This window comes from Christiangramia portivictoriae DSM 23547 (assembly GCF_000423045.1).
Taxonomy (GTDB): Bacteria; Bacteroidota; Bacteroidia; order Flavobacteriales; family Flavobacteriaceae; genus Christiangramia; species Christiangramia portivictoriae.
On the sequence record NZ_KE383971.1, the window covers coordinates 701,782 to 817,124 of the forward strand.

Sequence of the window (115,343 nt, forward strand, 5' to 3'; positions counted from 1 at the left end):
CATCAAGGATGTGGAATGGTTCAATATCGCTGCGATGGGTCTGGATAGGTCACTTTTGCAAAATACAGGGAAAAGTACCTGGATAGAGCAGGCTGAATATCTTCGGGATCATGTGACAGATGAGGCTATTGAAAAGGCTTTTGCGAAATTGCCCGAAGAGACCACAGGCGAAACCACTCAGGAACTTATTAAAAATGTACAGGGAAGGAGAGATAATTTAGTTGTTATTGCCAATAGATATTATGAGAAATTGGCAGATCTCGCTATTGTAACGGGAACAGATAAAGATGATTTCATTGATATCGAAAGACTAACAGATGGAAACACACGCGTAACTATCACCAGAAACAAAGACGGGGAAAGAGCTGAAATTTTAAGTGATAAAACCTATCGAAATGATGAAACAACAGAGATTTGGGTGTATGGTCTTGACGATGATGACAAAATCTTTGTAAATGGTGATGCCAAAGCAGGAATATTTGTAAGACTTATAGGAGGACAGAACAATGATGAGTATACCATCAGCAATGGTTCTAAACTAAAAGTATACGACCATAAATCTCTGCCCAACACTATCAATGAACTGGGTAATGCGAAACTTCGTCTGACAGATAATTATGAGATAAATACCTACGACAAGGATAAGAAGACCTTTGCTTCTGGATCGATTCTGCCTGACTTTAGTTACAATCCAGATGATGCCTTCAATTTTCAATTGGAATATGTAAAAGCGATCAACAGGTTCAAAAGAAATCCATTTACTTCCCAACATACTTTGGCTGCCGAATATCATTCAGCGACAAATGGTTTCGAATTGGGCTATGAGGCAGAGTTTGCTAATATTGTTGGCAAATACAATTTACAATTGGGGGCCAATTTTAAAAGTCCGGATTATTCAGATAACTTCTTCGGCTTCGGAAATGAGACCAATAATCCTGAAGATAAACTTGGGATGGATTATAATCGTGTTGGGATTAACGAAATTTCGGCAAAAGCCGCTTTAGTCAATAAGACTCCCTTCGGAAGCTTTTTTGGTTTTACGGCCAGTTTTGAGTCTATTGAAGTGACTGAAAATGACAACCGATTTATTGCTGAAATGTTCGCAAATTCAGAAGATAATATTTTTGAGCGGAAGTATTTTGCTGGTCTGGATGCCATGTATCGCTATGAAAGTTATGATGACGTACTGGTGCCTACAAGAGGGATGTTGTTCGAGTTGAATCTTGGGGCAAAATTAAATACTGCAGATGTAGAACGGCAGTTTGGTTATTTTAAACCTTATATGGGATTCTATAACGCACTTACCAGAGATAGAAAACTTGTACTGAAAACCAGGGCAGAAGCCCACATTAATATTGGTGATGAATTTGAGTTCTATCAGTCGGCTCAATTGGGCGCCAATAGCGGATTAAGAGGGTATAGGTCTGAAAGGTTCTCGGGGAAAAGCTCATTTGGAACTGGAGCAGATCTTCGATATTCTTTCGATACGGTATCGACAAGTTTCTTGCCATTTCAGCTAGGTATCTATGGCGGTTATGATCTAGGTAGAGTATGGCTTAAAGACCGGTCAAGTAACCAATGGCATGATAGCTACGGTGGAGGTCTCTGGATAAATAGCGCAGATGCTATTCAGGCGAAGGCAAGTCTTTTTGCAGGAAGTGAAGGTCCGAGATTGCAATTTAGTCTGGGATTAAAATTCTAGGTTTAGAATAAAATAAAAAAACCGGCTTTTAAGCCGGTTTTTTTTTCGTGGAAACCCAGAATATTATTCTTTAGATACCGATAATTTATTAGTGAAATCAATGGATCTAATTGGGAATGGAATATTGATACCTTCAGCGTCATAGGCTTTCTTGATTGCGATAATTGCGGTATTCTGGGCGATAAGTATATCCCTGTTCTTAGTGACATCGGTCCAGAACCTCAGTACATAATTAATGGAGCTATCCCCAAATTCCTCAAACATTAGCTCAACCTCCTCATTTCCTCTCTGCGGAAATATATCTTCAATCGTTTTTATGGTAAGTTCTCTAACCATTTCTAGGTCTGACGAATATCCAACTCCACAATTCACAAAAACTCTTGAACGATTGGTTCTGGAAAAGTTTTTAAATGGTTCTTCGATAATCTTTCCGTTTGGAATCACCACATAGTTATTATCAGACTGTTTGATAACGATATTTCTAAGGTTGATCTCCATAACCGAACCTGCAAATCCATTTGTTTCTACCCAATCACCAATTTGTAATTCAGGAAGAAAGCTAAGAATTAGTCCGGAAAAGGTATTGTTTAAAGTCCCCTGCAGAGCTAGACCAATAGCCAGTCCAACTACCCCTGCCGCTCCCAGGACAGACGTAAGAACGGTATCCAGATTGAGAAGACCAAGTGCGATGAAAAAACCTATCAGGATTACGATAGCCTTAATTACTTTCGTAGCCATCTGGCGTATGGAATCCTGCTTAATGCTTCTGGCAAAGATCTTATCAAATATTTTACCGACATATTTCGCGATAAAAATAAAGACGATAAAAACCACAACTGCCAGTAGAAAGTTTGGAAAACCTAAAATGATCGCATCCAACCATCCTTCTAGTTTATCCCATATACCTTTTACTGAATCCTGAAGATTAAATTGCTGCATACTTTAAGATTATTTTTTTACTGGTTTGTGTTGATCTGAAGTTTTCATCTTCCATGCATCCAGCATCCAGCTAGTTTTTTCCAGTTCCCTGATGTAGGCACCAATTAGGTCAATAGTACCCTCATCACCAGATTTGTCTGCAATTTCAACCACTTTTCTCATTTGCTTTAATAGTAGCCCGTGATCTTCCAGTAAGATTTCGATCATTTTGCTATCTGAGATATCACTAGGTGATTCTTTTAAATTAGAATCTTTCAGGTACTCACTCATATTACTTGTAGGCTGATACCTTAAGGTAAGTATACGTTCAGCAATCTCATCAACTTTAAGTTTGGCTTCGTCATACAACTCTTCGAATTTCTCGTGAAGGTCGAAAAAATTTTTTCCAATTACGTTCCAATGAAAGTTTCTAAGTTTCTGATAATATAAATGATAATCAGCAAGTAAAATGTTTAGTTCTGTAACTGTTTTGGCAGTCTTATCTTTGTCTAATCCTAAGTAATTCATAGTTTTTGTTTATAGTTTCAGTAATTTCGATACAAAATTATGATGATTGAGTCTAACCCCCAATTTTAAAAATTGGTTTAGTAGAACTTTAACCATTAATCGATTGGTCTATGATCTTTTAAGTCCAGTTTTTTCATCATTTCCTTTGAGATCTGACCACTTGAAATACCATAACCATCAGTTAAAATACCCTTCTGTCCATTTGTAGTTGTAATCGCATATAGAATGGAATTATCATCTGGATTACTCATTCCTTCGAAGCGTAGCACTTTATCCACTTCAAATTCTTCCACACCGAAGGTTTCATTCTCCGATTTTAATTCGATTTTCTCGTCCAGAAGATTAAAGTCATGCTTATAACCTTCTTCTAGTTTTAGTTTGTTTATCGCCTGTGATAATGTTCCGTAATCTTTCATGGTTGTTTAAATTTAATTCATGTAAATTACGATGATAGCAGATGATGAACAAAAGCTTCAAGATGTTTAGGATAAGTTTAACTGAGTGTTTATAGGGGTTTTCGTCCTTAAATGATGAAAATAAAGCTTTGTTGTAATCTGAAAATGATCTAATCTTGATTTTGAAAATCAGAACATAATTCTAAATTCTGACGTATGTCTATTATCACCCTTCTTATGTCAAACCATCATAAAATCATTATTTATTCATTTCTTTGCAGATTTGTATTTAAGAGGGAACTCATGATTTCCTAAGTGAAACCGAATCAATTTTTGTCAAAGTATTCCTATGAAGAGTAAAATCACCCTAAAAGAGCTTTCCAAATTACTGAACGTAAGTGTTTCCACGGTTTCCAAGGCACTTCATGATAGTCCGGAAATTAGTCCTAAAACTGCTGAAAGAGTCAAGGAACTGGCCAAGCTACATAATTATCGTCCGAATCCAGTGGCAGTAAACCTGAAAAAGAGTAAAACGGGCACCATTGGTGTCGTGATTCCCAATATATCGAATAGCTTTTTTGCCAGAGTCTTGTCTGGAATAGAAGCACAGGCACAGCAGCATGACCAGCAAATTATCACCTACATTTCCAATGAGTCTCTGGACCGTGAAAAACAAATCTGTGATCTCTTGACATCCGGAATGGTGGACGGAGTTTTAATCGCAGTTTCAGAAGAAACTCAAAAGAAAGCTGAGTATGATCACTTATTCGGTCTTCTGGATTATGACATACCGGTAGTTGTTTATGATCGTATCAATTTGAACCTTCCTGCTGATAAGGTTGGAGTCGATGATGAAAAAAGTTTTTACGATGCCACAAAATTTTTTCGAGCAAAAGGTTTGGAGAGAATAGGGATCGCTTCTGCAATTCATCACGTTGGAATCGGGAAGCTAAGAATTTCTGGTTATCAAAAGGCGATGGAAAGTTTACAGGTTTTTACAGCGCGGAGCAGTAGTGAGGGTACCTTGAAATCCAAAATTGAAAAACTTTTAGTTACAGAAAGAGTTGAAGCTTTACTTTGTACAGATTTTGAAAGCGCAATAATCGCAACCAGAGTCGCTTATGAGCAAAAAATCAGTATCCCGGAAAACCTGAAGATTATTGGGTATATTAATAAAGACATCGCGGAATATCTTACACCATCGCTCAGTTATATCGAACAGCATCCTTCAGAGCTTGGTACTAAGGCGGTAGAAGTGCTTAATCAAAGGATAGCCGGAGACATTCCCGCGGGCAAATTTGAAGAGAAGATAATAGCAACTACTATGGTTCATTTGGAATCAAGTAAGTTTTAGTAATGGATTTATTTAAAATTCCTTTAACAATACTTAGGATTGAAATTCTATCTTTGCAAATTGATAATTTAAAATTTATAGTTTGATAACTGACTCTCAGAAGGATTTATTGAAAGCATCCAAAGTACTTGTCACAGGTGGAGCAGGATTTATTGGTTCTAATCTTTGTGAAAAGCTTTTGGAATTTGGTGCTGAAGTAACCTGCCTGGATAATTTTGCCACAGGTCATAAACATAACATAGAGCCTTTTCTTGAAAATCCAAATTTTCATTTTATAGAGGGTGATATCAGAAATTTGGAAACTTGTATCAAAGCGACCAAAAATCAGGATTTTGTTCTGCATGAAGCAGCTTTGGGCTCCGTCCCAAGATCTATTAATGATCCAATTACTAGTAACGATGTCAATGTTTCTGGTTTCTTAAATATGCTTGTAGCATCTCGTGATAATAGTATAAAACGCTTCGTGTACGCTGCAAGTTCATCAACTTATGGAGATTCTGAAAACCTTCCGAAGGTAGAAGATGTTATCGGTAAGCCATTGTCTCCTTATGCGATCACAAAATACGTCAATGAACTTTATGCTAATATCTTTAATAAATCTTATGGTCTAAATACGATTGGACTCCGTTATTTTAATGTATTCGGAAGACGACAGGATCCAAATGGAGCGTATGCAGCAGTGATCCCGAAATTCGTAATGCAGCTAATGAGAAAGGAAAGTCCTGTGATCAATGGAGATGGGACTTATTCCCGAGACTTTACCTACATCGATAATGTAGTGCAGATGAATTTACTTTGCTTAACAACAGATAATAAACAAGCGCTCAACGAAGTTTATAACACAGCAGTGGGTGATCGAACAAACTTGAAAGAGTTGACACATCTATTGAAACAAAATTTAGCTCAGTATGATTCAGATATATCTAGAGTTGAAATAAAACATGGTCCAAACAGACCAGGGGATATACCTCATTCATTGGCATCGGTAGAAAAGGCTAAAAAATTACTTAACTATAATCCCACACATAGAATAGAGGATGGTCTGAAAGAGGCTACTCACTGGTACTGGGATAATTTATAGACAAATGAAAGACACAAAGAAAATAGCAGTTATAGGTTTAGGCTATGTTGGATTACCACTTGCGAGACTTTTTTCAACTAGATTTCCTGTAGTTGGTTTTGATATTAATTCAGCTAGAGTTAAGGAATTAATGTCCGGTATGGATTCTACGCTCGAAGTTGAAGATAAAGTATTACAAGCTTCCCTTAAAAATGAAAATTCTGACGACAAAGGCTTGTATTGTTCAGCAGATCTTGATGATATAAAAGATTGTAATTACTACATTATTACCGTGCCAACACCTGTGGATAAAAATAATAGACCAGATCTTACTCCTTTGTATAAAAGTAGTGAAACTGTTGCCAAGGTCTTGTCCAAAGGTGATATTGTGGTTTATGAATCAACCGTATACCCAGGAGTGACAGAGGATGAATGCGTGCCGGTTCTGGAAAAATTTTCGGGGTTAAAATTCAACGAAGATTTCTTCGTAGGATACTCTCCGGAAAGGATTAATCCGGGAGATAAGGAGCATACTGTAGAGAAAATATTAAAAGTAACCGCAGGGTCAACACCTGAAATAGGAGAACAGGTTAACAATCTGTATGCTGAGGTTATTACTGCCGGAACACACCTGGCACCAACTATTAAAGTAGCTGAAGCAGCAAAAGTGATTGAAAACTCTCAGAGAGATATCAATATCGCATTTGTAAATGAGCTTGCCAAGATATTTAATATGATGGGCATTGATACTCAGGATGTTCTGGAAGCAGCAGGTACAAAATGGAACTTTTTACCTTTTAAACCTGGATTAGTTGGAGGTCACTGTATAGGTGTAGATCCATATTATCTTGCACAAAAAGCACAGGAGATTGGATATCATCCCGAGATTATTCTTGCAGGTAGAAGAATGAATGACAGTATGGGCCAATATGTGGCTTCGGAACTTGTTAAACTAATGCTGCAGAATGATATCAAAGTAAAGGCTTCCAAAATTTTGATATTAGGAATTACATTTAAGGAAAACTGTCCTGATGTTCGTAACACGAAAGTAGTTGATGTTATCAAAAGTTTGAAAGAGTACGGAGTAGACATCACGATCTTTGACCCTCTAGCAAATCCAGCAGAAGTAAAACACGAATATGGATTAAATACCGTTAAAGACTTACCAAACGGAAAGTTTGATGCTATCCTGCTAACAGTTGCTCATAGAGAATTTTTGGAGCTAGACCTCGAAGATTTAAAACAACCTAATTCAGTTGTTTATGACGTAAAAGGAGTTTTGGGTGATAAATGTGATAAAAAATTATAAATGAAGATTAAGAATATTTGTTGTATAGGTGCGGGATATGTTGGTGGCCCTACAATGGCTGTAATTGCTCAAAAGTGTCCGGAAATCAATGTTACAGTTGTAGATATCAACGACAAAAGAATTGCGGCCTGGAATGATGACAATGTTGATAATATTCCAATTTATGAGCCAGGTTTATCTAGAGTCGTAGAAGAGGCCAGGGGGCGGAATCTATTTTTCTCAACCGATGTTGAAAAAGCTATAGATCAGGCAGATATGATTTTCATCTCTGTCAATACGCCTACCAAAACATATGGTATCGGAAAAGGTATGGCAGCTGATCTTAAATTTATAGAGTTATGCGCCAGGCAGATCGCCAGAGTTGCCACGACAGACAAAATTGTAGTTGAGAAATCTACTTTACCAGTTCGAACTGCGGAAGCACTTAGAAACATTTTAGATAATACTGGAAATGGAGTAAAGTATCAAATCTTATCTAACCCTGAATTTTTAGCTGAAGGAACTGCTGTGGATGATTTAATGAATCCAGACAGAGTGCTAATTGGAGGGGATATAGATACAACTGAAGGAGCTGAAGCTGTAGAAGCTTTAGTAGATGTTTATGCGCATTGGATCGATCGTGAAAGAATTTTAACCACAAATGTTTGGTCGTCCGAATTGTCAAAATTAACTGCCAATGCATTTCTGGCACAACGTGTCTCAAGTATTAATTCACTATCTGAATTATGCGAGAAAACTGGTGCAGACGTAAACGAAGTAGCAAAAGCTGTAGGTATGGATTCAAGGATTGGTCCGAAATTTCTGCAGTCATCTGTTGGATTTGGTGGTTCATGTTTCCAGAAAGATCTTTTAAACTTGGTTTATATTGCTAAGTCTTATGGACTTAATGAAGTGGCGGATTACTGGGAACAGGTGATTATCATGAATGATCACCAGAAAAAGAGGTTTGCGGCTAATATTGTAAAGACTTTGTTTAATACAGTATCCGGAAAGAAAATCGGAGTTTTGGGTTGGGCATTTAAAAAAGATACGAACGATACGAGAGAATCTGCCGCGATATATGTGGTTGACTATTTGCTAAACGAACAGGCAGATGTAGTAGTTTATGATCCTAAAGTTAATGCCGAGCAAGTCTACGCTGATCTGGATCATCTAAATACCCGATCAGAAGCTGAAAACAGGGCTCGGGTAACAGTAGTTAATTCTGCTATGGATGTTACTAAGGATGCTCACGCTGTCGCTGTATTGACAGAATGGGATGAATTTAAAAGTTTAGACTGGTCATTGATTTATGATGATATGCTAAAGCCGGCATTTTTATTCGACGGTAGACGATTATTGAACCGCGCAGAAAAAGAGAAAATTGGATTTGAATTTTATGCCATAGGATCTTAAGGGAAGTTTAATAACCTTTGGAAAGAGCCTCAAGATGTCTTAATTTAGTTTATTAAATCCTATATTATTTTGAATGAGAACAAAGTAGTAGTCAATTTTTGTCCAACAGGAATGGTTCCGACAAAAAAAATGACGCCCCATATTCCAATATCACCTAATGAGATAATTGAGCAAACCCATGAGGCTTATGAAATAGGTATTACTATTGCGCATCTCCATGCCCGTGAGGAGAGCGGTGAGCCAACCTGGAAACCAGAAATATATCAGGAAATTTTTGAGGGTGTACGTAAACACTGTCCCGATCTTATAGTTTGCGGAAGTACCTCAGGAAGAAAATTTCCGGAATTTGAAAAACGTTCAGCGGTAATTGAATTAAAGCCAGACATGTGTTCCCTTACATTATCAAGTCTCAATTTTATGCGTCAGGCTTCAATGAATTCTCCGGATATTATCGTGGAACTGGCTGAAAAGATGAAGGATTACGGAGTAGTACCCGAACTGGAGTGTTTTGATTTAGGAATGATTAATTATGGAAAATATTTAATCAGAAAGAAGATCATCGAAGGGCCTTATTATTGGAATCTTTTATTTGGAAATATTGCCGGATTTCAGGCAACCTATTCTCAGATAGGTGTAGCATTAAATGAAATTCCTGAAGATGATTTTGTGGCCTTAGCAGGTTTGGGTTCAGATCAATTAAAAGTGAACTCTTCAGCAATTGCGATGGGATATAATGTAAGAATAGGACTAGAGGATAACATCTGGCTGGATGGTAATAAGATAAAGCAAGTCACCAATTTAGATTTGGTAAGAAGAACTCATAAATTTATAGAGGATAATCAAAAGAAATTTTGGTCTCCGAAAGAATTCGGGGAGTTAGGATTTTATAATCGGAAATTTCGTGTATAGTAGTATTCAAATACTTGGTTTTGGACCCTATTATATTCCAGTTCTTTATGACCTAATTAGGCAAAATCGAATCTCAGACAACATTGAAGTATTCAAAAATTTACCATCGGTAGTAAAACCGATTATCAATACGAAACCTTTTGATCTAGTTATTCATGAAGGGGAATTAGTTTTAAACAAAGAAAGTCCTTGCGTTTTTGGAGTATCTGGAGGTAATAATAAGCACGGTGTTTTCGATTATTTTCAGAAGAAATTTGATGTTACGGAACAGGCTTATATATCCTTAATTGATAATTCATGTAGTATAGCCTTGAGTACAGAAATAGGTTTGGGGTGCGTTTTCGAACAAAATATAAGTGTCTCTGCTCAGACTAAAGTTGGGTTCGGAGTTTCTGTGAAGCGAGGTGTTAGCATTGGACACCATTGCGTAATAGGGAACTTTGTGGATATTAATCCAGGTACTACAGTAGCTGGAAAAGTTGAAATCGGCCATGGAACTATTATTGGCGCCGGCTCAGTGATTTTGGATGGAGTTCAGATTGGTGAAAATTCGATCATTGGTGCAGGAAGTATTGTGACCAAAAATATACCTTCAAACGTTATAGCATATGGAAGTCCCTGTAAAGTTGTTAGGGAAAATGAGGTCTGATGCCTAATAAACTTTATCTTAAAATTTGAAATAAATTAATTTGGAGAAACTTTACTCGATAGTGATACCTGTATTCAAGAGTGCCCAAAGCTTAGAGATTTTAATTTCTAAATTGGAGCACATTTCTAGAGATTACAAATATCGGCTAGAAGTGATTTTTGTGAATGACAGTCCACTTGAGTTGAGTACGGTAGCTACTCTGGAAAAAGTTAGAAAAAATTATACCTATGTTAAAGTATTAACTTTGTATAAGAATCAAGGGCAACAGATTGCTACGCTTGCAGGTATGTCCCAGGCCACAGGAGATTTCGTAATCACCATGGACGATGATCTACAACACTCTCCAGATGATATACCACTTCTAATTCAGACGTTACAGGATAAGAAAAATCTTGATGGAGTTTTTGCAGTTCCTAATTATCTTCAAAAAAAACATAAGCTCTGGAGAAATTTTGCAAGTTTTTTTCTAAAGAAAGTGGATACAATTTTCTTGAAAAAACCTAAAGGTCTTATGTTGTCATCTTTCCGGATTTTGACAAAAGATTTAAATAAACTGATTGTTGAAAACCATAATGCAATGCCTTCTGTATCAAGTTTGATACTAAATGCTACTAATAATCTAATCAGTATTCATGTCAAACACCATCAAAGGGGTTTTGATAAGAGTAATTATTCTTTACCTCAACTGATTACTCTTGCATTAAATACTATTTTACATTACTCTTCCATACCCTTAAGGATTATGGCATTTGTTGGACTGCTGGGCTTTATAGGTTCTATGATATTTATATTATCAATCATTATTCGAAAATTGATGCTAGATATTGAGATTCCCGGCTATGCCTCTATAGTAACCCTTATTAGTTTCTTTGGAGGATTGAATCTGTTCGCTCTTGGACTTATTGGAGAGTATCTTATTCGTGTCATAAAGGAACAGCAAAAGATGAAACTTCCTGATCTAATAAAATCCTGAACAATATGATTAATATTCCTTTTAATAAACCTTATTTAACAGGAAATGAAATCAAATACATCGAGGAAGCTGTTAAATCTGGAAAAATTTCAGGCAATGGGGACTTCACTAACAAATGTCAGAATTTCTTTCAGAAGAGATATGATTTCGGAAAATGCTTTTTAACTAGCTCCTGTACAGATGCTTTAGAGATGGCTGCTATTCTTTTAAATATTCAGCCAGGAGATGAAGTTATAATTCCTTCTTACACTTTTGTGAGTACTGCAAATGCTTTCGTTTTGAGAGGAGCTAAAATTGTATTTGTTGACAGCCGGGCTGATCATCCCGGAATGGATGAAAAAAGTATTGAAGCTCTAATAACCTCAAAAACAAAAGTAATTGTTCCTGTTCATTATGCGGGTATTGCCTGTGATATGGATATAATCATGGAGTTAGCAAAAAGGTATAATCTTGCAGTCGTTGAGGATGCGGCTCATGCTATAGATAGTTTTTATACAGGAAAAGATGGAGTGGAGAGAGCTTTGGGATCTATCGGTGATATGGCTGCCTTTTCTTTCCATGAGACAAAAAATATAATTTCTGGAGAGGGAGGTATGTTGGTTGTGAATAATAATAGATATCAAGAGAGAGCTGAAATTATTTGGGAAAAAGGAACAAACAGATCAGCATTTTATAGAGGAGAGGTAGACAAATATAATTGGGTTGATATAGGAAGTTCTTTTTTGCCTTCTGAAGTAACAGCCGCTTTTTTATGGGCTCAGTTAGAGAATCTCGAAAGAATCCAGTCAAAACGACTTCAGCTTTGGAAAAAATACAATGAGGCTTTAAATTCTGTAGATATCAGGCATACTTTGAATCTTCCGGTAATTCCCAAATATGCTACAAATAATGCACATATATTTTATATTGTAACTTTAAATACTCAGCATAGAGATGAAATAATACAGAGATTAAAATCAAAAGGTATTCTGGCAGTTTTTCATTATGTTAGTTTGCATGAAAGTCCATTTTACAGATCAAAAGTAAAGGATGAAAACCAGAATTTATCAAATTCGGCAAGGTATACAGAGTGTTTGTTAAGGCTTCCCTTATTTTTTGAATTACAACCGGAAATAATAAATCAAATAAGTAAAACCATAGATGAGGCTGCTGAAATTTTCTAATTTTTTATGGGGTTTTGTATTAGCCCTTTTGCTTGTCTTAAGTATAGCTTATTCATTTATAAGTACAGATGCACCCTATTATTTATCTATGGCGCGAGATGTCTCCCGTGGTTATGCACCTTATAAAGATATTTTCACCAGTTACACGCCGGTAATGATGTATCTTAATTCACTCGTCCATTATTTTATTGATACTCCATCTTACAAGCTTCTATTAACTTTTCAATATTTTGTTATAACAATAGGTGTAGTTTTTTTTTACCAAATATGCAGGAAAGAAGAGCTTGAAAGAAACCTATCCATTTTTCTAAGTCTACTATTGTTTATTGCTATTTTAAGTTCAGACGGGAGCTATATAAACCTCGAGGTTTATGTACTACTATTTACTTTCATTGCGTATTATCTTTTGATAAAAAAGAAATTCTTTTGGTGCGGTGTGTTTCTTGCTCTAGGTTTTTTTTCAAAGCAATATGGCGTCTTCAATTTTCTACCTTTTTTTCTGTTGATTATCGCTTACCATGGGTCTCATAGGAGTTATTTAGGCAAATTCATATTAGGGGGAGTTTTACCTTTATTAGTATTTCTAGCATACTTTGTCATCATAGAACAAGTAGAGTTTACAGATTTAGTTTTACAGTTAACAGGATCGGGATATGATGATGAAATGATAGAATTAGAGACGACCTGGTTTAGGTTTCTCGCTGGGTCTAAAATTTTTTTATTATTATTGGTGCCTTTATTTTTTTCTGGCATTAAGCCATTTCGGAATAATATTGACATAATATTGATAATCGGAATTTTAGTTAATTTCTTACCCCTGTACATTCAGACGGTATCTCATTATTTTCTGCTGACATTTCCTTACGTGTTCATTTTAATGGCCCGAAATTTAAACTTATCAAATAAAAGATTCCTGGTAATGTCCAATCTAATATTGATTTTAATAGCAGGATTATTGTTCACCCGAATATATAAATATAGAGATGTTTATAGTGAACAGCTGAAGCTCGCAATAGAAACCAGAAAGCAATACCCGGTAGGATCTGACGTTTTTCTTTATAAACACTTCAGGTTTCTATATATTCTTAATGATTACCGAAATCCTGTTCTTGAAGAAATAGGCTATAGGTATGGGTTTGAACCCGATGATGAGTTTAAAAAACGATACAAAGTTTTATCAAGATAATCATAAAAGAACTTTTGTGTAAAGAACGGAATTAAATAATCACTTTGTATTTTCTTTAAGAAAGAATAATTTTTCCCTAAGATAGAAGTTCTATCTTTGTCGCCTGAATTTTAGAAGTTAAAATTAGCTTCTGTGAATGATTTCTTAATAACTTTTCTTGTAGTTAAATAAGCTGCTATTGCTAAAGAAAATTGCCTATAAATATTTTGAAAGCCTGGTCTATTTTTATAGACACCTGGGATACAAGGTTTTTATTGTTTTTGGATTCAGCATTGTTATTGGTGTTTTGGATAGCTTAGGTTTAACTATGTTTTTGCCTTTGCTGCAAATGGTAAATGATTCTTCAGCTATTAGTGCTGAGGAACTCGGCCGATTAAGTTTCTTATTGGATATATTCGAATCTGCCAGGATAGATTTAACTCTCCTGTCTGTATTATTAATTATGTCTTCTTTTTTTCTTGTGAAGGGGCTAGTTTATTATCTAGCTGGAATTTATAGAGTAAATGTGCAAGAAGGATTTATTGATCGCTTAAGAACAACAAATCTAAAAGGTTTAAATTCTATAACATATAAATATTTTATTGGTTCTGATGTTGGGCGAATTCAGAATACTTTGACCGGCGAGGTAGACAGAGTTGCAAATGCTTTTAAATTTTATTTTCGAGCATTGCAGAATGTGATTATGATTATGATTTATATGGTCTTTGCCTTTCTAATAGATGCTCAATTTGCCATATTGGTTACAATAGGTGGAGTTATTGCTAATTTTTTATATAAAAGATTCTACGATCAAACAAAGAAATCATCTCGAATACTTACTGGAGAGGCTAATACCTTTCAGAGTCTTGTAATTCAAAATGTAGCAAATTATAAATATTTAAAAGCAACCGGATCTTTGAGTGTTTATCAACAAAAACTTCTTGGATACATAGAAAAAATAAAGGATAGTAATAAGCGTATTGGGAAGCTGGATGCATCATTAACAGCAGGAAGGGAGCCACTACTGGTTTTGATAGTAGTAAGTATAATTTACATACAAACAAGTTTGCTTGGATCTGGGCTTGGACCTATTCTAATAAGTCTTATTTTCTTCTACAGGGCCCTTAATTATCTTCTTCAAATGCAAATGGATTGGAATCGATTTTTAGCAGTCTCTGGTTCCGTTGAAAATATCACCTCCTTTGAGAAAGAAATGAGGAAAAATAAGGAAGATATTGGAGCTCATGAGGTTACCGAACCTATTGAAAGTTTGTCATTACGAAATATTTCTTTTGAATATGGGAATACTGTGGTGCTGAAAAATATTGATCTTGAGATCTCAAAGTGCCAAACGATCGGTTTTGTAGGGGAAAGTGGTAGTGGTAAAACAACTTTAATTAATATTATTGCAGGCTTACTGACTGTTAACAGCGGTCAGTATTTGATTAATGGTATAAATAGTGACAATTTGAATCTTGAAACCTTTCAGAAAAAGATTGGTTACATTACTCAGGATTCGATTATTTTTAATGATTCTTTATTTAATAACATAACTTTCTGGGCTGAAAAAACAGAAGAAAACCTACAAAAATTTTGGGAAGTTATAACTAAAACTGCTTTATTAAATTTTGTGAATTCACTGCCAGAGAAGGAGAACGAAGTTCTAGAGCATAATGGGATCAATTTAAGCGGAGGGCAAAAACAACGAATTTCTATAGCACGGGAACTATTTAAAGAAGTGGATATATTGCTTCTAGACGAAGCTACTTCAGCCTTGGATTCAGAGACTGAAAGTATAATTCAGAGAAATATGGAAGACCTGAAAGGGGACTACATTATCCTGGTAGTTGCACATCGGATCGCCACAATTAAAAATGCCGATAAGATTTTGGTTGTTGAAAAAGGTAAGATTATCAAATCTGGTAATTATGAAGATCTAATTAAGAAATCAGAATATTTTAAAAACCTCGTTAGATTGCAACAATTATAATATGAAGGGGTTTAATAAAAGATTTATATGTCGTTAAGAAAACAGGCGCAGTCTGGAATGGTATGGACCTTTGCGGAGCAGTTCGGCAATCAGATTATTGGTTTTATTGTATCCTTGATTTTAGCAAGGATTCTCATGCCAGCAGAGTTTGGATTAATAGGAATGATTGCTATTCTCGTTGGTCTGGGCAGAGTATTAGTTGATTCTGGTCTGACCCAATCTTTAATTAGAAACAAGGATTGCGATCAGGAAGATTATTCTACTGTTTTTTATTTCAACCTCGCTAGTAGTATATTAATATATGCGATAGTGTATTTTTTAGCTCCTTTGGTAGCAGACTTTTATGATCAAATAATTTTAATTGATATAATTAGGATATATTGTTTGACATTCATACTATCTGCCTTTTCAGCTGTGCAACTTGCAAGATTAACAAAAAAAATGAATTTCAAAGTTCAAACTCTTATAACTCTTCCTGCAAATATTGTTGGTGGTGGCGTGGGAATTGCTATGGCCTATGGAGGTTATGGGGTTTTTAGCTTAGTATGGAGCCAGGTCCTTATTTCTGCGATTAGTACGGTCCAGTTGTGGTTTTATTCTAGATGGAAACCAGATCTATCTTTCAGTATTTCCAAATTCAAAGAACATTTCAACTATGGCTACAAATTGGCTATTTCAGGAGTTATGGATGTTCTATTTAAAAATGCATATATATTAGTAATTGGTAAATTCTTTTCTGCTTCTCAGGTTGGTTTTTATACTCGGGCAGAAACAATGAAGCAATTACCAGTTAATAATATCAGCAATGCTCTTAAGAAGGTTACTTTTCCCTTATTCGCTTCTATTCAGGAGGATAATTTGAGATTAAAGCGTGTTAGTAAGAATCTCATGCAAATGGTAGTTTATGTATTAACTCCACTTCTAATATTAGTGGCTGTATTGGGAGAGCCAATATTTCGCTTTCTTTTTACCGAGAAGTGGCTGCCGGCCGTTCCCTATTTTCAAATATTGTGCGTTACGGGAATTTTGCGCCCAGTAATTTCTTATAACTTAAATGTATTAAAAGTAAAAGGACGAAGCGACCTTATTTTGAAATTGAAGGTATTTGAAAAACTTTTTATAGTGGCTGGTATATTAATTGGTTTACAATTTGGCATTTACGGTCTTTTGTATTCACAGGTTATTGTAATCTTCATTACATTTTTGATGAATGCATTTTATGTTAATAAATTTATAGATTTTCCAGTGTTGGAACAATTAATTGCCATAGCACCTATATTAATTCTTTCCATTGGATGTGGTATTGGCGTTTATTTTTTAGATTCGTTTTTACAGACCTATGCAGATTTTATTAGAATTATATCCGGAGGAAGTTTAGGTCTTATTGCTTACATAGGTATTAGCTGGATTTCTAAGATGGAAAGTTTTCTTTATTTTAAAAACCTGGTATTTAAAAAAATATAATAGTTAAGACAAAATGAAAACTTTAGAATTAATAGGTCGATCAGAACCTTTATTTAAAAAAGATTTACTATCTAATAAAAAGGAGTTAGAACAAATAGTCGCAGGCTCTAGCTTTTTGGTATTGGGGGGTGCAGGTTCAATTGGCCAAGCAGTAACCAAAGAAATCTTCAAAAGAAATCCAAAGAAACTTCATGTCGTAGATATTAGTGAAAATAATATGGTAGAACTGGTAAGGGACATCCGAAGTTCTTTTGGTTATATAGATGGAGACTTTCAGACCTTTGCCCTGGATATAGGTTCCCTGGAATACGAAGCTTTTATTAAGGCTGATGGAAAATATGATTACGTTCTAAATTTATCGGCTTTAAAACATGTGAGGAGTGAAAAAGATCCATTTACCTTGATGCGAATGATAGATGTAAATATCTTTAATACCGATAGAACCATTGAACAGAGTATCAAAAATGGCACAAAAAAATATTTTTGCGTTTCTACAGATAAGGCAGCCAATCCTGTGAATATGATGGGGGCATCAAAGCGGATTATGGAAATGTTTTTGATGCGAAGAAGTAAAGAGATAAATATTTCCACAGCTCGTTTCGCTAACGTAGCATTTTCTGATGGATCATTGCTTCACGGTTTCAATCAAAGGATTCAAAAAAAACAACCCATAGTTGCTCCAAATGATGTGAAGCGCTATTTCGTTACCCCACAGGAAAGTGGTGAATTATGTTTAATGTCCTGCATCTTTGGAGAAAACAGAGATGTTTTTTTTCCAAAATTGAGTGAAAAGCTTCATCTAATATCTTTTGCAGATGTTGCAGTGAAGTATTTAGCACAATTAGGTTATAAGGCCCATTTATGTAAAGATGAGGAGGAGGCAAGGAGTTTAATTCATAGCCTACCCGAAAAGGGAAAATGGCCATGTCTTTTTACCGGAAGCGATACCACAGGAGAGAAAAATTTTGAAGAGTTTTTTACTGATGAAGAAATTTTAGATCTTAAAAGCTTTAAAAACCTTGGGGTTATTAAAAATGAATTAAATATAGAAGAAGAAAAATTAAATTTGTTTGAGGATAAAATAAAGGAGTTAAGAGATACTAAAGTCTGGAAAAAAGATGAAATAGTAGATTTGTTCCTCAAAATGATTCCCGACTTCGGTCATAAAGAGACCGGAAAATATCTAGATTCTAAAATGTAATGAAAGAATTTAAAGAGACTATTTCCTTTATTCAGGATTATTATAAAACCAAAGATTTTATTCCTCTACACGAACCTCGTTTTCGGGGTAACGAGAAAAAATATGTGATGGATGCGGTTAATTCTACTTTTGTTTCCTCAGTGGGAGCTTATGTTGATAAGTTTGAAGAAATGATGGAAAGTATCAGTAGAGCCAAAAAAGCAGTAGCGGTTGTAAACGGAACTTCGGGATTACAAGTAGCCCTACGTTTGGCTGGTGTTAGTTCGGGAGACGAGGTAATTACTCAAGCACTTACTTTCGTAGCGACTGCAAATGCTATTGCCTACAATAATGCCCACCCCGTTTTTCTTGATGTTGATTTAGATACAATGGGTCTTTCACCGGATGCCGTAGAGAATTTTCTAGAAGAGTATGGGGAAATTAGGGGGGGAGCTTGTTTTAATAAAAGAACCAAAAAGAAAATTGCAGCCTGTATGCCTATGCATACTTTTGGTTTTCCTGTTAAAATAGATGAGCTTTTAGAAATTTGTAAGCAATGGAAAATCCCGGTTGTTGAGGATGCCGCAGAGTCCCTGGGAAGTTATTATAAAGATCAACCTACAGGATCATTTGGAAAACTAGGGGTGTTTTCATTTAATGGTAACAAAATTGTAACTAGTGGCGGTGGTGGTGCAATAGTTACAAATAATATTGGACTTGGAGAAAAAGCAAAATACCTGACTACCACAGCAAAAAAGCCGCATACCTATGAATATGTGCATGATGAGTTAGGGTATAATTACAGAATGCCTAACTTAAATGCTGCCTTAGCTTGTGCGCAGTTGGAAAATCTCAATATGTTTATTGAAAAGAAAAGAGAGTTAGCAGGAAAATATATCAGTTTCTTTGAAAATACTAATATTAAGTTTAGACAGGAAATGAAGGGAACGAAAACAAATTATTGGTTAATGGCTATACAATTGGAAAACAGAGAGGAACGAGATTTATTTCTTCAAACTACCAATGAAGCTAAAGTTATGACTCGTCCGATTTGGCAGCTTATGTATAAGCTGCCTATGTATCAGGACTGCTTTAAGGATGATCAAAAGAATGCGGAATTTCTGGAAGATAGAATAGTAAATATTTCAAGTAGTGTTCAATAAATAAAATGACATATTTAATTTTTTCAGATATCCACGGGAATCTTCCGGCTTTTGAAGCTGTTTTACATCATGAGTCAAACGTTGAGGGTTACATTAATTTGGGTGACGTAGTAAATTATGGGCCCTGGAGTAATGAATGTGTACAAATTATAGATTCCCTTCATAATTGTTATAATATAATTGGTAACCACGAAACTTATTTCAAATCAGGCATATGTGATGTTGAAAATCAACTAGTGCAATCTTTTTTTAACCAAACTTTTAAATCCTTTAAGGAAAATTCTAAAATAAAAAAATATGAAACAAGCATTAATTTAGAGGGATTTGAACTAGTTCATACATTAAATCAAAAGGAGTACATATTTCGAGATTCACAAATAGAAGTTCATAAGAATACAATGTTGGGGCATTCTCACCAGCAGTACTTACGATATTTTGGAGATAAACTTCTTCTAAACCCAGGCAGTATAGGACAAAATAGAAAATTCATTAATCTAAGTAATTATGCTCTATGGAATATTGATACTGGGGAAATTCAATTGAAAATGAAAAAATATAATATAGATCACCTACTGGATAAAATGAGAGAGGAAGATTATCCTAAAGAGTGTCTGGCGTATTATAATAATAAAAAACGATATTAATGGTATATAATGTTGGTATAACAGGGACGGGAAGCTTAATAGGTCAAGGCATAATCAAAAGTATTCAGGATGATTCGATTTCAGAGAAATGCCACTTAGTAGGGTTTGATTATTTTGAAAATACGGTGGGATCATTTTGGTGCCACAAAAATTATATATTACCAGATATATTAAAGTCAGAAGTTACTGAAGATCAATGGTTAGGTGAATTATTAGAAACTATTAAGCAGGAAAGAATTCAAATACTATTCATTGGAGTGGATTTTGAACTACCAATTTTGGCAAAGCATAGGGAATCTATAAGGGAAAAATACGGATGTGAGGTGATAGTTAGTAGTCCAGATGTTATTAGAATTGGTAATGATAAGTTTAATACTTATGAATTTCTAAAAGAGCATAACCTCTACTATCCTAAGACTTCAATAGCCAAGGAAACTATTTCCGATGAAATTGAATATCCAGTAATTATGAAACCACGTGTAGGAGCAAGGAGCGTAGGTGTTTATAAAATCAAAAACCAAAATGATTTTAAAGATAAGATTGGTAAAGTAAACGGAGCAATTATCCAAGAGTTAATTGGGGATGATTATACAGAATACACTTGTGGTATTCTATGCATTGAAGGAGAAATTAAAGGAAGTATTATTTTAAATAGAAGTTTAAAAGGAGGAAATACATTCACAAGTGAGTATAGAAAAGATTATCCGGAAATTATAATAGAATATATAGAAGAAATAGCAAAGAATCTGAAGCCACATGGATCTTGCAATTTACAGCTTCGACTTGGCACTGATGGGATCCCAAAACTTTTTGAAATTAATCCCAGGCACTCTGGTACAACCTATATGAGGACATTATTTGGATATAAAGAAGTGGTGTTTTTGCTTAAGTATTATCTGGAAAAAACTGAGATTTCTTTTGACCTGAAGCCAGGAAAAGCTCTCCGTTTCTACCAAGAAAAACTCATTAAATGAAAATTTTAATTTTAGGAGTAAGTGGGTTTATAGGGGGAAATCTATATAAGAAATTGAGCGAGAAAGCAACTGTTTATGGTCTATCTCGTTCTAAGGTGGCCCTGGAAAGATGTAAGACAGCTGATTTTTCAAAGGAATTTAATATCGACAAATTATTTCCTAATATTAAGTTTGACGTTGTTATAAATTTGGCTTCTGTAATGGCAAATAGCAAGAATTTACAGGATTTGGAAGATTTGCTCATTGGAAACATCAAAATGACGGGTAATATAATCGAAGCCTTAAGGTCTCAACCAAATAGTTATCTTATCAATTTTTCTAGTACAGCAGTCTACCCTAACATCACGGGAATTTTTACTGAGGCATCGATTGTAGACCCCTCAAAAAATACAGATGCTTTATACGGCTTGTCTAAGTTTAATAGCGAAGTTCTTTTTAATTATTTGCTTTCGGAAGGACAAAAAGTAATTCACCTTAGAACTTCATATGTTTATGGTGAAGGAATGGATGAAACTAGAATTCATAAAATGTTTGAGAAGGAACTCAAAGCTAAAAATACTATTACCATTTTTGGAAATGGAGAAAGGATGATTCCTCAAGTGAGTATTTCTTACCTAGTTGAAAAAGTTTCATTTATAATACAAAACAAACCTGTGGGGATTAAGAATTTGGTTGAAGAGAATATTCTTTTACAGGATTATGCCAAGCGTTTAGTTGACAAATTTGGTAATGAAAAGAGCACTTTAATTTTTGTAGAAAAGGGCAACCGTCAAAAATTTCAAGTAGAATCTATAAATCACGAAAAATGATTAAACACTTAAAGTATATACTTACGGGGCCTAAAATAGGTCCAGATATGTATTTTACTCATTGGTTATTATTTTTCAAACCTTTAAGAATATTGTTTCAGAAGAAAAAAATAAAGAAAATTGGCGAGAATTCTGAAATAAGGCCTTACTGTACCATTATAGGTACAAATAATGTAATAATTGGAAAGAATGTTATTATTCCGCCGGGTACAACGTTGGTCACTTTACCCAGTAATAAGGAGGCAATAATTAATATTGAAGACGACGTTTTATTGGGGCCCAATGTTGCAATTTATTGTAGTACTCATAACTTTGAAAACATTAAAGTTCCAATAAAATCTCAGGGATATAAGGTTGCTTCAGTCAATTTAAAATCAGGCTGTTGGATAGGCATAAACTCTGTGATTTTACCTGGAGTTACAATCGGTAAAAATAGTGTTGTGGGTGCAAATTCTTTAGTTAACAGGGATATTCCAGATTATTGTATAGCTGTAGGTTCACCCGCGAAAGTAATTAGAAATCTAAATACGGAAAATGAGAAATAAAGTAATAATCATTGCTGAAGCAGGCGTAAACCATAATGGTGACATATCTATTGCCAAGAAGTTGATTGAAGCAGCTGCCATTGCGAAAGCTGACTATGTAAAGTTTCAGACTTTCATTGCAGAGGAAGTAATAAGTAAGAATGCTGTAAAAGCTGATTATCAAATAGAAAATACCGGAAATAGTGGAGAATCACAGTTGGAAATGGTTAAAAAGTTACAGCTGTCACCAGAAATGCATTTGGAGCTTATATCTCATTGCAATAAACATGATATTAAATTTCTATCCACAGCTTTTGATTTAAAAAGTATTGAGCATTTAGAAGGTTATAAATTGGGATTGTTTAAAATCCCTTCGGGTGAAATTACTAATTTGCCTTATTTAGAAAAGATTGCCGCTGCCAATTACCCTCATTATGTTATGTCTACTGGTATGGCAAATCTGAGCGATATAGAAAATGCTCTAGGAATTCTTTTGAATCAAGGTATTTCTAGAAAGAATATTACTATTCTGCATTGCAATACAGAATATCCTACACCTATGCTGGATGTAAATCTTAAGGCAATGAACACCATTGCTTCAGCCTTTCAAACGCCGGTTGGATACTCAGATCATACCTTAGGTATAGAAGTACCCATAGCTGCTGTGGCTATGGGAGCAAGTGTTATTGAAAAGCATTTTACTTTGGATAAAACAATGGAAGGCCCTGATCATAAGGCTTCTTTAGAGCCTTCGGAACTTACCGCTATGGTCTCAGCTATAAGAAATATAGAATTGGCACTGGGTGATGGTATAAAAGCACCCTCGGCCTCAGAAATTAAAAATATTCCTATCGCACGTAAGAGTCTTGTGGCGAAAAAAGATATATCAGCCGGAGATATCTTTACTATAGATAATCTTGGAGTGAAGAGGCCTGGTAATGGTATTTCACCAATGCAGTTTCATAATTATATTGGTACCGTCGCAACGAAAGATTATAAAGAAGATAGTTTGATATGAGAAAAATGGCTGTCATCACAGGTACGCGTGCGGAATATGGTTTGCTGAGACCTCTTATTGATTTAATCTCAAATTCTGAGGATACTGAGTTGTGTCTTATGGCTACAGGAATGCATCTTTCTCCAGAATTTGGTTTTACTATTAAAGAGATACTAAATGATGGATTTCATGTTGAGAAAGAAATTGAAATACTCTTATCTTCTAATTCTGGAATAGGAGTAGCCAAATCTATGGGGCTGGCCATGATATCTTTCTCCGAAGCTTTAAAGGATACGGCTCCTGATGTAGTTATAGTTCTTGGTGATAGGTCAGAGATATTTGCAGCTGTTACTGCTGCGTATATTTTAGGTATCCCCGTGGCCCATATATCAGGTGGAGAAACTACAGAAGGAGCGTATGACGAAGGTATAAGGCATGGTATTACAAAGATGAGTTATTTCCATTTTCCATCTACCCATGAATATGCAAAAAGAATAATTCAACTTGGAGAAGATCCTGCTAGAGTTCGAAATGTGGGTGCAATGAGCCTGGACAGTATAAAGAAATTATCTCTGCTCGAAAAGACCGATTTCGAGAAGAGCATAAATTTTAAGGTTGATAACCGGACTATACTTCTTACTTATCATCCGGTGACCCTTGAAAATAAATCTAGCAGAGAACAATTTGAATGTGTTTTAACGGCTCTTGATGATGTAAAAGATTTACGTATTATTTTTACAAAACCAAATTCTGATAAAGGTGGTAGGGAAATCATAGAAATGATAGACAATTACGTGCAATTTGGTAAGCATCCATCAGCTGCATTTATTTCATTAGGGCAATTACGGTATCTTTCTGCTCTTAAACACGTAGTTTTAGTAATTGGGAATTCTTCAAGCGGTCTCGTAGAAGTACCACATTTTAATATTCCGACGATAAATATTGGTAATAGGCAGCGCGGAAGATTAATGCCTGAAACTGTAATGCAATCTTCTTTAAACAGTACGGAAATAAGTGATAAAATCGAAATAGCCCTCTCGGCAGAATTCAAGAAGTCCTTAAAGAAATTTAAAAATCCTTATGGGGATGGAACTGCAAGTGAACAAATATTTTCAATTTTAAAAAATAAAGAAAATATTGATTTGTCTAAAAAATTCTATGATTTAGATTATAAAATATGAAAGATATAATAATCCAACAAAAAGATCCAATACTTTCTGCCCTGAAACGCTTAAACACCATACGAGATGTAAGTAGGTTAATCTTATTTGTAGAAAATGAAAGAAATGAAATAATTGGCTCCCTTACCGATGGAGATATTAGACGATCTCTAGCGGAAAGTGCAGATTTAAGCATTCCTGTAGGAGAAATTTGCAACAGAAACTTTACCTACATCGGATCAAATGATTTCAATCCAGATTTAAAAATTTTCCGAAAGAAAAATCTTCTTATAATTCCAGTCCTAGATAAGGATAGGAAAATGACAAATGTTTTAGACTTGGAAAAAATTAAGGCCATGCTTCCTTTGGAATGTATGATAATGGCGGGAGGGCGAGGTAAAAGATTAAGTCCTCTTACAGATTCTGTTCCGAAACCGATGTTGCCCCTTGGATCAAAGCCTATAATAGAGCATAATATTGATAGGTTGATTTCTTTTGGAATTCAAAAAATTTATATCTCTGTAAAGTATCTTGGAAATCAAATAAAAGAATATTTCGGTGATGGAAGTAGTAAAGGAATTGCCATAGAATATATTTGGGAAGATGAACCTTTAGGAACAGCCGGTGCTCTATCTTTGGTAGATAGGTTTGATTCGAATCATGTATTATTAATGAACAGTGATTTATTTACTGACGTAGATTTTGAAGACTTATATCTGGATTTGATAAATCAAAATGCCGATATGGCGGTGGCATCTACAGAGTATAAAGTGGATGTGCCATATGCCGTTTTTGAAACTGAGGAGAATAAGGTTGTCAATTTTAAGGAAAAGCCTTCTTACGTTTATCATTCAAATGCAGGTATTTATATTCTAAAAAGAGAATTAATAGAAAAAATTCCCAAAAATGAATTTTTTGATATTACCGATCTAATGGAAAATTTAGTAGAAGAAGGAGGAAAACTCGTACATAATCCAATTACAGGTTTTTGGATAGATATTGGTAGTCCGGTAGATTATAAGCAAGCGCAAGAATTTGTAAAACATATTGAATAATGTTAGTAATTATTCCTGCGAGAGGGGGGTCTAAAGGTGTTCCTGGAAAAAATATAAAGGAATTAGGGGGTAAACCTTTAATTCAATATACCATCGAAGCTGCTAAAGAGCTTTTTGAAGATAGTCAGATAATTATTAGTACGGATTGCAATGATATAAAGGAAACTGTTGAAAATTTTGGTTTGAAGGTTCCTTTCTTGCGTCCTGCGCATTTAGCAACCGATACGGCAGGTACATATGAGGTGCTCTTACATGCATTAAAATACGCTGAAAATTATGGGTTTAATCCTGAAACCCTTTTACTATTACAACCTACTTCTCCATTTAGAAATGCAGCGCATATAAGAGAAGCCGTAGAATTATATAATTCACTTAAGTCAGAATTGGAAATGCTGGTATCGGTTAAAGAAACAAAAGCTAATCCTTATTATTTACTTAAGGAAGAAAACGAAAATGGATTCTTAGAGAACTCTAAGATCGGAAATTTTACTCGTAGACAGGATTGTCCTAAGGTTTGGGAGTTGAATGGAGCCATTTACATTATTAATGTAGCTAGTTTAAAGAAAAAAACAATAAGCGATTTTAAAAATGTGAAAAAATTTGTGATGGATGAATATTCTTCACATGATATTGATACGATGATGGATTGGAAATTTGCTGAATTTTTAATTTCTAATATATAAATATTACTTTAAAAATAACTTTTTGTTAATGCATCTTTAATATGATTTTGGATAATTATATTTGTAAATGATATCCGAAAATCTAAAGTATAAAGAATGAATTACAATAAAATCCTTAAGTCTACGAAGGTTGAACTAAATAATCTTCGATTAGATATACTTAACTCAGACAAATTTATAACTTCTAAAGAGGAGGAAGAGATTGTTAAATCAATAGAAGAAAAAGGTTATTGTGTATTAGAGAGCTTTTATCCAAAAGAATGGTGTGAAAAAGCAAAAAATGAAATAGATCGCTTAATCTTAGCTTACAATAAACAAATTTGGAAGGATGAAGCAGAATCGGATCATCGAATTTTTGGTGCAGACAGAGTTAGTCCTTTTATTAAAAACTATTATGAAGATTCAAAGCTTTTATCTTTATTACAAACCTATGAAGGCAGGGAGGTGAAAGATGGATTTACTTTAGGCGCTAAATTAGAGGCGGCAGAAGGAAATAAAGGTTCCGGTGGGGGGTGGCATAGAGATCATCCGAATGTAAAACAATCCAAATCTATTGTTTATCTAACGGATGTAAGTTTAGAGAATGGACCATTTCAATATATTGAGGCCAGTCATACTTCTAAAATCCTTTATAGAGATTCTTTTAATTATAAATATGACCAGTTTCAGAATCGATTTACAGAAGAAGAAATACAACGTCTTCTTGATAAAGAACCTGAAAGGCTTAAAACATTTACAGCCTCAGCAGGTACTGTAATATTAACTGATACTCGGGGAATCCATAGAGGTAAACCTATAGAGGATGGATTTCGCTATGCTTTAACTAACTATTTATGGATGCATTCCAACATCCCCTCACATATAGCTAAAACCTTAGTTGGTTAAATTCTTAGCATTTCAGAATAAGAATTTATGAATAGAGAAGAATTTGTTAACTGGGTTAATAACCTAGAAAATAGTTACCCTGTAAATGAATGGCTTATTAATGAAGTACAGGTATGGCCACTGATTAAGGTTAAATTATTATTTTATTCTGGTAAAACCACTATAAAAAAACAAAAGGGCTTGTCAAAATGGCAAAAACTCTTGAATTCAGTTAAAGGCGGTATTGATTACATTAATCTAACTGTAAAAGCTAAATCAAAACATTCTACTGTTTTGTATTCTATCGCTCCTCATTTTCGGTTTCTTAATGAGGATAAAATATATGTGAATAGGTATTATAATCAGTTAATAAGGAAATCCTTAATCTCAGAAAATAAAGATTTTAGAATATTTGACTACGGCGAAGTTGAACCTGATTATAAATTGAATACTGATTATGTAGAAAAAACAATTTTTTTAGGGAACTTAAAATATTTTGCTCTATTTAGGAGGGATTTATCTGTAGCATTTAAAAAAGAAGATATTCATTTGCCTGAATTTGATGACTTCTTAAAAGAGATAACTAATAAAATTGGCCCAAATTCAATTAATAGACGCTCAATTTTAAAGCAAGTTGTTTATATTGAAAAGCTAAAAGACATTTATATAAAACTTCTTGTAAAACTTAAAGTTGAAGAAGTTTATATTCTTTGTTATTATGTATCTGAAATGTATGCTATGGCAATGGCTGCAAATCAACTTGGAATTAGTAGTTGCGATATTCAACACGGAGGTCAGGGCAGGCTTCATTTGGCTTATAGTGGTTTCAATAGTATTCCTGAAAATGGTTATAAACTTCTACCAAAAAGATTTTGGGTTTGGGATAAAGATTCCTATCTCGAAATTGAAAAATGGATTGCTAAGCAAAATTATCATGAGGTATTCATTAATGGCAATCCATGGATCGAATATTGTGTGAAGCAATATACTTCTAAAGTAAATACTAATAAAAAAATTATATTGTATACAATGCAACCTGTCGGTGAGCATTTACTAGATCCTTATATTATTGAAGCTATAGATAAAACCCCACCAGATTATATTTGGTGGCTAAGACTTCATCCCAGGCAATTAAAGCAAAAAGCAGAGCTAAATATTCTATTGGCTAAATATAGTTTATTGGATAAGGTTAATATCGAAGATGCAACTAGATTACCTCTACCCGGTATTTTAATTAAAACGCATATACATCTTTCAAAATATTCTGGATCTATCTTAGAGGCTTATTTAATGAAAGTAAAAACTATAATTTTGAGTGACATTGGAGTAGAAAGTTTTCCTAATGTTGTGGAATCTGACTATGGTATTATTAATAAAGAAAAAGATGCAAACAAATTATTAGATCAAATAAGAAATATTTAAAGATAAATAAGGTTTTTGGGAATTGAAGATGGAAAATAAACTTATTGAAATTAAAAAATATATCTATCGGAGTGCGGTAGGATTTGAGAATAAAATTAAATATGGCAAAAATGGCCCTGAATTTGGCGAATTAATATATATAAACCCCCAGGAACATGATACTTATCTGTCGTTCAAACACCGTTCATTTTCAGGTCGAATTTTAGAAGGAGATTGGGATTTGCAAGCCCAACAAGGAATTGAAAAAAACATAATTTATCAAGCGTGTATTGAGCATTGGGAATATGATGTTCCATGGGAAGAAACCGGAATTTATGATTTTATGATAAATAAAATCGAAAAATTTGGAGGATTTGTCGATGGTTGCGGGAATTTAAAGGATGTTATAATAAGATATGAGAAATTAGACAATCTATTTCAAGTAATTAAATCATCCCGTACTTTTAAAACACAAAAAGAATTAAATCCTAAGTCATTTAATGAGAATGGAGGTCTTTTGTTTCATATAGGACGAGATGGTAAACCTATTTTTGGAGGTGGTGGAATGCATAGGTTTTCTATGGCTAAAATATTGAAATTAAGGAATATTCCTGCGCAAATAGGAGTGATTCATCCGGATGCAATTGAAGTATGGAAGAAGCATAAAGGGTTAGGTATTTAAAATGCATTTAATAAACTTAGTTTATTATTGTTACTTCAACATTTTAGAATGTTAAGGTTAGTCTGGTAATAAAATTTTTTGCATTGCGGTTCTTTTTGGATGTGTTTCATCAGAAAACTCCCTTGGGCCTAATTTATCTTTTTCTGGATTAAATGATCCATATAATGGGATATTGGAGTGGTTCGCAAATTTTAAAATTTTTTCTTCCTCTTCGTTGATGATAGGAAATTGATTTGTCATTTCTTTATAAACAAGTGGGTGGAATGGGGATAGGACAAAAATTATCTCAATATTATTCTTTTTTATGTCGGCAATTAACGACCGAAACTCGTTCCATTTAGGTTGGAGGGAATTAAAATTCTGGTATCTTTCTACCATACCACCAGCGGTCCAAACTTGTGCACGTTCTTCCACTAATTTAGCAGATATGTTTCGCCTTTGTTTTCCGTAGGTTATGGAACCGTCGGCTATTTTAGTTAGATTTGAGTTTTCTGAAGTGTTCACAGCTAACGGTTCGTGCTTTCCGATTAATTTATCATATAGCGTGGGTAATGAATTTTGGAAATAGGATAAAGAAATGAGTTGATCTATAGTTAATAGGGTTTCGGTTTCGTTAATATTTTTAAAACTGTAATAATATTTGCCTATGGATTTCCATCGAGTACGTTTGTCATCAACCTGAAAGGTCCAAGGGTCTATACCTAAGACTATTTTTTTTGGTAAATTATTAGTGGTTTTGTATAACTCGTAGATGGCAATTAGATCTTCTAAACTTGCTCCACTTACAGAACTATTCATGAATTTTGATTCTGGAAAAAAATCTTTACTTATTTGCATTGCTCTACTAGAACCTATAACGACAACTTCTGGTTTATACTTTAAATTAAAAATAATTTCTTCCTGTAACAATCTTTCATCATAATTTGAAATATTAGTCACATTCTTTCCTGCTGCCAATATTTTCGCTATTTTCTTTTCATAATTTCTATTATAAATATTAGCTGCATCTCCAAAGTAATTGGTAAGTACAATTAGTAGTAGCACTGGTAAACTAAATAAGAATATTTTATTCAAGAAGTATTTCATATTAAAATTGAAAATAAATGAATTGGTTGTTTTCAAAGTTACCGAAAATTAATATTGTAATGATAATGAGGTAATAGAATCCATATCTGGTAGTTCTTTTCCAACTATTCCCGATTTCTTCAATAGCGAATTCCTTTTCTCTGCCAATCCACTCTATGAGCATAAATAGAATGATAAGAATTAAAGTTGTAAGAGCTCCTGTTTTACCCATAAATTCTGGTGAAGAGAAAAGGGATTTTGAGAAAACACCTGATAAATAACTTATAGCATGACTTATGTTTTCAGCTCTAAAGAAGATCCATGCAAGTACGGTAAGTCCAAAAGTAGTAAGAATAGAAGTTATCTCTTTTATGTTGGGGAAATTTCTATCTTCCGCAACATTTCCTAAGTGATGGCGGTTCTTTTTTGCTAATAAAAGTGGAAGAAAATAAATTGCATTTAAAGCCCCCCAAACTAAGAAAGTCCAGTTTGCTCCATGCCAAAAACCACTCACAAGAAAAATTATAAAAGTATTTCTTATTTTCATCCATAACCCCCCGCGGCTTCCTCCTAATGGTATATAAAGATAATCCCGAAACCAGGTAGAAAGAGAAATGTGCCATCTCCTCCAAAATTCCGCCATGTCACGTGAGAAATATGGAAAGGCAAAATTTTTCATTAAATCAAATCCAAAAAGCCGGGATGTACCTATTGCAATATCAGAATAACCCGAAAAGTCACCATAGATTTGGAAAGTAAAAAACAAAGCGCCAAGTAAAAGTGTACTACCGTTATAGTTGGCTGAATCATTAAAAATAAGATTCGCATATTTTGCGCAATTATCGGCAATCACAATTTTTTTGAACAGACCCCATAGTATTTGTTTTAATCCATTAACAGCCAGAGCATAATCAAAGTGTCTTTTTTTATAGAATTGGGGTAGTAAATGAGTAGCTCTTTCAATAGGTCCCGCGACTAATTGAGGAAAAAAACAAACAAAAGCTGAAAAAGCTATTATGTCTTTCGTAGGTTCGAGTCTACCTTTGTATACATCTATTGTGTAACTAAGAGTTTGGAAGGTATAAAAACTAATTCCTACAGGTAAAATTATTTCAAGAGTATTAAAACCAATAGTCGACTGGATTCCTGGGATCAAATCATACAATGAATCAAGAAAAAAATTGTAATATTTAAATACGCCTAAAAACCCCAGATTTACTATAATACTGGTCCAAAGTAATGCTTTTCTTTTTAATCGATTTTCCTCAGTTTTCAGTAAACGGCCCACCGTGTAATCTATGAAAGTACTAAAAATTATTAAAGATAAAAATCTCCAATCCCACCATCCATAAAAAATATAACTCGCTAGAACGATTAGAAGATTTTGTATTTTTAAATTTTTCCCGGTAACAAACCAATAGAGTATAAATACTACAGGGAGAAAAATGGCGAATTCTAGGGAATTAAAAAGCATTTAATGAAATTTTGGAGGCAAAAATAATATAAAAAGTTTGGAGACAAATCAATTAAATTTTTAATCTGTTTTGTTCTAATTAACTTGCCTTCGGAGGTAGACTTAGTTTGCTTAATCTTAAAAATCCAGTTTTTCCTTTCTTAAGCCGACTGAAGGGCACTGAATGATTTTTTAATAATTTCGGAAATGTAATACAAGCAGTTTAAGTTTTTGGTAGCTACATGAACATAACATTTGAAATAAAGTTTTACCAGTAAATAGAATCATAGCCTAATTAAATTCAAATAAAAAAGCTGTCCCAAATGAAGGTGACAGCTTTTTTATTTTTATATTAAGGTAGAATTTAAATTGGTATATTAGCTTGTCCAGCGCAATCTTGTATTGCCTCCTTTTCATTCTCAGTTATTAACCCTGCTTCAATCCACTCTCTTAATTTGCTGGAAATAGTTCTAGCGAACTGTCCATGATTTTTATAATCCCCAGCCTCAATTTGATCAATAATGTCTGATTTGGTATAGCCTACGCTTTCTGGAATTAGTGAATTTTCTATTCTCGTGTCACAACCATCAATTATTATTGTTTCTTCTATATTGGAATTATCAAAATTATCTTCATCATCATTAACGCCATCATTGTCGTCATCATTATCGCATACATTTCCAGAACCATCTTCATCGTTATCTGCCTGATCAACATTTGGAATTGCTGGACAATTATCTAAATTATCAACGATGCCGTCTGTGTCTTTATCCGGACAAAAGTAAATATCATCAATAAAAATAGAATTATTATATTCCAGAGCAATGCTTGTTACCTCCACAGATTTAATCCCTAAACCAGAAACTTCAAAACTAATAAACTCTGGTTCATCGCCACTAGTCTCTACAGTTTTACTATCTATAACATTCCCACTGGCGTCCTTTGCACTATAAGCCGTTACCGTTATAATGTCGGCATCTTTTGCTCCACCACCCTTATCGCCTGCAATCAGGGAAACAGATAAAACACTTTCCTCAAAGTTTATTAACTTAGATGCCCCATAAGGAAAATCTGATCCTAATAACCCTTTGAAAATATAAGGTTCGTCGGAACGTATTCTCATATCCTGGTTCGTTCCATTTGGACCTGCCTTAAAGGTTATACCTAAAGAAGGGTAATTAATTTGCGGATAGTCCCCTTCATTGATCTCATTGAAATCAATAAAATAACAACCTGTATCATCGGGGGTAAAACTAATTGAAGACTTATTTGCAGGGTTTGATCTTTTTGATTCAATCCACGGACCAATCCCTGCTGGATCAACATTTCCAATTGGTTCGTGAGAAATTTCCATCTCATTCGAATTTAGATTTTCTACTTCCTGTTTCTCGCACCCCTCAAATAATATGATTAATAAGGTCATGAAAATCCCAAACTTTAAATTTTTCACAATTTTTACAATTTTGATTAATAAATAATTACCGAACTTTTAAGAATACAGTGGTATAGTAGAAAAAGGGGGTAGGGATATAGATAAATATATGTTTATAAAATATATACCTTATTTAAAATTGGAAATATTGGATAAAATGATAGTTTTGTTCGATAAAAAGATCAGTTTAAGATAATTATACTCATTTGTGCAAAACTTTATTCTTATTGAATAATATATTAAGTTAAATCTTATAAAATGAAAATTTTTAATAAATATACTATCAACATAATAGGTTTATTTTTTCTCTTCTTTCTGTATTCCTGTAGTGAGGATGAAGCGGTGTTGGCCGAAGAAACTACTGAAGAGCCCGACGAAAATGTTATTGACTCGAAAAAAATGGATAAAATTTTTCAAAATAAATCCCATACCAAGCCACTGGTAAATGTATTTGAAGAATTTTCTTTTTTAGAGGCTTATTCCATGGTGAGCACAGCTGATACGCTTGGTGGAAATTTTAGAATTGGGGGAACGGCAGATGGAGCGGGATTCTTAAAGGATGGAGAGAATTTCATATATGTCGTAAATTTTGAAAGCGACCGATCTATTGGACGTATAAGGTTTGATGAATTTTTGAACCCAGTTTCAGGAGATTATCTCCTTGACGGGGGAGTAGCCGATTATGCCCGACAATGTTCTGCAACTATGTGGGAATCTGCGATAAACGGCGGAGATAAGGATATATTTTTATCTGCTTCAGAATCTTATCACTATCAGGTTAAGGCACTAGACCCTCGAATAGAAATACCAACGCCTACAGCTTCTTTTGGGCTAGAGGCTTTAGGTGAATTCGCCTGGGAGAACGCCGTTCCTCTTCCTCAAAAAACCTATGCAGGGAAAACGGTAATTTTGGGGGGAGATGACGACAGTACAGATTCTGCTGGTCAGGTCGTTCTATATTATTCAGAAAATGGCGATGCAGATCTTGAAAATGGTAAAATATATGTATTAAAAGCAAAACAAGTTTCAGATGGTGCTGGATCGCAGCAGTTAGCTAATAGTGACGAAATTTATACCGAAGCTAGTTTTGATTTTAAAGAAACATATAATGTCGAATTCGTTGAGATTGAAGATGGAAGAAATCTCACTCAGGATGAAATGGAAAAAGCCTGTATCGATGTTTCTGCTATCCAATTTATGCGAGTAGAAGATCTTGATTATCAAAAAGGGACTGATGAGAATGCAAGAAATATTTATTTCGCCGTAACCGGTGGGGGAGGACCTGCATCAGGTACCTATAATGATTGGGGTACAGTTTATAAATTAGAGTTAGATAAGGAGTCACCCTTGAAAGGTAAATTAACTCAAATTGTTAGTGGCAATACCGACTCTAATAACAGAGATGGGAACTTTGATCAATTAGAAAGTCCTGATAACATCTGTGTGACTGAAAATTTTGTATATATCCAGGAGGATCCCAGATCCTTTCTGCGCGGGCATTCAGCATCCATTTATCAAAGTGATCTTAATGGAAATAACATAAAAAAGGTTCTGGAAATGTCTCCTCTTGATGACGGCCGGTTCAAGGGGGAATTTGGCTCCTTAATAGATATTTCTGGTAAGGTAGGAATCGATAACACTTTTATGCTAGCATTAATGCCGAAGAGAGCGGTTAAATCTCAGATTGTTCTCTTGAAAAATCTCCCCAGGTAACTTGTTATCTAATTTCTGACTCTTGTGGATGGTAATAATTTAAAATTAGCTGGATTTTTGTTTAGTATACTTACAAGTTTTCTATTTTTTTCTTGTAAGGAAGATAATAAATATAGCCACATACCTAAAGAAAAATCAGGTCTAAAGGAAGTGCAATGGGAGGAAACAAAACAGCTTTACCTTACATCGCTTCAAGAAGCAAATGATCTTCTTGAGCAATTGGAAAATTATGATCCTGGTGCTCCCCAATCAAAAGAAATTTTCGGGAATTTAAGAAAAGCCTGGAAAATAGCTGAGCCCTTTGCAGCCTATTTAAACCCTGAGGTAGGTCATAGAATAAACGGCCCTGCTTTGCCTGTTTTTATTGAAGACAACCAACGTGTTCTCCCGCCAATTGGCTTACAGAAAATTGAAGAAAGTATTTTTCTGGGAGACACTTCAAAGGAAGATTATCTCAAGGAAGTACAGGTTACTAGAGGTATGATGAATATTTTGCTGGACCAAATGCAAAATAGGAAACTTACTCCAGACAGGTTCTTTATCTCAGTTCACCAACAACTTTTGCGCATTATAAGTTTTTCTATTTCAGGATTTGATACTCCTGTAACTTCAATGGGCCTCACTGAAGCGATCATTTCCCTCGAAAGTTTGGAAGCCGTCTATAATAGTAGTATTCGCCAGATTATAACAAAGAATAATAAAAAACTTGATGATGATTTTCTGGAGTCTATTTGGGAAGCTAATAAATTTCTTGATAGCGATGATTTTCAAAATTTTAACCGATATACTTTCATTAGGGAATACTTCAATCCATTGATGAGTCACTGGGTGAGAATTATTAAAGAGACTGGTTGGAATGGAGATAGTAATTTAGTTTTTAATTTTAAATCACCAACATTTTTTGAGGATGATTCGTTCAATACCAAATTTTTTAGCCCACCTGTAAATAAAAAGTATTCGACTGAACAAATCGAATTAGGAAAAGAGTTGTTTTATGATAGAAATCTTTCTCAGGATAAAAGTATGTCATGTGCAACCTGCCATATTCCTGAAAATGCCTTTGCGGATAGAGTTCAGTTTAATTTGAATAATAAAGAAGAAAAACTTTCCCGAAATACACCTACATTAATTAATTCAATTTATCAAAAAGCCTTTTTTTGGGATGGTAGGTCAAATAGCATTTTAGATCAAGTTTCTGCAGTATTTTCGAATAAGGATGAATTTAATATAGGAGTACATCAGTTTTCCGATGAAATTTTAAATGATTCTATTTACAAGACGAAAATGTCTCAAATTCTACAGGGTTCTAAGGGAACAAGTAAAGATTTAGTCAAAGCAATTTCGGCATATGTGTCCACCTTGAATAGTTTTAATTCAAAGTTTGATCAAAACATAAGAAAGGAGAAAAATACCTACACCAAAACCGAAATAAACGGCTTCAATTTATATATGGGTAAAGCAATGTGTGCAACCTGCCATTTTCTTCCTTTGACAAATGGTACTTTACCGCCGTTTTATAAAATTTCTGAAAGAGAGGTGCTTGGAGTTCCGAAGTCAGCAAGGGAAAATAAATTAGATGATGACTTAGGCTTTTACTGGAAATATCAAGTGGAGATCCATCTAGGTGCATTTAAAACTCCTACTTTACGTAATATTTCAGAGACAGCTCCCTATATGCATAATGGTGTATATAAAACGTTAGAGGAAGTTGTAGATTTTTATAATAAAGGAGGCGGTCGAGGCTTAGGATTTCAAGTCCCAAATCAGACTTTACCTTCTGATGAATTAAAGCTTACACAAAGTGAAATGTCAGATTTAATATCTTTTATGAAAACTTTAAAGGATTTGGAGATTAAATAATTTTAATTTAGCATTAGAGTTTTTAGGCTTTTGTATATACTAACCAATATCGAAAATTTAAAACAAGTACTTATTAAAACTATTAAAGATGAAATATTATAAATTTTAGTTAAAAATTTTAAATGACACCAAAAATCAGTGTTATAATTCCTACTAAAAATAGAAAAGCATCCTTACTACGATGTCTTAATTCTGTTTTTTCTCAAACTTTAAAGCCTTTTGAGGTAATAGTCGTTGATGATGGATCATCCATTAATACTTCAGAATTTGTTTTAAAAAAATTCCCTCAAACCAAGCTAATTACAAATAAAAATTCACATGGCGGAGCTGTGGCCAGAAATCAGGGTGCTATCGCTGCAGAAGGGGATTATATAGCTTTTATTGATAGTGATGATGAGTGGCTTTCAGAACATCTAGCAGGAAAATTAGATTTATTGAATCGTAGTAATGCTGATGGTGTGTTTGGAACCTTTTATCTTTTAAAAGGAGAAGAGGAGGAAGAAATTGTTTTTGAAAAAAATATTTCACATAATAGGAATATTGGAAATGCTATTTTAGATATTAAGCGTTTTGATGCCAGGACTTCAACCTTCTTTTTTAGAAAAGAGGCTTTTAACAATATAAGATTTGATGAGAATTTAAAAAAACATCAAGATTGGGATCTGGCGATTAATTTTGATAATCACTATAAATTTGTTTTAGATGAAACTCCTTCTGTGAAAATTTATGTTGAACAAGGTGAAGATAGAATGAGCCAAAAGCTTCAACACAAGTCGAGCTTTTATTTTATTGATAAAAATTCTAAACATATTGAAGCTAATAACATATTTATGTTTTGCCTTAAACAGATAATGCGTTCACAATTGGCAAACGAATCAAAAGAGATAATTGATAAATATATAATAGTCGCTCAGCCATATTTTAAAAAGTTAAGTATAAGAAATAAGATTTTATTTAGTCTTTTGAAAAACAGGCTATTAAATATTGGGAAGGTTTATAATTTGAGAAGTAAGATTAAATAGTTAGTTAAAATAAGTAATCAACTAATGCCTTGTGCAAGTTAAGAATAAGATTATTTTTGCAAAGCGCCTTACAATATCATAATATACCCTACAAAAAATATTTTTTCAAATTTTAATTTGTCAACTTGGGAATAAAAATTTACCAGAAAAAAAATTCAGAAGACTTGTTTTCTACCTTTTCAAAAATGAAAAGTTAACATGAAGGTTTTACAGTTAGTTACTAGAAGACAATATAGAGGAGCAGAATTATTTGCTGCAGATCTCAGTGCAGAATTAATAAAACTGGGACATCATGTTTTATTTGTAGGTATCTATGAAAATTCGTCAGATGTTTTAGAAGTGGAAGGTGCAATAAATCAAGACCTGGTTCCTGCAAAAACAAATGTATTTTCCATAGAGATTACACGTAAGCTTATTAAATTGATCAATGAGGAGAAACCAGACATTATTCAATGTAATGGTTCAGATACTCTCAAATATACCTATGCGGCTTCTTTTTTTGTTGAGAAAATTCCAATTGTTTATAGAAATATAAGTATTATAAGCGAATGGGTCTCAGACAGGCCCAAAAAAATGATTTATAAACGTATTTTTAATCGAGTTGCGCATGTCACTTCTGTTGGAGATGAAGCGTTGACAGATTTTATAGAAACTTATAATTTTCCACGAAAACATGCAGAAGTAATTCGGAGAGGTATTCCAGTTAAAAGTATAGATAAATTTACTTTTTCAAAAAAATTCAGGCAAGAGTTAGGTTTCGATGATTCTACTAAAATAGCAGTTCATATTGGAAATTTTAGTCCAGAAAAAAACCATGAATTTTTAATAAATGTCTTTAAAGATTTAAGAGTAAATTATCCTGGAATTAAATTAGTATGCGTAGGTAGTGGGATTCTATATGAGAGTGTTAGCAATATCATAAAGGAAAATGGACTGGAGAATACTATTTACCTATTAGGTTTTCGGAAAGATATCCCTGAAATTTTAGCGGCATCTGATTGTTTAGTTTTATGCAGCAAAATAGAAGGTGTACCTGGAGTTATTCTGGAAGCCGGAACTCAAAAAACACCTTCGATAGCTACAAATGTTGGTGGAGTAAAAGAGGCTTTAATCGATGGAGAAACAGGATTTCTTATTGATAATTTTGATATAGAGGAATTTCGTATTAAACTTATCCAATTAATGGAAGATCAGAATTTGAGAGAACGGTTAGGGGAGAATGCTTATGAAATGATATCTAAAGGTTATGATCCAAAGCTTAACGCCAAGAAATTTGAAAAGCTTTATCAAAGGCTTATTAATGAGTATTGAAGTAAGTAGCTGTTTTTTTCTCCATTTTGAGGTTTGTGACCTGGCTTACAGTCATCCTTTCTTTATTAATTATTGTATATGCTGAACCTTAGAAAACATAGTTTCTTAAGACGTAGTAATATGTTTGGAATGCTACTGAGATTACCATTCCTGCTGATTCCTAAAAAAATGGTCATTCCAATACTTTCCGGTCCACTGAGAGGAAAGAAATGGATCGTAGGTTCTCATAATCATAGTGCCTGGCTGGGCACCTATGAAAGAAGTCAGACTTTAACTTTTTTGGATAAATGTAAAGGTCAAAAAATATTTTGGGACTTAGGAGCTCATTCAGGGTATTATACCCTCTTGTTTAAAACTATAAATAGTAACTCAACTATTTATAGTTTTGAACCCATAGAAAGTAATTACATTAATTTTGAAAGACATCTAAAACTTAATAATCTCAACAAAGTATTTTTAATTAAAAAAGCAGTATCAGATAAAGAAGGTAGTTTCAAATTTGCAAGAGGTAATTCTGTAGGAGGCAAGTTAAGTGAAACCGGAGATATGACGGTTCCTGTAGTAAAGTTAAGTAGTTTGCTTAAGAAAGGAGCTATCGAGTTCCCGGATGTAATCAAGATGGATGTTGAAGGAGCAGAACTTCAGGTTCTCGAGGATATTAAATTCATTTTGATGTCTGAAATAAAGCCTATAATTTTTCTTTCCACACATGGTAAATATATTCATGATGCCTGTCTGGATCTTATTAATTCCATGAGCTATAAGATAACACCTATAGATGATAAAAAAATTAATGGGGCTAGGGAATTTTTAATAGAACCACCTTCATTATAAATCTATTTTCCCTAAGCCTATTAAATTCTTGAGACTAATTTTGAGAGAGTCATTTTTTTGTTAAAATTAGTACCAGTTCCTCACCATTTTCCTTAGTAGCCTTAGAATATTTAGCTTTTACTAATCTCCAGATAAAATTTCTAAGGGGCTTTATGTCAATGATCCAGAATTTGTTCTGAGTTAATTTTGAATAAAGTTTGAGGAGGTAAGAAGATTTATAAACGTACTCTACGTGTTTGATTTCCAAGTTAATATTGGCATTCTCTAACTGTTGTTCAAGAATTTCCAGTGTATAATGGCGATAGTGTTTCTCGGATACTGGAAGAACTGTTGTGGGTACTGAAATTATAATCTTTCCACTTTCTTTAATCCGTTTTTCTAAAATTATCAGAAAATTAGTAACCTGCTCATCGGGAACATGTTCTAAAACTTCAATAGCAGTCACTACATCAAACTCTTCCTTTAATTGGTTTGCATCTGTACAATGAAATTCAATATCTGGATGAAATGCCTGAGCAAATTTTATAGGTCTTGGGGAAAGATCGACTCCAACCTTGCGAATGCGATTTCCTAAAAGACCTAAAAACCTCCCTTCGCCACATCCTACGTCCAATATTGAGTCAGGATTAATCTCCTCTACAAGTTCTTTTATTCTCAATAAGTAGGTGAAATATTTAAAACCCCACCCCAATGAACGATGATTTACTACATTGTTTTCACTATCTAAATAAGGTATATGATGGTAAGGGAAAATATATTGATTTTCCTGGTATTCGAACTTTTTTTCTTTTTTCATTTATTTAGATGGAGCTTTGGTTTGCCAGTACTAAGACCTCAATAATTCTTGATAAAACTTCTCTTAGAACAGGTCTTACCAATTCGTTTTTTTAATTTTTTCTGGTAAGACCATAAGCGAAATTACTAATTAAAACTCATAAATTCGAATGAGGATTAAACCGTCCCCTCCAGATCAGCAAGAGAAAATCTTATTTTTTTAATAATATTCGGCTCTCTCTCAGTATAAGTAACCATTACCTTACGGTGCCGTTTAGTGAATAGAAAATTTATTTTTGAAGTCGTATCATTCTTCATAAAATAAACGAACCAGGTACCTTCTATCATACACGCTTTTCTAATAGCCTGATTAATATATAACTCATCCCCACAGTAATCACACAAAATGATAGATTTGATATTTTTTAATTTTGACACTCTATAAATGATATAATTTTCAGTACTTCCAGTGTTAAATTTCTGAATGATGTATCTTTTATCCTGATATCTCCAATTAATAAATTCTGTGGTACCTGCAGAAACGTAATCTTCATGTGAAAATTTTAAATCCCTTGATAAAGAGTTGCCAGATTTGGATTCAAAATCTAGTCTGCTTTTAAGACTAAAGGGGGAAATGACTCCAATATAATATCCATAAACTAATTCTTTCCATCCCATTTTTAAAAATTCTGGATGACTAAATCTATTCGGATTGGCGAAAAGAAATTTGTAATCCTTCTGATAGGATTCTAAGCAAAACTTCATGAGCTTTTTAAAGATGCCTTTACCTCTGTACCTAGGATCTGTACACCCACCAACAGGTCTGGCAGCCTGAATCATTTGTCCGTTATTATAAAAATTGAATGGCAGATAAAAAACAACTGCTACAATTTTTTTATCCATAACTGCGACAGCACCTACAGAGCTACCCCCTGGATAATTGAGGTATTTCCAATCAAAGAACTCATCAGTATTCCTGGGGGTTAGGTTTTGATTTAATAGTTTTAATACGTATTCACGGTCGGTACTATAATTAATAAGTCTATATGCTACCATATCGAATTAATGTAAGGTTGGAAATTAATGAATGTAGTCCTGAAGCTTTGACTTTTAATTCAGATAAAGGCATACCTGCATTGGTTCTAATCCGAGAAATACCCATTGAAGAAATATTAGTTGCATTGATTCTATGATCAAATAGAAATGCCAGTTTTATATGGTTTTTTAATAGTATATCATCTGTCTTTTCAGTTCTATCCCCATTTGGATAAGCAAAGACTTCAAACCCTTCAATCTTCCATTGATCAAATAAAGATTTGGATACCTCCAATTCGTTTTCAATCTCATCATCAGAACAATTATTTAGCATTGGATGATTATGAGTATGACTGCCTATATACATTTTATTTCTTTTCATGTATAGCAGTTCTTCAGAAGTTATTTGCTTTCGTTTTGTTGAGGGAATTTTATTTAAGATTGCGATTCTTTCTTTATTTGTCATTTTTTTCAATGCATTGATGGTTTGGCGAATTTCTTTTGAAGACTCACCCCTTACTTTACCGTTTACCTCAACATCTTTCCACCAAAAATTAACAGTTGTATCTATATAACGAGTTATTATAAAAATACAGCTACTAATTTTATTATTAATTAAAACTGGCAATCCGTTTTCTAAGACATTTCTGTAGCCATCATCAAAGGTTATTAATAATGAATAATTTGGTAGTTTAACATCGTCATTAAGTAATGACTCTCGCAAAGTCTCAATGCTAATAATATTGTAGTGCGATTTAAGGTATTGTATATGACTGGAAAAAATAGTTTTATTGGGAACATCGTGATAAGCCAAAACACGGAGGTTTTTACGAAAATAGAATTTTACTATTCCGCTAATAAAACTCAATATTTGGTAATATAATTTTCTCATGAAGCTGAAAACTGTATAACGTATGATTGAGGATGGTTGAATCGTCTCATAATCACCGAAAAAATTAGTGAAATTGGAGATTATACTATTGATTTAGTTTCTACCTCAAATCTACATCTATTATAGGTAAATTCGACAATTTCTTCCTTGGGTATTCCAAACTTTATCTTATAATTCTTGCAGTCTTACCTAAATAGGATAATTTTGCTGAATAGCTTAAAAAATTAGATGGGCAAAATTAAGATTCTTCATATAATTAAATCTCTTGGACGCGGAGGTGCAGAAATGTTACTACCTGAAACGCTTAAGATTCATGACAAAGATAATTTTGAATTTCATACAGCATATTTTCTTCCCTGGAAAGATCAAATGGTTGAAAGCATCAAGAATGCCGGAGGAAAAGTCACTTGTTTTTCAGCAAATAATAATATTCGCTTGTTGCAACAATATTCTAAAATAATTGAGTATTGTAAAACAAATCATATAGATGTTATCCATTGTCACCTACCCTGGGCTGGGTTTTTAGGAAGGCTGGTTTATTCTAAGACTGGAATACCTACAGTCTATAGTGAACACAATATGCAAGAGCGGTATCATATAGCAACAAAAGTTATAAATAAGATCAGTTTTAATTCTCAGAGTGTTGCGCTCGCTGTTTCTGCAGATGTCAAACGCTCCATTGAACATAACATTAATCCTAAAATTCCAGTTGAAGTTTTGCTCAATGGAGTTAATACATATGATTTTGTTAAAGATCCTTCAGAAGGTCTTGGTATGAAGAAACAATTAGGTATTCCTAAGGAGTCGATAGTGTTGGGGAATGTGGCGGTTTTCAGGTTTCAGAAAAGATTGGTAGAATGGCTTCAAATCTTCAAGAAATTAAGTAGCGAAAATGAAAATTTATATGGAATTATTGTTGGAGCAGGACCATTGGAAGAAGAGATAAAGGCGGAACTAGAAAAATTAGAATTAGTAGGAAGGGTATTGCTACCGGGATTAATGACAAATGTGAAACCCTATTTTTCAGCAATGGATATATTTATGATGAGCTCTTCCTTTGAGGGCCTTCCAATTGCATTACTGGAAGCCATGAGCATGGAGTGCGCTGTTGTTTCTACAGATGCCGGAGGTATTAAAGAAGTGATTCGAAATCAAAAGGATGGTCTTATCTGTCCTGTGGATAAATGGGAAACCCTTGGCGAACTTTGTCAAACTTTAATGGATTCTCCGGAGAAATTGATTAAGTTTAAAAAAGCTTCCAGAACACGAGTTATTGAAAGTTTTAGTCTTGAAAGAATGGTCAATGAGCTAGAAAGTATTTATAAAGAACTCGCCAAGAGAAAAATAGTTTAAAAATGGATATTAGAGAGGCTACTGATGAGGACATACCTGAGATTTTAGAGGTTTTGAAGGCAAGTTTAGGAGAAACTTCTTCTAAAAAATCTGAAGAGGTTTGGCGTTACAAACATATCGACAATCCTTTTGGTAGATCTCTTGTGCTTGTAGCAATTGAAGGTTCAAAAATAATAGGGGTGCGTGCCTTTATGCGATGGAAGTGGCAAAAGACAGATGAGGTTTTATCTGTATTTCGGGCTGTAGATACGGCTACACATCCAAAGCATCAGGGAAAAGGAGTTTTTAAGAAACTTACTTTAAAAGCATTAGAGATAGCTAAACAAAACGGAGATCATTTTGTTTTTAATACTCCTAATGAGCAAAGTAAACCCGGTTATATTAAAATGGGTTGGGAAGAGGTAGCGAAAATTAAAGTAAGGATAAAGCCGATCAACCCTATTTATTGGCGATATTCTAATGTAACAGATCAGTTTGCAAAGGATATAGAATTTACAGAAATTTCATTTCAGCATCTGACTGAAGAAAGGAATGCTCAAATGAAAAGTTCTGGTAAATTTTTTACTCCTAAAACCCCTGAATATTTTAAATGGCGCTATGAAAATAATACGCTTCAGGACTATATTATTAAGGCTACAGATGATATTTACATTGCCGGATATGTTAAGACCCATTCAAAATTTAGAGAATTACGAATAGTTGAAGCAATAACATTATCTGCTTTGAGTGTCAAATCTATTAAAATAACTATCGATAAACTTGCTAAAGATTTTGGCGTACAATTCGTTAGCTTTGCACCATCTGAAAATTTGAAATTTTTTAATAGTTTTTCTGGGAAATTTGGACCGGTACTTACTGTTAAAGAAATTAATCTTATAGACAATCAGAAGAAAGGTTTATTAAATTTAAATAACTGGATTTATAGTTTGGGGGATCTGGAACTTTTTTAAATGCTAGGAGCTGTTTTTTTAATATTCATTTTACTTGCTATAAACCAGGGTTTTTATAGTTCATTTTTCAAAAAACACAAATGGTTTTCGAAAAAATTGATGAAAAATCTCTTTTTATATCATCTATTTTTCTTTGGAGTTTACTATACCTATGCCCAATTTAATAGATCTGATTCTCGAAGTTATTTTTCCAGACCACAAATGAGCGATAACTGGTTTGATTATTATGGAACCAGTACTACATTTATAGATTTTTTATCCTGGCCATTTATCAATATTTTAAATTTTAATTATGAAATGATGATGGTCTTTTTCTCTTGGATGGGCTATTTAGGATTCGTATATGCCTATATGTTTTTCAGAGAGAATATCCCCATAAAAATAAGGATTTTTAAAAATTTCGATTTTCTTATTTTGACCTTATTCTTGCCTAACATGCATTTTTGGACTGCTTCTCTAGGCAAAGGAGCACCGATTTTTCTGGGGCTTATGATGTTCGCCTATGCTATAAAAGAGCCTAAATCAAGATTAATAACTTTATTAATAGGATCTGCTCTAATATACTTTATAAGACCTCACGTGTTCTTTTTTGTTGCAGCAGGGACTGTTCTCGGTTATATGACCGGAAGGGAGAAAATATCATTATGGAAAAAACTTTTGGTTTGCTTTGGAATGATTGGTGGACTTGTTTTAGTGCAGGATCAAATTTTAGGTATCGCGGGATTAGAGGACTCGAATAATTTAGTTTCCGATTTTGAAAATTTCGCCGATGATAGAGCAGAAGGTCTTAGTGATTCCGGATCAGGAGTAGATATAGCTAACTACCCTTTACTATTAAAACTTTTTACTTTTTGGTTTAGACCATTATTTTTTGATGCTCCTGGTTTCTTAGGTTTAATTGTTTCAGTTGAAAATCTGATATATTTATTAATCTTTTTCAAAATAATTAAAAAAGATTTTGTAAGATTTATAAAAAAATCTCCAGTGGCTGTTAAAATGAGCCTAGTAGTTTTTTTATTATCCTCTTTAGCTTTAACCTTCGTAATGTCTAATCTTGGAATTATCATGAGACAGAAGTCCATGGTAATGTACTTTCTTTTTTTTGTTATTTACTATTACCTAGCTCAGAGAAAATATGATAGGATTATTAAAAAGAGGAAACTTCAGAAAGCTAAAAATAGTTTACAGGTGACATGATCTACAGAAATTTTATGTCTCAATCATTGCCTATTCATATTTTATGTAATGCACATAAACACTGTCTTAAAAACGCAAAACTCTTCTCAAAATAGAAATTTCATGAAAGGTTGTTTAGTCATATCCCTGGACTTTGAACTCATTTGGGGTGTTTTTGATAAGGTTGATCACAATAATAAACTGGAGTATTTTGAAAATACTCGAAAACTCATTCCTGAACTATTAAAATTATTTAGAAAACATGACATTCATTGTACTTGGGCGACTGTTGGAATGCTTTTCAATGAAAGTTGGGACGAATGGATGGAAAATCTCCCACAGTATTTTCCTAAATACACTAAACAGAAATTATCAGCTTATAATTACGGTAAAGAACATAAGACTAGTATAAACGAAAAGCTATGTTGGGCTAGTGAATTGATTGACCTTATTACCCAGTCTGATCATCAGGAGTTGGCCACTCATACATATTCTCATTATTATTGTCTGGAAGAGGGTCAGAACAGGAAGAGTTTTGCATCAGATCTCAAGCTAGTGCACAAACTAGCTCTTAAAAAAGGTCTAGCATTAAAAAGTCTTGTTTTTCCAAGAAATCAATTTAATGAATCATATCAGGATATTTGTGTGAACCATGGGATTAAAACTATTAGAATAAATCCTGAAAATTGGTATTGGAAAAATACGCAAAGAGATTCTTTGGCTGATAAAATATTTCGAACTGGTGATGCATATATTGGGTTGAATGATAAATCTTATGATTTTAGCTCTATCCAGATTGGTAAGGTAGTTCAGCAAAAAGCGTCCAGGCTTCTTAGGCCAGTAGAAAATAGCGTTAAGGATTCTTTAAGGATGAATAGAATTAAAGATGAAATAGAGTATGCTGCTAAGAATGATAAAGTATATCATTTATGGTGGCATCCCCACAATTTTGGTGCTAATCCTGAAGCTAATCTGAAAGATCTTAACAAAATTTTAGAGCATTTTTCAAAGTGTCAGGACAAGTACGGAATGAAGTCATTTACAATGGATGAACTAACTGATTTAAGACTAAATTTGCAGTAGTTTAATTACCAAAATTATTAGTTTGAAAAAACTCATCCGCGTTACTACCATTCCCTTATCTCTGGAAAAACTGCTTGAAGGACAGCTTACCTTCATGAGTCAGCACTATCGTGTAACGGCTGTCTCGGCAGCTGAGTCCAGACTTCAAAAATATGGTGTAGATAATCATGTTGGCACCTATTTTGTAGAGCTTTCCAGAGCTATAACACCTGTTGCTGATCTTAAAGCTGTTTTGAAACTCACTCGTTATTTACGCAAAGAAAAGCCTTTGATTATTCATAGTCATACTCCCAAGGCGGGCATAATAAGCATGCTGGCTGGTTGGCTGGCTGGTGTTCCAATTAGGCTGCATACAGTTGCGGGTTTACCATTATTAGAGGTTCAGGGATTCAAACGAAAAATCCTGGACCTTGTAGAAAAAATAACTTACAAACTGGCACATCGAGTATTTCCCAATTCATTTGAGCTCAAGAAAATCATTCTGGATTTGGATTTCGCAGAAGAATCTAAGTTAAAGGTGTTAGGGAACGGTAGTTCCAACGGTATTGACACGACTTATTTTGATCCCAAACAATTTTCATCAGAGTACAAATCAGAGCTTAAGAACAGCTTAGCAATCCCGCAGGATGATGTCATTTTTGTATTCGTGGGAAGACTCGTTAAAGAGAAAGGGATTGAAGAGCTAATTCTAGCCTTTAACGAACTCAGAGAAAATTTTCCGGACTGCAGTTTACTTTTAATCGGACCTTATGAACAGGATTTGGATCCAATTTCAGACGAAACAATTAAGAAAATTGAAAATGATCCCAAAATTATCACGACGGGATACCAGCCTGATGTGAGACCTTATTTTGCAATCGCAGATGCTCTAGCTTTTCCATCATATCGAGAGGGATTTCCAAACGTGGTGCTACAGGCGGGAGCCATGTCGTTGCCAGCTATTGTAACAAATATTAATGGTTGCAACGAAATAATTCAGGATTCTGAAAATGGCCTGATCATACCAGTAAAGTCTCATAAAGCGTTGTATAAAGCCATGAAAAAACTGTTAGAAGACAGTAATTTTAGACATCAGCTTACGTTGAATGCCCGGAATACCATTCAGAAAAAATATGAAAGGGAGTACTTTTGGCAAATTTTGTTAAAAGAATACAAAGAGTTAGAAAGCTCTCTAAAACATGATTAAATTCGCGGCCCACTAAAGTAAACCTCAACTTTTTGAATGTATAGAAATATAATTAAACCAACTTTTGATTTCTTAGCTGCTGTAGTAGCTTTACTCATTCTGAGTCCGGTTTTAATTATTGTTACTATTTTGTTGTATCGGGCAAATACTGGTAAACCCTTTTTTTATCAGTCCAGACCTGGTAAAAATGGTGACATTTTTAAGATAGTGAAGTATAAAACTATGACCGATGAAAAGGACGACCAGGGTGATTTGTTGCCTGACTCTGAGCGTTTAACGAAAATTGGTAGCTTTGTTCGAAAGACTTCCATTGATGAAATACCGCAATTGTTTAATGTGTTGAAGGGAGATATGAGCATTGTGGGGCCAAGACCTTTACTGCCCCAGTACCTAAAATTATACAATGAAGAACAATTAAAACGACATGAAGTCAAGCCGGGGATCACCGGTTGGGCACAGGTGAACGGAAGAAATGCCATTAGCTGGTTGAAAAAATTTGAATATGATGTGTGGTACGTGAAAAATCAGTCTTTCGGTCTTGACCTAAAAATTTTGTTTAAAACGATTAAGAAGGTTGTCATTTCTGAAGGTATTACGGCGGAAAATATGGCAACTACTGAACCATTTAACGGTAGGAATTGATGATCTTATTTGGGGCAAGTGGACATGCGAAGGTTATACTCGATATATTGAACTCAGGAACAAACACTGAAGTTTCTTATATTTTAGATGATAATCCTGCAATTACTGAACTAGCTGGGTTTAAAGTTGATCATGATATTGAAAGAAATATTGTTCAGGATATCAACACTATAATAGCAATTGGAGACAATAGGATTCGGAAGCATATTTTCATGAAGTACAATGTGAAACTAAATAAAGCTCTAATTCATAATAGGGCAGTAGTTTCAGATAACGCTTTAGTTTCAAACGGATCTGTTGTAATGGCGGGAGCGGTTATAAACCATTCTGCGAACATAGGTGAAAACAGTATTATTAATTCGAATGCTGTTATTGAACATGATGTAAGCATTGCTAATTTTGCACACATATCACCCGGTGCGATTATTACCGGGGGCGTGCAGATTGGAGAAGGAACGCATATAGGAGCTGGAGTCTCCGTTATCCCAGGTGTCAAAATTGGCAAATGGGTGACCGTTGGTGCGGGTGCAGTGATAATAAAGGATGTGCCGGATTACGCAGTAGTTGTAGGCAATCCGGGGAACATTATTAAATACAATAATACAAACGATGACAAACGATAAGATCTGGCTTTCTTCTCCACACATGGGTGGAAACGAATTAAAATACATTCATGAAGCATTTGCTGAGAATTGGATCGCACCATTGGGGCCCAATGTCTCTGGATTTGAAAGTGATATCCAAAAATATCTCAAAGGAAATGTAGAAGTAGCCGCATTAAGCTCTGGTACTGCTGCACTTCATCTGGCATTGATCATGTTAGGTGTGTCTCAGGATGATGAAGTACTATGCCAGAGTATGACTTTTGCAGCTTCTGCCAATCCTATCAGATATTTAGGTGCTAATCCAGTCTTTATTGATAGTGAATCCAAAACTTTAAATATCTGTCCTGAGCAATTGGAGAATGCCATAGAAGATAGAATTAAGAAGGGTAAGAAGCCAAAGGCTATTGTGGCTGTTCACTTATATGGAATGCCCTACCAGGTAGATGAGGTCCATAAAATCGCAGCGAAATATGATATCCCAGTAATTGAGGATGCTGCTGAAGCTTTAGGAAGTACTTATAAAGGGAAAAATTGTGGTACCTTCGGCGAATTGGCTATTCTATCATTTAACGGTAATAAAATCATTACTACTTCAGGTGGTGGTGCATTGGTCGCAAAAACAGAACAGATGAAGCAAAAGGCTGTTTTTCTCGCAACACAGGCTCGAGATAATGCTCCACATTACCAGCATAGCGAAATAGGTTACAATTACCGATTGAGTAATATTTCCGCAGGAATTGGACGCGGACAGATGGAAGTTCTTGATGATAGAGTACATACCAGAAGAGAAATGTTCGATTTTTATGTAAATTTATTCCGTGATATTGATGGGGTGCGTTTGTTCTCTGAACCATCAGCTGATTATTTCAGTAATCATTGGTTGAGCGTGATAACAATTGATAGCGAGGTTACTGGATTTTCAAGAGAAGATTTAAGAGAGGCACTGGCTGCTTTGAATATTGAATGTCGACCACTATGGAAACCTATGCACATGCAACCAGTTTTTGCAGATAGTCCGTTTTACGGCACGGGAGTTGCTGAAAGGATGTTCGAGGATGGATTATGCTTGCCAAGTGGTAGTAATTTGTCAGATAGCGACAGATCGAGAATCAGTACTGCTATCAAAAGTCATTTGAAAAAATAACAATAGATTATGGGGAGCATAAGAAAAGCCCTTTCTAACATAATTTCAGGTCCCGATAACTCTCTGGATATACGTAATTTACGATACCTTCCCAGGTGGGCGATTTTGATCATAGACATAGCTTTAGTTACGATTTCTACAATCTTAACTATTTTTATTCTTCTGGATCTATCTCCCTTTCAATATACGCTATTGAATTTTTACGAAAAAGCAGTCGTGGTCATAGCCATGAATATTGTTTTCTTTTTTGTTTTTAAGACATATGCCGGGATCATACGCTATTCCTCAAATGTAGATGCTTTAAAACTTTTGCTAGCAACTTGCAGTGCTTTCATCGGATTGCTCGTCCTTAATTATGCTGCTTACTTTATAGTTGGCCAGAAGATATTCCTGATTGGTGGCTTATTGATTAATTTATGGATCTCCTTTTCACTTTTGTTTCTCTTCAGGCTCAGTGTCAAACAATTCTATGAGTATTTCAAAATCTTGCAGAAGAATGAATCTCTGATTAATGCTGTAATTCTGGGAGTGGACGAGAATGCTATTTCGATAGCTGGAGCGCTGGAGATTGAACATCCTCGTCGATTTCGTATCGTAGGATTTCTGACTCAGGATTCCCATAAAAGGTTAAGGGTTCTGGATAAACCAGTTCTACGACATACAAAAAAGATTCATGAAGAGTTAAACTCGTTGGGAGCAGAAGCCATCATCTTTTCTGAGCATACTCTTTCTTCGGAAGAGAAATTTAAGCTCGTAGAAGAGTGCCTGGAACACGATATTACCATATATAACGCTCCTCTGGTATCAACCTGGGGTGGGGAACCAATTGCGAATAAAGTAAAGACATTGCAAATTGAAGATTTGCTGGATAGAGAACCTATTAATCTTGAAACACAGAATAAAATCGAACAATTAACAGATCGAACGATACTGGTGACAGGTGCAGCTGGATCTATTGGAAGTGAAATTGTTCGACAGGTTGCTAAATATGATCCCAAACGATTGATCATTCTGGACCAGGCGGAAACGCCCTTGCATAACTTACAGCTGGAGGTAGAGTCCAAGTTTCCTGACTTAAATTTTAAGGTAATTGTTTGTGATGTTGGGAACCAGAAAAGACTGGAATTAATGTTCCAGAACCAGAATATAGATGTTGTTTATCACGCTGCTGCCTATAAGCATGTGCCGCTTATGGAAAGTAATCCTCACGAAGCGGTGTTTGTCAATATTCTTGGTACAAAAAACCTGGCTGATCTTGCAGTGAAGTATAACGTTGGTCATTTTGTAATGGTTTCAACAGATAAGGCTGTAAATCCAAGTAATGTGATGGGTGCATCTAAGCGCGCTGCTGAAATGTATGTGCAGTCCTTATTTCACAATCAACTTCAAACCGGGATTGGTTCAACAAAATTTATTACCACACGCTTTGGAAATGTTTTAGGTTCTAATGGTTCGGTAGTACCATTATTTAAAAAACAGATTGAAAAAGGAGGTCCTGTTACGATTACTCATCCAGATATCATCAGATATTTCATGACGATCCCGGAAGCATGTCAGCTCGTATTGGAAGCTGGTGCTATGGGTAAAGGTGGGGAGATATTCGTATTTGATATGGGAGAACCGGTCAAAATTATGGACCTTGCGATCAAAATGATCAAGCTAGCAGGTTATCAGCCGAATAAGCATATCAAAATTCGAATTACAGGTTTAAGACCAGGTGAGAAATTATACGAAGAATTGCTGAATGATGAGTGCAAGACATTGCCTACTCATCATAAGAAAATCATGATTGGACAGGAAGTTGTTAGAGATTATGAAGGTATTAACGAGAACATTATAAAGATTGTGAAATCTGCAACCAAGTTGAAAAATGATAAAGTTGTAGCTAAACTGAAGGAGCTGATTCCGGAATTTAAAAGTAATAATTCTTCATATGAAAAACTGGATCAAATCTCAGAAACCAAAAAATCAGAAATCAATTGATGAGAAAATTTTTATTTCTATTACTCATTTGTGGTAGTCTATTTAGTTGTGCTACTAAAGATCAGGTAGTTTACTTCAATAATGTACAGAACCTGGAGGGGCAGGAAAATCTTTTGGATTACGAACCCAAAATTGAAAAGAACGATGTCCTTCGAATCAATGTTTCCTCATCTTCAGTTAATCCCGAAATCGTAGCGCCCTTTCAAATGAATCGAGAGGGAGGACAGTCCGGTGGAGGTGGGCAGAATTTATCACTTACCGGATATTTAGTGAGTCCCGATGGAACTATCAATTTCCCAGTTTTGGGAAGCATCGAGGTAAGAGGTTTAACAAGAACTCAGATACAGGAGAAACTTGAAGATCAGATTTCAGATTATGTAAGAGATCCAGTTGTTGATGTAAGAATAGTTAATTTCAGTATTACCGTATTGGGTGAAGTAGGATCTCCGGGAAGGGTTCAGATTACTGACGGGAGAATCACTATGCCCGAATTACTTGCCATGAGCGGGGATGTAAGTTACACAGGAAAAAGACAAAACATTCGTGTGATTAGAGAGGAGGATGGTGTTAAGTCGGTTGGATTTATTGATATGACTGAAACAGATCTATTTAGTAGTCCTTATTATTATCTAAAACAAAACGATATAGTCTATGTAGAGCCTACTTATGCTCGAATGAAATCTGCTGGATTCTTCGGTAGTCCTGGAGCTATACTTGGTCTTGTTAGTTCGGTAATAGGTTTAATTTTAATTTTCGTACGCTAAATGGATGAATTAAACGATTTTACTGAAGAGAAAGAAGAATCAAATTTTGATCTTAAAGCCGAATTATTTAAATATCTGGCATATTGGAAATGGATTTTGCTTGGCTTAATTCTAGGGGGTGTACTGGCCTATTTGTATAATAGGTATACTATACCTCAATATAGTACTGAAGCTACTATGATCATCGTTGATGACGAAAAGCAGAATGCAATGAATGCTACCCCATCAGGTGGTGGCGCTATTTTCTCCCTGGAAGATGATGGTATACAGAACCATATAGAAAAGTTGAAATCCAAGCAGCTTGTAGAAAGCGTAGTTGATGAGCTCAATCATAATGTAAGCTATTTCATCGAAGGTAATGTCATCACGGTGGAGGCTTATCAATCAAGTCCTGTTCTAATTGAATTTATAACCAGTGACAGTGTGGTGAATACGATTTCGAGAGATTTTGTGGTAACACCAACCTCCGAGACATCATTTAGACTTGAAGACGAAAGCCTCGGGTATAACGCCAATCATAAAATTGGTGAAATAATTAATCTGGAAGGTTTAAGTTTTATCGTATTACCAAAATCAGGCAAGGAGCAGGGAAGTTTTGGTAAGACTAATTCAGTAAATATTATAATAGAGCCAGTAAGAGATGTTGCTGCTCAATACATCTCAAAATTGCAAATTAGTCAGAAGGGTCAGGCAAAGGATATATTGTCGCTCAGCGTTGTTCAGAATACACCTGAAAAATCTCAGGATTTTCTGAGCAAACTGATGGAGCGGTTTAATGAAGAGGGCGTAAAAGATAATCAGGAAGTTGCAGAAAACACTACAAAGTTTATTCAGGACAGACTGGAAATGATCACTTCAGAATTAGATTCTGTAGAAGTTAATATTGCCGATTTCAAGAGAGATAATCGAATCATGGACATCAGTAGTGGAGCATCTGAATTTCAATCTAAATTTTCTAATGCTGAACAGGAAATATTTAACCTTGAAACTCAGCTAGAATTATTAAAGTCTGTTGAAGAGCTTCTTAGAAGTCAGGGTGAGTATGAATTATTACCTGACGTAGGTATTAGTGAAGGTGGAATATCTAGTCTTGTAAACTCTTATAATTCACTCGTAGTCGAACGTAACGTATACCTTGAGGGTGGAACTGAAAAAAATCCAGTAGTCAAAACTCTTAGCGAGCAGCTCAATGGATTAAGGAGCAATCTTTTTGAAAATATTCAAAGTACCAGAAGCTCACTAAATATCCAATTAAGAGAACTTGGTAAAAGAGAGAATGTTGCCCAAGGTCAGTTTAGTGCATTTCCTGGCTTAGAAAAAGGGATGCGTACCATTGAACGCCAACAACAAATTAAAGAGCAACTGTATCTTTTCCTGTTACAAAGACGAGAGGAGGCAGCTATTTCTTCTGCAGCGACAGCGGCAGTTGCTAGAGTTGTTGATGCACCTTTTACAAATAAATCTCCTGTAGATCCGGAGCCATGGATTATATTAACCGCTGGATTCTTGATTGGATTAATTATTCCAATTCTGGTCATATTTGCCAAGAATTTTTTAGATACCAAAGTTCATCACAAAGGAGATCTTTCATCACTACTAAAGGATGTTCCTTTTTTAGCAGAGTTACCGAGAATTAAAGCTGAAGAAACTGACGTTATTCAACTGAATGATAGATCTCCGTTAGCAGAATCCTTTAGGATCCTACGTACCAACCTTGCCTATCTTGTACAGAACAAAGATAAATCTAGAGGCAATGTTATATTTGTGACTTCTACGATTAAAGGGGAGGGAAAAACTTTTGTCTCTTACAATGTGTCTCGTACCCTGGCAAGTTCTAATAAGAAGGTTCTATTGATTGGAGCTGATATCAGAAATCCTAAACTACATAGATATACCAGCGATACTATGGGAGCCAAGGAGAAAGGTCTGTCTGATTATCTATATGATTACGACGTTAGGATGGAAGATATTATATCTAAAACAAACGATCATAATATTGAAGTGGACGTGGTATTATCTGGTCCAATTCCTCCTAATCCAGCTGAATTATTAATGAACGATCGAATGGAAAGTTTGATTGAGAGTTCAAGAGCTAAGTACGACTATATTATTGTAGATACTGCTCCTACCATGATCGTCACCGATACGTTGTTGATTAGTCAGCTGGCAGATTATACGCTTTATGTCACCAGAGCAGATTATACGGAAAAAGCGCTTCTAGACTTTCCAAAAGACCTTAAAAAGCAAGGGAAACTAAAGGGGCTTGCAGTTATTCTTAATGATATAGATTATTCCAAGTTTAGCTATGGTGCTCAGTATGGATACTCTTATGGTTATGGATATGGATATGGTGAGGATAATGTATCAAGATGGCAACGAATCAAAAAAAGAATTTCGAATTCTAACTAAAGTGTTGCTGCAGTAGCTCGCGATTATTAGCAGTTATCGTAGTGATATTTTTCACATGTTTAGTCGGAATTTTAATCTCCCTGATCTTTTCCAGATGACTGATTTTGTGCACATCGCTACAGAGATAGTCAATTAAACCCGCTTCGATTAATTGGTAAGCCATTTTCTGTATGCCTTTTCCGTAATGATTGGATAAGGACAACATATTAACCTGCATAAAGCAACCTCGGGTTTTTAAGTCTCGATATTTATTTAGGTCCTTGGTATGCAGATATGTATATCTTTCAGGATGGGCAAGGATTGGAATTTTTGAATTATTCTGAAGTTTGAATAAAATCTGGGTTAAATTAATTGGTGCCTGAAAATAGGACATTTCAACTAGTACTTTGTTCTCAGTGACCGTGAGAAGCTCCTCGTTTGCTAAAATTTCTAGAAAGTGCTGATCCATCATGTATTCTGCAGCAAAGCTTAAATTTTTTGGGCCAGCCTCCGCCTGTTTTACTTTTTTGAAAGCTTCTCCAACGGTTTCAGGGGTGTTGGGATAGAACTCGCCAATAATATGAGGAGTAGCAATAATATTATCGATTCCTAAATTGGCGAACCCTTCAAACAATTCTTTTGAAGTTGCTATGCTATCAGAGCCATCATCAATGCCCGGTAAGGTATGATTGTGAAAATCTGGCATTCCTTCTAATAAGTCAACCAAATACTTACTTCTGCTAAATATCGATAACATATGATCTATTTTACCGGTCAAAATTACAGAATTTAAATTCTAATTAGTAATATTTGCAACCCAAGTAAACATATGAAGCATCCTATAGTTCTCTGTATTTTTATGATCTTCGGTTTAAGTACATCTGGTCAGGATTATTTTAATCTGGATGCTATTGGAACCGCAGGACTTTATAGTGGATCAGAATCTCCATTCTGGATGCATTCCAATCGCCGAGGGAGGGTGGATGAGAAGTCATTTTACAGCGGACTGTTATCTGGATCGGTTGTTTTTGAAATAGATAATTCGAGCTCATTTCAGTTTGGTGGCGGATTGCTATATAAGGATGGCTATGAGAATGGTCTTAAGATAGACGAGGCTTACTTTAGTTACGTTTCTCCAAAGATTAGGGTCGATATTGGTAAAAGGCAGCGTAAAAATCTTTACCAAGGCCTGAGTGTTAGTAACGAAAGTATATTATGGTCCCTCAATGCATCACCGTTTCCAGGTATTTCCATAGAAACTAAACAACCAATTTTTTTTAATTTTAAAGATTACGGACTTGGATTTAAATTTTCTTTTGGTGAATATCTCCTGGATGATGATAGATATATAGATAGCCCTAGGTTGCATCATAAAAGTGGACATTTAGTTTATAGAAATCAACGAGATTTTGAGGTGAGTCTCGGGTTACAGCAGTTTGTACAATGGGCAGGAACATCTGAAGAGTTTGGAAGACTACCTCAAACTCTGGAGGATTATGCGCGCGTTATTACCGGAAGAGCTGGAATTGATGATGTTGGAGGCCAGGAAGTCAATGCGCTCGGTAATCAAATTGGTAGTTATGAGTTAAAAATACGCACCAGAATCAATGATTTGGATACAGAATTTTTTTACAATCATATATTTGAAGATGGTTCGGGTTTAAAACTGGGTAATTTTCCTGATGGACGCTACGGAATTTATGTCGAAGATAATAGGGATACCTTTTGGGGTAAGGACTGGATCAAGGCTTTCATGTATGAATTTCATTTCACGAAAAACCAAAGCCGAAGCAGAAAAAGTTCATTAGAGGATGGCGCAGATAATTATTTCAACAATAATCTTTACAGGTCTGGTTGGACTTATCAAAAGTTAGTCATAGGAAATCCATTTATTTTAACCACAGATGAGCGTTTTAGAATTGGCGTCAATATCGTAACAGCGCATCACGTAGGAATCAAGGGGACAGCGTTTAAATTACCGTATCGCGCACTGTTATCCTATCGAAAAAATTATGGAGTCAAGGATTCCTTCTTCCCGGTGACCAAGCAAGTTTTTTCTTCATACCTGGAAGTGGAATTGATGCAGGGAGATTATAACCTTTCTGCTTTTGTCGCTTCAGATATCAAAACAGTAGACGAATCTAACTTTGGGGCCGGCCTGAAGTTCTCCAGAACTTTGTTTTAGGATTAGCTGAAAAAAAATTGTATTTTTCTTTGCCCAAACCTACTATAACACCTTGAATAACGTTTCTATAAATTCGATTACAGAAACAGTGATTACCTTTAGCTATATCAAGGGTGTCACTGCATTTGATAATGCTGCAGCTCAATTTTTCGAAGAAAATTTCACTTCGGAAATTGTATTGCATAGTACGTTGTTTACCATATTCCCTTCAGAACTTGCAGCTCAGCTCAACGAAAAAATGACGTTCTGTAAAAAAGGTCGCTTTCAAACCCATACTTATCAGAAGAACCTGGATTCACCCATTTTCAGTTTTTACATCGCCCCAATTATTGCTGAAAATCATAAGATTGAAAGTATTTCCTTATCGATCGAAAAAACTCAGCAAACATCAGGAAATCAAGAAAACCTGTTGCTAAAAGAATTAAACTATAAAACTCAGTTCTATTCGAATCTGTTTTATCATAATCCAGACGCGGTTTTCCTATTCGATCAGGAAGGAAACTTTATTAACGTAAATGCACAATCTGCTAGAATTGCCGAGACCACTGAGGAAGAATTATTACAAATGCATTTCTTACCCTTCATCCCCGAAAAGGAGAAGGAACAGGTTCTAACGTATTTCGGAAGGGCTTTGAAGGGAGAATCACTGGATTACCAGTGTAGTTTTATAAGTGCAAAGGGAAACCACAAATATTTGGAGGTTAAAAACTTTCCAATCGTATATCAGCAGGAAACTATAGGAGTATATGGGATAGCTAAGGATATTACGGAAAAACTGGAAATCGAACGCAAGCGGAGAGCAGATAAGCAGATGTTACGTGCTATCATCGATAATATTCCAGATTATATTTTTGTGAAGGATAGACAAAATCGTTCTATACTCACTAATAAGAAATTCGCCACTAATATTATTGATCTGCAGACTTTAGGAACCGATTTAAATACCACGCCTTTCGATTACTTCGAGGAGTCTAAAGCCAAAGAGATCGTTGCCGATAATAATGCTGTGATGAATACCGGGAAAGCAGTTTATAATCGCCAGGACATTGTAGTAAAAAGCGATGGTAGTCAGGAAATGGTGCTCCTCACAAAAGTTCCTCTAAGAGATACAGATAATAAAATCGTTGGCCTGGTTGGTATAGCCAGAAATAATACCGAAGCTTTTCTTCAGAATAAAAGAAAGGATCTCATCTTAAAAACTTTGAAAGCTTTTGGTGATACCAAAACGTTTAAAGAGGCAACTATTAAAACTCTTGAAATTTTCTGTAGGGAGCTCGGGTATGAGTATGCTGAAGCTTATAAATTAAGTGCGAACAAAGTAGAATTGATAAGAACTTCCTACTGGCCTGAAAATTTAGATCTACAGGAGGGTGATTCTGAAAGTGTTCGTTATAAAGAAGGACAAGGTCTACCAGGCAAAGTATGGTCTTCTATGGATATTGAAATTATTCATAAGGAAGAGAATACTGGTTTACTCAAGAACATGATGCTGAATGATTCTGAAAGTATACATACCGCAGTTGGAATACCAATTATAATGCAGGGTCGGCTTATCAGTATCCTATGTTTTGGTTCTAAGCTTGCCCATAAAAAAATTGAAAGATCTTTATATTCAGATGTTAGTATACAAATAGCATCGGCGATGGAGAGGAAGTTGAGTCAGAATCAACTGTCAGATTTTTTTGAATATTCTCCTAACCTGATAGCTGTGATAGGGCTGGATGGTTATATCAAAATGGCCAATCCAGCGTTTGTTAAAACTTTCAATTACAGTACAGCAGAAATGTTATCTGAGCCGTTTTCTACCTTTATCCATCCGGAAGATTTGGAGAAAACTTTCGAAGCCATCAATTTAATCTCAATTGGAGGTGAGGATTTTGAAATTCGTTGCAGGCAAAAGAATGGAGACTATATCTGGATATCCTGGCGTTTTTCGAGATTTTTTGAGAATGAGAATATCGTTTACATATACGGTACCAATGTCACGGCCATTAAAGAGCATGAATCATTGCTTAGAAACAGTGAGAAGCGATTTAAGGCTCTTGTACAGGAGGGTTCAGATCACATTGCCATTCTGGATAAGGAGATGAAATTTATATATAATAGCCCCGGAACCGATTTGCTTTATGGTTATTCTGTCGAGCAGTTAGCTCATACTCATTTTAAAAAGAGAGTAATCGAAGAGGATTGGTCTCAGATCGCTAAAATTCTGGAGAAACTCAAGGAAGGGCAAAGAGTTCAGTTGCCAAGTTACAGGGTACAGGGTCAAAAAGATAAAATTCACTGGATTGAAACTATTGCTACAAATCTCTCCAATGATGACGCTGTTGGTGGTATCGTATTAAATTCAAGAGATATCACCGAATTTATTATTCAGGCGCGACAGCTTATTGAAAGTTTGCGACGATATGATATTGTGGCGAAAGCAACCAGTGATATCATTATAGATTTTCACATAGCTACAGGGATCATGAAAGCGAGTAATACCCTGGAATCAGTTTTCGGGTGGACTTCTGAAGATAACACGTATACTTCAGAATGGTGGAACGATAAAATTCACCCTGAAGATTACGACGAAGTAAGAAAAGCTGCACAAGACCTCATAGAAAATAAAATCCAGCATTTGACGATTGAATATAGATTTCGATGCGCTGATGGCTCCTACAAATATATTCTAGATCGAAGTCATCTCATGTATGATGATGGCCAGAAGCCCTTAAGGATAATTGGCTCATTACAGGATATTACTGAGAGGAAAAGTCATTTAATCGCTATTCAAAACCATAATAAGCGATTGAAAGAGATAGCCTGGACACAATCTCATGTCGTTAGAGCGCCATTGGCAAAGATCATGGGACTCGTAGATTTGATGATGAATTATCGAGAAGATTTAGATAACATCGATGAAATACTGGAAAATATATTAATTTCAGCGAATGAACTGGATGGGATCATCCGGGAAATCGCTGAGAAATCAGAAAATGAATTGTAACAATCCCCAAAACTACCCTATATGTTACGTACTATTATTATTGATGATGATGACATCGTCACGTTCCTACAGAAAAAGATCGTTTCCAAAAGTGGACTGGATACAGAGCCATTAGTCTTCAAGGATGCGCACAAAGCTTTGGAATTCCTGGAGTTTGAAGCCAGCGAAGAACAGGAATACCTTATTATGCTGGATATCAATATGCCGGAAATGTCTGGATGGCAATTTCTGGATCGTATAAAAAAATTACCTGCAGATGAACGCCTGCATGTGGTCATGGCGACATCTTCCATAGATCGTAAAGACAAAAGGGAAGCTGCTAATGATCCACATGTGGTAGATTTTATTGAAAAACCACTTTCAGCAAGACATTGTGAGAAGCTTAAGGGAATTTCTAAGCTTGCACCCTATTTCCAGTTGAGCTAAAGGGGATCTTTTCTATTAAGGGATTGGCTGTTTTTATTTTCTCTTCTGCCCATTCCTTTTCTTCTTCATCCGGAGCATCAGTGTCTTCATTGATTGCGCCTGCAATAGGTTCATGATTCAGCTTAATATACATGGGGAAGTGATCTGAGCCAATATTCTTCTCACGTGCTATCTCGATAAGCGTAAAATCTCTTGTATGGAAAACATGATCGAGAGGCCAGCGTAGCAAAGCATAGTCTGCATGAAACGTGTTAAAAAATCCTCTACCTATCCGCGGATCCATGAGTCCGCTTAATTTTTGAAAAAGCCGTGTCGTCCTGGACCAGGCAACATCATTTAAATCACCAAATACCAGCGTGGTATTCTTTTCGCTGTTAATATCACGACCAAGCATCAAGAGTTCAGCATCTCTGTTCGTACTGGTATCACTTTCCGTAGGACTGGGCGGCATAGGATGCAGGCAGTGAATGTTCACTTTTTTACCATTCCTTAGCACTACTTGGCCATGAATTGAAGGGATATCGTGCTGTACCAGGTATTTCACCTTGATGTCCTCCAGTTTTAATTTTGAATACAAATGCATACCATACAAATTATCCATGGGAATCTTAACCGTGTACTTATAATCTTCCTCAATGATAGACATTTCATCTTCCCAGCGCTGGTCAGATTCCAGGGTTAGAAGTATGTCTGGTTCTCTTTCATTTACCAGGTCAATCAGTTTATGACTGTCCTTGTTGGGAGTAAGAACATTGCTTACAAGAATGGAAATCGAGGCATCTTCATCGCTTCCTTTGAATTTCATCACTTGCTTTTTGGATAAATAGGTGTATGGAAAGATTTTTACAAACTGGTACATTAGACTAATAAATAGTATAGCGATAGCCAGTAAATGCCAGTCCTTGCTGAAGTCATAAACGACAACCGAAGCGATAATAACGCAAAGGATCAGAAAACTTATCTGTATCCTGGGAAAATCAAATCCACGTATCCACCATTGATCAAATCTGGTCGCTGATGCTATGGTTGGAATACACATAACTACTGAAAAAAAGATCACAATAATCTCTCCTATGCTCATAATGGTCGTTTCTGGTTGGCGCAACATTATTGTAGCAATCATCAACACATGGATGGAATCCTGTGCTTATGTAGCTACAAGCCTCTAAGATAGTATTTGCGTAGCAATTGCGAAATAGGGCAATTGGTTTACAATATAGATGTGTAAAGTAATAATTGTCTAGTTAGATTTGGGAGCCCAATAAAACGCTGACTTCAGGCGATTTCCGACGGCAAAATATTCAGAAGAACCGAAATTAAAATAGCAGGAATTTGTGACAAAAATAACATCAGGTGCATATTCAGGAATACACTTAAGTTAACATAAATTTAGTCTCTGTGCATGATCAGCCGTTTTTAGATTCCTGTGAAAAGCCTTAATTTTATTATTATGAAAAAGAAGGAGAAAGAAACCAGGGGCTTTGTTTTTAATAAATTCGATGAACCTGAAAAGTCTGTGTTCGACAGGCTTTTTGATATCTTCAAAGAAATCATCACACATACCTCGGGAGATCTTGACGAAGCCCTGGATTGGCTAAGACAGCTCGATGAGGAATATCAACTTACTACCTCGGAGTATACGATCGATGATTTTGTTGAAGAACTTAAACAGAAGGGCTACATTAAAGAAGAGATCGAGCCAGATGGTACCGGCGGGATGAGCATAACCGCGAAAACCGAACGTGCCATACGCCAGCAAGCCCTGGATCAGATCTTCGGAAGATTGAAAAAAGGTGGCGCAGGAAACCATAGAACCAATAAAACCGGTAGAGGAGACGAGCACACCGGTGATTTCAGGCAATACCAGTTTGGAGATTCGCTAAGCCGGATTTCTGTCACAGAAAGTCTTCGGAATGCCCAAATAAACAATGGAATCGGTGATTTCAATATGTCTGAAGAAGATCTTGTTGTTGAGGAAACTCACTTCAAATCTCAGATGAGTACTGTACTTATGATCGATATAAGTCATAGTATGATCCTATATGGCGAAGATCGCATCACACCTGCCAAAAAGGTAGCGATGGCACTTTCAGAATTAATTACTACGCGGTATCCAAAAGATACTCTGGATATTCTCGTTTTTGGAAACGATGCCTGGCCTATCTCAATAGCTGAACTGCCTTACCTCAAAGTTGGACCTTATCATACTAATACGGTGGCTGGATTGGAATTAGCTATGGATCTGTTGCGCCGGAAAAGAAATACGAATAAACAGATATTCATGATTACCGATGGTAAGCCTAGCTGTATCAGGGAGAAGGATGGAAGCTATTACAAGAACAGCGTTGGATTAGACCCTTATGTGATCGATAAATGCTATAATAAGGCACGACAGGCCAGGAAGCTAAGAATACCCATTACCACCTTTATGATCGCCCAGGATCCTTATCTTACCAGGTTTGTACAGGAATTTACCGCTGCCAATCAGGGCAAGGCATTCTATACCGGGCTTAAAGGACTGGGTGAAATGATCTTTGAAGATTATGAATCGAACAGAAAAAAAAGAATTAGAGGATAAAGCTATGAATACGAAAGATATTAAAACACTTGGAGCACTAAAATCTTCAGGTTACCAGACGAGAAGTATTAAAGACGAACTTAGAGATAATTTAAAAAACAGGATTAAACAAGGCAAAAAGGCCTTTGAAGGCATTCATGGCTATGACTACACAGTGATCCCGGAACTGGAACGTGCCATTTTATCAAAGCATAATATCAACTTACTGGGCTTACGCGGACAGGCGAAAACAAGACTTGCCCGGCTCATGGTAAACCTGCTGGATGAATATATTCCTGTGGTAGCAGGTTCAGAGATCAATGATGATCCATTGCAGCCAATTAGCCGTTTTGCTCAGGAAAAGATCGCGGAACATGGTGATGATACCCCGATAGAATGGATGCAACGGGAGGATAGATTTTTCGAGAAGCTGGCAACTCCAGATGTTACGGTCGCAGATCTTATTGGGGATGTGGATCCTATAAAAGCGGCGAATCTCAGATTGAGTTATGCCGATGATCGCGTGATTCACTACGGAATGATTCCCAGGGCGAACAGAAGTATTTTTGTTATCAATGAGTTGCCAGATCTGCAGGCCAGGATACAGGTTGCTTTATTCAACATCCTTCAGGAAGGGGATATACAGATTAGAGGTTTCAAATTACGACTTCCTCTGGATATGCAATTCGTATTTACGGCCAACCCTGAAGATTATACCAACAGGGGGAGCATAGTAACTCCCCTGAAGGATAGAATAGGATCTCAAATTCTTACACATTATCCACAGAATATTGAAATTGCGAAGACCATTACGGCCCAGGAAGCCAGGAAAGATGGAAGACAGGAAGATACCATTAAGGTTCCTGAGCTTGCAAAAGACCTTCTGGAGCAAATTAGCTTCGAGGCCAGGGATAGCGAATATATCGATCATAAAAGCGGGGTGAGCGCGAGGATGAGCATCACCGCTTTCGAAAACCTTTTAAGTACTGCGGAAAGACGTATTCTTAAAACGGGAAACGAAGAAACCACGCTGCGTTTTGGTGATTTTCTTGGGGTAATACCCGCAATTACCGGAAAGGTTGAACTGGTTTACGAGGGAGAACAGGAAGGCGCTGCTTTCGTAGCGGTTGAACTAATTGGTGCAGCTGTAAAAACACTGTTCCCGGAATATTTTCCGAAGATAGAAAAACTTCAGAAGCCCGACGCCACCACACCTTATGATGATCTGGTAGAATGGTTTTTCGAAAGTTCAGGTTTCGAACTGGCAGATGATCTCAGCGATTCAGAATACAGAGAAAAGTTAGATTCTATAGAACCTCTGAATAAACTTATTCAAAAGTATCAACCCAATTTGGAATCTTCAGATACTTATTTCATGAAAGAATTCTTACTATGGGCACTTGTAGAGCATAAAAAGTTGAGCAAGCAACGGTTTTCAAAAGGTCTAAAATTCAAAGATCTTTACGGAAGCTATATCAGCGGATTATAATTTGCATTTTTGAATAATTAATATTGAGCCTGATAATTTAATTTATCAGGCTTTTTTTTCTGCTATTCTGAGAATTTCATAATTCTTTAATTCATAAGGGTTTAAAATTTTGTTCTCTGGAATTTTTAAATACCTTTAAAAGAAATAAAACAAGAATCGTGAGCACTTTTACTTCACTTACAAACATGATCCAGGAAGAAATTCACTCTTCCTTTGTGGCTATGTTTATCACGATTACAGGCATTACCCCTTGTGGGGTTCTAGCTATATAATACTCGTCCATACCTAAATTTTATTTTAACATTTAAATAATTTCAGTTATGCAAATCCTGAAATTTGGGGGGTCTTCTGTGTCCTCACCTGAGAGAATCAAGAGATTATCCAATTTAATAAACCAATATAGCAGTCAGGAACATGTCGTTGTAGTTTTCTCTGCATTTGGTGGTGTTACCAATCAACTTTTAAGCCTGGCCACCATGGCTCGTGATCGTGACGATACTTACAAAGAACTTTTATCCAATATAGAAAAAAGACATTTGGATGCTGTTCGGGAATTGCTGCCCGTAGACCATCAGAGTGCTGTTTTAAGCAAGGTCAAATCTTATATGAATCATCTCGAAACGCTTTGCGAAGGGGTTTTTCTTCTGAGTGAACTTTCAGATAAGACAACACATGTGATTTCTGGTTTTGGAGAGATGTTGAGTACCGAGATCATTTCAGCCTACCTTAGGTTGAGCGAGAAAAACACTTTGCTCGTAGATGTCCGGGAGCTGATTGTTTGTCGCAATCTAAAGGAAAAAGTGCAGGTAAGTTACGAACTATCGTACACCAAAATTCGTGAATACTTCAGTAAAAATGAGGCACAGATCTATGTAGTTCCTGGTTTTATCTCCAGAAATCCTGAGGGTGTTCCCAGTACTTTAGGGCGAGGAGGTTCAGATTTCACGGCGGCGATCCTTGGTGCCGCCCTTCATCTTAAAAAAGTTTATATCTATACAGATGTGAATGGAATGTACACCGCAAATCCAAACCTGGTTTCGCAGGCTTATCCCCTGGAATATCTTTCCTATGAGGAAGCCATGGAGCTTTCTCATTTTGGAGCCAAAGTGCTGTATCCACCAACGCTGCAACCGCTTATAAATAAAAATATAGAGATTCATATAAAATCAAGCTTCAACCCTGATAGTCACGGTACAATCATTTCCCGTTCCAGTAAAAAGAACTTTAGATGGGTCACCGGGATCACTCACATCGATGCTATTAGCCTGCTGAATGTTGAGGGTAGCGGTATGGTAGGCATCCCGGGATTTTCCAAAAGACTTTTTGAAGCGCTGTATCTGGCTGGAATCAATGTCGTTCTCATTACTCAGGCTTCTTCGGAACATAGTATTTGCATCGCGGTTGGCAACGACGAGGCGCTGGAAGCAAGAAATGTATTAAATGAAACCTTTGCCGCTGAGGTTTCTTCTGGTAAGATTAAAGCCGTTAAAATCGAGGATGATGTCGCTATTATTGCCCTGGTTGGAGATCGTATGAAAAGTCATCATGGCCTAAGTGGTAAAATGTTTAGTGCTTTGGGTCATAACAATATCAATATAAGAGCCATTGCGCAAGGTGCTTCAGAAAGAAATATCTCAGCAGTAATTGCGAAGAAGGATGTTACGAAGGCTTTAAACCTGTTGCACGAAGAGTTTTTCGAGGTTCCATCCAAAGAGCTGAATCTTTTTATCACCGGGGTGGGAAATGTAGGAGGCAAACTTTTACAGCAACTGCAAAAGCAGGAAACATATTTGCTTCAGAAGTTAAGACTGAAAGTCCGGGTACTAGGGATCTCAAATTCCCGTAAAATGCTTTTTTCTGAAAATGGTATCGACCTGAATTCCTGGCAGGAAAACCTGGCAAATGCAGAAGACTGTTCTCCTGAAGCTTTTTTTGAAACTATCAAAACTTTAAACCTTAGAAACAGCATATTTGTAGACAATACTGCGAGTGAAGTCATCGCGGGTTGGTACAAACATTACCTTAGAAACTCTATTTCTGTAGTAACCTGCAACAAGATTGCCTGTGCAGATTCCTTTGAAAACTATCAGGAACTACAGGATCTGGCCAGGGAATATGGAGCTTCTTTCTTATATGAAACAAATGTAGGCGCGGGATTGCCAATTATCGACACGCTGCAGAACCTTATGGCTTCCGGAGATCAGGTAAGGAAGATCCAGGCAGTACTCTCCGGAAGTCTGAATTTTGTCTTTAATAATTACAGGGCTGAAGAACCTTTTCATAGCGTTGTGCGTCAGGCAATGGATGAAGGATATACCGAGCCAGATCCAAGAATTGACCTAAGCGGAGTGGATGTTGCGCGAAAAATCTTAATTCTGGCAAGAGAATCGGGAATGAGACTGGAACTGGAGGATATCGAAAAAGACAGTTTTCTATCGGAAGCCAGTCTGAATGCTGCCGATAACGCTGAATTTTTCGAGATCCTTGAGAAAGATGAGGACAGTTTTCAAAAAATGTATCGGGAAGCTGAAGCTGAAGGAGCCGAATTAAAATATGTAGCTCAGCTGGAAAATGGCAAAGCCAGGGTGGGCTTGCAGAAAGTTCACGTACAACATCCCTTTGCAAATTTAAGTGGGAGTGACAATATTGTATTATTTTTTACAGATCGCTATCCTGAGCAACCATTGATCGTAAAAGGAGCTGGCGCGGGAGCAGATGTGACCGCATCAGGAATTTTTGCAGATGTGATAAGAATTGGTAAACGCTAGTCATGGAAGAAATAAAAATTTTTGCTCCGGCAACCGTTGCGAATTTATCCTGTGGTTTTGATGTCCTGGGATGTTGTTTACAAAATGTAGGTGACGAAATGCTGGTAAGGAAGAATGATCTCAAGGAAATTAGGATCACCAAAATTACCGGCGCCGATCTCCCATTGCAGATAGACAGGAACGTTGCGGGAGTAGCGGTACAGGCACTTATGGCAAGATTGGGCTCAAGACAGGGTTTTAATATCGAAATCGATAAAAAAATTCGATCTGGAAGTGGCATTGGAAGTAGCGCTGCAAGTGCTGCAGGAGCCGTTTATGCAGTGAATAAGCTACTGGATGAGCCTTTCACCAATAATGAATTAATTGAATTTGCGATGCAAGGTGAGTTACTTGCCAGTGGGAATGCTCATGCAGACAATGTCGCTCCGGCTCTTTTAGGTGGTTTTAGCCTGGTAAGAAGTTATGATCCACTGGAAATTCTGTCACTGCCTGCGCCTCCCGAGGTTAGAATGGTTATTCTGCATCCTATGATCGAAATCAAAACCAGGGATTCCCGGGCAATCATCAAACAGAATGTAACATTATCCTCCGCCATTGCTCAATGGGGTAATCTCGGTGCTTTTGTGAGTGCCTTGTACACCAGCGATTATGCGCTTATGGGTAGAAGTTTACACGACGCAATCGTAGAGCCTGTTCGATCCATTTTAATCCCTTATTTCGATGAACTCAAATTACTAGCTATGAACCATGCTGCACTTGGCTTCGGAATTTCGGGTTCGGGACCTTCGGTTTTTGCAATGTGCAAAGGGGATAGTGTTGCAGAGAAAGTACAGGGAGTTTTTGCTGATTTTCTTAAAGATAAGAAAATGGGTTACGAACTGCATGTTTCAGAAATCAATAAAACAGGAATCAGAATATTATGAAGTACTACAGTCTCAATAATAAGGAGCATTATAGCAATTTTGAAAACGCGGTCATTCGCGGCCTAGCTCCCGACAAAGGACTCTATTTCCCGGAAAGGATTCCGAAGTTATCGACAGGGTTTATAAGCAACCTGGGCAAACTGCATCCCACAGAAATTGGTATGCAGGTCATTTCAGAATTTGTTGACGACGAAATTCCAGCAACAGAACTTCAGAAAACCGTGGAAGAGACGCTTTCCTTTGAATTCCCGGTTAAAAAAATTGAAGACAGGGTTTCTGTACTGGAGCTATTTCATGGGCCAACCCTTGCTTTCAAGGATGTTGGTGCACGATTTATGGCAGGTAGTCTCGGTTATTTTATTAAGAAGGGAAATTTAGGAAAGGTTACCGTACTGGTGGCAACTTCAGGGGATACCGGTGGCGCCGTCGCAAATGGTTTCCTGGCTGTGGAAGGCATCGATGTGGTCATTCTCTATCCTAAAGGAAAGGTTAGCGAGATACAGGAAAAGCAACTAACCACATTGGGAGAGAATATACAGGCGATCGAAGTCGATGGAACTTTTGACGATTGTCAGGGTATGGTAAAAAAGGCATTTCTCGATCCTGAAATTACAGACCACCGGCAACTTACTTCTGCCAACTCGATCAATCTGGCCAGGTGGCTGCCACAAATGTTCTATTATTTTCTCGCCTACAGGCAATTAGAGACAAGCAGCAAATTAGCCTTTTCTGTACCAAGTGGAAATTTTGGAAATATTTGCGCCGGGCTTATGGCAAAAAAGATGGGATTACCAATACATAATTTTATTGCGGCCAACAACGCAAATGATACGGTAACCAGGTTTATGCAGTCTCAGGAATATCAGGCAAAGCAAAGTGTCCAGACTATTTCGAACGCCATGGATGTGGGAGATCCCAGTAATTTTGTTCGTATTCTTGAATTATTCGGGCATCATTTTCAGGATTTGAAAAAACACTTGTTAGCTATGAGTTATACCGATGCCCAGACAAATACAGCAATAAAAACTGTTTTTGATAACTGCAACTATTTAATGGATCCTCATGGTGCGGTAGGTTACCTGGGGCTAAAGGACTTTTTAGAGATCAATCCAGATTATCGGGGCGTATTTCTGGAAACTGCCCATCCGGTTAAATTCCTGGATACAGTAGAAAAAGCTTCCGGAGCAAAAGTAGATATTCCGCCATCTATAGCAAGCATTATGGATAAAAAGAAGAAATCCTTTCAGCTACGCACTTATGCTGAGCTAAAAGAATTTCTACTTGAAGTTGATTAATATTTAGCTGAATCTTCCTTTGCCGGGAGCGTTTTGACGATAAAATTGCGAAGATCTTCATTGGCTTTCTGGAGATCTTCGCTTCTCAGGTACATCATATGTCCACTACGATAGCCCTTGAAGCTAAGTCTGTCCTTCATTTTTCCGCTTTGATCCAATTGCCACATACTGTATTTCGCATTGAAATAGGTAGTAGCACCGTCATAATAACCAGATTGTATAAGAACATCGAGATTAGGATTTTGTGCCATAGCCTGTCTCAGCATTTCTCCGGAATTATTTCCACTACGATCCCATGGATGCACAGGACCAAACATAAAGTATTTTAGATCTGTTTTGAACTGGAGATCGTTTCTCAAATAATGATTGATCGCCGGAGTAAAGGAATGTAACCAGGAAGTTAGCTCTGAGTTGTAATCTGGTGAATCCCCTGAGTCCTTGGCATCCAGTCCCTTATATCGTGAGTCCAGTCGGCCAACGGTATATCCTTCTTTATCTCTTAAAAGTTCTTTCCAGAAATACTGAAATGGAACTTCCATATTATTCTGTAGTATAACTTCTTTATTGATCCCGGAATAATCAGACATTTTTGTGGCAACCTCGTCCTTTTTTCCGGCGTCCACAAAACCACCCTTCATAAGAACCGGCAAAAGCTCGTTGATCGCATAGTTTTCTACTTCCGGAAGTAACTCTTCCAGGTCTTTTTGCTGCAATTCTGAAGGCAACATTTTATGATACCAGGCAGCTGCAGCAAAGTAAGGAATCCTGTTCGCTATTTCCACCGGGCCTTCGCGATCTATACCAATTTCTGTTGGAGATACCAGGATCACGCCGTTTAAGTACATCCACTGGCTATTTTGCAGTTCGAGCGCCAGTCCCGAAACCCGGGTGGTACCATAACTTTCACCAATTAAATATTTTGGGGACAACCACCTGTTCTTCCTTGTCACAAAAGTATTGAGCCATTCTGCCAGGTACCTGATATCTGCCTGAACCCCAAAGAATTTTTCTTTATCTACCTTGCCCTCAGCATCTGGGATGGGTCTTGAAAACCCAGTGTTTACAGGATTTACATAGACGATATCTGCCACATCCAGAATGGAATGAGGATTCTCCTTGATCCCGTAAGGCTGCACTGGAAAACCTTCATCATCGATCTTCAGAACTCTGGGACCAGTATAGGCAATATGCATCCATACAGAAGCTGAACCTGGTCCGCCATTAAAGGAAATGACCAGCGGGCGATCTTCTGTATTCGTAATATTTTTGCGCTTATAATAGGTATAGAAAAGACTCGCAACCGGATCTCCGCTTTCGTTCCAGAGAGGCATCATCCCTGTTTCTGCAGTATAGTCGATCGATTTACCTTTAATTTTTACCGAATGGTTTGTGGTTACCATAGTATCCTGAGGAACTTCGACTTTTTGCGCCACTGCCATCAATGAGAAGAACGACATGGCTAGAAAGAGAAACTGAATATTTTTCATTTAATATAAATTTATTGATGGATAAGTAATTTAGTTAGAAAGAGAGCTGATCATTTAGATGATTAATGTTGCCGGGATGACCAAAAAGGTATAAAAGGTCGCCTTGTTCAATGATCGTTTGCGGCGAAATTTCGGTCAAATAGCGGCGGTCTCTCTGGATTGCCAGTAAAGTAACCTGAAAATTCTTGCCGATTCCGGAATCCTCGATAGACTTCCCAACAATCTGCCGGTTGTCCCGATTCACCTTTAAGGTTACGATCTCTCTGTTTGGTATGTTCAAATGTTGCAGGGCAGGGGAGTGTGGCCTTTTTTTCATGGAGGTGAGCATCTCGTAATCTGAAGATCGTATCTGGTTGATAAACTCCTGGATCTCATCAAATGGCACCAGATATTTTTTAAGGACCCTGGTAAAAATTTCAATGGAAGTTTCAAATTCTTCCGGAATCACCTCGTCTGCTCCAAGTTTTAGAACTTCTTCCATTTCCTTGACATACTTCGTGCGAACGATTATGGTTGCCGTTTTTGTCAATTGTCTGATAGATGTAAGCATTTTCCTGGTCGCGCCAGGGTCTGATATGGCGATTACAATGACCCTTGCTTCCTGCACATGTGCGTGTTTAAGGATTGTTGTATTAATGGCATCCCCAAAGATCACTGGCTCCTTTAGTTCTTTTGCCTTATCAAAGGCTTCAGGATTAGCGTCAATGATCACATAAGGAATTTCAGCTTTTTGGGCCGCTTTGGATATATTGGAACCATTAATCCCGTAACCAATAAGGACCAGATGATCCTTCAGATTCTCCTCGGAAAATTCTTCGTCTGCCTTGGCACTTCTCTTTATATTTTCCAATCTTTTTCTTACTGCTGGTGGAATTGGTGCCTTCAGAAGCGCATAAGTGATCCTGGGAGCAGATTCTATGAGAAAAGGAGTAATTCCCATGGTAATGATTGAAATAGCCAGGAAATACTGGTAAATATTTTCGGGAATGATACCGCTTTCCTTTCCTACTCCGGAAAGCAACAAAGAGAATTCACCAACCTGGAAAAGACTGAAGATCGCAAGAAACATGGTTCTGGCTGGGAATTTCAGGACGAGTACCGTAACCCCGATAACGAGCATTTTCAGTAAAACTACTGCGAGCACAAGGCCAATGATGATTAGAATATTTTCAGCAAAGAAATCAAGATTGAGCAGTGTACCTACTGAGATAAAGAAAAAGCTTATGAATATTTCTCTAAAAGGTAATACGTTTGCTGTCGCCTGATGACTGTAATCTGATTCAGAAATAATGAGTCCGGCAAAAAACGCTCCCAAAGCTAATGACAAACCTACTGTGGAAGTTAGCCAGGCTACTCCAAAACAAAATACCACCACCGTAAGTATGAATAATTCCTGGTTCTTAGTTTTTACCACCCATCCAAAGATCTTTGGAGCTACGTAGCGAGCTAGAATATAGACGATCACCAGGACAAGTAAGATCTTTAAGATCATGATCCCTACAGTTGCAAGAATGTTTGGAGTCTCTCCGGCCAGTAAAGGTGTAAACAGCATCATGGGAACTACCACGATATCCTGAAATATTAGAATTCCCAGGCCTATCTTCCCATGCGGAGTAGAAATTTCCCCTTTTTCCTGCAACAATTTTAATACAATCGCTGTACTACTCAAGCTAAATAGAAATCCAAGAAAAATAGAGGTGTTTAATGGTAATCCCAGTGCAGTCGAGATACCCGCAGTGGCTAGGATGGTACCTCCTACCTGTAAACCACCTCCAAGGAATATGATGTTTTTGATGGATGCAAGGCCTTTTAATGATAGTTCGATCCCAATGACGAAAAGCAGGAAAATGATGCCGATTTCTGAAAGCAATTCCACATCATGCTGGGAACTTATCAGGTTAAAAGCATGAGGGCCGGCAATGATCCCTGCAAGAAGAAATCCCAGGATTGCGGGCAATTTCAGCTTTTGGAAAACAAGAATGATCACGATCGATAATCCTAATATGATGACAATATCCTGTAGGATTGGAATTTCCATATTCTGGCTGGTTAATTAGATTCTAAAGATAAAAATAATGCAAGAGTGACTCGAGGTTTTAAATAAAAAAAGCGGCAGTAAAACTGCCGCTCTATATCAGTATCTGGATTTGATCAACCCTTCAACCAGGCATTTCGCAATTCTATTTTATCACCATCTGCATTCTGAACTTCACTCAAAGTCATTTGCTTATCCATAGGCGTGGCAACCTTTGCTTTTAATTCCATCTCTTCATCATTTCTAAGGATGGTCATGCTAAAGTCATCTCCATCTTTCCATTCCTGTGACTTACGAATAAGATCATAAACATTCTGAATGGTATAATTCTCTCCGTTTACAGATTTTATCACATCTCCACCTTGGACTCCCAGCTCTTTCAGGAAAGTGTTCATTTCTGTATCCTCCCGAAAGATGATCTGCATGGTTTCCTGGTTTGCGGTAATATAGGGTTGCTGCCCGTTCAGGAAGAAACCAACTTCTGCCATCTGCTCCTGTTCCTCAATTCCAGCTTTCGCAAAAAACTCGTCATACGGAATTGGAGTTTTACCAGTAACATACATATCAAAGAAATTCTGAATTTCAGGATAGGTAAGTTCAACGATCGTAGGAATCAATTCATCATCATTAAAAGGTTTGTCCTTTCCATACCTGGCGTTTAGTTGCTTCATAAGATCCAGAATACCCATATTCCCGCCGCTAAGCTCTCGAAGCCTTATGTCAAGTGCCATACCAATAAGAGCTCCTTTAAGGTAAACGTTGTAATAGGAATCTTTATACTCATCTGTAAGAATGTTTTCACTCATAACAGTAAAAGGAACTGTATCATCAAATCTTTTCGAAGTTGAAATCTTTTGATTCATTCGGCTATAGAACTCTTTGTTATCTATAAGACCTTGATTAACCTGGAAAAGATTGGCGAAGTACTCTGTCACTCCTTCGTAAAGCCACAGGTGTTGAGACATTTCGGGATCATTATAATCAAAATAATGAACCTCGTTTGAATGGATTCCGAGCGGAGTAATGATATGGAAAAACTCGTGTGATACAATATCGGTCATGCTCTTATCCAGCGATGAAGCATCCATGGATTCAGGCATTACGACCACCGTTGAGGTATGATGCTCCAGAGCTCCGTAATTAGAAGCGTCTCCTTCACCTTCAGAAAGGTATACAAGAATGGCATATTTATCTGTGCTGTTAATATCACCAAGAAATTTTTTCTGCGCTCGAATCATTTTCTCCATTCCTGGTCTTAATGTTTGAGCTGAATGTTTTTCGTTTGGTGAATATACACTCAGTAAAACCTGCATGTTTTCTACCATAAAACTGGTAGTATCTGGTCTTGAATACATGATCGGGTTATCGATCACTTCAAAATATCGATCAAGATTATAGACATCTGTCTTGGAGTTTCCAGCTTCAGAATTTTTAGTGGAAGCAATGGTAAGTGAGGTTCCAGCCACTAGATCTTTAGGACGTATAATCTCCAGCTGGTATTTCTTTTCAGTCATGCCATTAAAGTAACCAACAAAACCGTGCAAATTCAGAAGAAAATTTCGGTCTTTAAGAATATTTGTGCCAGCCATGGAATAAACACCGCCTTCTTCTTCCCAGTCGAAGGAATCGTTTACCAGGTACATGACCTTATCCAGATTTTCGGCTTTTTCGATCTTATAACTATTGTCATCAATCTTTTCAAAGCTAAGCTCATTACCTTTATAATCGATAGCCTTAAAAGATTCTGTAAATTTTCCGTAGTTATCTTCGGAATAGGTTCCAGGTACAGTTTTAGGAATATTAAATATCGTAGAGGCTGTTTTAAATTCTGCCGGGTCTACCGTTACCCAAACTTTATCATTTTCCACATTCACCAGGTCAAGTTGTGCCATTATGGGTGCTTCAACGGCAGACTGGGGATTTTTCTGAGTCTTACATGCAAATAACATCGAAGCTGCTGCCAGACCCATTACTAATTTTTTCATATCTGTTTTTTAATGTCTGTTTATAAGACTGAACAGTCTCTCAAACGTTACAGTTATTGGATTAATTATATGGATGATTTGAATATTCTGAATTATAAGAATATAAAAATGTACAATTTTTGACAAATTCAATTTTATTTATAAACTAAAAAGCCCGGCAATTGCCAGGCTTTTTAATTAAATTTGGATGTGATTATACTCTTACGTGACCATCACCTAATACATAATATTTATTGGTTACCAGCTGCTTAAGACCTAATGGTCCTCGGTGATGCAGCTTGTCGGTTGAAATCGCAAGTTCAGCTCCAACTCCCATTTGACCTCCATCGGTAAATCGCGTGGAAGCATTATGATAAACTGCTGCTGAATCTACCTGCTCCATAAAGGTAATTGCTTCATCCTTGTCTTTAGTGATAATAGAAGCAGAGTGCCCTCCGGAATACTGATTGATCTTTTCAATAGCATTTTCAAGTCCGTCTACGGCTCCTATGACAATCTTCATGGCTAGAAACTCTTCGTACCAGGTATCTTCAGATGGAACTTTCGTTTGATCTTTAAGAACTTCTGCAACCTTTTCATCTACGAGAATTTCAACTTTATTGTCGCTAAATAGGTCCTGTAATTCCTTCAGTTTAGATTCATACCCATCTATATTGGTCTCGATAAGCACTTTGTCCAGAGCATTACAACCTGAGATCTTATCGATCTTGGCGTTTAGCATTACTTTTTTAGCGACTTCGAAATCGGCATTTTTGGATACATACAGGAAGTTATTTCCTCTCCCGGATACCAGGACTGCCCCGGTTGCATGTTCCTTCACAAATGCGATCAATCGCTCGCCTCCACGTGGCACAATAAGATCTAATTGTTCTGGTGGATTCTTCAGAAATTCCTGAGTTTCGGTTCTATCCAGATGTAAAAGCTTGATCCATTCTTTGCCAAGTCCGTTTTCCTCAAGAGCTTCATGCCAGCATTCTTCCAGAATCTTATTGCTCTCTATAGCTTCTTTACCTCCTTTAAGATAAATTTTATTATTTGCCTTGAATGCAAGAACTGCTGCTTCAATAGTCACATCTGGTCTGGATTCATATATGATCATGATATTTCCAAACGGAGCAGTTTTATTGGTAATGTCCAGCCCGGTATCCAGTTTTCTATGTTCGATCACCTGGCCTACGGGATCATCCTGTTCCATGACTTCCTTAACAGACTGAATCATGCCATCCACTTTTTTCTCATCCACGATCAAGCGATCATACATGGCCTGATCATCTTTACTAAAAGCGTCAAGATCTTTCTTATTGGCTGCTATGATTTCCTGGCGTCTTCTATCCAGGATATTCATCATAGACTTTAATACATTATTTTTAGTATCTGTTTTTATCAACTTCATTTCTTCGTTTCTTTAAGATTATTAATTGGTTGTTATGAGGTAAACTTGGTTCCCACAGGCTTTCCGGCCATAATGTCCAGAATCACATCTTCACGTTTACCATTAGCGATATAAGTCTCGATGTTTTTGGCTGCAGTTCCTTTGGCGATCTTAATTTTGGATTCCATTCCTCCACGTCCTTCGCCTTCACCTTTTTCAGACTGCTGAACGTATTTTTCTACATTCTCATCGATCTGAACTTTATTCAGTTTTTCTGAATCATCGTGTTCAGGATGACCAGTATAAAGACCATCTGTGTCGCTAAGGATGATCAGCTTTTCAGCACCTATCAATTCAGCAACAAGACTGGCTAATTCATCATTATCGGAGAACATGGACATAGTTACCGAAACAGCATCATCTTCATTGGCAATTGGAATAATACCTTCAGACAATAAAGATTCATAGCAATTGATCATGTTCTCACGGTGGATTCCCGGGCTAAAATCTCTTTTGGTTGCTAAAACCTGTGCGCATCGCATTCCGTAGTCATGAAAGATGCTATAGTAGTGGCGCATCATTCTAGGTTGCCCTACAGAAGAGTATACCTGTCTTCGTTTACTTTCATCCTGAATATTAATTTGTCCCAGAATCTCTTTCCCTGCAATTGCAGATCCTGAAGAAACTAGCACAACCATGATATCTTCTTCATATAAGGTGGCAATCTGTCGCACCAAACTTTTCAAAATAGGTCCCAAAATTCGGTTGTCTTTGTTGGTCATTACATTAGTTCCAACTTTTACGACAATTCTTCTTTTCTTATCCATTATAGATGTTTTGGTTATCTGGTTTAGTTAGTTATTTATTTTCCTTCTCCTAGTTCAACGGCTCTGTCGAAAGCCGCATAAGCAGCCTCTTTGATAAGCTCTTTCACATTGTTGTCATCCATGGAATCCAGAGCAGCCCTGGTTGTTCCACCTTTAGAGGCAACGCGGTCCATCCAGGTATCAGGACTCAGGTCATTCTGATTGAATAGTTCCACGGCTCCTTCGAATGTTTGGCTTACCAGTACTTTTGAATCATTCTTGCTGAAGCCCATTTTTCTGGCAGCTTCCAGCATGGAGTTCATAAAATAGAATACATAGGCAGGTCCGCTTCCTGATATTCCGGTAGATGCATCGATATAATTCTCGTTTTTCACGTGAATGGATTCACCAGTGGTATCCAGTAAGTTTCGAACCATTAAAAGTTCTACTCTTGAAACTTCCGCAGATTCTGTATATGAAGTTACACCTTTTCCAACCTGCGCTGGCAGGTTAGGCATAGACCGAACTACTTTTTTAATACCGAGTCCATTCTGTATTTTCTCGATAGTAACACCTGCCATTAAGGATACAAATATTTGATCCTTATTGACCATAGATTTCATTTCCTCAAAAAGCTCCTCACAGTGATAAGGCTTAACGGCGACAAAAACCATATCAGCCTGGGGCAGGCATTCCTCTAGGGATTCGTAAACATCGAAGTGATCCAGATCTCTAAGTCTCGCAATCACATCTGCTGATTTATCGAATACCATAAGATTTCTTCTGTTGAGCATTGCAGATTGTGCCATCCCTTCAGCGTAAGTTAATCCCATGTTTCCTGCTCCAATTACTAATGTTTTCATTTTTGATTTTTTAATTCAAATAATTTCGACTTCCTGTCGAACGATTTCAGCCTATTAGCTGCAATTACCATGCGATACGATCAGAATTGTGTATATCAGGCTTGGTTAGCACCCCAATTTACCCAGATTCCTCAAAAATTTGCATTAACAAAAACTTAAAATGAGATTATCAAATTCTAAAAATTAGTTGAAGTATTCTCAGTTATTGAAATCTCTGAGTTCGTTGAATTCATTTATTCCTAAGGATAAAGGGTAAGTACTACGAGTTTAAAAATTACAAATTGGTTCTATTAGGAGTAAAGCGTTTAAATATCCTAAAATTGTGTTAAACACTGTATTCTAAATTAAGCTTTCCGCAAATATGGCAAAGAACTGTTATAATGGCAGAACTTGTGCAAGTCAGAGAAAATAAGGGATGAGCGAAGCATCACTGTAAATAATTTAAAATCTGACACTCGAAAACGGTCATAAGTGCCATAAACACTACTCATTTGACTTAACAATTGTGTCATTCCCGCTACTATAATTGGATAATTTTCTTTATAATTACGAAATGCTAAAAGCCCTAGTGGCTATTCTTTAACTATCTACTACTCAGATTAATGAAAAGTACCGGAGAACGCTCAAGTGTTATGTCTGATTCAAAAACTGTAAAAGAACAAACCCGTATCATTGCCGTAGGGGCAAGCGCTGGTGGTCTGGAAGCTCTAAAAGCCTTTTTTGAAAGTATTGAAGCCAGTGATGTTAACGCCTATGTGGTGATTCAACACCTGTCTCCAGATTACAAAAGTATGATGGCCGAGTTACTGAAAAAGAATTCCAAATTGCCGATCATACAAATTGAAAATGAGATGGAGGTAAAACCTGGTCATGTTCATTTAATACCTCCGGCGAATAACCTTAAACTGGATGGTGATCGATTAATTCTTACAGATAAACCTAAGAATCAAACTCTTAACCTTCCTATAGATATTTTCTTTGAATCACTCGCATCTCAAAGAAAAGAAAAAGCTATTGGGGTTATCCTAAGTGGAACCGGAAGTGATGGCACACGTGGCGTACGAGCGCTCAAGGAAAACGACGGTATGGTCATGGTACAGGAACCTGATGAGGCGAAATTTGATGGTATGCCTATAAGTGCTATCAATACCGGGCTGGTAGACTATGTGCTTTCGGTAGATGATATGGGGCAGGAACTCAAGCGTTTCATTACAACTCCTCCAATTTTTCATTCTGAAGAAGGGGATGCAGATTTTGATGAAACCGAATTCAATAAGATCCTGAATTACGTAGACGAAAAATCAGGCCTGGACTTTAGAGAATACAAGTATGCTACTTTGGCGAGAAGGATCGCGAGAAGGGTAAATATTTCCAACTGTAATAATCTGAATGGTTATTTTGACTACTTGCAGAAAAACGATGAGGAAGTAGAAATTTTGTACAGGGAATTTCTGATTGGTGTCACTAAATTCTTCCGGGATGAGGAGGTTTGGAGTATTCTCAAAGACGAGATATTCCCGGAAATAATTCGGAATAAGGAGAACGGAGATGTACTCAAGATCTGGGATGTTGGATGTAGCACCGGCGAAGAGGCCTACTCATTCGCCATGTGCCTGCACGAAGAAATGAACCGGCAGGAAAAGAACATTGAGATCAAGATTTTTGCAACAGATATTTCACAGGCCCACCTGGATATTGGAAGTAAAGGACTTTATCCGGAGAGTATCGTAGCAGATGTACCAAAAGAACTTTTACTCAAATATTTTCTAAGTAAATCTGAAGGATATCAGGTTTCAGATAAATTACGTAGATCTGTCATCTTTTCTCAGCATAACATAATCAAGAACCCGCCTTTTAGTAATATGGATATGGTGGCGTGTCGAAATCTTTTGATCTATTTCCAGAATAGCATTCAGAAGAAAGCTATGAATATGCTTCATTACGCTTTGAAGCGGGAAGGCATACTGGTTCTGGGAACCAGTGAGAATCCGCATACACTCAAAGATCATTTTTCAGACGTAAGCAGGAAATGGAAGATTTTCAGAAACAAATCTGTTAGAAAAAGAATTAATGATGGTATAAGTCACGCGAACCAATCAAACCCCGAAAATTCAAGGATTCTGGAAAACAATGCGAAACGTGATCGTAAAAATCGCCGGGCTCAGGTAAATCCAATTCGCCAAAAACTGCAGCTGGAGCTAAATGAAGCGATTCTGGAGCAATTTGGAGGTGCTGCGGTATTTGTGGATAGCGATTACAACATTTTACAAGCTGTAGGTGAATTCCGAAAATATGCATCCCTGCCAACAAGTGGTTTCTCCATCAATTTACTGGACATGCTTGACAGCAGTCTGAAATATGTGATACAGTCCACTTTCAGGAAAGCTCTTGATACAGGAGAAACATCGATATATAAAGATGTGGTCATTGAAAAGGAAGAGCAGAATATTGGTGTAGATATTATCATTAAACCACTTCAGGAATATTCTCTTGAGGGTGAGGTGAATTATGTCATTACTTTTATTGAAAAGGAATTAGACCTGGCCACGGTCAAGGAAGTGGAAAAGGTAAGTCCTTCCAGCCAGACTAAGGAATACGTAAGCAATCTGGAAAATGAATTGAAGCGTACCCGAGAAGATCTTCAAACTTCGCTGGAAGAGATTGAGACCAGTAATGAAGAACTTCAGGCAGCGAATGAAGAATTACTGGCATCCAATGAAGAACTTCAAAGTACCAATGAAGAACTCCAAAGTGTAAATGAGGAGATTAATACGGTCAACGCAGAGAATGTTCAGAAAATGGATGATCTCGCGGCTCTAAATGCCGATATGAACAACCTGCTCAAGAGCACGGATATAGGGGTGATCTTCCTCGATTCAGAATTCAACATCAGGAAATTTACTCCCGCTATTAAAAGGCATTTCAGTCTGTTGAACGGTGATATAGGAAGACCCATCGATAATTTTACAAATAGCTTTGGCCTTACCCGTAGACGAAGTTTTATAGATCGTTGTAAACGCGTACTGCAAAGTGGGAAAGTACTGGAAAAACACATAGTTTCCAGAGAAGGACGAAATTACCTGCAACGTATTTCACCATATTTTAATTCTGAAAATGAAAAAGATGGTGTGGTTATTTCTTTTATCGATATCGAAAGCATTCAGAAATCCAAGGAGAAACTGGCCGCCAGTGAAAAGCGATTCAGATCATTCTACGAAGATGATCCAGTACTGCATTTAAGTGTTGATCCTAAGTCATCAGAGATTGTTCAGTGTAATCGCAAGGCGGTACAAAGGCTAGGTTATAAAGAGAAGGATGAAGTTGTTGGTCGATCAATTCATGAGTTTTTTGATAAGGAGGCGAAGATTTCGTCGATGAAGTTAAAATCAAACATTAAAAAATCTGGCGAGATTACCAATGTTGAGCAGAATATGATCACTAAAAGTGGTAAAATATTACCGGTGATCCTCAATGCCACGGCTGAAAAAGATGAAGCTGAAAACCTTAAAACCATCAGGTATACCTGTGTAGATATTTCAGCTTTGAAAAAAGCCGAAGCCAAACTTCAGGAGCAAAAAAGTGATCTGGAAAGAGCGAACCGGGACCTGGAGCAATTCGTGTCGATTTGTTCCCATGACTTGCAGGAGCCGCTGGCAACGATCAAATTTGGTAGTGATGTGCTGGGTAAAATGTATGCCAAACATCTGGATGAAAAAGGAGAAAACTATATCAAATACATCAAAAATGCTTCAGACAGACTTTCGGCGCAGATCAAAGCACTTCTAGAGCATTCCAGAATTGGCAAAAATGGAGCGAAAGAACTGGTTGATGTTAAGGAAGTGGTGGAAATCGTAAAATACGACCTTGGCAAAAGTATTAGAGATACAGATGCAAAAATCAATGTAGGAACGATGCCACAAATAATGGGATATGAGGTTGAACTTAGGTTACTGTTCCAGAACTTGATTAGCAATGCCATCAAATATGTTCCAAAAGAACGTGATCCGGAGATTAGAATTTCCTCTTACCGTGAGAACGATTACTGGGTGTTTTCTATCATGGATAACGGTGTTGGAATTTCTAAGGAAGATCAGAAAAATATATTCACCATATTCAACCGTGTGCCTGGAAATGAAGATATGGAAGGCACTGGAGTTGGACTTGCACACGTAGAAAAGATTGTACTGCTACATGAAGGAACCATCTGGGTGGATTCCCAGGAAGGTGTAGGGAGTACATTTTATTTCAAATTGAAAGCCTAAAAAATTTAATGATAAAGGAAGATAAGTACCCGGTAGAAGTTGATCTAAGTAGCTGCGAAAAAGAGCCTATACATATTATTGGAACTACGCAGTCACATGGCCTCTTGATCGCCTCTAATGTTAAAACAGGACAGATCACTCAGGTTGGTGAGAACGCCGGTGCAATTATAGGAGTTGATTCTGAAGATCTACTGAAGCTCAATATTTCTGAAGTTTTATCTTCTGAAGTACTTCAGAAGATCAACGAATCTCTGCAAAAGGATGAACGACTGGAAGTTACAGAAACCAGTCTGAATGGCCAGAATTTCATCATTATTCCACATATAAGTGGAGACTCCCTTGTGCTTGATATTGAACCAGTCCATCAGAAAAAGGATACGTTTAATTTTCAGAATGAACTATCAAGTTTGCTCAATACGCTGGCTGCCAGCAAGGATGCTCAGCAACTTTGCCAGGATGCCGCAGATTTAACTCGTGAAATTTTTGAGTACGACCGGGTAATGGTTTATAAGTTTGATGACGAGTGGAATGGAAAAGTCATCGCCGAGGCAAAGAAGGAGGATCTGGAGACTTTTCTTGGGCTCCAATATCCGGCAAGTGATATTCCAAAACAGGCCAGGCAGTTATTCTTTAAGAATAAGGTACGTATCATCTCAGATGTAAATTACGCCCCGGTTAAAATAACTCCAATGCTTGATCCGTCGGGTGATCCACTGGATATTTCCAAATCTAAATTAAGAGGCGTATCTCCAATTCATATCGAGTATCTTCAGAATATGGGTGTTGGATCAAGTCTTACTGCTGCTTTGATAAGTAATGGGAAACTATGGGGATTACTGGCCTGTCATCATTCCGAAGCAAAATTTATTAACTATTACCAAAGGCAGACCTGCGAGTTCCTTATTCAGATATTTTCCAATGAACTATCTCTGAAAAGTTCAAATAAATATATTCAAAAACTTGAAGAAATAGAAGAAGTTGCCAATAGTTTAATGGATCAGGTCATACGTCAAGATTCAATTAAAAAAGGTTTAAGCCAGTCTGAAACCAATATAACGAGCCTTATGAATGCTTCAGGAGCAGCTATTGTACTCGATGGTAAGATTAAACTGGTAGGAGATGCCCCGACGAAAAAAGAGGTGAAGTCCCTCATTAAGAAATTTTTAAGTAAAAAAACGGACAAAGTATTTCAAACTAAAAATCTTTTAAAATTTTATCCTGAAGCCAAAGCGTTCACCAGGAACGGGTCGGGAATATTAAGCACCAGGCTCGGCAATGACCATAAGAACTATATCATCTGGTTTCGCCCGGAAGTTATTCAGCAGGTTTCATGGGGTGGAGATCCTAACAATAAAGCACAGTACGATGCAGAGAAGGAGCGACTTACGCCGCGCAAATCTTTTGAGAAATGGACCGAGGAACTGAGTGGTGTATCGAAAGTCTGGGAGGATTACGAAATCAATGGTGCCAAAAAGCTGAGTGAGAACATCAGTTATATAATTCTTGATAATCAAAAGCGCAGTATCGATAACCTAAATGAAAAGCTGGTTGCTGCACACCGTGAACTGGAATTATTCAGTCAGGGACTATCTCATGACCTTAAAGCGCCACTTCGGGGTGTAGATGGTTATGCTCATATCTTAAAGGAAGATCATTTTACAAATCTTGATAAGGAAGGTAGAATGGCAGTAGACACCATATTATCTTCAGTACAGGAGATGCAGGATCTTATCGATAATATTCTGTCTTTTGCAGGTGTTTCCAACAAAGACATTAATAAACAGGTAGTATCTACAGATACTATGGTAAAAGATATAATTCGATCCTTCAATATAAAGTCCAACTATAGTAATACTTCTGTAAGCATTGATGAATCCTTGCCAAAAATGATGGGAGATAAAAGAATGCTAAGTCAGGTATGGTCCAATCTTATTGCGAATGCCCTGAAGTACAGTGAAAGAGCTTCCCAGCCATCTATAGAGATTTCATATACCTTGCAAGGCAACAAAACCGTTTATTGCATTAAAGACAACGGGATTGGTTTCGATCCAAAATACAGTGAAGATATTTTTAACCTGTTTTCAAGGCGTTCCGGAGATAATTACCAGGGAACGGGAATTGGACTGGCCATCGTAAAGAAGATCATCGAGAAGCATAATGGTGAGATATGGGCTGAGAGTCAACCGGGTAGCGGTTCCACTTTCTATTTTTATGTCTGATTATACCCAATTGTTTCTTAACAACTTTTAGAGTATTTTCGCCTTTGATATAAGCGTAATCATGATCCATAGAAAACTAAACATACTGCTGGTTGAAGACAATGAGAACGATATTTTTCTCATCAAGCGGCAACTCAACAAGATTGTTGAAGAACCCGTCATAGAGACCACTGATAATCTTCAGGATTTCAAAAGGCTGCTTTCCAACTTCGCGCCAGATGTTGTGCTTTCTGACTACAATTTGCCCGAATGTACAGGTCTGGACGTTTTGACGACTGTGCAGGAACTTGACGATACCATTGGTTTTATCTTTATTACCGGAACCATTCATGACGAAGAATTAGCTGCAAACACGATTTTAAGCGGTGCCTCGGGCTATATTCTTAAAAAGCACATGAATAACCTGGGTGAAAAGCTGGAACCTTTATTGAAGAAGATTGTGATCAATATGACCTCTAAGAAGGAACTTAGAAACATGATTCGTCAAAACAAAATAACGGTTAATAAGATTTATGATTACCTGGATAAAATGAACTCTGAAGACCAGGCTCAAAAGGAGAATATCAATAAGATCAGGGAAGCGATTGGTAACTTTGACATAAATAGAACAGAGAGTGATGCTGGATAGACTGCGGGAAGCAACCAAAGCCCAACATGAGGCGTTAGAGGGTGAAAACCTGGCAAATAAAATCATGGATCATACAATTACTGAAGCTGAATATCAATTGTTGTTACTTCAGAATTTTGCGGCTTATGCTGCTACAGAGGAAGCGATCGCTCCCCATTTATCAAGTTATTCTTCAACGAAAACTGAGGCGATTAAACTAGATCTTGAAAGCCTTGGTGTCGCTACTGCTGCAACCAGCCTCGAGTTTGAGTGCAGTAATGAGGCAGAGGCTATAGGCGCGGCATACGTGGTGGAAGGCTCAGTAATGGGCGGACTTATGATTGGAAAAGAACTGAAAAATTGTCCTCATCTGGCGCATCTGCCTGAACAAAACTTCTTCAGTGGAAAGCGAGACCAGGTTAAAAGCTGGAACGAATTCTTAAAGTTTCTGCGGAAGAGAGATTTTTCAGAAGATGAAAAAAGTATGGCAGCGAAAAAAGCCCAGCAAACTTTTGACCTGTTCGAAGAAGCATTTAAAATTGAATTAATAAAATTATAAAGTCCTTTTCAGGGCTTTTTTTCTTTAAAACACCTTTCTATGTTTAAGATCAAATTAATGCTATTCTTATGTCTGGCGTTACAGCAATTAGATTTTTATGGGCAATCCGGCAGGATTCCAGTAGAAGCCAGCAATGGTATGGTTGTAAGTTCTCATTATCTTGGCTCAGAAACAGGTGTCGCGATTCTGCAGATGGGAGGGAATGCTATCGATGCTTCTATCGCCACTGCCTTTACGTTGGCTGTAACATTGCCCTCTGCCGGGAATATTGGTGGCGGCGGATTCTTACTTTACAAGCCAGTTAATGCTGAGTCCACCGCTTTTAATTTTCGGGAAAAGGCACCGGAGAAAGCTACAAAAACCATGTTTCTGGGCGAAGATGGGAAAGTAAAAGATAATTCGAACCATGAGACGAGTTTATCTGCGGGTGTGCCCGGGACAGTTGCCGGACTATACCAGGCGCATTCCAATGCAGGGAAACTGGACTGGGCCACTCTCGTTCAACCCGCGATAGATCTGGCCAAAAATGGCTTTGCCGTGTATCCAGACCTTGCCAGGTTTTCCAGGTGGGTCTATGAAAATAAAGAAGAATATGCTAGTACAGCTGCAGTTTTCCTGAACGACGAGGGAGAAGCTTACAGTACAGGTGACACCATCGTCCAAAAGGATCTTGCAGCATCGCTTACCAGGATCCGGGATTATGGAGCTGAAGGTTTTTATAAAGGTAAGACCGCTCAGTTAATTGAGGATTTTATGCGAAGCACCAACGGGATCATCACTAAAAAAGATCTGGAGAATTATGAGTCGGCAGAAGTGCAACCTTTGCGTGGTTCTTACCGTGGATACGGAATCATCGGGATGCCGCCTCCAAGTTCTGGAGGTACCGCAGTGATCGAAATGCTCAATATCCTTGAAAATTATGACTTGCAGGAATATGGACTCCATAGTGCACAAAGCATTCACTTAATTAGTGAAGCTATGCGTCGCGCATTTGCAGACAGGGCTCAATTCCTGGGAGATCCCGAATTTAATCCTGAAATGCCACTGGATACGCTTTTATCAAAATCCTATGCTCATAGACTACAGGCTTCAGTAATAGAAAAACAGGCTAGCGTTAGCGACTCTTCTAATTTTAACAAAAAGCATCTCCAATACGAAAGCGAAGAAACCACTCATATTTCAGTAGTCGATAAAGAGGGTAACGCAGTTTCTCTTACCTACACCTTAGAACATTCGTATGGAAACAGGATCGTAGTGGAAGGCGCGGGTTTTCTTCTGAATAATGAAATGGGCGATTTTAACGCCATTCCAGGGCTCACAAATTCGGAAGGTAGGATTGGGACAGTTCCAAATCAAATTGCTCCCGGGAAGCGTATGCTTTCCAGTATGAGTCCAACCATTGTAACCTTGAATGATAAAGCCTACCTCGTCATTGGATCACCAGGTGGCCGCACCATCATCAATACGGTGCTCCAGGTAATTCTGAATGTTGTGGATTACGAACTGGATATCGCCAAAGCGATCGAATCACCAAAATTTCACCATCAGTGGTTGCCAGACGTAATTACCTTTGAAGAATGGGGTTTTTCGCCAGATACCATAGCAATATTAAAATCTTATGGGCATGAAACCGGAACACGATCTTCCCAGGGTAGAGCTATGGGAATCATTATAGACCCTGAATCGGGAGCTTATTACGGGGCAGCCGACTCCAGGAGTTATATGGGCCAAGCTGTAGGTTATTAGAAACGAACACGATCTATTTCCCGCACTTCGCCGGTAACCAATGTATCCAGCCTTTCATTGGCGATACGAACTCTAACCAGTCGCAAGGTGGCAAAGCCAACTGCGGCAGTCATCTTTTTGACCTGCCGGAATTTCCCTTCAGTCAGGGTGATGCTAATCCAGCTTGTTGGACCATGACGTTCATCACGAATAGGTTTACTTCTTTCGGGAAACTCAGGTACAGTATCCAGTTTATAAACTGCACATTCTTTAGTTTGATATTCTTTCCCCTGAATGCTGATGTTTACACCCTTGCCTAATTCATCTATAGCTTCTTTGGAAATATTGCCATCAACCTGTACATAATATTCTTTCTCACTGTTGCCTGCCGTGATTTTGGTACTCAGCTTTCCATTGGTAGTCAGTAACAACAGCCCTTCAGAATCTTTGTCCAGTCTGCCAACCGCCATAGTGCCTTCTGGAAAATTACCCAGCTCTCCCAGCAGCTTGTGTTTTCCAGCCTTCTTTTGATTGGTTATAAACTGACTCAGATATCCGTAAGGTTTATAAATCTTAAAATGTCTGTGCGTGTTTGAGGTCATAATTTTTCAGTGCGGAATTTGAATTTTATCAAAACTTTAAATTTTGTTTGGAACAAATCTCCTTAAGTTCATAGAACACAAATTTAAAATCTAAATTATGAATATCGCTATCATTTATTATAGTATGACCGGTACGAATTACCAAATGGCGCAGTGGGCGGCAGAAGAGGCAAGATCCAATGGAGATCACGAAGTACGTTTGCGTAAAGTGAAAGAGACTGCACCTATGGATGTTATTAAATCTAATGATGCCTGGAAGGAGCATTATGAGCAAACAAAGGACATTGAAGCTGCAGCACTGGAGGATCTCGATTGGGCAGATGCAATAATCTTTAGCGTTCCCACGCGGTATGGAAATATCCCTTCACAGCTACAGGCATTTTTAGATACCACCGGAGGTTTGTGGAGTAAGGGAAAACTGGTAAATAAAGTGGTGTCGGCTATGACCAGTGCACAAAATCCTCATGGTGGCCAGGAAGCTACATTGCTTTCATTGTACAAAAGTATGTTTCACTGGGGAGCCATCATAGCTGCACCGGGATATACTTCAGAAGAACTGTTTAAGACCGGAGGTAACCCTTATGGTTTTAGTACTGAAGGTGGAGTGGATAACCTCAATGATCAATCGAAAACATCCATCTCACACCAGGTAAAACGGACTATTGATATTGCTGAAAGAATCAACAAGTAAGTCAGGTCCTGAAAACCTGCTCGTTGTACAAATTTATATTGAATAGTGGATCTTATTCCAATAAAAAAGGCCCTGGACTGCCAGGGCTTTTTTTTATTTTATACATCATTCAATTTAATCTTCAGATGAACCTGCATCTGGTACAGGAAATCCTCGATCACGCATCAGCGCGTCGATTTTGGCATCCCTTCCGCGGAATTTTTTATAGGCTTCTGCGGGGTCCATCGCATTTCTGGGTGCGAACAGATAGTTTACCAGTTTTCTGGCAACCTCCTTATCGTAGAAGCCACCTTCAGCTTCAGCAAAAGCTTCCGCAGCATCGGCAGTTAACACATCTGCCCATAGATACCCATAATAGCCTGTCGCGTAACCCTCACCGGAGAATACATGTCCAAAATGAGGCGTTCTGTGACGCATGACGATCTCTTCCGGCATATTTAATTGTTCTAAAGTTTCCTTTTCAAATTTAGCAGGATCGATCTTTTCTGGATCTGTAGTATGATATTTCATATCCATGATCGCAGATGCTAAAAACTCGGTAGTCGCAAATCCCTGGTTAAATGTTGATGCTTTCTTGATCTTAGCTACCAGGGCTTCCGGAATTACTTCATTGGTTTCATGATGTCTGAGAAACTGATTAATCACCTTATCTGTACTAAGCCATCTTTCCAGCAACTGAGATTGAAATTCTGTATAATCACGTACGCCTCCATTCAAAGTAGGGTATTTCACATCTGCTGAAAGAAAATGCAGAGCATGACCAAATTCATGGAAAAATGTTTCTGCATCATCCCAGGAAACTAATACTGGTTCACCTGGAGCGGGTTCAATAAAGTTGGAGTTGTTAGAGGCCAGAACTGGTTTTTCGCCCGTAAGCTTCGTATAACCTCTGTAAGTAGTTGCCCAGGCACCAGAACGTTTGCCCTGTCTCGCGTAGGGATCCAGATACCACAAACCTACAATCTCCCCAGAATCCTTATTGCTGACCTCCCAAACCTTTACATCTTCATGGAAAACAGGAACACTGTTGTTTTCTACTGGAGTAAATTTAAAATTGAACAATTCTCCGGCGGTAAAGAATAGCGCCTGAGTAAGGTTACCTAGTTCCAGGTATTGCTTTACTTCTTCGCTATCAAGATCATACTTTTCTTTTCTAACTTTTTCCGCATAAAATCTATAATCCCATGGTTTGATGGTGATACCGGCATTTTCCTTATCTGCAACCTTCTGCATGTCTGCCACCTCTTCCTTGACCCTGGCAAGGGCAGCAGGCCATACCTGCATCATCAGGTCCATGGCATTTTCCGGGTTTTTGGCCATGCGATTTTGTAAACGCCATTGCGCATAATTCTCATATCCCAGTAATTCCACACGCTCATCTCTAAGCTTCAGAATTTCCTGAATGATCTTCTTATTATCAAATTCATCGTTATTATCTCCTCTGGAATAGTAGTTCTTCCAAACCTTTTCACGCAATGCTCGTTCTGTGGAATAGGTAAGGAATGGATCCATGGATGATCTGGTATTGGTCACCGCATATGAGCCCTTATGATCACGGTCTTCCGCAGCTTTGGCCGCAGATTTCACGTAGGATTCTGGCAGTCCGCCAATCTGTTCCTTAGTAAGATAGATCACGTAATTTTCTTCGTCTGCCAGTACATTGCTTGAAAACCTGGTATATAGTGCAGAAAGCTCCTTGTTGATCTCAGCATAGCGTTTTTTGTCTGCTTCGTTCAGGTTGGCGCCCTGCATGGCGAATTCTTCATAAATCAGGTCGATCACTCTTTGTTCTGCGGAATCCAGGGGTTTCTCCTGAGAGTTCTCATAAACCGTTTTTATACGTTCGAACAAGGCTTCATTCTGGCTGATCTTAGATGAATACTCAGAAATTTCTGGAGCCAGTTCTTTCTGAACTGCTCTAAACTCCGGGCTGGAAACATTGCTGCTATAAATGCCATAATACGTAAAAGCCCGATTAAGTTCCCTGCCTGCCTTTTCCATGGGAATTATAGTATTCTCGAAAGTAGCTTCCGCAGAATTACTGGCGATTTGGTTGATCTCTTCCAGATGTAGCTGCATTCCTTTGCGAATCGCAGGTTTGATAAGTGAAACTTCCATTTTATCAAAGGCCGGGACTCCTTCATAAGGACCCTGCCATTCCTTTAGCAGCGGGTTTTCCATAATTTCCTGGTTATTTTCCTGAGCACTAGCCTGACTTATAAGCGCAGATAGCGCGATCATGCTTATGCCTGTTCGTATTTTCTTTTTCATGTATTAAATTTATGTTGAGGTCTTTTATTGTACAAAACCCAGACCAAAGCCTGGACCAGTACCTTCATGTTTGTTATAAAAAATGATTATTTAGCTGGTAACTCATTTCTGGAAAGAACTTTCCTGGGGGATACTCCGTATTTTCTTTTAAAGATCTTTGAAAAATAACTCCGGCTTGACAACCCAAGTTCATATACCACTTCGCTCACATTCTTTTTTCCGGAAGAAAGCATGTGCAGAGCTTTTGTAAGGCGAATATCGCGCACATACTCGTTCACGGTTTTCCCATAAACTTTCTGAAAGACTTCCTGGAGTTTATTAGTATTAACTCCGGCGATCTGGGCCAGTTCATTGACTGTTCCCACCTGAGCAAGATTGGAATCTATATAGCCCACAACCTTTTCCACGGCCGCCCGGTCCTTCTCCTTTAATTCATCCTGAGTTTGCTGATCCTCCTTTTTAAAGCGATTAAGCATATAACTAAGAATCTCCAACGATTTCGCACCCACAAAATTGATCCTGGGAAAACCTGTTAGATCACAGGTTTTAATTTCCTTGATGATTTCTGAAGTTTGAAGACTGATATTTCCCAAACTCGAAACCCGGTTGTGAGCCTGTACGTCACTAAATAATCTGTAAAAAATGGGTTCCAGTTCATGCAAGTCAAAACTGAAGTATTCCTGAAACTTCAACCGATCTATCTCGAGGTAACAAAGTGTTGTTTCCACATCTTTTTTAAGGGTAATATTGTAAGTCTCCTTGCTCTTAGGAGCTGCGATGACAAACTGATGATCTTCCACCACGACTTCAGTATCTAAAATATCGAAACTACTGCCAATCTTTCCTTCCAGGCAATATATGAATCGTATAGGTTTTATAGTGGGATGGGAGATTCGAAGTTCTGTATCCTCCCGAACTGTTACATGGTACATATACAAACCAATGCCATTAGGAAAATTAATTCCCCGAATGTTACCATCGCCTATTGAATCTGGAATGAATAATGAAAATTCGCCAAGGTGTTCAGAATGATCTATACCTACGGTCTTTGCAAGTTCGGGGATAAAATCATCTACATCATTTATTTCTAAATGATAAGTCTTCATAAAATTGAGTTAGCTGGTTAATCCATACAAGGTACACTGCGATTTGGATTATCACGGCTAAAGAATTGTTAAATTCATATGGTCTTTATAATTACGATCAATTTAACTTATCCTAACTCTTTCCGTAGCACAGCCAGGGGTGGACTTTTTACGACACTATAACTGTTCACCAGCCCAATGATCACAACCAGTGCGGTAATTGCTGGAAAAACTACCAGAAACGGAATCCATGAGGGGATGAACGTTGTGTCAAACAGGAAATAGCCAATCAGGTAGCTCGATATAAAAGATAGCAGTATCCCAGACATGCTTCCCAGGATTCCCAGGAACAAATATTCCAGACCAAGAATTTTAAGGATCTGAGCGTTTTTTGCTCCAAGGGTCCTTAAAAGCACACTTTCTCGAATTCGTTGATATTTGCTGGTTCTAACTGCACCAATGAGTACGATGATGCCGGTAAGAATACTGAAAAAAGCCATGAAATTAATAAGCCACGAGATCTTGCCGAGAATTTCCTCCACAACTTTTAGAACCTGTCTAAGATCGATAATGGTCACATTGGGGAATTTCTTTACCAGTTGCTGCTGAAGCTTCGCAGACGTATTATCGTCCTGCACGCGTGTTGTCATTACTCTGAATTGCGGTGCATCTTCCAGGACACCGGTGGGGAATAAAATCGAGAAATTAATCTGCATGTTACTCCAGTCAACGCTGCGGATACTCGCCACTTCAGTTTCCAGCTGAACTCCCTGAACGTTAAATATCATGCGATCTCCAATACTGGCCTCGGCATCTTCAGCAAGGTTGTCACTTATAGAAATGGGCACAGCACCTTCTCCAGTGTATTTAGACTTCCAATAGCCTTCAAGAATCTCTTCAGTTTCAGAAAGACTATCACGATACGTAGTGCGGAACTCATGATCCAGAACCCAGTTATTTATCGTGCTGCTGGTATCATTACGAATTTCATTGGTGCTTCTGCCTTTCAGCTCAATAACCCGCATCGTTACTATAGGGATGTCTTCTAAAAGCTCCAGGTCACTACTGTCAATAACACGCTTTACCTGTTCCTTCTGCTCACTTTGAACATCCAGCAGGATCATATTTGGAGTATTCTGCTTACTTTCAAGTGTGGTTTGGGCCAGAAGCAAATCCCTGGTAAAATACAGGGTGCTAATTAAAAAAGTTCCTATTCCAATGGCCAGGATGAGAATGAGTGTTTGATTTTGAGGTCGGTAGAGGTTTAAAATGCTTTGTCTAACCGGGAATCCCCAGTTCTTCGGAAAATACTTTTTGACCAATTTCATGATCAAAGCCGCAAATCCGCTTAAAATGGTAAAGGTAACTGCCAGTCCCAGAACGAACCAGATCGCGTATAACCAATTATCGAGTAACCAGAATGCAAAGATCCAGATGAAGATGATGACTGCCAGTGATACCAGGAACTTATATCTTTTATTCGATCCTGCAGATTGCTGCATGCGCAAGGTCTGCAATGGAGATATATCCAGGGTTTTAAGTAGAGGGTATAATGCAAAAAGCACCGACATACTGACTCCCAGGATAATTCCTGTAAGAATTACCAGCGGCGATATTTGCAGATCCAATTCTACCGGTAGCAGATCCTGAAGCAGGTAGGGGAAAAATTCCTGTAAACCAAGGCCTAATAGTGTTCCAATTACAGAGCCAATTAATCCAATGATGATCACCTGTATCAAAAAGATCTGAAAACTTTGTTTTCTGGATGCTCCCAGGCATTTTAAAATTGCGATCGATGCAACCTTTTCTTTAATATAGATATGTATGGCGCTGGCGATTCCAACACACCCAAGCAATAGCGCGATAAAAGCGACCAGGTTCAGGAATTTCGCAAAATTTTCATAGCGCCTTCCCAATCTCCGGCTGGTGGACAGGTGCGTGTCCAGGTCTGCTTCATTTGCATCAAGTATAGGATCAAGTTCTTCATCAAACTTCTCCATATCAAGATCTTCAGAAGCAGTAAAGTAATATTTGTAATCGATTCGGCTACCGGTTTGAACCAGTCCAGATTCATCTATGGCTGAAAATGGTACGAGTAGAGGAGGAGCTATGGAACTGAAAATGCTGGAGCTACCCGGAACATTGTTTAAAGCTCCGCCAATCTTTAATCTGGCGTTACCAATTTTCACGCTGTCCCCAATTTCCAGTCCCAACTGAAGCATTACCGTGGCATCAACCAAAGCAACACTAGATTTTTTAAAATTCCTACCAGCTTGTGCAGGTGTAGTTTCTATTTCCCCATAAAATGGAAAACCTCCTTCGATTCCCCGAACCTGCATTAACTTCGTTCCCTGTTTTCCGGGAAAGGCTGCCATGGAAGCGAAACTAATTTCTCTTGCTTCTGCGCCGCCCAGGGAATCTATGATCCCAAAAACTTTTTCGGTAGGAAGTTGATCACTGTCAATAATATAATCTGCACCCATCAGCGATTTTGACTGGAGTGCGATATTACGTTTAAGGTTTGTACTAAAAGATTGTATGGAAACCACCGCAGCGATTCCCAGAACGATGGATGCGATAAATAAAAATAATTTCCTGCTGCTTGCTTTCCCGTCCCTGTAAGCCATTTTTAATAACCAGGAGAAACCAGCCTTAGATCTATGGGAACTCATATTACTGCTGGTTTTGTAGTTTCTGAACCTTTCCACCTCGAAGTTTCAGGATACGTTGTGTTTTCTTGGCAAGTTCCAAATCATGGGTCACGATCACCAGGGTAGTACCCAGATCCTTGTTCAGGCTTAGTAAAAGGTCAACTACATTTTTTCCGGTAGCTTCATCCAGGTTTCCGGTAGGTTCGTCTGCAAAAAGTATTTTGGGTTTATTACAAAATGCCCGCGCCAGAGCTACTCTTTGTTGTTCTCCTCCAGAGAGTTGTGTAGGATAATGATGCATTCTGTCTTGTAAGCCAACTTTTTCCAGAAGGGCTGTGGCTTCATTTTCTGCACTCGAATCTCCCCGCAGCTCCAATGGTACCGCGACATTTTCCAGTGCCGTGAGGGTAGGAATCAATTGAAAGTTCTGGAATACAAAACCAACATGCCTGTTTCTCAACTCGGCGCGACCATCTTCATCAAGCTCACTTAAATTTTGTCCGCAAAGGTCCACAGTTCCATCATCAATTCGATCCAGTCCCGCGCTCAGGCCAAGTAATGTGGTCTTTCCACTTCCCGAAGGGCCAACGATAGCAAAAGTTTCACCTTCTTCAATATCAAAGTTGATCTTATCCAGGATGACCAGCTTTTTACTCCCGTTTTCATAAGTTTTGCTGAGATTTTCCACCCTTAAAATTTTTGCCATCTTAGTTGTTTTAATTTTCTTTACTCGGGCCAACAAAATAAGAAATGATTTTATGAATACTGCACCTATCTTTCGAAGCTTTCAAATCTTTGCGCTTAGTTTAGTTTTACTGCTGAATCTTTCATGCGGAAATGAAAAAAAATCGGTTGCATCTGAAGAGAAATCTGCCACTGAAGAATCTGAGAATAATTCAGAAGAAGAAAATACTAAAACCATCCTGTTTTTTGGGGATAGTATTACTGCAGGCTACGGGCTTGAAACCGATGAAGCTTTCCCCAATCTAATTCAGCAGCGACTGGATTCTCTGGGTTATGATTACAAGGTGATCAACGCAGGGCTGAGTGGAGAAACGACTGCCGGAGGTCTCAATCGTATAGACTGGGTTCTCAAGCAAAATGTGGAGATCTTTGTTCTTGAACTTGGCGCAAATGATGGCTTACGTGGTGTTCCTTTAGCTGAAACCAGGTCCAATCTCAATAAGATCGTAGATTACGTTCAGGAAAAAAATGCAGAAACCAGGATCATTCTTGCTGGCATGCAGATTCCGCCAAACCTGGGAGCAGAATATACTTCAGAATTTAAAAAGTTATTTCCGGAGCTGGCTGAAAAAGAGAATATTGAACTAATACCATTTATTCTTGAAGGTGTTGCAGGTGATCCGGAACTCAATCAACAGGATGGAATTCATCCAACGGCTGAAGCACAGCCAATTCTTGTGGACAATATCTGGGAAACTTTAGAACCTCTCCTTCAGAAATAGTTCTTGAAACCCCAGGCTGGAACAAAATGCGATCGCCGCGGTAGTGCCCAGACTGCCTCCAAAACCTTCGAAAAATATGCCGGTGCAGTAAAATAATATTCCGAAGAAAACAGAAGACAAAGTGATAAGGCGGTAACTGCCTGCGATTTTTTCTGAAGCCATTCCAACAAAACTTGCACCCATGATAACCAGAGGTAGTGCTTCCCGAAGAACTTCACTTAACGGCATATAGCTTAAAAATCCTCCCAAAATACTCATCAGGGAAGAAGCAATAACGGCTCCTAAATTTAGTCTATTGTTCAGGAAATAGGTCGATAGACCTGCGAACAAGCTGCAACCTATAATAAGTAGTAAAAACATTATAATAGAAAGTAGGTTAAAAGACTTACAAGGCTTACACCGGCAAAAGCGATAGTTCCAAGTTTTCCTGCATACCCCTTAAAATCGCCACGCAACAGGATCAGTATGCATGCAGCAGAAAATGAAGCGAGTAATATAAAAATGTAGTTTCCAGCAACGATGGCCGGCGTCATTCCTACGAAAGCACCACAATAAATGGCAGGTGAAGCTATGCTGGCAAGTCGATGATCTGTCAGTTTCGGCAAAACGCCACCAGTAAGACCAATGATGCCTGCAGAAAGTACTGCATTTAGTTGAAGTTGATCCTGTAATAGGAAAGTCGCCAATCCGCCAGCAATCACGAAGAAGATCGTTTCCAGGTGAATTTCATGATTTGTCGAATCCTTTTTTTTAGAAATATGCTTAGTGTAAAAGTAGAGAAGCAGCGAGGTGATCAATATAAGGGCAGTAAGTTGAAAAAGCTGCTGCTGACTCTCAAATATTGCAAATCCAATAAAAAGAAGATGAAATACAAAGAATATGAATTGGGGTAGTTTCCGCATGAATGTAGTGGTCTCGAAGAAAAGAAGAACCTTTCAAAAAGTAAGAATATTGCTGAGTCTTAAGGGATTTTGGTGAATCCACTAATTTTAACGAATGTTGAATTGTTTCTAAAATAAAATAATCACTATTTTTAAGTAGGATCAAGTAGTGCATTGATTTATAACCATATATGAGTTCTGGCCACTATCAATTCTATCATTTTAAAATGAATTTGGACTGGTATTATTTATAAATCTAAATGCTCGAAGATCTGCATAATTAATGATCAGTTTTGAAAAAAGCTTCTTACCGGAAGCTTTTTTCTATTTTTCTTATTCCTTTGGACAGCCCTTAAATAGAAAGAATCTAAACCATCTTTCGATTATATTCGTAGTTCAATTCTTATAAAAATGTCGAAAACAAAATTAACTGTCAATAGTAACGGATCTCTGAAAGTAGAAGGAGATTTTGAAATCGTGGATAAGAACGGAAACGTTTACGACCTGGGTGGAAGAGACCTGGTTTCTGTCTGCAGATGTGGATTATCCAATAATAAGCCGTTTTGCGACGGAGCGCATAGAAACCATTTCGAGCACGAAGCAGTAGCATTCGACTTACCTCCAAAAAAGAAATAAAAAAAAGCCTCTGAACGTCAGAGGCTTTTTTATGTAGATATCACCTACTTCTTTAGCATATCATATAATCTTGAAGCTACTGCTCCAGATGATTGAGGATTCTGCCCGGTGATCAAATTCCCATCGGTCACTGCATACTCATTCCAATCTGCTTCTTTGGAATAAATACCACCATTTTCTTTCAGCATATCTTCTACTAGGAAAGGCACAATATCAGTAAGTTGAACAGCTTCCTCTTCAGAATTTGTAAACCCGGTCACTTTTTTACCCTTTACAAGGGCATTTCCATCCTTAGCTTTTACGTTTTTAAGTGCAGCTGGTGCATGACATACAAAAGCTATTGGTTTTCCCGCCTCGTTAAAACTTTCGATCAATTCTATAGATCTTTTATCCTTAGAAAGATCCCAAAGTGGGCCATGTCCTCCTGGATAAAATATTCCATCAAAATCAGCTTCCTCAACATCAGATAGCTTGTGTGTATTATTGATCACTTTCTGAGCTGCTTCATCATTTTTAAATCTAATTGTGTCTTCAGTCTGGTTGTCTTCAGAATCACTGGTAGGATCTATTGGAGCTTTTCCACCTTCAGGAGTCGCAACAGTAATTTCAACATCTTTATCCAGTAAACTATAGTAAGGATTGGCGAATTCCTCGATCCAGAAACCAGTTTTGTTTCCAGTATCACCTAATTTATCGTGTGATGTAAGTACAAATAAAACTTTCATAATAATAATTTTTGGTTTGTTCTCAATTTCCAACTTAATGTTCAGTCAGAGAATTATTTAGCACAAATTTAAGCATGAAACGGTCCATAAAGATTGATATAGGTTAAGGATACTGGTTAAAAAATTGTTAGCTGCCGGAAAAATTATCCTCTAATTGAGATGGAAGCTGGTTTTGAATGAAATAAATACGTAATTTTTAGGAAAATTTAAGATATGGCGTCAATCACTCTAAGCATTAATAATAAAGAGCAGGCTTTTGATATAGATCCCAATACCCCTTTGCTATGGGTCTTAAGGGATCACTTAAAACTGGTAGGTACCAAATTTGGCTGCGGAATTGCGCAATGTGGTGCCTGCACCGTCCATTTTAATGGCAATGCTGTACGCTCCTGTCAACTACCTATTTCCTCAGCAGCTGGAAGTAAGATCACTACGATAGAAGGCCTTTCAGAGAATGGAGATCATCCTGTTCAAAAAGCATGGCTTGAGCACGATGTACCACAGTGCGGATACTGTCAGGCTGGCCAGATCATGACTGCAACTGCACTACTCAACCGGAATCCTAATCCTACAGATTCTGAGATAGAAAATGCAATGAACGGGAACATTTGCAGGTGTGGAACCTATACCCGTATTAAAGCTGCCATCAAGACCGCATCCAATTCTCAGGAAGTTTAATAATAGTCAAAGCAAGTAAGATGAGTAAAGTAAAAACAAGGTTTGGACGACGATCCTTTATAAAGAGTGTTTCGATAGCCAGTGGCGGACTAATTATTGGCTTTAACTGGATGGCTTGCAAAGGCCCGGCAGAAGAAGGCAGTGAAGAACTGGCAATGCAAATGCCAGATGAATGGTTCGAATTGAATGGCTATCTTAAAATAGGCGACAATGGAATCGTGACCATTTATTCTCCAAATCCTGAAATCGGGCAGAATGTAAAAACATCCATGCCTATGATCGTTGCAGAGGAACTCGATGTAGACTGGAATAATGTGATCGTGGAGCAGGCTCCTCTTAATACAGAAATATTCACGCGACAACTTGCTGGTGGTAGTCAATCCATCAGGCAGGGCTGGCAATCTTTAAGAACAGCCGGTGCGACTGCAAGACATATGCTGGTTGCAGCAGCTGCTCAACAATGGGAAGTTCCTCAGGATGAAATTACAGTTAGTAACGGAGTGATTGAACATATTAATTCTGATAAGAAAATTGGCTTTGGAGATATAGCAAAACAAGCCGCGTCCATCGAAGTCCCAGAGGAAGTAAGTTTAAAGGAAAATACAGATTTCAGAATCATAGGCACCTCCAGGAAGAACGTGGACGCGAAAAAGATCGTAACAGGCAAACCGCTGTACGGCCTGGACACTCAGCGCGATGGCATGCTTATCGCAATGATCTTGCAGCCACCGGCATTTGGCATGGAATTTAAAAATATGAACGCCGAAAAAGCAAAAGGCCTACCCGGCATTATAGATGTTTTTACCATTGATACATTTCCTGAAGATATGGAAAAGGAGTGGAGCGATGTTGGATCATTCTCAAAACTAGTCGTCGTTGTTGGCGAGACTACCTGGCAGGTTATGCAGGCCCGCAAAGAGCTGGAAGTAGAATGGGATCTCAACCCAGAACTTACCAAAGAGATCGAGATACTGGAGAAATCTGCAGGAATGAGGGATGCCAGCGGACTCGAAAGTAGTGATATTCACAGCTCTTTGATGGTAGAAGCCGGTACCAAAAACGCCGAAGTGGTAAGAAAGGATGGAGATCCTGAAAAGGCTTTTAAAAATGCTGCCAGAGTGATCGAAAGATCTTACACCTGCCCGTTCCTGGCGCACAACTGTATGGAGCCCATGAACTTTTTCGCCAATGTCTCCAATGGCAAAGCTGAATTAATAGGCCCCATACAAACTCCGGAATATGCTGAGAAAAGTGTGCAGAAACGACTTGGGATCGATCTGGAAAATATAGATATTCAAATGACGCGCATGGGCGGAGGTTTTGGAAGAAGACTTTACGGTCATTTTCTGGTTGAAGCTGCGGTCATTTCAGAAAAAGTGGGTGCACCTGTTAAGCTGATTTATACAAGGGAAGATGATATGACCAATGGTGTATACCGGCCGGCTTACCATGTGACTTATAAGGCAGCTTTAGACGCGAATAATCAATTAACCGCTTTCCATGTGAATGCAGGCGGTATTCCTGAGAGTCCGCTTTTTGCAAATAGATTCCCGGCAGGGGCTATAGATAATTACCTGGCAGAAAGCTGGGTGGTAGATTCCAATATTTCTGTTGGAGCTTTTAGAGCACCACGGTCCAATTTTATCGCTGGAGCTGAGCAATCGTTTCTCGATGAACTGGCAGAAGAAATGGGAAAAGATCCTATAGAATTCAGACTAGAAATGCTGGATAAGGCAAAGAAAAATCCTGTTGGTGAAAACAACGATTATGATCCAGGAAGATATGCGGGGGTTCTGAAACTTGCCCGGGACAAATCTGGCTGGAATTCAGACTCAAAAATGGCGAGAGGCGTATCTGCCTATTATTGTCATAATTCTTATGTCGCCCAGATCCTCGACATGACTGTTGAGAATAATCAGCCTCTTATCAATAAAGTCACCTGCGCGGTTGACTGCGGAATCGTGGTAAACCCTGAAGCTGCTAAGAATATGGTAGAAGGTGGAACGATTGATGGCATTGGTCATGCATTGTTCAGTGAAATGACCTTTTCTGAAGGAGTTCCGCAGCAAAGCAATTTTGACGGCTATCGACTCATTAGACATAAAGAGGCTCCCAAAAAGATTGATGTTCATTTTGTAGATAACGGGATCGATCCTACAGGTTTGGGAGAACCGCCATTTCCGCCAGTTCAGGGAGCATTGGCCAACGCGCTCTATAAAGCCACCGGAAAGAGATTTTATAAGCAACCATTTATAACAGGTTTGCAGGGTGATCTTAAGACCTGATTTCTATGAAGAGCATCAAGGTAAAATGCTGGATCGAAACTAACGGAGATAAATTCTATGGCCCGGGTCCCCATGAATTACTTCGGAATATTAAAGCTGAAGGCAGTCTGTCCAGAGCGGCAGAAAAAATGCAGTTGTCCTATCGCAAAGCCTGGGATATGATACAACAGTTAAATAAGCATTCTGAAGAGCCGTTGGTAATCTTGAGAAAAGGAGGCAAAACTGGTGGAGGAGCAGAGGTTACCACTCGTGCTGAAGAAGTAATGGAAGCCTACATTAAGCTTCAGCACAAATTACAGGAGGTAACGCAGGAAGAGAGACAACTTCTGGAAATCTTAAATTAAAACTAAAACTATGATTTTTAAAAGCATCTTTCATAGTTTTAATGTCCGATATATATTTAAATACATAACGCTCGAAATACTTGTTAGAATCCAGTAAGATATACCTTGATTATAATGCCACAACACCTGTAGACAAACGGGTTCTGGATGGAATGCTGCCATTTTTCACTGAAAATTTTGCCAATCCTCATAGCGATCACGCATTTGGATGGGATGCCGGTGAAGCCTTGGAAAATGCAAGAATGCAGGTGGGTAGCTTGATAAATGCGAGATCTTCGGAAATCACCTTTACATCTGGAGCTACAGAAGCGGCAAATCTCGCTTTGTTCGGCTATGCCAGGGAGAATATTTCCAAGGGAAAACATATTATAAGCTGCAGAACAGAGCATAAAGCGATACTCGAAACGCTCAATGCCCTCGAAAATGATGGTTTTGAGATCGAATTTGCTGAGGTGAACACTGAAGGAATCTTAAGCCTGGAAGATTTACAAAGCTTAATGCGGCCAGATACCATCATGGTTGTATTAATGTTGGCTAACAATGAAACCGGGGTGATCCAAGATATTCGTGCAATATCGAAACTGGTCCATGAGAATGCTAGTGTGCTGATGAGTGATATTACCCAGGCGGTTGGGAAAATGGAAGTCGATGTAAAATCATTGGGTATCGATATGGCAATTTTTTCATCGCATAAGATATACGGACCTAAAGGTGCCGGAGCATTATTTGCTTCATCCAGAATCGCATTAAGCGGGTATTTGTTTGGAGGAAATCAGGAAAAAAGAATCAGGCCGGGAACTGTGAACGTACCAGCAATGGTAGGTTTTGGAATTGCTGCGGAAGTTGCCAAAAATGAATTGCAGAAAACTTCAGAAGAAATGCTTGCTCTGCGAGTTTATTTTGAAGAGCAGCTTGAGGGTCTGGAAGATGTTCAGATCAATGCAAAATACCAAAACCGACTCCCGAACACCATCAGTTTTAGCGTTCATGATATAGATGGAGATGCGTTGTATCGAAGAATGAACAGGATCGCTATCTCCAGGGGATCTGCATGTACCAGCAATACCGTAGAAGCCTCGCACGTACTGCAGGCAATGGGTTTCAGAGAGGAACTGGCTCTTGCCACCTATCGGCTTAGTCTTGGGAAAGATACCACCCGGCAGCAACTAAACCAGGCTTTCGAACATATTCAGAACGCCATCAGCAGTATTAAATCAACCAGTATGGTATGAGAGAAATAGACGCCATAGTTGCCACATATCAAAAACTTAAGAGTGATCAGGTTTCTTGTGTTCTTGCGACCGTCGTTCATGTACAGGGTTCTTCTTACCGAAGAGCAGGCGCCAGAATGCTGGTAGATGAATTCGGAAACCTTACTGGTGCTATTAGTGGTGGATGTCTGGAAGGAGATGCACTTCGGAAAGCGCTGCATGCGCTACACCAGAGAAAAAATAAACTGGTTACCTACGACACCAGTGACGAGAATGATGCAATAATTGGAGCCCAGCTAGGCTGTAACGGAATCATAAAAGTATTATTTGAGGCGATTGATTTTAAAAATGAGCGAAATGCCTGTGAATTATTGCAAATCGCCATAGATAATGAGGAAAAAGCTTCAATTGTAGTCAAATTCGACCTGAATGAACAAAATTTTCAAGCCGGAACCATTGCTTTGATTTATTCTGAAGATGCTATGCACACTTCAGCTGAAATTAGCGAGAAAGTTCTATCAAAAGCTGAAGAAGTGATTCAGAATAAGCAATCTGATCTTATACAGCTGGATAACAGTAATTATAGCCCGATCCAATTTATGCAGTTTTATGAACCGCCGGTAAGACTGGTTCTTATTGGAGCAGGAAATGATGCGATGGTCCTGGCGAACCAGGCCGAACTTTTGGGTTGGAAGATCATCATAGCAGATGGGAGACCTTCTCATGCGAATACTCAGCGATTTACTTCAGGTTGCCATGTGATCGTGACCAGGCCGGAAGAGGCTCTGCAACATGTAAAAATTGACGAAAGAACCTGTTTTGCGTTGATGAGCCATAACTACCATTATGATCTCGCTGTACTGAAGTTGCTGCTTACAATAAAAGAGGTTCCATACATTGGTATTCTGGGGCCGCTTAAGAAATGGCAGCGTATGAGGGAAGATCTGGAAAACGAAGGAATCAGGATCTCTAAAGAAGATGAAGATCGAATCCATGCACCCATTGGCCTGGAGTTGGGAGCAGAAACTCCAGCTGAGATAGGTCTATCCATTCTGGCAGAGATACAGGCAGTTTTAACCGCTTCCAGCGCTAATTTCCTGAAACATAAGAATTCGCCAATTCACAAAAGAACAACTTCAGAAATTCTAAGCTTATAACGATGAAGGAGTCAACTTCAAATATCGCCGTTCTTATACTGGCAGCTGGCTCAAGCAGCCGTTTGGGCAAACCCAAGCAGTTGGTAAACTTTAGAAGTAAATTTTTACTGCAGCATAGCATCGATGTTTCCGAAGCATTGAATCTCTCAGAGAAATTGATAGTTCTAGGTGCTAATGCAGCTAGAATATTAAGAGAGGTCGATCATAAAAATCATCAGCTTCTTATAAATGATAACTGGCAGAAAGGCATGTCGACAAGCCTGAAAAAAGGACTGGAAGAAATTCAAAATTCATATCCTGTAATTGACAATGTACTGGTATTGTTATCTGATCAGCCATTTATAAGTGTTTCGGTATTACAGGAATTGATTGATCAACATTTGAAAACGAACTGCCTGGCGAGTTTTTCAGAATACCGGGGAATCCCGGGTGTTCCAGCCATATTTTCCAAAGAGATATTTGAGGACTTACTTAAGATCGAGGGTGATCGTGGTGCGAGAGATTTGATCAAGAACGGACTTACTAATTACCAATTAATTTCATTTGAAAAAGGAATAATAGATATTGATACTGAAGATGATCTGCAGCAATTAAAGCAATTAGAGCATGAGGCTAAAACTTAAGTACTTTGGAAAACTAGCGGAGACAGCTGGCTTACACGAGGAAGATAAAGATCTTGAGAGCGTCCAGACCCTGGCGGAACTTAAGACACTTATTTTCGAGGAATATCAATTTGATGAATCTGAGACCATTCAGGTAGCGGTGAACCAGCAACTTGATGAAAACAAAACATTAAAAGAAGGAGATGAGATCGCATTTCTACCTCCTTTCGCCGGAGGATGAGATACGACAGGCAAATAGCATTGGATGACATTGGGGTTACCGGACAGGAAAAACTCAGGAATGCCAGTATTCTTATTATAGGGATGGGCGGTCTTGGCTGTCCTGCGGCAACCTATCTTACGGGTGCAGGAGTTGGCCGGCTTGGTTTGCTTGATCACGACAGCGTGTCCATCACGAATTTACACAGACAGATTTTGTATTCAGAAGCTGATACCGGCAAGAAGAAAGTTACTGTGGCCGCCGACAAGTTGAAGGCTTTAAATTCTGAAGTTAATCTGGAGGTGTATGATAAAAAACTGACTAATGACAATGCTCGGGAACTAATTTCAAGGTACGATATGGTGATTGACGGAACCGATAATTTTGAAACCAAATACCTGATCGATGATGCCTGTTTGCTGGAAGAGAAAACATGGATCTATGCTTCGGTTTACAAGCATGAAGGACAATGTTCAGTTTTCAATTACAAAAACGGACCAACTTACAGATGTCTTTTTCCGAAGATCGCCCGGGAAAATATAACCTGTGAAGTTACGGGTACTCTTGGAATGTTACCTGGAATCTTCGGAATGTACCAGGCAATGGAAGCTGTAAAGATCATTTTGGGAACAGGAACGGTCTTATCTGGCAAACTAAAAATTCAGAATTTGATGCAAAATCAGGATCTGCTGATAGAGATAACAAAGAAACCGGAGGAAATCGCGAGAATCGTTGAAAATGGAATTCAGAGCATGGCCTTCAATTGCACATTAAAAGACGAACATCAGCTTTACCTGGATGTAAGGGAACTGCATGAGGAACCCCTGATTGAATCCAAGAACATTTTAAAAATTCCACTTCAGCAACTGGAAGCACGGGTACAGGAAATTCCGAAGCATCAAGAAATACAGATTTTCTGCCAGTCCGGGATTAGAAGTCTGCGAGCAAAGGAATTATTAGAAAACAAATACAAATTCGGAAATTTAAAGAACGTTTCCGGTGGAATTCAAACCATATTAAATGAGTCATAAAAAGCCAAAAAAGGTATTTATACAGGGAGCAATTCCTCCTGAAAAGATCGCGAAATCCATTGCAAACCATCAGTCAAAAACCAATATTGGAGCACATAGCATCTTTCTTGGACAGATTCGGGCAGATGAAGTGGACGGTAATATCGTCCAGGCCATAGAATACAGCGCTTACGAAGAAATGGCGGAGCAGGTATTTCACGAAATCAGGGAGACAGCTTTTTCTAAATTTGACATTACCTGCGCACATATTTATCATAGTATGGGAAGAGTGAATGCCGGGGAAATCTGTTTGTTTGTATTTACATCTTCAGAACATCGAAAGATTGCCATCGAAGCCTGCAACTTTTTTGTGGAAGAGATCAAAGCGAAAGTACCCATCTTTGGAAAAGAACTTTTTGAAGACGAATCACATCAATGGAAAGTAAATAAATAATGGTAGACATTACACATAAAATAAACACCTTGCGCGAAGCGACGGCCGTGGCGGTTGTAAAAACTTCTTCAGAAGATACCATAAAGGCGATTCGAAATAATACCGTACCTAAAGGAAATGTTTTCGAAATGGCGAAAGCTGCCGGTCTTTTAGGGGTGAAAAAAACTCCAGACCTGCTGCCCGATTGTCATCCTTTGCCGATCGAATATACAGGCATCGATTATGAGATCAAGGGTCTTGAGATCCATATTTCTGTGAAGGTAAAGACGATCTACAAAACAGGTGTGGAGGTTGAAGCCATGCATGGCGCCAGTATCGTCGCGCTTACTTTATATGATATGCTGAAGCCCATCGATAAACAGGTGGAGATTGGTAGCATAAAATTACAGCAAAAGAAGGGCGGAAAATCTTCTTTTAAAACCAATGCTGAAGGGATTACTGCCAACGTCATCGTATGTTCCGATTCTATTTCTAAAGGGAATGGCGAAGATAAAGCCGGGGAGATCATACTTTCCAAACTGAAGGATTTAAACATTCAGGGCTCTAAGCTTATTATTGCAGATGAACCGTCAGACATCAGGACCGCATTAGAAAATTCAGAAGGGAACCTGGTCATTTTTACGGGTGGGACCGGAGTTAGTAATCGCGATAATACACCTGAAGTTCTAAGAGAAATGCTGGATAAAAGTCTGCCTGGGGTGGAAGAACAAATTAGAAGTTATGGACAACAGCGTATGCCATTTGCAATGTTGTCAAGATCTGTAGCAGGGGTAAGGAAGGGGAAACTTGTACTTGCTTTTCCAGGATCTGCCAAAGGCGCTGCAGAATGCATGGACGCCATATTTCCGCATGTATTGCATGCGTTTAAAGTTTTAGAAGGAAAGAGACATGAGTGAAGAAAGAAAGCAGATCGTTGATAATTTTGGAAGACCACATACATACCTGAGAATTTCTCTCACAGATCGCTGTAATTTAAGATGTTTTTATTGCATGCCTGAGGATGGAATCCAGCTAATGGATAAACCCAGTATTATGACCCTGGAAGAGATCATTAGTTTGGCAACCAGCTTTAGAGATCTTGGAGTCGATACTATTCGGCTTACAGGCGGTGAGCCTTTGGTTCGTAAGAATTTTGGATACCTCGTGGAGGAACTTGCCAAACTTGGGGTCACTTTAAAGATCACGACCAATGGTATTGTTCTGGACAAATACCTGGACCTCTTTCAGAAAATAGGATTAAAAAAGATCAATTTCAGTCTTGATACACTGGATAAGGCAAGGTCTATTTTTATTACCAAGCGGGATTTTTATGATCGCATCATGCAAAACCTGGAAAAGGCGCTGGAAATGGGGATGCATATCAAACTTAATATCGTTCTAATTAAAGGGGTTAATGATGCCGAGATCAATGATTTTATTGCACTCACGAAACATCAAAACCTGGTGGTGAAATTTATAGAATTCATGCCATTTAAGGGAAATGAGTGGGACTGGAGCAAAGGGGTAAGCAAACAGGAAATTCTTGATACGGTTGAGAAAAAATTTGGAGAAATAGAAGTGCTGGAGAATCCTAAACATAGTACCAGCACTAACTTTAAGGTGGCGGGTCACGTTGGTAGTTTCGCGATTGTGAGCACGATCACCAATCCTTTTTGTAGTGAGTGCAACCGGATTCGCGTCACTGCAGATGGGAAGATGAAAAACTGCCTTTTCGCTAATTCTGAAACCGATCTTCTCAGTCCCATGCGGGAAGGAAAGGATTTGAGTCCGATTATTCTAAATGCCATCAAATCCAAGAAACATAGCCGTGACGGTATGGATGTGAAAATGGATGCCGAGCACTATGAGCAAAATCGTTCTATGATCTCAATAGGAGGGTAATGGTAGAAATTAAGCAAGCATTACAAATAATAAGATCTCAGGATGTACCACTGGATTCTGAAGTAGTAAGTCTTAAAGATTCACTAGGCAGAGTTCTGGCGGAAGATCTGAGAGCAGGCTTCGATTTGCCGGGTTTCGATAATTCGGCTATGGATGGTTATGCCTTGGGCGGGCTTCAGCAGGAATATAAGCTTGTTGGAGAAGTGGCTGCAGGTGATTTAAAGGAGATTATACCAAAGATCGGTGAAGCGGTTCGCATTTTTACCGGCGCAAAAGTTCCGCAGGGAACTTCCGCAGTAATCATGCAGGAAAAAACCGAAGTAAAAAATGATCTACTCTTCCTTGATCAATTACCGGTAGAAGGCCAGTGCATCCGAAAAAAAGGGGAAGAACTGAGATCAGGAGAACTGGTCTTCAACAGTTCGTATAAAATTACCGCTGCAGGAATTGGAATGATAGGGAGTCTTGGTCTTGATAAAGTAAAAGTCTTTAAAAAACCAGTCATTCGATTGATCACCACCGGCAACGAACTGGTCGCCCCGGGAGGTTCCCTGCAAGGCGGACAGATCTATGAATCCAATAGTGGGGCTATAGTAGCGGCATTAAATAGCAAAGGATTTACCAGTGCTGGGAATGAACAGATCAAAGATGATTTTGAACAGATCAAAACTGGCATTGCAGAAGCCTTGCAAAATGCCGGTGTACTTATTCTTTCCGGAGGAATTTCAGTAGGAAATTATGACTTCGTAAAGCAGGCGCTGGAAGAAAATGGAGTAGATGAGCTGTTCTACAAAGTGAAACAAAAACCCGGCAAACCTTTGTTTTTTGGAAGAAAGGAAAATAAATTCATCTTTGCGCTGCCTGGAAACCCTGCATCTTCCCTTAGTTGTTTCTACATATATGTGCTACCATTATTGCAGAAATTAAGTGGATTGGCAGGGAATGGACTGTTGGAACTTCATTTGCCAGCTGCTTCTGATTTTCAAAACAGGGGTGATCGTCCCGTTTTTCTAAAAGCGAATATAGAAGATAATACTGTCAGGATTCTGAATGCTCAGGGGTCTTCCATGATAGGTTCCATGGCTAAAGGCAACGCCCTGGCATTTGTCGAAGCCTTTGAGAAAATAGAGAAAGGCTCATTGATTAAAACATTTCTGATTTCCTGACATGCCCCTGGAGTACCTGCCATTGTTATTCTTTTTTATCGCACTATTCTATAGTTCGGTTGGATTTGGCGGAGGTTCCAGTTACCTGGCCATACTGAGTCTTGTGTTGGCCGATTTCTATGAAATTCGCTCTACCGCCCTGGTATTGAATATTTGCGTAGTTTCCATTAGCACCTTGGTCTTTGCCAGAAATGGTGTTTTAAAACCTCGTATGCTCTGGCCATTTTTCGTACTAAGCATTCCGCTTGCCTATCTGGGAGCACAGATAAAACTATCCCAGGATATTTTCTTTATTATCCTGGGCGTGGCCCTCATACTAGCAGGAATCTTTATGTGCCTTCGCTACTTACAGTCCAATCTTATTTCTTCGGAATTCACTAACTCCAGGAAAGCGCTTTTGGGTGGGAGCATTGGACTATTATCTGGAATTTCGGGTATTGGCGGTGGAATTTTTCTTTCACCGGTTCTGCATTTGCTTCGATGGAAAGATGGTAGAATCATCGCCTCCCTGGCTTCGGTATTTATCCTGGTGAACAGTATCGCTGGACTGGCTGGTTTGCAAATGGCAGGTACGTTTAAAATTGACACCAACCTACTTCTAAAACTCGTGCTAGCGGTTGTTCTCGGCGGAATTTTCGGATCTTATCTAAGCAGTAAAAAATTCAATTTAAAGGTCCTCGGGATCCTGACTGCCGTGCTGATATTTTATGTCGGGCTTCGGCTTATCCTGAAGTTCGGATTGGACCTTAATATCTAGTTTTCTCCTATTACGAATAAACTTAGGTTAAAAGAAGCGTGAAATGCCTTATTAATGCTTGCTGTTAACACTTCAGTAACATTTGCCGAGTCTTATTTCTGTAATTTTAAAGGGTAGACTTACCTCCAAAAATAATTACATGAAAGATTTAGACAAATGGAAAGCCAAGGTCGAGGCAGATGACTTCACCGATGATGAAAAGAAGGTGTTTGATGAAATGGGCTTGAAAGGCTCTTCAAGGCGTACTTTCTTAAAACAGGTTTCAGTAGCGAGCATGAGTCTCTGGGCTACCTCCTATTTTACGAACGACCTGTTTGCAAGTACCATGGAAGACCTTCCGGAAGAAGCACGGGTTTTACTGAATGAAGTAAAAGTGAATTTGCGAGTGAATGAGATGAGCAAACCATTGAATATCGATTCAAGGATGAGTTTGCTTGACGCCTTAAGGGAACGTCTTGCTCTTACCGGAACCAAAAAAGGATGTGACCATGGCCAGTGTGGTGCATGTACGGTGATGATCGATGGAAAAAGAAAATTATCCTGTTTAACACTTGCCGCAACCTGTGATGATAAAGAGATCACCACAGTAGAAGGTCTTGCCAAGGATGGTAAACTGCATCCTATGCAGGAAGCTTTCGTAAAACACGATGGCTACCAGTGTGGATATTGCACTCCAGGACAGGTTTGCTCTTCTGTAGCTTTACTGGAAGAAGCGAAAAATGGAGAAGCAAGTTATTTAACCGAGGACCTTTCAACGATTAAAAAAGATTTGAAACTTTCCGAAGCAGAAATAAGAGAGCGTATGTCTGGAAATATTTGCCGTTGTGGTGCTTACAATAATATCGTGCAGGCCTTCAAGGAGGTGCATTCCGGAGACAGTGAAATGCCAACCTGGGAATTTGCTACTCAGGAACAAATGGAAAATGCAAAGAACGCTTAATACCAACCAGATATGAGACCATTCACTTACACGAATGCTAAGAATACACAGGAAGCATTGCAGCAAACTACTGCAACGACACATTACCTGGCCGGAGGAACCAATCTGGTTGATCTAATGAAAGAAGATGTTGAACGTCCCGATCAATTAGTGGATGTAAATAATCTCGAGTTCAATAAAATAGAAAAGAATCAGTCCGGAGGCTGGAGTCTAGGAGCGATGTTAAACAACTCTGATACTGCGAATCACCCGGATATCCGTAAAAATTATCCGTTATTATCCATGGCGATGCTCTCGGCAGCCACAGCGCAGATAAGAAATATGGCCACTAACGGAGGTAACTTAATGCAGAGAACCAGATGTCCTTATTTTTTCGAGACTTCGATGCCTTGTAACAAAAGAGAACCAGGTTCCGGTTGTGGTGCCATTGATGGGATGAATGCCGTTCACGCCATTTTTGGATACAGCAAGGAATGTATCGCTACACATCCTTCAGATATGTGTGTTGCGCTTGCAGCCATGGGAGCTGAAGTTGAGGTGCAAAAGCCAGATGGTTCCAGTCGAAGAATTCCATTCAGCGAATTCCATAGACTGCCTGGAGACAGACCTGAAAAGGATACTAACCTGGAAAAAGGAGAACTTATCACTCAAATACATTTGTCTACTCCTCAATTCTCTGACAATTACTATTACCTGAAGATTAGAGAGCGTTCCAGTTATGCGTTTGCCCTAATTTCAGTTGCAGCAGGATTATCTATTCAAAATGGGATGATTTCCAGAGTAGGTCTGGCTATGGGCGGAGTGGCTCACAAACCCTGGAAACTTTCAGAAGCTGAAGAATTTTTAAAAGGCAAAAAGGCCACTACTGAAAACTTCGAGAAAGCGGCAGAACTGGCCATGAAAGATGCCAAACCATTCGAGAAAAATAAATACAAGGTCGAGATGGGGACAAAAGCCGTCGTACGCGCACTGCAACAGGCCATCAATCGAACAGCATAACCAATTTCAAAAAATTATAAGATGAAGACAATGAACAAAACTGGAGTTGGTGCAGCAATTGATCGCGTAGAGGGACACCTCAAAGTGACGGGAAAAGCTACATACGCTTCAGAATTTCCAATCGAGAACAAGGTGTATGCCCAGGGTATTAACAGTACCATTGCTAAAGGAACCATCACCTCTATCGATACTACGGAAGCAGAGAAGGCGGCCGGGGTATTGGCGGTAATCACTCATAAGAACGCTGAAAAGCTAAATGATTTTAAAAAAGATCGATACCAAATATCAACAGATACCATTGCACCTGTGCTGCAAAGCAACAAAGTGCATTATTATGGAGAATATGTAGGGGTGGTAGTGGCTGAAACTTTTGAGCAGGCGCAATACGCAGCAAGACTGGTCAAAATTGAATATAGTAAAGCAAACGATCCTAAGATTCATTTTGGTAAAGAACGTGGCAATGCATTTTTTCCAGCCGAGGATTCAGACTATTCTCGCGGGGATATGGAAAAAGGACTGGCTGAAGCAGATGAGGTTGTTGAACAAACATATATCACGCCTATCGAGCATCATCACCCTATGGAATTACATGCGGTGATCGCCGAATGGAACAATGGGAAAGTAACAGCTTATGCAAGCCAGCAAATGCTGGAAGATGCTACCATAGCCATATCTGATACATTTCAGATTCCGCAGAAGGATGTACGGGTGGTTGCAGCTTATGTTGGTGGAGGATTCGGTTCCAAGCTCAATGTGGAGCGACATGTTACCCTCGCGGTCATGGCGGCCAAGAAGGTTGGAAGACCTGTGCAGGTAACCGTTACCAGGACACAGATGTTTACCAATACCGGACTGCGACAAAAGAACGAGCAAACCATGAAGATTGGCGCTAAACAGGATGGGACCTTGACGGCGCTTTCTCATGATACCTTATCGCATACTTCCCCGAATCTAGTGTACCAGGAACCCTGCGGAATGGTTTCCAAAATGCTTTATAATAGTCCGAATGCCAAAGTAACCGAGAGGCTAATGCCAATGAACCTGCAAACGCCATTTGCGATGCGGGCACCGGGAGAAGCGACAGGAAGTTTTGCATTGGAATCTGCGATGGATGAGATGGCCTGGAAACTAAAGATGGATCCGTTAGAGTTCAGGATCAAAAACGATACTCAAACAGATCTTCATAAAAACCGACCTTTTTCCTCGCGACTACTGGTAGAATGTTTGCGAATAGGTGCAGAAAAATTTGGGTGGAAGAATCGTAAAGATCAGCCACGAACCAATACCAAAGGAAACTGGCTTATTGGATATGGCGTTAGCGCAGCATCCAGGAATTCACCTTATTTAAAGACCCACGCGAAGGTGCTGTTGGAATTGGTGGAGGACAGAGTAGAAGCGACCATGCAGATGGATGCAACCGATATTGGTACGGGAACTTATACGATCGTAGCTCAAACTGCTGCCGAATATCTTGGCATTCCAGTGGAACAGGTCAAGGTAGAACTGGGGGATTCCAACTTCCCGGTAACCCCGGGCTCCGGAGGATCATGGGGAGCAGCCTCTTACTGTAATGGAGCAAGAGCGGCCTGTGAGAACGCAGTTAAAAAATTGAAAGACAATCGAAGTATTCCTGAAGACAAGGAGGTTGCTCTGGCTGAACTTTTAAAACAGAACCAGCTCACTAAATTTGAAATGACTGGGATGGCCGAGCCTTCTACGGAATTTGAAAAACATTCTGTATTTTCTTTTGGTGCCAACTTCGCCGAAGTCTGGGTAGATAAAGACACAGGAATGTGGAAGATCGAAAGAATGGTCAACGTGGGTGCCGCAGGAAAAATCCTGAATCCTAAGACTGCCTATGGACAGATCATTGGAGGTCTAACCATGGGAGCAGGAATGGCGATTGCTGAAAAGACTGATGTAGAACCAAATTTCGGGAATTTCATTACACGTTCCTTTGCAGATTATCACGTTCCTGTAAACCTGGATATGGCAAACATCGATGTCATTTTTCTTCCTGAAGAGGACAAGATCGCCAACAAAATGGGAATAAAAGGAATAGGAGAGCTGGGAATCACAAGTGTAGCCGCTTCACTTTCCAATGCCATTTTTAATGCCACAGGTAAAAGAATGCGCGAATTGCCCATAACCCCTGAAAAATTAATTGAAGCGCCATTGGAACCTGGCGTTCAGGAAGTTTGATAGTTTAAAAACCCGGATCATCATCCGGGTTTTTTACTATTATGATAGTTTGACAACTGTTAATTAAGATATAAACTATCATATATTAATAGTAATACT

The 115,343-nt window shown here is 37.8% G+C and carries 98 protein-coding genes (1 of these 98 running past the window's edge); 73 read left to right on the forward strand and 25 right to left on the reverse strand.

What is annotated here, in order from left to right; all coding sequences use genetic code 11:
• On the forward strand, positions 1–1,702 hold the 3' portion of the coding sequence (locus tag G529_RS0111615; protein WP_026915693.1) for a metallophosphoesterase. It extends 2,015 nt beyond the left edge of the window; the window shows 1,702 of its 3,717 coding nt (coding positions 2,016–3,717); its start codon lies beyond the left edge, outside the window; it ends in the stop codon at positions 1,700–1,702.
• A 63-nt stretch (positions 1,703–1,765) separates the two neighbouring features.
• On the opposite strand, the gene G529_RS0111620 is transcribed toward G529_RS0111615, so the two are convergent.
• The 3 genes from G529_RS0111620 to G529_RS0111630 all read right to left on the reverse strand — a co-directional run bounded on the left by G529_RS0111620 (position 1,766) and on the right by G529_RS0111630 (position 3,564).
• The gene (locus G529_RS0111620; protein WP_026915694.1) at positions 1,766–2,641 is read right to left on the reverse strand and encodes a mechanosensitive ion channel family protein; all 876 of its coding nucleotides are present in this window, start codon (positions 2,639–2,641) and stop codon (positions 1,766–1,768) included.
• 9 nt (positions 2,642–2,650) lie between these two features.
• Positions 2,651–3,148, reverse strand: a complete 498-nt coding sequence (locus G529_RS0111625) for a Dps family protein (RefSeq protein WP_026915695.1) — start codon at positions 3,146–3,148, stop codon at positions 2,651–2,653.
• 95 nt (positions 3,149–3,243) lie between these two features.
• Complete coding sequence (locus G529_RS0111630) at positions 3,244–3,564, reverse strand: hypothetical protein (protein WP_026915696.1); 321 nt, start codon at positions 3,562–3,564, stop codon at positions 3,244–3,246.
• Between the two features lie 328 nt (positions 3,565–3,892).
• Between G529_RS0111630 and G529_RS0111635 the strand changes: the two genes are divergently transcribed.
• The 24 genes from G529_RS0111635 (at position 3,893) to G529_RS0111750 (ending at position 29,110) form a co-directional block, all read left to right on the forward strand.
• On the forward strand, positions 3,893–4,897 hold the full coding sequence (locus G529_RS0111635; protein WP_026915697.1) for a LacI family DNA-binding transcriptional regulator: 1,005 nt from the start codon (positions 3,893–3,895) through the stop codon (positions 4,895–4,897).
• 82 nt (positions 4,898–4,979) lie between these two features.
• Entirely contained in the window at positions 4,980–5,978 is a 999-nt protein-coding gene (locus G529_RS0111640) for an SDR family oxidoreductase (RefSeq protein WP_422678728.1), read from the forward strand.
• Between the two features lie 4 nt (positions 5,979–5,982).
• On the forward strand, positions 5,983–7,266 hold the full coding sequence (locus G529_RS0111645) for a nucleotide sugar dehydrogenase (protein ID WP_026915699.1): 1,284 nt from the start codon (positions 5,983–5,985) through the stop codon (positions 7,264–7,266).
• Entirely contained in the window at positions 7,267–8,661 is a 1,395-nt protein-coding gene (locus tag G529_RS0111650; protein ID WP_026915700.1) for a nucleotide sugar dehydrogenase, read from the forward strand. It begins immediately after the preceding gene.
• A 69-nt stretch (positions 8,662–8,730) separates the two neighbouring features.
• Positions 8,731–9,570, forward strand: coding sequence for a beta-keto acid cleavage family enzyme (locus tag G529_RS0111655; RefSeq protein ID WP_211220662.1), 840 nt, complete (start codon positions 8,731–8,733; stop codon positions 9,568–9,570).
• Positions 9,563–10,219 carry a DapH/DapD/GlmU-related protein gene (locus tag G529_RS16220; RefSeq protein ID WP_051201424.1) on the forward strand — a complete coding sequence of 219 codons (657 nt, stop codon included), beginning with the start codon at positions 9,563–9,565 and terminating at the stop codon, positions 10,217–10,219. Before G529_RS0111655 ends, G529_RS16220 begins: the two co-directional genes overlap by 8 nt.
• A 40-nt stretch (positions 10,220–10,259) precedes the next feature.
• The gene (locus tag G529_RS0111665; RefSeq protein ID WP_026915702.1) at positions 10,260–11,192 is read left to right on the forward strand and encodes a glycosyltransferase; all 933 of its coding nucleotides are present in this window, start codon (positions 10,260–10,262) and stop codon (positions 11,190–11,192) included.
• 5 nt (positions 11,193–11,197) lie between these two features.
• On the forward strand, positions 11,198–12,355 hold the full coding sequence (rffA, locus tag G529_RS0111670; protein WP_035695968.1) for a dTDP-4-amino-4,6-dideoxygalactose transaminase: 1,158 nt from the start codon (positions 11,198–11,200) through the stop codon (positions 12,353–12,355).
• A complete protein-coding gene (locus G529_RS0111675) occupies positions 12,333–13,541 on the forward strand; it encodes a hypothetical protein (protein WP_157514626.1) in 1,209 nt (402 codons plus the stop codon). The genes rffA and G529_RS0111675 overlap by 23 nt, the downstream gene beginning before the upstream one ends.
• Positions 13,542–13,719: 178 nt before the next feature.
• Positions 13,720–15,510: an ABC transporter ATP-binding protein gene (locus tag G529_RS0111680; RefSeq protein ID WP_245566918.1), complete on the forward strand. Its 1,791-nt coding sequence runs from the start codon at positions 13,720–13,722 to the stop codon at positions 15,508–15,510.
• A 27-nt stretch (positions 15,511–15,537) separates the two neighbouring features.
• On the forward strand, positions 15,538–16,974 hold the full coding sequence (locus G529_RS0111685) for a lipopolysaccharide biosynthesis protein (RefSeq protein WP_026915706.1): 1,437 nt from the start codon (positions 15,538–15,540) through the stop codon (positions 16,972–16,974).
• Positions 16,975–16,987: 13 nt separating this feature from the next.
• Entirely contained in the window at positions 16,988–18,175 is a 1,188-nt protein-coding gene (locus G529_RS0111690) for a UDP-N-acetylglucosamine 4,6-dehydratase (protein WP_026915707.1), read from the forward strand.
• Positions 18,175–19,317, forward strand: coding sequence for a LegC family aminotransferase (locus tag G529_RS0111695; protein ID WP_026915708.1), 1,143 nt, complete (start codon positions 18,175–18,177; stop codon positions 19,315–19,317). Before G529_RS0111690 ends, G529_RS0111695 begins: the two co-directional genes overlap by 1 nt.
• 5 nt (positions 19,318–19,322) lie before the next feature.
• The gene (locus G529_RS0111700; RefSeq protein ID WP_026915709.1) at positions 19,323–19,961 is read left to right on the forward strand and encodes a metallophosphoesterase family protein; all 639 of its coding nucleotides are present in this window, start codon (positions 19,323–19,325) and stop codon (positions 19,959–19,961) included.
• Positions 19,961–20,935 (forward strand): ATP-grasp domain-containing protein, encoded by a 975-nt coding sequence (locus G529_RS0111705; RefSeq protein ID WP_035695972.1) that lies wholly within the window; start codon positions 19,961–19,963, stop codon positions 20,933–20,935. The genes G529_RS0111700 and G529_RS0111705 overlap by 1 nt, the downstream gene beginning before the upstream one ends.
• A complete protein-coding gene (locus G529_RS0111710; protein WP_026915711.1) occupies positions 20,932–21,744 on the forward strand; it encodes an NAD-dependent epimerase/dehydratase family protein in 813 nt (270 codons plus the stop codon). The genes G529_RS0111705 and G529_RS0111710 overlap by 4 nt, the downstream gene beginning before the upstream one ends.
• Positions 21,741–22,289, forward strand: a complete 549-nt coding sequence (locus tag G529_RS0111715) for an acyltransferase (RefSeq protein WP_026915712.1) — start codon at positions 21,741–21,743, stop codon at positions 22,287–22,289. The genes G529_RS0111710 and G529_RS0111715 overlap by 4 nt, the downstream gene beginning before the upstream one ends.
• Positions 22,279–23,286 carry an N-acetylneuraminate synthase gene (neuB, locus tag G529_RS0111720; protein ID WP_026915713.1) on the forward strand — a complete coding sequence of 336 codons (1,008 nt, stop codon included), beginning with the start codon at positions 22,279–22,281 and terminating at the stop codon, positions 23,284–23,286. The genes G529_RS0111715 and neuB overlap by 11 nt, the downstream gene beginning before the upstream one ends.
• On the forward strand, positions 23,283–24,446 hold the full coding sequence (gene neuC, locus G529_RS0111725; protein WP_026915714.1) for a UDP-N-acetylglucosamine 2-epimerase: 1,164 nt from the start codon (positions 23,283–23,285) through the stop codon (positions 24,444–24,446). Before neuB ends, neuC begins: the two co-directional genes overlap by 4 nt.
• Entirely contained in the window at positions 24,443–25,480 is a 1,038-nt protein-coding gene (locus tag G529_RS0111730) for a nucleotidyltransferase family protein (protein ID WP_026915715.1), read from the forward strand. The genes neuC and G529_RS0111730 overlap by 4 nt, the downstream gene beginning before the upstream one ends.
• Positions 25,480–26,163, forward strand: coding sequence for an acylneuraminate cytidylyltransferase family protein (locus tag G529_RS0111735; protein ID WP_026915716.1), 684 nt, complete (start codon positions 25,480–25,482; stop codon positions 26,161–26,163). Before G529_RS0111730 ends, G529_RS0111735 begins: the two co-directional genes overlap by 1 nt.
• A gap of 96 nt (positions 26,164–26,259) precedes the next feature.
• Positions 26,260–27,048 (forward strand): phytanoyl-CoA dioxygenase family protein, encoded by a 789-nt coding sequence (locus G529_RS0111740; RefSeq protein WP_026915717.1) that lies wholly within the window; start codon positions 26,260–26,262, stop codon positions 27,046–27,048.
• A 27-nt stretch (positions 27,049–27,075) separates the two neighbouring features.
• Positions 27,076–28,449, forward strand: a complete 1,374-nt coding sequence (locus tag G529_RS0111745) for a hypothetical protein (protein ID WP_026915718.1) — start codon at positions 27,076–27,078, stop codon at positions 28,447–28,449.
• A gap of 28 nt (positions 28,450–28,477) precedes the next feature.
• Entirely contained in the window at positions 28,478–29,110 is a 633-nt protein-coding gene (locus G529_RS0111750; RefSeq protein ID WP_026915719.1) for a hypothetical protein, read from the forward strand.
• A 57-nt stretch (positions 29,111–29,167) separates the two neighbouring features.
• Here G529_RS0111750 and G529_RS15805 read toward each other — a convergent pair whose 3' ends face one another.
• From G529_RS15805 to G529_RS0111765, 3 genes are all read right to left on the reverse strand, one after another.
• The gene (locus tag G529_RS15805; protein ID WP_169513790.1) at positions 29,168–30,184 is read right to left on the reverse strand and encodes a hypothetical protein; all 1,017 of its coding nucleotides are present in this window, start codon (positions 30,182–30,184) and stop codon (positions 29,168–29,170) included.
• A gap of 13 nt (positions 30,185–30,197) precedes the next feature.
• Positions 30,198–31,649 carry an MBOAT family O-acyltransferase gene (locus tag G529_RS0111760; protein ID WP_026915720.1) on the reverse strand — a complete coding sequence of 484 codons (1,452 nt, stop codon included), beginning with the start codon at positions 31,647–31,649 and terminating at the stop codon, positions 30,198–30,200.
• Between the two features lie 343 nt (positions 31,650–31,992).
• The gene (locus tag G529_RS0111765) at positions 31,993–33,078 is read right to left on the reverse strand and encodes a thrombospondin type 3 repeat-containing protein (RefSeq protein WP_245566919.1); all 1,086 of its coding nucleotides are present in this window, start codon (positions 33,076–33,078) and stop codon (positions 31,993–31,995) included.
• Positions 33,079–33,318: 240 nt separating this feature from the next.
• On the opposite strand from G529_RS0111765, the gene G529_RS15810 reads away from it, so the two are divergent.
• From G529_RS15810 to G529_RS0111790, 5 genes are all read left to right on the forward strand, one after another.
• Positions 33,319–34,773: a PhoX family protein gene (locus tag G529_RS15810; RefSeq protein ID WP_051201426.1), complete on the forward strand. Its 1,455-nt coding sequence runs from the start codon at positions 33,319–33,321 to the stop codon at positions 34,771–34,773.
• 24 nt (positions 34,774–34,797) lie between these two features.
• Positions 34,798–36,633 carry a cytochrome-c peroxidase gene (locus tag G529_RS0111775; protein ID WP_245566920.1) on the forward strand — a complete coding sequence of 612 codons (1,836 nt, stop codon included), beginning with the start codon at positions 34,798–34,800 and terminating at the stop codon, positions 36,631–36,633.
• Between the two features lie 122 nt (positions 36,634–36,755).
• Positions 36,756–37,655 carry a glycosyltransferase family 2 protein gene (locus tag G529_RS0111780; protein WP_026915723.1) on the forward strand — a complete coding sequence of 300 codons (900 nt, stop codon included), beginning with the start codon at positions 36,756–36,758 and terminating at the stop codon, positions 37,653–37,655.
• A 198-nt stretch (positions 37,656–37,853) separates the two neighbouring features.
• Complete coding sequence (locus G529_RS0111785) at positions 37,854–38,966, forward strand: glycosyltransferase family 4 protein (protein WP_026915724.1); 1,113 nt, start codon at positions 37,854–37,856, stop codon at positions 38,964–38,966.
• Positions 38,967–39,086: 120 nt separating this feature from the next.
• The gene (locus G529_RS0111790) at positions 39,087–39,800 is read left to right on the forward strand and encodes an FkbM family methyltransferase (protein WP_026915725.1); all 714 of its coding nucleotides are present in this window, start codon (positions 39,087–39,089) and stop codon (positions 39,798–39,800) included.
• A 49-nt stretch (positions 39,801–39,849) separates the two neighbouring features.
• On the opposite strand, the gene G529_RS16225 is transcribed toward G529_RS0111790, so the two are convergent.
• The 3 genes from G529_RS16225 to G529_RS0111805 all read right to left on the reverse strand — a co-directional run bounded on the left by G529_RS16225 (position 39,850) and on the right by G529_RS0111805 (position 42,423).
• Positions 39,850–40,596 (reverse strand): class I SAM-dependent methyltransferase, encoded by a 747-nt coding sequence (locus G529_RS16225; RefSeq protein ID WP_026915726.1) that lies wholly within the window; start codon positions 40,594–40,596, stop codon positions 39,850–39,852.
• Between the two features lie 155 nt (positions 40,597–40,751).
• On the reverse strand, positions 40,752–41,630 hold the full coding sequence (locus tag G529_RS16230) for a GNAT family N-acetyltransferase (protein ID WP_026915727.1): 879 nt from the start codon (positions 41,628–41,630) through the stop codon (positions 40,752–40,754).
• Complete coding sequence (locus G529_RS0111805) at positions 41,617–42,423, reverse strand: polysaccharide deacetylase family protein (protein ID WP_035695978.1); 807 nt, start codon at positions 42,421–42,423, stop codon at positions 41,617–41,619. Before G529_RS0111805 ends, G529_RS16230 begins: the two co-directional genes overlap by 14 nt.
• A 306-nt stretch (positions 42,424–42,729) precedes the next feature.
• Here G529_RS0111805 and G529_RS0111810 point away from each other — a divergent pair, with 306 nt between their 5' ends.
• From G529_RS0111810 to G529_RS0111860, 11 genes are all read left to right on the forward strand, one after another.
• The gene (locus G529_RS0111810; RefSeq protein WP_026915729.1) at positions 42,730–43,854 is read left to right on the forward strand and encodes a glycosyltransferase; all 1,125 of its coding nucleotides are present in this window, start codon (positions 42,730–42,732) and stop codon (positions 43,852–43,854) included.
• 2 nt (positions 43,855–43,856) lie between these two features.
• Entirely contained in the window at positions 43,857–44,804 is a 948-nt protein-coding gene (locus G529_RS16235) for a GNAT family N-acetyltransferase (protein WP_051201427.1), read from the forward strand.
• A 99-nt stretch (positions 44,805–44,903) separates the two neighbouring features.
• On the forward strand, positions 44,904–46,001 hold the full coding sequence (locus G529_RS0111820) for a hypothetical protein (RefSeq protein ID WP_245566921.1): 1,098 nt from the start codon (positions 44,904–44,906) through the stop codon (positions 45,999–46,001).
• Between the two features lie 102 nt (positions 46,002–46,103).
• Positions 46,104–47,063, forward strand: a complete 960-nt coding sequence (locus G529_RS15830) for a polysaccharide deacetylase family protein (protein ID WP_035696086.1) — start codon at positions 46,104–46,106, stop codon at positions 47,061–47,063.
• A gap of 22 nt (positions 47,064–47,085) precedes the next feature.
• Complete coding sequence (locus tag G529_RS0111830; RefSeq protein WP_035695980.1) at positions 47,086–48,249, forward strand: glycosyltransferase family 4 protein; 1,164 nt, start codon at positions 47,086–47,088, stop codon at positions 48,247–48,249.
• 36 nt (positions 48,250–48,285) lie between these two features.
• Positions 48,286–48,891, forward strand: a complete 606-nt coding sequence (locus G529_RS0111835) for a sugar transferase (RefSeq protein ID WP_026915732.1) — start codon at positions 48,286–48,288, stop codon at positions 48,889–48,891.
• On the forward strand, positions 48,891–49,514 hold the full coding sequence (locus G529_RS0111840; RefSeq protein ID WP_026915733.1) for an acetyltransferase: 624 nt from the start codon (positions 48,891–48,893) through the stop codon (positions 49,512–49,514). The genes G529_RS0111835 and G529_RS0111840 overlap by 1 nt, the downstream gene beginning before the upstream one ends.
• Positions 49,501–50,640, forward strand: a complete 1,140-nt coding sequence (locus G529_RS0111845; RefSeq protein ID WP_026915734.1) for an aminotransferase class I/II-fold pyridoxal phosphate-dependent enzyme — start codon at positions 49,501–49,503, stop codon at positions 50,638–50,640. Before G529_RS0111840 ends, G529_RS0111845 begins: the two co-directional genes overlap by 14 nt.
• Before the next feature lie 9 nt (positions 50,641–50,649).
• A complete protein-coding gene (locus tag G529_RS0111850) occupies positions 50,650–52,623 on the forward strand; it encodes a polysaccharide biosynthesis protein (protein WP_026915735.1) in 1,974 nt (657 codons plus the stop codon).
• Positions 52,623–53,387 (forward strand): polysaccharide biosynthesis/export family protein, encoded by a 765-nt coding sequence (locus G529_RS0111855; RefSeq protein ID WP_026915736.1) that lies wholly within the window; start codon positions 52,623–52,625, stop codon positions 53,385–53,387. Before G529_RS0111850 ends, G529_RS0111855 begins: the two co-directional genes overlap by 1 nt.
• Entirely contained in the window at positions 53,388–55,796 is a 2,409-nt protein-coding gene (locus tag G529_RS0111860; protein WP_026915737.1) for a GumC family protein, read from the forward strand.
• Here G529_RS0111860 and G529_RS0111865 read toward each other — a convergent pair.
• Entirely contained in the window at positions 55,789–56,532 is a 744-nt protein-coding gene (locus G529_RS0111865; protein ID WP_026915738.1) for a tyrosine-protein phosphatase, read from the reverse strand. The genes G529_RS0111860 and G529_RS0111865 overlap by 8 nt on opposite strands.
• A gap of 72 nt (positions 56,533–56,604) precedes the next feature.
• Between G529_RS0111865 and G529_RS0111870 the strand changes: the two genes are divergently transcribed.
• Genes G529_RS0111870 through G529_RS0111880 form a run of 3 tightly spaced genes read left to right on the forward strand, consistent with a single transcriptional unit; the run spans position 56,605 to position 61,378 of the window.
• A complete protein-coding gene (locus G529_RS0111870; protein WP_026915739.1) occupies positions 56,605–57,960 on the forward strand; it encodes a capsule assembly Wzi family protein in 1,356 nt (451 codons plus the stop codon).
• A 52-nt stretch (positions 57,961–58,012) separates the two neighbouring features.
• Complete coding sequence (locus G529_RS0111875; protein WP_026915740.1) at positions 58,013–60,952, forward strand: PAS domain S-box protein; 2,940 nt, start codon at positions 58,013–58,015, stop codon at positions 60,950–60,952.
• Positions 60,953–60,973: 21 nt separating this feature from the next.
• Positions 60,974–61,378, forward strand: coding sequence for a response regulator (locus G529_RS0111880; RefSeq protein ID WP_026915741.1), 405 nt, complete (start codon positions 60,974–60,976; stop codon positions 61,376–61,378).
• Here G529_RS0111880 and G529_RS0111885 read toward each other — a convergent pair.
• Positions 61,347–62,459 (reverse strand): endonuclease/exonuclease/phosphatase family protein, encoded by a 1,113-nt coding sequence (locus tag G529_RS0111885; protein ID WP_026915742.1) that lies wholly within the window; start codon positions 62,457–62,459, stop codon positions 61,347–61,349. The genes G529_RS0111880 and G529_RS0111885 overlap by 32 nt on opposite strands.
• Positions 62,460–62,828: 369 nt before the next feature.
• Here G529_RS0111885 and G529_RS0111890 point away from each other — a divergent pair, with 369 nt between their 5' ends.
• The 5 genes from G529_RS0111890 (at position 62,829) to thrC (ending at position 70,410) form a co-directional block, all read left to right on the forward strand.
• On the forward strand, positions 62,829–63,956 hold the full coding sequence (locus G529_RS0111890) for a vWA domain-containing protein (RefSeq protein ID WP_026915743.1): 1,128 nt from the start codon (positions 62,829–62,831) through the stop codon (positions 63,954–63,956).
• A 4-nt stretch (positions 63,957–63,960) separates the two neighbouring features.
• Entirely contained in the window at positions 63,961–65,424 is a 1,464-nt protein-coding gene (locus tag G529_RS0111895) for a magnesium chelatase (protein ID WP_026915744.1), read from the forward strand.
• A gap of 320 nt (positions 65,425–65,744) precedes the next feature.
• Positions 65,745–68,192, forward strand: coding sequence for a bifunctional aspartate kinase/homoserine dehydrogenase I (gene thrA / locus G529_RS0111900; RefSeq protein WP_026915745.1), 2,448 nt, complete (start codon positions 65,745–65,747; stop codon positions 68,190–68,192).
• Between the two features lie 2 nt (positions 68,193–68,194).
• A complete protein-coding gene (locus G529_RS0111905; protein WP_026915746.1) occupies positions 68,195–69,115 on the forward strand; it encodes a homoserine kinase in 921 nt (306 codons plus the stop codon).
• Positions 69,112–70,410: a threonine synthase gene (gene thrC / locus G529_RS0111910; protein WP_026915747.1), complete on the forward strand. Its 1,299-nt coding sequence runs from the start codon at positions 69,112–69,114 to the stop codon at positions 70,408–70,410. Before G529_RS0111905 ends, thrC begins: the two co-directional genes overlap by 4 nt.
• Here the strand turns inward: thrC and G529_RS0111915 are convergent.
• The 6 genes from G529_RS0111915 to proC all read right to left on the reverse strand — a co-directional run bounded on the left by G529_RS0111915 (position 70,407) and on the right by proC (position 78,958).
• Positions 70,407–71,897 carry a S10 family peptidase gene (locus G529_RS0111915; protein ID WP_026915748.1) on the reverse strand — a complete coding sequence of 497 codons (1,491 nt, stop codon included), beginning with the start codon at positions 71,895–71,897 and terminating at the stop codon, positions 70,407–70,409. The genes thrC and G529_RS0111915 overlap by 4 nt on opposite strands.
• 34 nt (positions 71,898–71,931) lie before the next feature.
• Positions 71,932–73,935, reverse strand: a complete 2,004-nt coding sequence (locus tag G529_RS0111920; protein ID WP_026915749.1) for a monovalent cation:proton antiporter family protein — start codon at positions 73,933–73,935, stop codon at positions 71,932–71,934.
• 113 nt (positions 73,936–74,048) lie between these two features.
• Complete coding sequence (locus G529_RS0111925; RefSeq protein ID WP_026915750.1) at positions 74,049–75,917, reverse strand: M61 family metallopeptidase; 1,869 nt, start codon at positions 75,915–75,917, stop codon at positions 74,049–74,051.
• 193 nt (positions 75,918–76,110) lie between these two features.
• A complete protein-coding gene (locus G529_RS0111930) occupies positions 76,111–77,310 on the reverse strand; it encodes a glutamate-5-semialdehyde dehydrogenase (protein WP_026915751.1) in 1,200 nt (399 codons plus the stop codon).
• A 32-nt stretch (positions 77,311–77,342) separates the two neighbouring features.
• Positions 77,343–78,116 carry a glutamate 5-kinase gene (gene proB, locus G529_RS0111935; protein WP_026915752.1) on the reverse strand — a complete coding sequence of 258 codons (774 nt, stop codon included), beginning with the start codon at positions 78,114–78,116 and terminating at the stop codon, positions 77,343–77,345.
• A 35-nt stretch (positions 78,117–78,151) separates the two neighbouring features.
• Positions 78,152–78,958 carry a pyrroline-5-carboxylate reductase gene (proC, locus tag G529_RS0111940; protein WP_026915753.1) on the reverse strand — a complete coding sequence of 269 codons (807 nt, stop codon included), beginning with the start codon at positions 78,956–78,958 and terminating at the stop codon, positions 78,152–78,154.
• 632 nt (positions 78,959–79,590) lie between these two features.
• Between proC and G529_RS0111945 the strand changes: the two genes are divergently transcribed.
• The 5 genes from G529_RS0111945 to ggt all read left to right on the forward strand — a co-directional run bounded on the left by G529_RS0111945 (position 79,591) and on the right by ggt (position 88,351).
• Positions 79,591–83,220: a CheR family methyltransferase gene (locus G529_RS0111945; protein ID WP_026915754.1), complete on the forward strand. Its 3,630-nt coding sequence runs from the start codon at positions 79,591–79,593 to the stop codon at positions 83,218–83,220.
• Positions 83,221–83,228: 8 nt separating this feature from the next.
• The gene (locus G529_RS0111950; protein ID WP_026915755.1) at positions 83,229–85,439 is read left to right on the forward strand and encodes an ATP-binding protein; all 2,211 of its coding nucleotides are present in this window, start codon (positions 83,229–83,231) and stop codon (positions 85,437–85,439) included.
• A 61-nt stretch (positions 85,440–85,500) separates the two neighbouring features.
• Positions 85,501–86,067: a response regulator gene (locus G529_RS0111955; RefSeq protein WP_026915756.1), complete on the forward strand. Its 567-nt coding sequence runs from the start codon at positions 85,501–85,503 to the stop codon at positions 86,065–86,067.
• Positions 86,057–86,605 (forward strand): biliverdin-producing heme oxygenase, encoded by a 549-nt coding sequence (locus G529_RS0111960; protein ID WP_026915757.1) that lies wholly within the window; start codon positions 86,057–86,059, stop codon positions 86,603–86,605. Before G529_RS0111955 ends, G529_RS0111960 begins: the two co-directional genes overlap by 11 nt.
• A 39-nt stretch (positions 86,606–86,644) precedes the next feature.
• Entirely contained in the window at positions 86,645–88,351 is a 1,707-nt protein-coding gene (gene ggt, locus G529_RS0111965; protein WP_026915758.1) for a gamma-glutamyltransferase, read from the forward strand.
• On the opposite strand, the gene G529_RS0111970 is transcribed toward ggt, so the two are convergent.
• The gene (locus G529_RS0111970) at positions 88,348–88,932 is read right to left on the reverse strand and encodes a pseudouridine synthase (protein WP_026915759.1); all 585 of its coding nucleotides are present in this window, start codon (positions 88,930–88,932) and stop codon (positions 88,348–88,350) included. The genes ggt and G529_RS0111970 overlap by 4 nt on opposite strands.
• 97 nt (positions 88,933–89,029) lie before the next feature.
• Here G529_RS0111970 and wrbA point away from each other — a divergent pair, with 97 nt between their 5' ends.
• The gene (wrbA, locus tag G529_RS0111975) at positions 89,030–89,623 is read left to right on the forward strand and encodes an NAD(P)H:quinone oxidoreductase (RefSeq protein WP_026915760.1); all 594 of its coding nucleotides are present in this window, start codon (positions 89,030–89,032) and stop codon (positions 89,621–89,623) included.
• 114 nt (positions 89,624–89,737) lie between these two features.
• Here the strand turns inward: wrbA and G529_RS0111980 are convergent, their stop codons facing one another.
• The 4 genes from G529_RS0111980 to G529_RS0111995 all read right to left on the reverse strand — a co-directional run bounded on the left by G529_RS0111980 (position 89,738) and on the right by G529_RS0111995 (position 96,336).
• Positions 89,738–91,894 (reverse strand): M3 family metallopeptidase, encoded by a 2,157-nt coding sequence (locus G529_RS0111980; RefSeq protein ID WP_026915761.1) that lies wholly within the window; start codon positions 91,892–91,894, stop codon positions 89,738–89,740.
• 86 nt (positions 91,895–91,980) lie between these two features.
• Positions 91,981–93,000, reverse strand: a complete 1,020-nt coding sequence (locus G529_RS0111985; RefSeq protein WP_026915762.1) for a helix-turn-helix domain-containing protein — start codon at positions 92,998–93,000, stop codon at positions 91,981–91,983.
• A gap of 107 nt (positions 93,001–93,107) precedes the next feature.
• Entirely contained in the window at positions 93,108–95,651 is a 2,544-nt protein-coding gene (locus G529_RS0111990) for an ABC transporter permease (protein WP_026915763.1), read from the reverse strand.
• A 1-nt stretch (position 95,652) separates the two neighbouring features.
• Positions 95,653–96,336, reverse strand: a complete 684-nt coding sequence (locus tag G529_RS0111995) for an ABC transporter ATP-binding protein (protein ID WP_026915764.1) — start codon at positions 96,334–96,336, stop codon at positions 95,653–95,655.
• A gap of 52 nt (positions 96,337–96,388) precedes the next feature.
• On the opposite strand from G529_RS0111995, the gene G529_RS0112000 reads away from it, so the two are divergent.
• Positions 96,389–97,096, forward strand: a complete 708-nt coding sequence (locus tag G529_RS0112000) for an arylesterase (protein WP_026915765.1) — start codon at positions 96,389–96,391, stop codon at positions 97,094–97,096.
• Here G529_RS0112000 and G529_RS0112005 read toward each other — a convergent pair.
• Positions 97,073–97,456 carry a hypothetical protein gene (locus G529_RS0112005; protein WP_026915766.1) on the reverse strand — a complete coding sequence of 128 codons (384 nt, stop codon included), beginning with the start codon at positions 97,454–97,456 and terminating at the stop codon, positions 97,073–97,075. The genes G529_RS0112000 and G529_RS0112005 overlap by 24 nt on opposite strands.
• On the reverse strand, positions 97,456–97,998 hold the full coding sequence (locus tag G529_RS16240; RefSeq protein WP_051201429.1) for a hypothetical protein: 543 nt from the start codon (positions 97,996–97,998) through the stop codon (positions 97,456–97,458). The genes G529_RS0112005 and G529_RS16240 overlap by 1 nt, the downstream gene beginning before the upstream one ends.
• 390 nt (positions 97,999–98,388) lie before the next feature.
• Here G529_RS16240 and G529_RS0112015 point away from each other — a divergent pair, with 390 nt between their 5' ends.
• A complete protein-coding gene (locus G529_RS0112015; RefSeq protein WP_026915767.1) occupies positions 98,389–98,613 on the forward strand; it encodes a CDGSH iron-sulfur domain-containing protein in 225 nt (74 codons plus the stop codon).
• 44 nt (positions 98,614–98,657) lie between these two features.
• Here the strand turns inward: G529_RS0112015 and G529_RS0112020 are convergent, their stop codons facing one another.
• Positions 98,658–99,338 carry a type 1 glutamine amidotransferase domain-containing protein gene (locus G529_RS0112020; protein ID WP_026915768.1) on the reverse strand — a complete coding sequence of 227 codons (681 nt, stop codon included), beginning with the start codon at positions 99,336–99,338 and terminating at the stop codon, positions 98,658–98,660.
• A 213-nt stretch (positions 99,339–99,551) separates the two neighbouring features.
• On the opposite strand from G529_RS0112020, the gene G529_RS0112025 reads away from it, so the two are divergent.
• The 16 genes from G529_RS0112025 to G529_RS0112100 all read left to right on the forward strand — a co-directional run bounded on the left by G529_RS0112025 (position 99,552) and on the right by G529_RS0112100 (position 115,244).
• The gene (locus G529_RS0112025) at positions 99,552–100,016 is read left to right on the forward strand and encodes a (2Fe-2S)-binding protein (protein ID WP_026915769.1); all 465 of its coding nucleotides are present in this window, start codon (positions 99,552–99,554) and stop codon (positions 100,014–100,016) included.
• A gap of 20 nt (positions 100,017–100,036) precedes the next feature.
• Positions 100,037–102,301 (forward strand): xanthine dehydrogenase family protein molybdopterin-binding subunit, encoded by a 2,265-nt coding sequence (locus G529_RS0112030; RefSeq protein WP_026915770.1) that lies wholly within the window; start codon positions 100,037–100,039, stop codon positions 102,299–102,301.
• Positions 102,302–102,306: 5 nt separating this feature from the next.
• A complete protein-coding gene (locus tag G529_RS0112035; protein ID WP_035695988.1) occupies positions 102,307–102,645 on the forward strand; it encodes a winged helix-turn-helix domain-containing protein in 339 nt (112 codons plus the stop codon).
• 80 nt (positions 102,646–102,725) lie between these two features.
• Positions 102,726–103,877: a cysteine desulfurase family protein gene (locus G529_RS0112040; RefSeq protein WP_026915772.1), complete on the forward strand. Its 1,152-nt coding sequence runs from the start codon at positions 102,726–102,728 to the stop codon at positions 103,875–103,877.
• Complete coding sequence (locus tag G529_RS0112045; protein ID WP_026915773.1) at positions 103,874–105,013, forward strand: XdhC family protein; 1,140 nt, start codon at positions 103,874–103,876, stop codon at positions 105,011–105,013. Before G529_RS0112040 ends, G529_RS0112045 begins: the two co-directional genes overlap by 4 nt.
• Positions 105,014–105,015: 2 nt before the next feature.
• Complete coding sequence (locus G529_RS0112050; protein WP_035695991.1) at positions 105,016–105,636, forward strand: nucleotidyltransferase family protein; 621 nt, start codon at positions 105,016–105,018, stop codon at positions 105,634–105,636.
• Positions 105,620–105,856: a MoaD/ThiS family protein gene (locus G529_RS0112055; protein ID WP_026915775.1), complete on the forward strand. Its 237-nt coding sequence runs from the start codon at positions 105,620–105,622 to the stop codon at positions 105,854–105,856. The genes G529_RS0112050 and G529_RS0112055 overlap by 17 nt, the downstream gene beginning before the upstream one ends.
• Positions 105,853–106,866, forward strand: a complete 1,014-nt coding sequence (locus G529_RS0112060; protein ID WP_026915776.1) for a HesA/MoeB/ThiF family protein — start codon at positions 105,853–105,855, stop codon at positions 106,864–106,866. The genes G529_RS0112055 and G529_RS0112060 overlap by 4 nt, the downstream gene beginning before the upstream one ends.
• Positions 106,856–107,299: a molybdenum cofactor biosynthesis protein MoaE gene (locus G529_RS0112065; protein ID WP_026915777.1), complete on the forward strand. Its 444-nt coding sequence runs from the start codon at positions 106,856–106,858 to the stop codon at positions 107,297–107,299. Before G529_RS0112060 ends, G529_RS0112065 begins: the two co-directional genes overlap by 11 nt.
• On the forward strand, positions 107,299–108,195 hold the full coding sequence (gene moaCB, locus G529_RS0112070; protein WP_026915778.1) for a bifunctional molybdenum cofactor biosynthesis protein MoaC/MoaB: 897 nt from the start codon (positions 107,299–107,301) through the stop codon (positions 108,193–108,195). The genes G529_RS0112065 and moaCB overlap by 1 nt, the downstream gene beginning before the upstream one ends.
• Positions 108,188–109,180 carry a GTP 3',8-cyclase MoaA gene (moaA, locus tag G529_RS0112075; protein WP_026915779.1) on the forward strand — a complete coding sequence of 331 codons (993 nt, stop codon included), beginning with the start codon at positions 108,188–108,190 and terminating at the stop codon, positions 109,178–109,180. The genes moaCB and moaA overlap by 8 nt, the downstream gene beginning before the upstream one ends.
• The gene (locus G529_RS0112080) at positions 109,180–110,346 is read left to right on the forward strand and encodes a molybdopterin molybdotransferase MoeA (RefSeq protein WP_026915780.1); all 1,167 of its coding nucleotides are present in this window, start codon (positions 109,180–109,182) and stop codon (positions 110,344–110,346) included. The genes moaA and G529_RS0112080 overlap by 1 nt, the downstream gene beginning before the upstream one ends.
• Before the next feature lies 1 nt (position 110,347).
• Positions 110,348–111,103, forward strand: coding sequence for a sulfite exporter TauE/SafE family protein (locus G529_RS0112085; protein WP_026915781.1), 756 nt, complete (start codon positions 110,348–110,350; stop codon positions 111,101–111,103).
• Positions 111,104–111,242: 139 nt separating this feature from the next.
• The gene (locus G529_RS0112090) at positions 111,243–112,043 is read left to right on the forward strand and encodes a 2Fe-2S iron-sulfur cluster-binding protein (RefSeq protein WP_026915782.1); all 801 of its coding nucleotides are present in this window, start codon (positions 111,243–111,245) and stop codon (positions 112,041–112,043) included.
• 12 nt (positions 112,044–112,055) lie between these two features.
• On the forward strand, positions 112,056–113,042 hold the full coding sequence (locus G529_RS0112095; RefSeq protein WP_026915783.1) for an FAD binding domain-containing protein: 987 nt from the start codon (positions 112,056–112,058) through the stop codon (positions 113,040–113,042).
• Between the two features lie 21 nt (positions 113,043–113,063).
• Positions 113,064–115,244, forward strand: a complete 2,181-nt coding sequence (locus G529_RS0112100) for a xanthine dehydrogenase family protein molybdopterin-binding subunit (RefSeq protein ID WP_026915784.1) — start codon at positions 113,064–113,066, stop codon at positions 115,242–115,244.
• Positions 115,245–115,343 lie beyond the last annotated feature (99 nt).

Excerpts from the sequence above, each read along its gene's own strand:
- G529_RS0111620 (WP_026915694.1), bottom strand. The coding sequence starts at position 2,641 with ATGCAGCAATTTAATCTTCAGGATTCAGTAAAAGGTATATGGGATAAA.
- G529_RS0111855 (WP_026915736.1), top strand. The coding sequence starts at position 52,623 with ATGAGAAAATTTTTATTTCTATTACTCATTTGTGGTAGTCTATTTAGT.
- G529_RS0111890 (WP_026915743.1), top strand. The coding sequence starts at position 62,829 with ATGAAAAAGAAGGAGAAAGAAACCAGGGGCTTTGTTTTTAATAAATTC.
- G529_RS0111930 (WP_026915751.1), bottom strand. The coding sequence starts at position 77,310 with ATGAAGTTGATAAAAACAGATACTAAAAATAATGTATTAAAGTCTATG.
- G529_RS0111740 (WP_026915717.1), top strand. The coding sequence starts at position 26,260 with ATGAATTACAATAAAATCCTTAAGTCTACGAAGGTTGAACTAAATAAT.
- ggt (WP_026915758.1), top strand. The coding sequence starts at position 86,645 with ATGTTTAAGATCAAATTAATGCTATTCTTATGTCTGGCGTTACAGCAA.
- G529_RS0111915 (WP_026915748.1), bottom strand. The coding sequence starts at position 71,897 with ATGAAAAATATTCAGTTTCTCTTTCTAGCCATGTCGTTCTTCTCATTG.
- G529_RS0111970 (WP_026915759.1), bottom strand. The coding sequence starts at position 88,932 with ATGACCTCAAACACGCACAGACATTTTAAGATTTATAAACCTTACGGA.
- moaA (WP_026915779.1), top strand. The coding sequence starts at position 108,188 with ATGAGTGAAGAAAGAAAGCAGATCGTTGATAATTTTGGAAGACCACAT.
- G529_RS0111730 (WP_026915715.1), top strand. The coding sequence starts at position 24,443 with ATGAAAGATATAATAATCCAACAAAAAGATCCAATACTTTCTGCCCTG.
- G529_RS16225 (WP_026915726.1), bottom strand. The coding sequence starts at position 40,596 with ATGAAAAAAGAAAAAAAGTTCGAATACCAGGAAAATCAATATATTTTC.
- G529_RS0112015 (WP_026915767.1), top strand. The coding sequence starts at position 98,389 with ATGTCGAAAACAAAATTAACTGTCAATAGTAACGGATCTCTGAAAGTA.
- G529_RS0111840 (WP_026915733.1), top strand. The coding sequence starts at position 48,891 with ATGATCTTATTTGGGGCAAGTGGACATGCGAAGGTTATACTCGATATA.
- G529_RS0111810 (WP_026915729.1), top strand. The coding sequence starts at position 42,730 with ATGGGCAAAATTAAGATTCTTCATATAATTAAATCTCTTGGACGCGGA.
- G529_RS0111630 (WP_026915696.1), bottom strand. The coding sequence starts at position 3,564 with ATGAAAGATTACGGAACATTATCACAGGCGATAAACAAACTAAAACTA.
- G529_RS16230 (WP_026915727.1), bottom strand. The coding sequence starts at position 41,630 with ATGGTAGCATATAGACTTATTAATTATAGTACCGACCGTGAATACGTA.
- G529_RS0112080 (WP_026915780.1), top strand. The coding sequence starts at position 109,180 with ATGGTAGAAATTAAGCAAGCATTACAAATAATAAGATCTCAGGATGTA.
- G529_RS15830 (WP_035696086.1), top strand. The coding sequence starts at position 46,104 with ATGAAAGGTTGTTTAGTCATATCCCTGGACTTTGAACTCATTTGGGGT.
- G529_RS0112045 (WP_026915773.1), top strand. The coding sequence starts at position 103,874 with ATGAGAGAAATAGACGCCATAGTTGCCACATATCAAAAACTTAAGAGT.
- G529_RS0111995 (WP_026915764.1), bottom strand. The coding sequence starts at position 96,336 with ATGGCAAAAATTTTAAGGGTGGAAAATCTCAGCAAAACTTATGAAAAC.
- proB (WP_026915752.1), bottom strand. The coding sequence starts at position 78,116 with ATGGATAAGAAAAGAAGAATTGTCGTAAAAGTTGGAACTAATGTAATG.
- G529_RS0111860 (WP_026915737.1), top strand. The coding sequence starts at position 53,388 with ATGGATGAATTAAACGATTTTACTGAAGAGAAAGAAGAATCAAATTTT.
- G529_RS0111715 (WP_026915712.1), top strand. The coding sequence starts at position 21,741 with ATGATTAAACACTTAAAGTATATACTTACGGGGCCTAAAATAGGTCCA.
- G529_RS0111750 (WP_026915719.1), top strand. The coding sequence starts at position 28,478 with ATGGAAAATAAACTTATTGAAATTAAAAAATATATCTATCGGAGTGCG.
- G529_RS0111785 (WP_026915724.1), top strand. The coding sequence starts at position 37,854 with ATGAAGGTTTTACAGTTAGTTACTAGAAGACAATATAGAGGAGCAGAA.
- G529_RS0111790 (WP_026915725.1), top strand. The coding sequence starts at position 39,087 with ATGTTTGGAATGCTACTGAGATTACCATTCCTGCTGATTCCTAAAAAA.
- G529_RS0111850 (WP_026915735.1), top strand. The coding sequence starts at position 50,650 with ATGGGGAGCATAAGAAAAGCCCTTTCTAACATAATTTCAGGTCCCGAT.
- G529_RS0112060 (WP_026915776.1), top strand. The coding sequence starts at position 105,853 with ATGAGATACGACAGGCAAATAGCATTGGATGACATTGGGGTTACCGGA.
- G529_RS0111985 (WP_026915762.1), bottom strand. The coding sequence starts at position 93,000 with ATGAAGACTTATCATTTAGAAATAAATGATGTAGATGATTTTATCCCC.
- G529_RS0111945 (WP_026915754.1), top strand. The coding sequence starts at position 79,591 with ATGTCTGATTCAAAAACTGTAAAAGAACAAACCCGTATCATTGCCGTA.
- G529_RS0111645 (WP_026915699.1), top strand. The coding sequence starts at position 5,983 with ATGAAAGACACAAAGAAAATAGCAGTTATAGGTTTAGGCTATGTTGGA.
- G529_RS0111870 (WP_026915739.1), top strand. The coding sequence starts at position 56,605 with ATGAAGCATCCTATAGTTCTCTGTATTTTTATGATCTTCGGTTTAAGT.
- G529_RS0111865 (WP_026915738.1), bottom strand. The coding sequence starts at position 56,532 with ATGTTATCGATATTTAGCAGAAGTAAGTATTTGGTTGACTTATTAGAA.
- G529_RS0112025 (WP_026915769.1), top strand. The coding sequence starts at position 99,552 with ATGGCGTCAATCACTCTAAGCATTAATAATAAAGAGCAGGCTTTTGAT.
- G529_RS0111635 (WP_026915697.1), top strand. The coding sequence starts at position 3,893 with ATGAAGAGTAAAATCACCCTAAAAGAGCTTTCCAAATTACTGAACGTA.
- G529_RS0111835 (WP_026915732.1), top strand. The coding sequence starts at position 48,286 with ATGTATAGAAATATAATTAAACCAACTTTTGATTTCTTAGCTGCTGTA.
- G529_RS0111700 (WP_026915709.1), top strand. The coding sequence starts at position 19,323 with ATGACATATTTAATTTTTTCAGATATCCACGGGAATCTTCCGGCTTTT.
- G529_RS0111885 (WP_026915742.1), bottom strand. The coding sequence starts at position 62,459 with ATGAGCATAGGAGAGATTATTGTGATCTTTTTTTCAGTAGTTATGTGT.
- G529_RS0112085 (WP_026915781.1), top strand. The coding sequence starts at position 110,348 with ATGCCCCTGGAGTACCTGCCATTGTTATTCTTTTTTATCGCACTATTC.
- G529_RS0111895 (WP_026915744.1), top strand. The coding sequence starts at position 63,961 with ATGAATACGAAAGATATTAAAACACTTGGAGCACTAAAATCTTCAGGT.
- G529_RS0112065 (WP_026915777.1), top strand. The coding sequence starts at position 106,856 with ATGAGTCATAAAAAGCCAAAAAAGGTATTTATACAGGGAGCAATTCCT.
- G529_RS0111625 (WP_026915695.1), bottom strand. The coding sequence starts at position 3,148 with ATGAATTACTTAGGATTAGACAAAGATAAGACTGCCAAAACAGTTACA.
- G529_RS0112100 (WP_026915784.1), top strand. The coding sequence starts at position 113,064 with ATGAAGACAATGAACAAAACTGGAGTTGGTGCAGCAATTGATCGCGTA.
- thrA (WP_026915745.1), top strand. The coding sequence starts at position 65,745 with ATGCAAATCCTGAAATTTGGGGGGTCTTCTGTGTCCTCACCTGAGAGA.
- G529_RS0111925 (WP_026915750.1), bottom strand. The coding sequence starts at position 75,917 with ATGAAAAAATTAGTAATGGGTCTGGCAGCAGCTTCGATGTTATTTGCA.
- G529_RS0111705 (WP_035695972.1), top strand. The coding sequence starts at position 19,961 with ATGGTATATAATGTTGGTATAACAGGGACGGGAAGCTTAATAGGTCAA.
- G529_RS15810 (WP_051201426.1), top strand. The coding sequence starts at position 33,319 with ATGAAAATTTTTAATAAATATACTATCAACATAATAGGTTTATTTTTT.
- G529_RS0111695 (WP_026915708.1), top strand. The coding sequence starts at position 18,175 with ATGAAAGAATTTAAAGAGACTATTTCCTTTATTCAGGATTATTATAAA.
- G529_RS0112050 (WP_035695991.1), top strand. The coding sequence starts at position 105,016 with ATGAAGGAGTCAACTTCAAATATCGCCGTTCTTATACTGGCAGCTGGC.
- G529_RS0111980 (WP_026915761.1), bottom strand. The coding sequence starts at position 91,894 with ATGAAAAAGAAAATACGAACAGGCATAAGCATGATCGCGCTATCTGCG.
- G529_RS0112035 (WP_035695988.1), top strand. The coding sequence starts at position 102,307 with ATGAAGAGCATCAAGGTAAAATGCTGGATCGAAACTAACGGAGATAAA.
- G529_RS0111780 (WP_026915723.1), top strand. The coding sequence starts at position 36,756 with ATGACACCAAAAATCAGTGTTATAATTCCTACTAAAAATAGAAAAGCA.
- neuB (WP_026915713.1), top strand. The coding sequence starts at position 22,279 with ATGAGAAATAAAGTAATAATCATTGCTGAAGCAGGCGTAAACCATAAT.
- G529_RS0112005 (WP_026915766.1), bottom strand. The coding sequence starts at position 97,456 with ATGTTTTTACTACTTATTATAGGTTGCAGCTTGTTCGCAGGTCTATCG.
- rffA (WP_035695968.1), top strand. The coding sequence starts at position 11,198 with ATGATTAATATTCCTTTTAATAAACCTTATTTAACAGGAAATGAAATC.
- G529_RS0112020 (WP_026915768.1), bottom strand. The coding sequence starts at position 99,338 with ATGAAAGTTTTATTTGTACTTACATCACACGATAAATTAGGTGATACT.
- G529_RS0112000 (WP_026915765.1), top strand. The coding sequence starts at position 96,389 with ATGAATACTGCACCTATCTTTCGAAGCTTTCAAATCTTTGCGCTTAGT.
- G529_RS0111650 (WP_026915700.1), top strand. The coding sequence starts at position 7,267 with ATGAAGATTAAGAATATTTGTTGTATAGGTGCGGGATATGTTGGTGGC.
- G529_RS0112095 (WP_026915783.1), top strand. The coding sequence starts at position 112,056 with ATGAGACCATTCACTTACACGAATGCTAAGAATACACAGGAAGCATTG.
- wrbA (WP_026915760.1), top strand. The coding sequence starts at position 89,030 with ATGAATATCGCTATCATTTATTATAGTATGACCGGTACGAATTACCAA.
- G529_RS16240 (WP_051201429.1), bottom strand. The coding sequence starts at position 97,998 with ATGCGGAAACTACCCCAATTCATATTCTTTGTATTTCATCTTCTTTTT.
- G529_RS0111845 (WP_026915734.1), top strand. The coding sequence starts at position 49,501 with ATGACAAACGATAAGATCTGGCTTTCTTCTCCACACATGGGTGGAAAC.
- G529_RS0112055 (WP_026915775.1), top strand. The coding sequence starts at position 105,620 with ATGAGGCTAAAACTTAAGTACTTTGGAAAACTAGCGGAGACAGCTGGC.
- G529_RS0111685 (WP_026915706.1), top strand. The coding sequence starts at position 15,538 with ATGTCGTTAAGAAAACAGGCGCAGTCTGGAATGGTATGGACCTTTGCG.
- proC (WP_026915753.1), bottom strand. The coding sequence starts at position 78,958 with ATGAAAACATTAGTAATTGGAGCAGGAAACATGGGATTAACTTACGCT.
- G529_RS0111950 (WP_026915755.1), top strand. The coding sequence starts at position 83,229 with ATGATAAAGGAAGATAAGTACCCGGTAGAAGTTGATCTAAGTAGCTGC.
- G529_RS0111760 (WP_026915720.1), bottom strand. The coding sequence starts at position 31,649 with ATGCTTTTTAATTCCCTAGAATTCGCCATTTTTCTCCCTGTAGTATTT.
- G529_RS0111735 (WP_026915716.1), top strand. The coding sequence starts at position 25,480 with ATGTTAGTAATTATTCCTGCGAGAGGGGGGTCTAAAGGTGTTCCTGGA.
- G529_RS0111710 (WP_026915711.1), top strand. The coding sequence starts at position 20,932 with ATGAAAATTTTAATTTTAGGAGTAAGTGGGTTTATAGGGGGAAATCTA.
- G529_RS0111675 (WP_157514626.1), top strand. The coding sequence starts at position 12,333 with ATGAGGCTGCTGAAATTTTCTAATTTTTTATGGGGTTTTGTATTAGCC.
- G529_RS0112030 (WP_026915770.1), top strand. The coding sequence starts at position 100,037 with ATGAGTAAAGTAAAAACAAGGTTTGGACGACGATCCTTTATAAAGAGT.
- G529_RS0111905 (WP_026915746.1), top strand. The coding sequence starts at position 68,195 with ATGGAAGAAATAAAAATTTTTGCTCCGGCAACCGTTGCGAATTTATCC.
- G529_RS0111990 (WP_026915763.1), bottom strand. The coding sequence starts at position 95,651 with ATGAGTTCCCATAGATCTAAGGCTGGTTTCTCCTGGTTATTAAAAATG.
- G529_RS0111955 (WP_026915756.1), top strand. The coding sequence starts at position 85,501 with ATGATCCATAGAAAACTAAACATACTGCTGGTTGAAGACAATGAGAAC.
- G529_RS0112090 (WP_026915782.1), top strand. The coding sequence starts at position 111,243 with ATGAAAGATTTAGACAAATGGAAAGCCAAGGTCGAGGCAGATGACTTC.
- G529_RS0111960 (WP_026915757.1), top strand. The coding sequence starts at position 86,057 with ATGCTGGATAGACTGCGGGAAGCAACCAAAGCCCAACATGAGGCGTTA.
- G529_RS0111690 (WP_026915707.1), top strand. The coding sequence starts at position 16,988 with ATGAAAACTTTAGAATTAATAGGTCGATCAGAACCTTTATTTAAAAAA.
- G529_RS0111820 (WP_245566921.1), top strand. The coding sequence starts at position 44,904 with ATGAAAAATCTCTTTTTATATCATCTATTTTTCTTTGGAGTTTACTAT.
- G529_RS0111920 (WP_026915749.1), bottom strand. The coding sequence starts at position 73,935 with ATGGAAATTCCAATCCTACAGGATATTGTCATCATATTAGGATTATCG.
- G529_RS0111745 (WP_026915718.1), top strand. The coding sequence starts at position 27,076 with ATGAATAGAGAAGAATTTGTTAACTGGGTTAATAACCTAGAAAATAGT.
- thrC (WP_026915747.1), top strand. The coding sequence starts at position 69,112 with ATGAAGTACTACAGTCTCAATAATAAGGAGCATTATAGCAATTTTGAA.
- moaCB (WP_026915778.1), top strand. The coding sequence starts at position 107,299 with ATGGTAGACATTACACATAAAATAAACACCTTGCGCGAAGCGACGGCC.
- G529_RS0111880 (WP_026915741.1), top strand. The coding sequence starts at position 60,974 with ATGTTACGTACTATTATTATTGATGATGATGACATCGTCACGTTCCTA.
- neuC (WP_026915714.1), top strand. The coding sequence starts at position 23,283 with ATGAGAAAAATGGCTGTCATCACAGGTACGCGTGCGGAATATGGTTTG.
- G529_RS16235 (WP_051201427.1), top strand. The coding sequence starts at position 43,857 with ATGGATATTAGAGAGGCTACTGATGAGGACATACCTGAGATTTTAGAG.